The organism is Allocatelliglobosispora scoriae (genome assembly GCF_014204945.1).
Taxonomy (GTDB): domain Bacteria; phylum Actinomycetota; class Actinomycetes; order Mycobacteriales; family Micromonosporaceae; genus Allocatelliglobosispora; species Allocatelliglobosispora scoriae.
On the sequence record NZ_JACHMN010000002.1, the window covers coordinates 1 to 115,343 of the forward strand.

The window sequence follows — 115,343 nt, forward strand, 5'->3', positions numbered from 1 at the left end:
GCGGACCTCGCCGTAGTGGCGGAACCGCACCCCGTAGCCCGCGTGCCGGGCGCCGAGCAGCCGGGTCCGGTCGAGGAACTCGTCGAACCGCGCGATCGAGCCGACGATCGTGTCCAGTTCGTCGGCGAACTTCTCCTGCTGCAGCACCGGATCGCTGGTGAACATGGTGCGCAGCGCCGGATCGGCGGCGAAGAGCCGGCGGTAGAAGTCCTGTGCCACGACGGGCAGGTGCGGCCGCAGCGCCTCGGCACCCGAACGGACCAGCTCGACCTCCTCGGGAGTCACTGCCGGCCGTCCTCTCGTGCTCGGGCACCGCCGCCGAGCAGCGCCGACAGCTCCCCCCGGCTGTTGACGCCGAGCTTGCCGTAGATGTTCTGCAGGTGGTTGTTGACGGTCCGGACGGAGAGGAACAACGCGGCCGCGATCTCGCGGCTGCTCCGTCCTCCGGTCACGAGCGTGGCGATCTCCCGCTCCCGCTCGCTGAGCGGCACGTGTCCGGTGTCCGCGAGCAGGCCGGGGGTGCGTGCGCCCTCGCACCGCTCGACGATCGCCGCCGCCCTGGCGAGCAGCCCGGTCGCGGCCCGCTGACCGCCGTCGGCACGGTGCTGCACCGCCGCCGCGATCAGGCACTCGGCCGCGAGCAGCCGCATGCCGTACCCGTCGAGGATCTCGCCGACCGCGGCCAGTGCGGCCGGGTCCCGCCGCAGCGCCGCGCGGGCGTGGGCGGCACGGGCGGACGCGAGGCCGCCGTCGACGCGCGCGGCGGCCGCGACGAGCTCCCGCCCGCAACCCTCAAGATCGCCGATGCGTACGCCGTCGTGCAGCAACGCCACCGCTTCGGCGCACCGGCCCCGACGCAGGCTCTCCTGCGCGGCCGAGAGCAGGGTGTGGCGGGCGTCGGCCAGCCTGCCCTGACCGGTCAGCATCCAGCCCCGGGCACGGTGCAGCTCCGCCGAGCGGGGTGCCCGTGCGATCGCCTCGTCCAGCCGTGCCGCCAGGGTGTCCTCATCGGACGGAGCGGCCTGCTGGGCGCGGGCGAGCACGAGGCCCGCCAGGGCGCTCGCCGCGGCGGCGGGCTGGCCGGTCGTCGCGGCGTGGACTGCGGCGTCGCGGAACATCCGTTCGGCGGTGGCCACCCGCCCCCGGGCGAGCGCGGCATGGCCGTGCTGGACCGGGAACCAGGCGGCGAGGGCGTGGGACCCGTCGCGCTGCGCCATCTCCAGTCCGCGGTCCGCGGCGTCCTCGGCCTCGGCGAGGCGCCCGGAGTGCAGCCGGGCATGGGCGATGGTGACGAGGTGCGCCGCGGGGTGGAAGTCCGTACCGCGGTCCTCGACGGTGTCGTGCAGGTCGAACGCCAGCTGGGCGTCGTCGGCGGCGGCAGCCAGCGAACCGGTCTCGGCGCGCAGCATCGCCCGGCTGCGCAGCCACATGACGCGGTGGGCCGGGTCGCCGGCGGGAGGTTCGTCGCCGAGCCGCCGCAACGCCTGGTCGGTGCCGTCGACGGCACCGATGAGCAGCGCGTCGAGCGCGGCGACGCCGGGGTGGGCCGCCGCGCCGCAGCGGTCGGCGACCTCGTTCAGCCGGGCGCGGGCATCCTCGACCCGGCCCAGGCCGAGCAGCAGGTTGCCGGTCCGGGCCAGTCCCAGGGCGAGCAGCTCGGCACCGGCGGTCGGCCAGGCCGCGGCGTAGGCAGCCTCGGCGTCGGCGTGCCGGCCCTGCTCGGCGAGTGCCGCGCCGAGCAGCAGGCCGGCGGCGGTGCCGGGGCCGTGCCGCAGCGCCGCTTCGGCGAGCCGCTCGGCGCGGGGCAGGTCGTGGGCGTAACGGGCCAGCCGGGCGGCGTGCACGAGCAGGGCGGGATCCGCGGTGCCGGTGGCGTCCAGCCGCCACGACGCGAGCAGCAGCGGGTCGCCGCGGCGGCGGCTGCCACGGCGTTCGACCCGCCCGATCTGGGCGAGCAGCAGCGACCGCAGCTTCAGGCGCGGCATCGTGGCCTGCAGTGCCTGGGCGTGCAGCGGGTGGGCGAGGGTGATGTCCTGGCGGCGGCCGTCGGGGCGCACCACGATGAGGCCCTGCTCCTCCAGGCCGGTCAGGGTCGCGATCTCGGTGTGCTCCAGCAGGTCGTCGACGCCCAGCGGTTCGCAGAGCGCCAGCAGTTCCAGGACCGACCGCTGCGGCGGCGACAGGCCCGCCAGCCGCTGCCGGACGAGTTCGACGACGCCGGCGCTGCCCGCCAACCGGTCGCGGAGCCGCCAGACACCGTCGACGCCGTCGAGGGTGCCGTCGGCCTGCGCGCACCAGACGAGTTCCCGCAGATAGAGAATGTTGCCCCGGCTGGCGTCCCACAGCGCTTCGGCGGCCGCCGCGTGCACCGGCCCGCCCAGGGCCAGGTGCAGCAGCGTCTCGACCGAGTGGCGTTCCAGGGAGTCCAGCCGCAGCCGCAGTGCGCTGCCGTGCCGCCAGCGCGACTCCAGGGTGTCGGGCACCCGGGTCTCGGTGCGCTGGGTGGCGATGACGAACAGGGATCCGTCGGCGAGGAGAAAGGACAGCAGCGCCAGCGAGACGAGGTCCAGCAGGTCGATGTCGTCGATGGCGAGGACGAACCGGCGGCCCCGGGACCGCTCCCGCAACTGCGCGCCGACCAGGGCGAAAAGGGCGTGCGGCTCGGTGAGGTCGGCGGGAACGGGCAGCAGCGGCGCGAGCACCGACAGCGGCACCGCCGAGGCGCTGGCGGTGGCGTGCACGTGGGCGACGGGGTGGCCGAGTTCCTCGGCCGCGGCCAGGCACTCCTGCGCCAGCCTGCTCTTGCCGACGCCCGAGGCACCGGTGACGAGCACCGCTTCCAGCCTGCCGTCGCTGAGCGCGTCGGCGAAGCGTTCCAGCTCGCCGCGACGGCCGACGAAGGGCCAGTGCACCGCTGTTGTGGCCGTCGTCACCGTGCCTCCGGGAGTCGCCGCGAGCCGGATGCCCGGACGGGACAAGATCGCGTTCGCGCAGTCTCGCATGCCCGCCGACCTGTGCGGAAGCGGCGGCCCGTCCCCCACCGGAAGCGCCGGCGCAGGTCGCCGGTCCGACGGCGGTCGGCAAGGCGACAGTCGGCGGGACGGATTCCAGCACACCGCTGTGAGCTGCGCGTCTTCGCCGAAATTGAGTAACGGTCGGGCGCGGGTGAGCAATCGTTGCTCAGGTGCCGCCGCAGCGGCGCTGGTTACCTCTGTGGTGCGGCGGCCGACCGGTCGCCCCGCACGACAACGAAGGAACCTACCGTGGACCGTCGCACACTCCTCCTGATGACCGCCGCCGCCGTCCCCGCCGTCATCCTCGGCTCCGGGCGTGCCGCGCTGGCCGGTCCGGGCCTCCCGCCGCTGAGCATCGGAGTCGAACCGCTGGAGGACGGCGAGGCGGCATACGCGCTGCTCGCCCCCACCGTCGCCGGCGGCCCGGAGCAGGCGAAGGTGGTGCTGCGGCTCGCGCTCACCAACACCGGCACCACCGACCTGACCGTCCAGAACATCGTCTTCGTCTTCCCCGGCCACTCCCAGGTCGTCATGCAGGGCGTCAACCTGCTCATGGAGGTCAAGGACGACAACGGCGTCAGCGACAACGGGGTCCTCGTACCCGGCCAGCAGAAGTTCTGGTCCAACGGCACGGTGGAGATCTTCGAGGGCGTCACGATCAAGAACCAGGTCTACCTGCCGGTTCCGACCCCGGTCGCGGTGGTCGTGCAGGTCTACGTCACCGGTTACGCCGACCCGGTGCAGGTCGCGCTGCCGCTGGTTCCCTACGAGGTCTCGCACCGGCTGCCGCTGCACGCCACCGACATGCGTCCCGGCGAGATGGTGACCGCCGTCGGCGACCACTGGGCCAACGGCGGCGTGCGCGGCGACCAGATCTACGCCCACGACATCGGCGTGGTCGCCTGGGACGGCGCGATCTGGAACGGGCTGCTCCCCGGCACCAACGGCACCGAGGTCGAGCACTACCGCTGCTGGGGCCTGCCGATCCACGCGGTCGCGGCGGGCAAGGCGGTCATCGTGATCGACGGCACGCCGGACAATCTGAAGCCGGGCGCGTTCCCCAAGCCGACCCCGAAGCAGGTCGGCGGCAACCAGGTCTGGCTGCAGCACCCCGACGGCACCATGACCTGGTACACGCACATGCAGCAGGGCAGCGTCACCGTCGCGAAGGGCGACACCGTGGAGGCGGGTCAGGTCCTGGGCCTGCTCGGCACCTCGGGCAACTCCTCCGCGCCGCACATCCACATCGAGGTCCGCAAGGCCAGCAACGGCGACTCGCCGCTGCGGCCCTACCAGATCGCCGACGCGTGGATGATCGACCAGGCCGCCAACAGCCCGTTCAACCCCGACTCGCCGCTGTGGGTCCCGGCGAACGGCCGCGCCGTCCCCAACAGCACCATGATCATCTGGCCGGAGGCCTCCCGGCCCGCCTGGTACCCGCCGAACAAGGACGAGATCGTCCAGTACGCCATCCCCGCCGCGAGCTACCAGGTCGTCACCGACCGGCTCGTCAAGGCCGGCTACCGTCCGGTGTGGATCGACGCACACGAGCAGGACGGCTCGGTCTTCTTCAACGTGATCTTCCATCCGGCCGACGGGGTCTCCTGGACCGCCGGGCACGGCATGACCTCCGCGCAGTACCAGTCGGCGCACGACGCGGCGGGCAAGAGCGGCCACCGGCTCATCAACGTCACCAGCTACCTCCAGGGCGGCACGGTCCGCTACGCGGCGGTCTTCGCCAAGCTGGCCGGCCCCACCATGGCCGCCTACCACGGGCTCGACGGCACCGCACACACCGCGCAGTTCAACGCGCTCGCCGCGGCCGGCTACCACCCGGTCAACATCTCGATCGTCTCCCCCGACGGCAATCCGCAGTTCACGGCCTTCTATCACAAGGAGGACGTCGGCGGCTTCATCGCCAACTCGTTCACCACGGCGGCCGACTACCAGACCGCCTGGACCGCCAACAGCAAGGCCGGCCTGCACCTGACCTATCTCAGCGCCTGCCAGCACGGCGGCGGTTTCCGGCTCTCGGCGATCTGGCAGAAGACCGCTCCCGGCAAGGGCGGCACCGTGGGCAAGCACGGGATCAGCGGCGCACAGCTCGGCACCGAACTGGATGCCCGGCAGAAGGCCGGCCTGCTCACCCGGGCCGTCGCCGGCTGGACCGATGGCAAGTCGGTGAGCTTCGGCGCGGCCTGGCGCGGCTGACGGTCCACACCCGCCGAGCGGCGGGCAATCATTGCTGCATCGAGCGAGATGAATTAGATTCCTCGTCGGACATGGCTGACGTGCGGATCCAGATACTAGGCCCGGCCAGCGCCTGGCGTGGCGGTGAACTGCTCGGCCTCGGTCCGGCCGGCCAGCGCGCCACGCTCGGGCTGCTGGCCCTCGCCTGCGGGCGAGCAGTGAGCCGCGACGAGCTCGCGTCCGGGCTGTGGCCCGATCGGCCACCGCCGCCGAGCGCGGCGAACGTGATCCAGACCTACGTGAAGCGCCTGCGGCGGCTGCTCGAACCGGAGCGGCCGCCGCGCACGCCGGGCACGCTGCTCTGCGCCGTCGGCGACGGGTACGCCCTGCGCCTGCCGACCGACGCGGTCGACATCCAGCAGTTCCGGTACGAGCTGGCGGCAGCGGCGACGGCGCAGCGGAACGGCCAGCTCGACCGCGCCGCCGACCTGCTCGGCACGGCGCTGAGCCGATGGCACGGTCCGCCGCTCGCCGACCTCCCGGCCCTGCGCGCACACCCGAAGGTCGCCGCTCTCGCCGACGAGCGGCAGGCGGCGCTGGCCCGCTACGGCGAGGTCATGCTCCACTCCGGACGGCCCGCCGACGGCGTCGCCGCGCTGGAGGAGGCGGCCGCGGCGCAGCCGTTGAACGAGGCCTGGCAGGCACAGCTGATCAGGGCCTACCAGGCGACCGGGCAGCGCAGCCGGGCCTTCGCGTCCTATCACGACACCCGGCGCCGCCTCGCCGACGACCTCGGCGTCGATCCCGGGCCGGAGCTGTCGGAGGCGCACGCCGTCCTCCTGCGCGCCGACAGCGTCCCCACCGTCCCGGCGCAGCTCCCGACGGCCACCCGAGCCTTCGCCGGGCGGGTTCGCGAGCTGGCGCTCCTCGACGATCTGCTGCGCGGTCCGCGTACACCCGGCGTGGTGGTGGTTTCGGGCGCTCCCGGAGTCGGCAAGACGGCGCTGGCGGTGCGCTGGGCCCACCGGATCGCGCCCCGGTTCACCGACGGCCAGCTCTACGTGAGCCTGCGCGGCTTCGACCCCGGCGGCGCCGCGACCGAGCCGGGCGACGCCATCCGGTCGCTGCTGGCGGCCCTCGGCGTGCCGACGGAACGGGTACCCGCCACCACCGACGGCAGGGTGTCGCTCTATCGCAGCCTGCTCGTCGGCCGCCGGATGCTGATCGTTCTGGACAACGCCCGCGATGTGGCGCAGGTTCGGCCGCTGCTGCCGGGCGAACCCGGCTGCCTGGTGCTCGTCACCGCCCGACACCACCTGGTCGGCCTGATCGCCGCGGAGGGCGCCCACCCGTTCCCGCTCGCGCCGCTGCGCCCCGACGATGCCCGGGACCTGCTCGCGCGGCGGGTCGGCCCCGCCCGGATCGCCGCCGAACCCGCGGCGCTCGCCGAGATCATCACCCGGTGCGCGGGGCTGCCGCTCGCCCTCGTCATCATCGCCGCCCGCGCGGCCCTGCACGAGCACCTTCCGCTCGCGGTCCTCGCCGACGAGCTCCGCCGCAGCGGCGACCGGCTCGACACGCTCGCCACCGGCGATCCCGAGACCGACCCGCGCGCGGTCTTCTCCTGGTCCTACCACGCGCTCACGGCCTCGGCCGCACGCCTGTTCCGGCTGCTCGGACTGCACGCCGGGCCGGACATCTCGGCCCCGGCCGCCGCGAGCCTCGCCGCACTCACCGCCGCGCGGGCCAGGACCCTGCTGGCCGAACTCGTCCGGGCCGGGCTCGCCACCGAACACACCACCGGCCGGTACGCCATGCACGACCTGCTGCGCGTCTACGCCGCCGAGTGCGCGGCGCGGTTCGAGCCGACCCGGGCGCGCCGGGCCGCCACCGTGCGGATGCTGGACCACTACCTGCATTCGGCGGCCGCGGCCGATCTGAGGGCTCAGCTCTCCGAGGACCCGTTCGCTCCGCCGCCGCCCGCATCCGGTGCCGTTCCGGAGCCCGCCGACGACGCGGCCGCGGCGATGGAGTGGCTCGCCGCCGAGCGGGCCGTGCTCGTCGCCGCCGTCGAACGCGCCGCATCCGCCTCGCCGCGGCACGCGTGGCAGCTCGCCAGGTCCGTGGCGAAGTACCTCGACGTGCGCGGACACTGGGACGATCTGGCGTCGACCCAGCTCACCGCCGTGGCCGCGGCCCGGCACGACCGCGACCCGCGTGCCGAGGCGCACGCGCACCGGCTGCTCGCCAGGGCGTACACCCGCCTGCGCCGCGTCGACGACGCGGACCGCGAGCTGCTCCACGCCCTGGAGCTCTACCGCGCGGCGGGTGACCGGATCGGGCAGGGCCACACCCGCCTCAGCCTCTCCCTGCTCCGGGAGCGGCAGGGCCGGCACCGCGAGGCGCTGGACCACGCCGCGCTGAGCCTGGTGTCCTTTCAGGACGCCGGTGACGAGCACGGCATCGCCCGGGCCCTCAACGCCGTCGGCTGGTACTGCGCTCTCACCGGCGACCACGCCGCCGCACTGCGGCACTGCCGGCGGGCGCTCGCCCTGCTCTCGGGTTTCGGTGACCGGTCCGGCCAGGCCTCGACCCTCGACAGCATCGGCTACGCACACCACCACCTCGGCCGGCGTCCCCAGGCCGTCGCCGCATTCCGCCAGGCGCTCTCGCTCTACCGGGACCTCGGCGACCGCCACCTCGAGGCGTTCGTGCTGATCCACCTCGGCGACAGCCACGCCGCCGGCGGGTACGCCGCCGCCGCCCGCGCCGCCTGGGGCCAGGCGCTCGACACCCTGGCCCGGCTCGACCCGCTCGAAGCCGAGCGGGTCCGGACCAGGCTCGCGGGCGCACCCGGCGGCGCAGCCCGGCCGGTGAGCGGCGCGCCCCCGCCGGAGAAGTGACCGCATCGCGGTCCAGTCGCCGTCCAGTCGCGATTGCCAGGCTGTTGGCTTCACCGCAGCGCCCCGCGATCCGCTCCCGTCGAAACGCGGTGGCGCATGCATCCGTCCGCAGAGGAGACGATCAATGCACGCATTCTCACGGCGCGGCGCAGCACGGGCGCTGCTCCTGACGCTCGTCGCGATGGCAGCACTGGTGCTGCCGACCGCGCCCGCCCAGGCGGCCTGGGGCACGCAGCTGCCCCTGACGCTGCAGATCCGGCATTACTACTCCACCGGCACCAGCGTCCAGGTCGGCTACGTCAACGGCACCGTCCAGTTCGACGACGCGGGCAACACCCTGCAGTACTCGCTGACCTTCTGCCGCCAGTCGAGCTACATCCTGCCCTACCTGACCATCAACGTGAACTCCAGCTGGATCGGCGGTCGCAAGTACGCCACCTTCGTGACCAACCTCTACCCCAGCTACACCGGCACCTCCTCGGGTCAGCCGTGCTACTCCAGCACGGGCACCATCGCCGGCCAGTTCACCTACGCCAACTTCTGGAACGTGGAGTTCATCGCCTACGGCAGCACCTTCGACGGGCCCTCCCACGTCATCGACAGCCAGGACCGGATCTACACCAACCCGTACTGAGCGGGCCGGGCGGGGTCCGGCCAGCGGACCCCGCCCGCAGGACCGCGCACTCCTCCGCCCGCGCCGGGTGACGGGCAGCAGGCCGCGCCGCGAAGACTGGTGCCGGTTTCTGACTATTCGGTGGGACTGGTACGCCTTGCCGGTCGTCGTCAACGCGCACCGAGTATGGAAAGCTCTCCGCCCGGAGATCCAGATGGGGTCTGCGTGCACGGAGGTTTTACGTGTCTTGGTTTATTGGTCAATCACTATTGATTATCGCGGTGGCATTCCTGTTGGGAATGATCGTGGGCTGGCTGATCTGGGGGCGGATTCTGCGCCCTGAGCGGCCAGAACCCGCTGCGCAGCAGCGCAGCCCCGAGGTCGCACCGGCCGAGTCGGAGCAGCAGCCACTCGTTGCCGAACCCGTACTCGTCGCTGAGCCGGAGCCGGAGCCGGAGCCCGCGGTCGAACCCGCACCGGTTCTGGTCGCGGCGGCAGCCCACTCGGCACCGGTTCACGAGAAGCCGGTTCGCGAGAAGCCGGTTCACGTCGAGCCGGTCCGCGAGGAGGCGGAGAGCGTCGTGGTCGCAGCGGCGACCGTGGCGGAGATTGACCAGATCGTGGATGACTTGGAGCGGATCGAAGGCATCGGGCCGAAGATGGCCGGTGCCCTGATCAAGTCGGGGATCTGCACGTTCGCGCAGCTTGCGGCATCCGACGAAGCGACGCTGCGGGCGGCGATCGAGGCGTCGAAGCTGCGGTTCGCGCCGAGCCTGGTGACCTGGGCCCAGCAGGCACAACTGCTCGCCGACGGGGACGAGGCGGGGTTCGAGGACCTCACCCGCCGCCTGGTGGCCGGTCGGGACGAGGGCCGCGCGTGACGCAGCAGGGAAGGATCCTCAAGGCTCCGCTGTGGGTGGGGATCACCGTCGGCGTGGTCGGGCTCGTGGTGGTCGCGCTGGCGCAGAACATCGCCAACCGGCACTCCATCGAGGACAACCTGACCCGGCGGTCGTCGCTCGCGCTGGAGAAGGCGGGCATCACCGGTGCGCAGGTGGACTTCGTCGGTCGGGACGGGTCGCTCGTCGTCACGTCGACCGCCGACATCATCCGGGCCGAGGAGATCGTCGGCAACCTGGAGGGCGTCCGCGTCGTCGACGTCACCGGGCCGGACCTGCCACCGCGTGATCCATGGATCACGATCAGCGTCGACGGCAGCACCGTCCGTGCGACCGGCGCCGTCTCCAGCGAGGCGCTCCGCGCCGCGCTGACGGGCCGGCTGGGAACACAGGACGGGATCACCGTCGACCCCGCCGTCGGCGATGAGGGCGTCGCCGGGCTCGCGGGCATCGTCTCGGCGCTGGGCACCACGTCGAAGGGCGTGAGCATCGTCCTGAACACCGGGCGCATCACGCTCAGCGGCTCGGTCGAGTCGGCGGCGATCCACGACGCCACCGGCGCTGCCGCAGCCTCGGCGATCGGTCCTGGCAACGTCACCGACCTGCTCACGGTCGTGCCGCCGCCCAAGGAGATCCAGAAGGCCCTGATCGCCCTGCCGCCCATCACGTTCGAGAACGACAGCGCGGTCCTGACCGCGGCGGGCCGGGCGGCGGTGGCGCGAGCGGCCACGATCCTGCTGGCGAACCCGGCGGTCGTGGTCCGGATCGAGGGCCACACCGACACCACGAACTCGGCCGAGTTCAACCTGGCGCTCAGCCGCGCCCGGTCGACGACGGTGCTGAACTCGCTGGTCGCCGCCGGGGTGGACCGGTCGCGCCTGTCCGCCTTCGGCTTCGGCGAGACGCGGCTGCGGGTGCCCGACACGACACCGCAGAACCGGGCCATCAACCGCCGGGTCGAGTTCATCGTGCAGAACCCGTAAGGCGTGGCGCAATGCGCGGGGGTCGGCCGCCATGGTCGGCCCCCGCACTCCTGTCGCAGGTCAGCGGTCCTCCGGACGCCGTGCCCAGACCACGGGCATGAGGCCGACGATGTCGATGTGACCAGGCTGCCCGAACCAGGCCCGGGCCTCCTCCACCTGCTCGGCGGTCACCTTCCCGGCCGCGGTCAACGGGCCGAAGGCCTGCTCGAAGGTAGCCCTCATCGCCCTCTCCCCCGGCCCGCCGTCACCGATCACGATGGGGTGGAACTCCATCCGGATGTCGACCAGGCCGTGCCCGGCGAGCAGTGACGGCAGCCCTCGGGTGAAGGTCGGATCGGTCCGAAGCTGCTCCTGGAAGAGTCCCAGGAGGGCGGCGGTGACGGTACGCAGGATCGGGTGCGGCGTGAACGCCGACACCGACAGGTCGACGCCGACCACCACGAGGTGGCCGCCGGGGCGAAGCCACTCGGTGAGCCGTCGGACGGCGACGGCACGGGCCGGGATCGTTTCGAGCAGGAACCGGGCGTGGACGAGGTCGAACGGGTCGCCGGGGGCGGGCGCGGCGGCGACGTCATGGGTCAGCACGGTGAGGCGCTCGCCCGGGGTGAGGTAGCGGGTGTCCAGGTCCGTCGCGACCACGGTCGCCGTCCGGGCGAGCCAGGTCGCGATCGACCCGGCCCCGGCACCCACGTCGGCGCAGCGCCAGGTCGGCTGCGGACCGAGGCTGGTGATGACCGCCCGGGAGATCGGGTCGCACAGCTCCTCGATCGCCCGCAGGCGCGCCAACTCGGTCGGGATGTCCTTGCTCAGCACTCCATCGATGTATGCCACTATTCGACGATAGTCCGGCCCGGATGCCATGCCCGCGGGTTCTTGACGCCGCGCGGGCCATCGACGAGAGTGATCGAAACCTGTACCGGGTGCGTCGGCGCGCTCCTCCTGCGGAAAGGGCGCCTGCCATGCCACACCTCATCACCCGCCGCCACCTGTTCAAGATCGGTGGCGCCACCCTCATCGTCACCGGGTCCGGCGCACTGGCCGTTCCCGCGCTCGCCGCCGCGGTCGTCGACGCCGACCTGGTCGTCTACGGCGCCACCTCGGCCGGGATCGTCGCCGCCGTCCAGGCTCGCCGGATGGGCCGCACCTGCGTCGTCCTGGAGCCCGGCACCCACCTCGGCGGTCTCACCACCGGCGGCCTCGGCATGACCGACAGCGGTACCCCCGCATCGATCGGCGGCATCGCGGGCGAGTTCTATCGCCGGGTCCACTCCAAGTACGCGGGCACGCCCGTCACGCCGACCTCCCCCGCCCGCTACACCTTCGAACCGCACGTCGCCCGGGCCGTCTTCGACGACCTGATCGCCGAGGCCGGCGTACCCGTCTATTTTGGAATGAAGCTCAGCGGGGCCGCCAAGGCCGGGAACCGGATCACGCAGCTGACGGCCGACAACGGCCAGGTGTTCCGCGGGCCGATGTTCGTCGACGCCAGTTATGAGGGCGACCTGATGGCGCTGGCCGGGGTCGGGTTCACCGTCGGGCGGGAGGCGAACGCGGCCTACGGCGAGACGATCAACGGGGTCCAGCTGCGCAGCGGGCACCAGTTCACGCTGCCCGTCGACCCCTACGTCGTGCCCGGCAACCCGGGCTCCGGGGTCCTGCCCGGGATCTCGCCGACGCCGGTCGCCGCGAACGGCACCGCCGACACCCGCATCCAGGCCTACAACTACCGGATGTGCCTCACCCAGTCGGCGGCCCGGGTCCCGTTCCCGCAGCCCGCGGGCTACAGCGCCGCCGACTACGAACTGCTGTGGCGCTACATCCAGGCGGGTTACACGGGGCCGTTCTTCACCACCCACTCCGTGGGCGGCGGCAAGACCGACTCCAACAACAACGGCGCCGTCAGCACCGACTTCATCGGCGCCAACTACACCTACCCCCTTTCCGGGTACGCCGCCCGCGACTCCCTCGCCGCCGACCACCGGCGCTACCAGCAGGGACTGATGTGGTTCCTCGCCAACGACCCCCGACTGCCGGCCGGAATCCGCACCTCGACGAGCTCGTGGGGCCTGGCGCCGGACGAGTTCACCGCCACCGGCAACTGGCCGCCGCAGCTCTACGTACGCGAGGCCCGCCGGATGGTCTCCGCCTATGTCATGACCGAACGGGACTGCCGGGGCACGGTGAAGGCGGCCGACCCGGTGGGGCTGGCGAGTTACACCATGGACTCGCACAACTGCCAGCGGGTGATCGTCGGCGGAGTCGTCCGCAACGAGGGCGACGTGCAGATCGGGGTACCCGGGCCCTACCCGATCAGCTACCGGTCGATCGTGCCGGCCGAGGCGCAGTGCGCCAACCTGTTCGTGCCGGTCTGCCTCGCCGCGACCCACATCGCCTACGGCTCGATCCGGATGGAACCGGTCTTCATGATCCTGGCCCAGTCGGCGGCGACCGCGGCCGTGCTCGCCACCAGCGCGGCCCTACCGATTCAGCAGCTCAGCCATGCCACGCTCGCCGCCCGGCTGCGCGCCGACGGACAGCTGCTGCAGTGGCCGCCGACCTCCACCGGCGAGGTGATCGTCGACAACAACGGTGCCGGGGTGACCCGGGCCGGGACCTGGCTGCGCAGCACGTCGATCGCCGGTTACTGGGGTGCGGACTACGAGCATGACGACAACACGGCGAAGGGGGTCAACCGGCTGCGGTTCACACCGAACCTGCCCGCCGCGGGAGGCTATACGGCCTACCTGCGCTGGACGGCGCACGCCAATCGGGCCGGCAACGTGCCGATCGACATCGTGCACAGCGGTGGCATCACGACCCGGACCGTCGACCAGCGCGTCTCGGGCGGGCAATGGGTTTCGTTGGGCACCTTCACCTTCGCGGCGGGCACCGCCGGCAGCGTGCTCATCCGCACCGAGGGGACCGACGGCTACGTCATCGCCGACGCGGCACGTTTTCTGCCCGCATAGCCAGGTTTCGACTCCCGGCCGGGCCGGGTATCACGCTTTCCGGCGGCGCGGTCCTTGTGAAAGGGGTGGCCGCGCCGCCAATCTCATGTGGATCTGCGACTCGCCCCATTCGGATGATGCGCGCCTCATCGTTGATCAGGATCGACAACGCCCTATAGTCGACGATACTGAACGGTGAATGTGCCTCGGCCGGGTTGTAGATCAATGGGAGACGTGGTGAATAGCCAAGATTCAATTGCGCTACAAGTCGAGGTCGCCGACAATGCGGACCAAGGCGCTCACCGGGAATTGCTCGAAGCGCTCTACAACGACCTTTACGAACTGGGCCTGCCGGTGCACACGGAACAGGGCTCGCTGCCAGCCGACGGAAAGAGCGTGACGGCGGCGATCGCTTCCGTCGTCCTCGGAGCGTCATTGTCGACCGCCGGTATCAAGGCCTTCACCAAAGTCATTCTCGCCTTCGTCAAGCGATCCCAGGTCCGCCGGATCGAGCTCAGCCTCGGCGGCGACACCCTCGTGCTGGAGGGCGCTTCACCCGCCGATCTGCGCCTCGCCCTGCAGTCCTGGCTGGACCGGCAGAGCCTGGTGCAGCGCCCCGACGAGCTCGGCACCGGCGCGTAGCCATGGGACGCTACGCGCTACTCATCGCCACCGGCGAATACCAGGACCCGCTGTTCCGGCGGCTGCGATCGCCGGCTCAGGATGTTCGCGGGCTGGCCCGGGTGCTGGAGGACCCGACGATCGGCGGCTTCGACCAGGTCGTCGTACTGGAGGACCGGCCGGACTGGGAGCTGCGCCAGGCGGTCGACGACATCCTCGCCGACCGCACCCGCGATGACACGGTCGTCGTCTACTTCTCCTGCCACGGCATGAAGGACCGATTCGGGCGGCTTCACTTCGTCACGACCAACACGGTCGAGAACCGGCTCCCGGGCACATCGCTGGCGTCGGCCTTCGTCTCCGAACGCCTGGAGCACTCCCAGGCCGGCGGGCGCCTGCTGCTGCTGGACTGCTGCAACAGCGGCGCCTTCGCCAGGGGCATGGGGATTTCGAAGTCGCCGCCCCGCCGCCCCCTCGACGGGGAGATCCTGGAGAACCGGGGCTATGTGTGCATCACCGCGTGCGACGCCTACGAGTACGCGTTCGAGGGCCCCGACATGACCCTGGAGAACCCCCGGAACTCCCTCTTCACCGATGCCCTGATCAACGGTCTGCTCAGCGGCGACGCGGATCTCGACCGCGACGGCTGGGTGGAGGCGAACGAGCTCTACCTCTACACCTACGGCAAGGTACGCGAGACCGCCGAGCAGACGCCCTCGTTCTTCGCCGCCGGGATCCAGGGCCCGTTCCGGGTCTCCCGTGCCCCGCTGAAGGCCCAGCCGCCGGTCTCGCCGTTCATCTCCGACTCCTTCCCTCAGTCCTATGACGACGATCTGCGGGGCGGCGGCGGCCTCTTCCTCGCCGGGGTCTCGCTCTCCAAGACGCTCGCGGCCTACCTGCCGGAGATCGAGCGGCGGGCGACGCAGGGCATCCCCGTCCAGGTGCTGCTGGTGGATCCGACGAGCGCCGCCGCGGATCTGACCGAGCGCCGCCGCGGGTTTCCGCAGGCCGAGCGGAAGGCCGCGATCCGACGGACCATCAAAACCCTGTCCGAGCTGCAGGAGCGTACCGGCGACACCATCAAGATCCGGACGACCTACCACGAGCTCCGGTTCGGTGCCGTGCTGGCGAACGTCGGCACCCCGGACGCCATGGCCTACGTGCAGTACTACCCGCTCGGCATCCGGGACCACGATCGCATGCGGCTCGTGCTCCGGCCCGACGACGGCGACCTCTACGAGCTGCACCAGCGGCAGCTCTACGACCTGTGGGCGGAGGCCGTTCCGGTCGGGCCGCCCGCCGGGGTCCCAGACCCGCGGAACGCGCCGCCGCAGGACGACCCGGCCGACGCCCGCGGCGAAGCCTCGCCGGACGACGCGGAGACCACGCTGGAGGAGCAGGAGAATTGGCTGGCGATCGTCGGCTCCCCCGATGTCCGCGACTTCGAAGGCCACCTGGACCGGTGGCCCCGCGGTCGCCATGCGGCGCAGTGCCGAGCGGCGATCATCGACCTGAGTTAGCTGAGCCACCCGCCCCATTCGCGATCACGGCGGAGATGGGGCGGGTGGCGTCAGGCCGACAGGCCGTCGGTGGCGCCGAGGAGTGCGAGGATCTCGCGGATGAGTCCGTACATGTCATCCAGGAGCAGCGCTTCGTTGGCGACGAAAGCCTGGCGCCGGGTGGCGGCGCGGGCGGTCACGACGACGAAGATGAGCGCCCTCGGATCGATCGGGATGGCGTAGATCTGACTGACGGCGTCACCTTCGTCGGTCTGGATCCGCAGGACCTTCGGACGGCCGAAATCTCGAGGAACGCGCCGCTTGGAGAACTTCGCGAAGTCCTCACACGCCGCGTTGATGGATCCGATGGCGGGACCGATGATCTGGGCGAGCCAGTCGTACTGCGCCTCCAGGAGCTTGACGTTCTGCACCTCCTCGTCCGGGGTGTAGGCGAGCAGGATCCCCTGGAGGTTGTAGATCGCCAGGTGCTTGATGGCGCCGTTGTCGGTCTTGTACCGGTAGAGGATGTCGCTGAGCTGGAGCTGCGCCTTGGAGATCGCGCGCTCCAGCGTCTTGCTCTGTTCCTGCAGTCCCGAGGGGTCGTCGTCAGTCATCAGTAGTTCCTCATTGCGCTCTCTCGATGTCGGCGTGGATTCTCGATGCTGGTAGCGGAGGACCTGGCGAATAGCCCTGAAGAGCGTCACGCATCGCCTCGATATGCGCCGGAGTCGATCCACAGCACGCTCCAACGATGCTCACGCCGTAGTCCGATGCCAACTGGGCGTAACGGCCCATCTGCCCCGGCGAAAGGCCCTTGGGCTGGAAGCGGCCACCGACGTGGAGCGGGGAACCGCAGTTGGGTTTGAGCAGCAGCGGGGCCGCACCCTGCCAGAATTCCGGATTCCTGGCGACGAGTTCCAGGGCGACCTCAGGTCCGTGGCCGCAGTTGATCCCGAAGGCCGCCGGGCGGTCCGCACCCCGGCCGAACTCGTCGGCGAAGTGGGCGAGGTCGTACTCCTCCTGAGTGCGCTCGTGCCGGTTGAAGACCATCGACACCACGAAGGGCAGCACGCGCCCCACAGCGGCACCCACCAGATTGGACGCCTCGATCGCCGCGCGGGCCTCATGGGGACCGATCTGGGTCTCGATCCAGATCACTTCCACGCCGCCGTCGACCAGTCCGCGTATCTGGTCGGCGAAGGCCGACACGGCGTCGGCATAGGAGATCTCGTGGCCGTGATAGGGGTGGCCGTCCTCGACGGGGGACGCGACGAGCCATCCGGTAGGGCCCACCGATCCCGCGCAGACGGCCGGCCCGGCAGCGGCGATCTCCTCCTTGAGCAGCAGTGCGGCGGCCCGGTTGACCTGGTAGATCTCGTCTGGGCTCAGATGCACGTGCTCGTCGGCCAGCGCGTAGCGGTTGGCTGCCCACGAGTTGGTCAGCACGATCTCGCTGCCCGCCTGCAGGTAGGCGCGGTGGTGGCGGCGTACGAGCTCGGGACGTTCGAGGTTGAGCAGTTCCTGCGCAGCAGGTAGCTCGATCGCCTCCTGCTTGGCGATCTCCCGGATGTGGGTCCCGGTCGCGCCGTCGGCGAGCAGCGTGCGCTTGCTCCCCAACATTTTCGTCAATGGATCCGACATCTACGGCTCCTGTACGGTCAGCCTTTGCATGCCACGTGTTCCGGTCCGAAATGCGCTCGTGCCGTTGTCTCTCAAGGATTACATCACCGCAATCAGGTTACGGCGAATGTCCTCATGATGGCGCAGCGGAATGACAGCGAATTCAGCGGCTCCACCGACCTGTGGCGCAATGCCGTCCTGGCCTGCGACCCATGGGATGATCAATAGCAAATGGACTGTGTCACAACAACGACATGTTGCCAATTTAGGGCCGATGTGGAAACGGCCGAGCAGTCTTGCCCACGACGCCAATTGTCCGGCGATATCGACGGATGAGCCCGCACGCACGTTCCCGGGTTTGGTGGTCCGCTCCGTTCGCCGGATCCCGACGGAGTGACTCCAAGGCTTACCGTCCCAGAATGGCTAGTTCGACGCATGTTGATGCTTTCTCGCGAAACTTCGTTCCTCGACCTGCTGCCGGAGCATTGAGGAAGATCGGCGTCGAGCTGGAGTTCCCCGTCGTCCAGAGCAACGGGTACGCCGTGGAATACAGCACCATTCGACGTCTGTTCCCGTGGCTGGAGGCGTCCGGCTGGCAGATCTCCAGGGACGAGGGCACCGGCGAGTGCGTCGAGGCGACCCACTCGGCCGGCCGAGGGCAGGGCCGCTTCGGCTACGTCCGGGATTCGATCAGCACCGATGTCGGCTTCTGCACCATCGAGGTCTCACTCAGCCCCGAGGACGACCTGTTCGCGCTCGCCCGGCACTGGGACGCCGTCAGGCGCGTCCTGCTGGAGTTCTTCACCGGGCAGGACTGCCACATCCTGGGGTACGGCGTACAGCCGCTCTCCGTACCCGAACGCGGTCTCATCGCGAGAAAGGGACGCTACCTCTTCCTGGAGCAGGACTCACTGAACCGCATCGTGGATCAGCGGCACGGCGCCGACGTCTCGGTCTTCGCCATCAGCGCCTCCAACCAGTGCCACATCGACGTCTATCGCGACGAAGCGATCAGCGCCGTCAACCTCGCCAACGGACTCGCCCCGATCTTCAGCGCCATCACCGCCAACGCGCCCGTCTGGCGCGGCGGCGTCGATCCCGACTGGGTCGACATCCGCGAGTTCTTCTGGGACAGGGGATGGAGCAACCGGATCGACCAGATCGGCATACCCGACCGGTTCACCGGCTTCGACGACTACGTCGAGCGGATCTGCGCCTTCCGCCCGCTGATGGTCAAGCGCGACGGCCAGTACATCCAGATCACCGGCTGCCGCACCTTCGCCGACTACCTCGCTCGCGGCGGCGACAACACCGGGATGACCGTGATGGGCGAAGCGGTCCCGCTGAGCTGCGCTCCCGAGGACATCCAGTTCCACGGCGGGTTCGCCTGGTGGCAGGCCCGGCTCGCCGCCCCCTACGGCACCATCGAGTTCCGGCCCTGCAGCCAGCAGCCGCCCGACGCCACCCTCGCCGTCGCCGCGCTGGGGCTCGGCGTGATGGAGAGTCTCCACGACGCGCACGCGCTCTACGACCGGTTCACCGTCACGGACTGGCGACGGCTGCGCTTCGACGTGCTCCGCCACGGCCTCAAGGCGTCTCTGCGCGACCTGCCCGTCACCGCACTGGCCCAGCAACTGCTCGACATAGCCCGCGCCGGCCTGATCAGCCGCGGGCTCGGCGAGGAGGCCTTCCTGGACGTGCTCCAGGAGCGGGTCTCCGCCGGTGTCACCGTCGCCGACCCGGTGGCGGCCGCCTTCGATCCGGATGATCTGACCGCGTTCCTGGACCTGGTGCGGATCAGATAGGCGGATCCGACCCCCGTCAGGATCACCGCGCCCCAGGGCGAGCCCTTTCAGGATGCTTGGCGCCGTTGGCCTCGCGCCTTGGACAGCGCCGATTCCAGCTCGTCGCGAGACATCGCGGACCGACCGGGTATGTCGAGTTTTCGCGCCAGCACGCTGAGGTCGGCCTTGGTCATCTCGGCCAGCGTCGCCCTACCCGTACCACGCGGCGTGCGTGGCGAGGCGTCCTTCGTCGCCGGTGCCGCGGAAGCAGATCTGCGTGCGGGCCGGCGGGATTCGGAGTCCTTCCGGCCGCCCTTGCCACGACGCTGCCGGGCCGCTTCGACGCTGCGCCGCAGTACATCCATGAGGTCGATGACGTTCGTCGCCTCGGGCGCGTCCTCAGCCGGAGTGATCTCGGCACCCGCCTTCTTCGCGTCGATGAGGTCGTTGACCCGGTCGGTGTAGGTGTCGCGGTAGTCGGCGGGCCGCCACGGCCCGGTCATCGAGTCGATGAGCTGCGACGCCATCCGCACCTCCTGCGGCCGGGCGCTGGTGCGGCGCGGCACCGAGTCCAGGACCTCCTTGGGGTCGCGGACCTCGTCGGCGAAGTACATCGTCTCCAGCACCAGGAGGTTTCCGTCGGCCCGGACCGCGGCGAGGTACTCCTTGTTGCGCATGACGAGGGTGGCGACCGCGGCGCGGTTGAGGTCGGCCATCGCGTCGCGCAGCAGCATGTAGGTCTTGACGGTCTCCTCGCTGCCGGGTGCGAGGTAGTAGGTCTTCTGGAAGTAGATCGGGTCGATCTCGTCCAGGTCCACGAACTGGTGGATCTCCATGCTCCGGGAGCGGCCGGGTGCCACCGCGTCGAGGTCTGCCGCCTCCAGCAGCACATGGTCGCCGCCACCGATGTCGGCGCCCTTGACGATGTCCGCGTAGTCGACCTCTTTGCCGGTGCGCTCGTTGACCCGCTGGTATCGGATCCGGTCGCTGGTGCCCTTCTCGAACTGGTGGAAGGAGACCTCGTGCTCGCGGGTCGCCGAGAACATGCGGACGGGTACGGCGACCAGCCCGAAACTGATCACGCCGGTCCAGATCGCTCGTGCCATCGCCGATCAACTCCTCTGGTCGAGCCTCTTCATCTGCATACCCGCCCCGCCCACCCGCTAACCTGCGGACTCCAGGTGGTGGCGGTGTTCGGTGGCGTTCCGCAGGCGGTTCGCCGCCCGGCGGGCCGCCTGGTCGGCCCGCTGCGCGACCTGGCGGGCGGCACGCCTGGCGTGGTCGGTCCCGGTGCGGACGCTGTCGGCCTGTTCGAGCTGTTCACGCAGTTCAACGAGGCGCTGACGGGCGTCGGCGTCGGCTCGGTCGGCAGCGTCGAGCGCTGCCACGGCCTCCCGGTGCGCCTTCTCGGCGGTGGCGGCATCGGCCTTCGCCTCCTGCTCGTCCCGCCGGGCCGCGGCGAGTTCCTCCGCGGCCTTCTTCGATGCGGAAGCCGCTGACCCTGCGGGCGGGGCCGTCGGAGCCTTCCGGCGCGGGGACGTGTCGGCGTCCTTCGGCACGGGCGCGACCGGCTCGATTCCAGGGAAGCCGACCCGTGACATGCCGTCCGTGAGCTGCCCGGTGGCGAGCTTAACCGCTGCTTCGGCGTCGGCGAGCGCCGCGTGGAACGTCTCCTCCAGCCCACGGGCGGTCGCCTCCGACACCGGTCTGCCCGCGGCCGAACCGAGGCTCCGGGCCTGCTGCACCAGCGCATGGACGACCTCGCGCTGGCGGCCGGCGAGCGCCCGGAGCTGCTCGCGGTCCAGCCCCGCCGTCGCGTCCCGCAGCGCCTCGCCGAGCTCCAGCAGCGCTGTCATCTCGTCGGTGTGCTCGCGGACGAGCTGATTGGCGAGCCAGGCCACGACGGTGGGCTTGCGCAGGGCGCCGATCGCATCGGCGAGGTCACGGTCGCCACCGCTACGCGCCTGCGCGGCGGCGGCGGAGCGGGCGGCGGTGAAGTCCTGGGGCGGCAGCGCGTAGAGCTCCTCCGCGACCTCGGCCAAGGGCTGCTGCGCCACGACCGCGCCGTGCCCGTCAGTTCGCCGGGACGAGGATCGCCTCGCGCAGCAGCCGCCGCACCAGGACCAGCCGGTCCGCGTCCTCGTCGAGGCCGGGCAGGTCGGCGACGGTCACCGGGTCGCCGCTCAGGAGCAGCGCCACCGCGTCGCCGCAGCCGGCGGGCAGGCTGACCGTCCGATCCACGAGTTCGATGTGGACGCGTTCGAGGTCTCGGGCCACCGAGCACCGCAGTCCGGGTCGGCGTGCGACGGCGCTGCGGGGGTTCAGCGTCTCGGCGGCGTGGAGCTGCGCGACCGGAGGCACGGGAGCCGGTCGGGTGGCCGGCCAGGCCGTACCCCGCAGCCGTCGGGCGACGTCGTCCGGGTCGGCCTTCGCCACCCATTCGCTCAGCGCGACGACGGTGTCGGCGAGGTGCGGTGCGAGCTGCGCGGGGTCGGTCAGGTCGAGGCCCAGGGGCAGCCCGGCCCGCAGCGGTTCGTGCTCGGCGGCGAGGTCGAGCAGCGCTTCGACGAGGCTGTAGCGAGTGGGCCGGCGCAGGCCCAGGGTGATGTGCAGGCTGGTCTGCTCCTGCGCGGCGGCGGCGTGCAGCCAGCCGCGCGGCAGATAGAGCAGATCGCCGGGGGACATGACGTGGTGCAGTGCCGGTTCGCCGTCGGCAGTGGCCTTGACCTCGTCGGCGCGGCCTCCCCATACCTGGCGTTCCAGCGGGTCGGGGTGTACGGGCTCATGCACCCGCCAGTGCTTGTGCCCAGCGACCTGCATGACGAAGACGTCGTGGGTGTCGTAGTGGGTCGCGAACCCGGTCTGTGCGGGCGGGGTGAGATAGGCGTTGGCCTGGACGGCGCAGCCCAGTTCCGCGCCGAGCTGCAGGCAGAAGTCGCGCAGCGGTGGCCAGACCCGGTGCAGGCCCTGCAGGACCAGGGTGGCGCCGGTGGCGAGCTGGGCGAGGACGAGGTCGTCGCGAACCTGGTCGGCGATCTCCGCGCCGAGCCCGCCGCCGCCGGTGTAGCGCGCCGCGGGCACGATCTGGCCGTCCCGCGCGATCCTCAGGAAGGGGGTACGAAGTCCGCGCTCGCTGAGCAGCTCGTCGACGCCGGCCAGGTCGAGCAGGTCGGTGAAGTCCGCGTCCCGGCGCAGCAGCGGCCGGCGGCCCCAGTGGGTCTCGGCGAACTGGTCCGGGTCGCCGACGCAGCGCCGCAGCGCCGGGGCGGTGTTCAGGCCGCCCGGCGCTGCGGTGGTGGTCGGTTCACGCACCGCTGTCGGCTCCGCCGTCGTGCTCGGTGGGGTCGACCGCATCGTCGGCACCGGCGTCCTCGGGGCCTTCGGTGTCGGCGCCGGCATCGGCACCGCCGTCCTGCTCCTGCGGGTCGACCGACTGCCCGGCACCCGCGTCGGCGGGGCCCTCGGTGCCGGTGGTATCGGTGGTGGTGATGTCGCCATCGTTGAGCATCATGACATTCCCCTTAAGGTCGCCTGCAGCGTTACGTAACCCTCATTCTCCGCGAAACACCCGGCATAAACCTGAAGTCGGCGATCCACGTACCGATGGAGTGGACCAGGTCAGCCGAGTGCCGGCAGGACCTGGTCCCGGGCGAGCACATCACGGAAGAGGTCTCCCTTCTCGGCCAGTCGCGCGGGCAGGGTACGGATGGTGAAGGAGTCCGGCCGTAGCTCCGGGTCATCGAGCTCCTCCCACGCGATCGGTGCGGAGACCGGTGCACCCGCGGCCGGGCGCGGGCTGTAGGGCGCGACGAGGGTCTTGCCCGCGGCGTTCTGCGTGTAGTCCAGCCTGGCCCGTCCGGCCCGGTCAGCCCGCTGCCACTCCCAGCTCACCAGGCCTGGCACCACCTTGCCGATAATCCGGGAGAGCTGCTCGACCCAGGCGCGGGTCTCGTCGAAGTCGGGGCCCGGCGCAATCGGCACCCAGATCTGGATGCCGCGGCGACCGGTGACCTTCGCCCGGGCCGCGACGCCGAGATGCTCGAAGGCCGTGCGATGCAGCCGGGCCAGCGCCAGCAGGTCCTCCCAGGGCGTCCGCTCGCCCGGGTCCAGGTCGATCAGGGCGTAGGTCGGCAGGTCCGGGCGTTCGACCCGGGAGGTCCACGGATGCCACTCCAGTGCACCGGAGTTCGCCGCCCAGATCAGCGCCGCCGGTTCGTCGGCGACGAGGTAGGTGCCGGCGTGGCCCGGTTCGGCGGCCGGGTTGTCCCAGCGCGGCAACCAGCCGGGGGCGTGGCCGGGGAGCTGCTTCTGCCAGAAGCCCTTGCTCTGCGCACCGTCGGGGAAGCGGCGCAGGGTCAACGGGCGGCCGCTGAGGTAGGGCAGGGCCGTCGGCGCGATCTGCGCCGTGTAGCGCAGCAGGTCGCGCTTGTCGACCGGCTCCTCCCCCGGCCTGGCCGGGAAGAGCACCTTGTCGAGGTTGGTCACCCGCAGGGCGCGGCCGAAGACATGCCAGACCCCTGACGCGGGCAGGGCGTCGAGCTCCGCGAGTTCGTCGTCGCCCACCGCCCGCGACAGCGCTTTCACCGCGACCGAGGCACGGGCTGCGGGCTGGTCGGAGTGCCAGGCCCGATCGGGATCGGCCTTCACCTCCTCGTTGGTACGCCCCGACAGCACCGACCTCGGGTGGTCCTCGGCGTTCCAGCCCTCGACGGCGTACTCGTCGCGTTTGTGCAGGAGCAGCCACGTCTGTTTGCCCGAGGTGTCGGTTCCGGTGCGGACCAGCACGAACCGCCCGCGGAGCTTCTCCCCCTGGAGGTCCAGGTGCAGTTCGCCGTCGGCGACCGCACGGCCGGGGTCGATCGCGGTCTTGCCCTTGAGGTGGCTGTGCAGCTGCCACGTCCCGACGTCCCAGACGATCACGTCCCCGCCGCCGTACTGGCCGGTCGGGATGACCCCCTCGAAGTCGAAATACTCCAGCGGGTGGTCCTCGACGTGGAAAGCAGCCCGCCGGGCGGCCGGGTCGAGCGTCGGGCCCTTCGGGACCGCCCAGCTCACCAACACACCGCCGATCTCCAGCCGGAGGTCGTAGTGCAGGCGCCTGGCCCGGTGCCGCTGCACGACGAAACGCGCCTGCCCGCCGGGCTGCGGCGGTGAACCAGCGGGTTCCGGTGTCACCGCGAAGTCCCGCTTGCGCTGATAGGCGGCGAGCTTGGAATCGGCGGCACTCACCCCACCTGCATACCCGACGAGCACCGATCCATGCGCGTGATGGGACTTATCAGACCGGGCCTCGCCTTACCGCTCAGGCCGCGCGCCGTAGTCCGCGGAGCACGGCGGTCGCCGTCCGCCGTCCCGAGACGAGCGCTCCCTGGATCGAGCTCGTGTCCCGGTGGTCGCCGCAGACGTAGAGGTGCGGTGCCAGCATGACCCGGCGCCGCAGCGGGTGCGGTGCGGGCATGGCGGGCAGCGCGTGCGGGACCCGGTAGGCCGCCACGAGATCCCAGTCCCGGGTGCCGGTGCGGTAGAGGAACCCGAGCCGCGCCCGGACCGCCGCCTCCACTTCGGACACGGGTCGCGCGGTGTCGAGGACGGAGGTCGAGATCAGTGGTCGGCCCCCGGACCCGTAGCCGGGCGCGGCCTCGCTGATGACGACGGTGTTGCGGATCAGTCCCGGCTGGTCGGCGTCGACGAGGAGCAACGGCTCGCCCAGCGGGCTGTCGGGGGCCGTGTGATAAAAGGTGGTCACCCCGTGCCAGTCCGGGGCTCGGACGCCCCTGAGCAGCGATGACGCGGTGTCGCCGTCGGTCGCGACGATCACGGTCCGGGCCTCGACCGTCTCACCGGTGTGCAGGGTGATCGTGGTGCCGTCGACGGCGGTGACCTTGCTGTCGCAGCGGACCGTCCCGACCGGCAGCCCGTCCGCGAGCTGCCGCGGCAGCGCCGACATGCCGTCGGCGGGCACCGCGGCACCCGATCGCAGGAACACCCGCCACAGCAGATGGAAGAAGCGCCCTGACGTGTCGAGCCGGTCCTCCAGGAACACCCCGGACAGGAACGGCCGCATCAGCCGATCGATGTCGCGCCGCTCCAGGCCGGCTGCGGCGAGCTCGGTCGAGGTCGCGCGGTCGGTCCGGGCCCGCAACCGGCCCGCGGGCACCGCGACGTCGCGCGCGCTCATCGCGGCGAGCGCCAGCGCCCCGCGCACGCTCAGCAGGTGGTACGCCGAGGCGAGCGCCTCCGGCCGCAGCGCGACCCGCCGTACCCGGCCGCCGGACATCACCCCGACGCCCCGGGTGAACGGTTTCAGGTCGAGCAGCGGCAGATCGAATTCCCGCGCCATCGCCGGGTAGGCGGGGCACAGCACCTGAAACCCCCGGTCGACCCGGAAGCCGTCGACGACGTCGGTGCGGACCCGCCCGCCGATGTCGTCGCCTGCTTCCAGCACCGTGACCTCGATCCCGGCCCGGGACAGGTGGCGCGCCGCCACGAGCCCGGCCAGACCGGCACCGATGACCGCGACGTCCACGCGTTTGCTCACCCTGAGCAGCCTATCCCCGTCGGTGGCCGCTCGCCGTAGAACCCGGTCCGGGTGCTCCGGCGCGGGCCAGGATCACCACTGCCATCGTCAGCTTCCACACCGAGAGCGGGTCGAAGGCGAGCCGCTCGACGCCGCCGCGCCCGATCCCGAACTCCGCCCCAGTGAGGAAGAGCAGGCAGCAGACCGTCCCCAGCAGACCCAGCGCGATCGAGAAGGCCCGCTCGCCCGGCCTCGTCGCCACGGTCGCCAGCCCCAGCAGCAGCGGCCCGACGGCACCCGGGAACTGCAGCGCCGCACCGGCGACGTGCACCGGCACGTTGACATCGGCGGGTGCGAGCCCGACCAGGATCCCGCCGGCCCCGGCGAGACCGACGCAGATCAGCCCGGCCGTGGCGAGCCGCCCGGGCGGCCAGTAGCGGCGGCTCAGCAGCGCGCCGGCGATCGAGGCGAGTCCGGTGAGGACGAAGGCTGCGTTCATCAGCGCGTGCCGGGGTGAGCACGCGGCGCCGCAGGTGGCGTTGCCGAGGTCGCTGATGGTGTTGACGGCGTAGCTGTAGGGCGGCGACCACGCGGCGGCGACCACCGGCTGCGCGGCGAAGTAGGACGCGACGAGCAGCCAGCAGGCCGCACCCAGCCGCACGGCACGTGACATGCACTCACCGTACGGCGGATCGGATCCCTAATCGAGCGGCGGGTCGGCGTCGGTGGGCAGGATGTGCATCGCCGCCTCCTCGGCGGAGAGGCCCTCCTGCTCGCCGCTGTCATAGCCGATGGACTCGGCCTCGTCGTCGAGGCCCGAACCGGCGTCGGGTGCGACGAGCCGCCCGACGTGCTCGCTGTCGTCGCCGGGGCGGAAGCGGTCGGGCTCCTCGCGGGCGAGCTTCTGCGACAGCGACTGCCCGTGCCGGGACTGCGCCTCGGTGACGCCGAACGCCTGGCTGAGATCGGGGCCGTCGACGGGCAGCGCAGGTGCCGAGTCGTCGGGACTCGTCAGGCGGACGCCCCGGTCCTCGGCGGTGGAGGTGTCGTCGGCGTAGCCGGGGATGCCGTCGTCCTCCGGGCTCGGCGATTGCGGTTCGATCATGTTCATATGATCCGTCTACCCACGTTCGAGCGTGGGCATACCCGACATTCGGATTCCAGGTATAGCCGGGCCCTGTGACGGGTACAACAGAAATATGCTTGGCCACGACGAACAGCGGCGGCTCGACGAGATCGAACTCTGCATCGTGAGTGATGATCCGCGCTTCGCCCGACGGATGCGGCGGCTGGCGGCCCGGGGCCACCAGCCGAGCACGGGCTTCTGGTGGTGGTGGCTGCTCGCGATGGGTGTCGCGGGCGGTCTCTCCGCGTTGTTCCACACTCCGGTGATCCTGCTCGCCGCAGTGGTGATGAGCACCGGCGTCGTGATGGCCAGGTGGCTACCGAGCCGTCTGCGGTGAGTGGGCGACCAGCACCGGGCAGTGCGCGTGGTGGATCAGCGCGACGCTGACCGAGCCCAGCAGCAGCCCGGTGAATCCGCCGTGGCCGCGGCAGCCGACCACGACGAGTTCGGCGCCGGCCGAGGCCGCCACCAGCGCGCCGGCCGCTGACGCCTCGACGACGACGGGCTCCACGGGGACATTCGGGTGATCGTCGCGGGATGTCTGGAGCACATCGGTCAGCAGGGCGGTTTCGATCGCGGTGAGCGCCTCGGTGTCGTGCACGACGGGTGCGTCGCCGAATCCGGAGGCGACGGGGCGCTGCCAGGCATGGATCGCCGTCACGCCGATCCCGCGCCGCTCCGCCTCCGCGAAGGCCAGCTCCAGTGCGAGCGCCGAGCGCGATGAACCGTCCACGCCGACGACGAGGTGGCGGTCGGCGTACCCCGATGGTGGTTGTGACTGGTGTTGTTGCGGGCGGACGACCGCGACCGGGGAGCGGGCGTGGGTGGCGGTCTGCAGGCTGGTCGACCCCAGGATCATGTCGTGGAAGCCGCCGTGCCCCCGGCTGCCGACGACGACCATCGCGGCGCTGTCGGACTCGGCGATCAGCGCGTGCGCGGCGTCGTCGCTGATCTCGGCCGTCGACACGTCGAGGTCCGGCCGGTGCGTCAGCACCGTGGCCCGGGCCCGGTCGAGGATGTGCCGGCCGGTCGACGACGACTCATCATGGGACAGGTAGTCATAGCCCAGGCGGGGCCCGACGAATTCGAGCACGTGCACGATGCGCAGGGGCCGTCCCTGCAGGTGGGCCTCGTCTGCCGCCCACCGCAGCGCGGTGTCGGCGCTCGCGGATCCGTCCGTTCCGGCCACGATGGGTGCGTCAGGCTGAGTGGTCATCTCGCATCGCCTCCCGGTCGCTCCCCTCCATCGTGCGCCCAAACCGCGGCAGGCGCGCGGCGGCGGCGGCATTTCCGGGCGACTTCCACCTTCCCGAGGTAGGACCAGCCCATCCCGGGGTATGTGTAGAAAAAGCCACATCCTGGAGGACGTCATGCCGCAGCAAGCGTGGAGCAAGAAGCGCGAGCGCCAGTACGAGCACATCAAGGAGAGCGCGAAGGAGCGGGGCGAGTCGACGGAGACGGCGAAGGAGATCGCCGCCCGCACCGTCAACAAGGAGCGCGCCCGCGCCGGCGAGGCCGCCACGTCGAGCAAGCTCTCGACATCGGACATCTCCTCGGGGCGCCGAGGCGGCCTGCGCTCGCACTCGGGGCCGGGTGGACGGACCCGCGACCAGCTCTATGAGGAGGCGAAGAAGAAGAACATCAAGGGCCGCTCGACGATGACGAAGGCCCAGCTCCTCAAGGCCGTCGGCCGCTGACCGGGGCCTACTCCGCCGACGACGCGGCGGGCTCGTCGGCGGCGATCGGCGGTTGGACGTCCCCGGTGCGGTCCCGGTCGAGGAGGACCCGGCGGACCACCCGTTCGAGCACGGCTTCGAGTGCCGTCTCGTCCAGCCTCGCCAGGACCGCCGCCTCCCGCGCGGCAGCCGCTGCGGCCGTCGCCTCCTGCGCCGCGCTGCGCGCCCCGGCGGCCTCGATCGCGAGCGCCTTGATCGCCCGGGCCAGGTCGTTGACCTCCGCCGGATTGTTGACGTGGTTGTCGAAGGTGTCCTTCATCCGCAGCAGCCCGTCGATGCGGAAGATCAGCGCGCGGGCATCGTCGTCGTCCCGGAAGGCCATGAGGTGTTCCTTCGCTTTCGCCAGGTGACCCGCGACGTCGTCGGGGCGGAAGATGTACTCGAAGTGCATGGTGTCGGGTTTGCCGTGGTACCAGCCGCCCCAGAAGAAGCCGCAGCGCCACCACATGGCGACCAGGGCCGGGGGGAGGTCGCACCGGAACGGGTTCTGCCACGGGTTGTCGTCCCAGTTGAGGTCGATCGCGAGGCCCCAGGAGTGGTTGCTGGGATCGTCGGACCCGTCGATGGCACGGCAGTTGAAACCGCCGGTCTGGTCGCCCTTGATCGCATAGCCGTGGACGACCTCGGTCGCCTCCAGCAGGATCGCGACGAGCTCGGAGATCTCCCGGCGGACCGCGATCTCGGTGCCGCCTCGGCGTACCTTCACGATCTTGGAGCGTTGGCAGTCGGGCCAGCCCCGGCCCCAGCCGCGACCGTTGGCGTCGTTGATGTCCGGGTGGTGGGCGGGGCGGTCCGGGTAGTCGTCGCGGTCAGCCATCGCGGCCCACCGGCGGACGGCGGATGTCGTTGCCCTGCCAGCGGGGCTCGTCCGGGTCGTCCGGGTCGGCCACGGGGCGGCAGGACTTCTCGTCGATGGGCTCGCCCTCGTCGTACTCCTCGATGACCCAGGCCGATGCCCGGAGCTGCTCGGTCACGGCTACAGGATGCGCCGCACGGCCGAAGAAGTGTGTCGCCCCGGCGACAGCCGGGGCGCACCACGATCCGCACAACTCTTCTCAAGAGTTGGTGCTAAAAGCGCTCGTGCACGGGGCACGGGGAAGCCCAGGCGGCGCCGGCGAGCGCCGCTTGGCGGCTAGTCGTCCTTCTTCAGGGCGTTTCTCGCGAAGACCTGCTGCCATGTGGCGGCACGCTCGGATCGGCCGCGGCCGATGAAGCTGACCGCCCAGTGCGCGATCGCGGTGAACCGGTTCTTGAACCCGACCAGGTAGAGCAGGTGCACAGCGAGCCACATCAGCCAGGCGATGAAGCCCGAGAGGTTGGTCTTGCCGATGCTGACGACGGCGGAGAACCGCGAGATCGTCGCCATGCTGCCCTTGTCGCGGTAGCGGAAGGGCTGGCCGGTCTCCTGCCCGGCGAGGCGGGCCTTGATCTGCCCGGCGGCGTGCCGCGCGCTCTGGATCGCGACCTGGGCGACACCGGGGAGCTTGTCGAGGGCCATCATGTCGCCGATGACGAAGACCTCGGGGTGCCCGGGCAGGGTGGTGTCGGGGTTGACGAGGACCTGGCCGGCCCGGTTGGTCTCGGCACCGGCATCCCGGGCGAGCTGCGCACCGAGCGGCGCGGCGGCGACCCCGGCCGCCCAGATCTTGCAGATCGACTCGATGCGCTCCTGCGACCCGTCGGCGTGCTTGACCTCGATCCCGGTCGCGTCGACCCCGACGACCATGGTGTTGAGGCGGACCTCGACGCCGATCTTCTCCAAGCGCTGGCGGGCCTTCTCGGAGAGGTGGCTGCCGAAGGCGGGCAGCACCACGGGGGCGCCGTCGATGAGGATGATGCGGGCGTCACGAGGATCGATGCGGCGGTAGTCGCCGGGCAGGGCACGGCGGGACAGCTCGCTGATCTGTCCGGCCATCTCGACGCCGGTGGGTCCGGCGCCGACGACGACGAAGGTGAGCCAGCGGGCCGCCTTGACCGGGTCGTCCTCCAGCTCGGCGAGCTCGAACGCGCCGAAGATGCGCCCGCGCAGCTCCAGCGCGTCGTCGATGCTCTTCATGCCGGGGGCGTGGTCGGCGAACTGGTCGTTGCCGAAGTAGGACTGGGTCGATCCGGCCGCGACGATGAGGCTGTCGTACGGCGTGGTGTAGGTGGCGACGGGGCTCTGGGCGGTGACGGTCCGCGTCGCCAGGTCGACCCCGGTGACCTCGCCGAGCAGCACCTCGACGTTGCGCTGGCGGCGCAGCACCTCCCGGGTGGCCGGGGCGATCTCGCCCTGGCTGAGGATCCCGGTCGCCACCTGGTAGAGCAAGGGCTGGAAGAGGTGGTGCGTCGTCCGCGCGATGAGGGTGATGTCGACGGGCGCCTTCCGCAGGGCCTTGGCGGCGAAGAGGCCGCCGAAGCCCGATCCGATTATCACGACTCGATGCCTGGTCGCCATGCGCTCACCGTAACCGATCTGTGCTGTCGAAGCGTCTCCTACGTCCGGCCTGCTACCCAGCGGTCATGCCGGGCATGCGCCATTGCGCGACAGGTCACCGCACGGCGAAGGCCGGGGGCGGTCACCCCCGGCCTTCAACCATCAGCTGGGTACGCCTACCGCACGCTGTCGACCTTGGCGAAGGCGGCGCTCAGCAGGCCCTGGTAGTAGGCCTCGTCGAAGTTGTGGTCGCTGGCGATGAGCTCGACGACGTAGTCGCCGTGGCTGGCGGTGAGCACGACCGAGCGGCTGACGCCGTCGATGTAGACGCGGAACGCCGCGATCCGGTCCGGGTTGGTGCCGATCGGCATCGTCTTGATCGGCACGGACATGCCGTCGAAGGTCATCGCCGGGCAGTCGGTGATCGCCGCGGCGAGCTGCTTGACGTGCGCGGCGGAGTCCGGGTCGTAGGCGATGTTCTGCTCGATCAGGTCGCCGTTGGCGGCGAGGAAGTCGAAGGGCCCGCTGTCGACGAGGCCGGTGTTGCTGGCGAGGACGGCGGTGTCGAGCCCGGTGCAGCCGGTGGTGCTGGCCGGGGAGTCCCCGGCGAGGGCGGGCTGCACGGTCCAGGTGGTCTTGGTCAGCGGCGCGAGCTCACCGGGGGTGAGCAGCATGCGCTTGAGCTGTTCGCGGGTGGGTGCCTGCTCGGCGGCGCTTGCCATCGCCGGGGCGGCAGCGGCGAAGACCGCCGTGATTCCCAGGGTCAGAACGATCCTCAATGATGTCCTGATACGCATTCCAGGTCCCCCGCTCACCAGCTCCATATGATCTCCGGCGTCTTTGCCTGGGGCGACATTACCCTCAATTCGCACCAATATGCCAAGATCAACAGAGATTTTCTCACTTTGAGTAACGGCCGCCTTGCTAATCGTGAGTAACTTACGAGCGGGCACGAATCATCATCCATCGACACAGGGCAGCATCAATGCCTACGATCCATCTAGATGCATGACTGATTCCTGGGGAGGCACACATGCAGACCACCGACGAGGCGCGGACCTACCCGTTCGGCGCGGCCGACCGGCTCAACCTCGATCCCCTCTATGCCCAGCTGCGCCGCAGCGAGCCGCTGACCCGGGTGCAGCTGCCCTATGGCGAGCAGGCCTGGCTCGCCACCCGTTATGAAGATGTCCGCTTCGTGCTCGGCGACCCCCGCTTCAGCCGGGCGGCGAGCGTGGGGCGCGACGAGCCCAGGACCCACCCCCGGCAGAACGACTCCGGCATGCTCGCGATGGACCCGCCGGACCACACCCGGCTGCGCAAGCTCATCGCCAAGGCGTTCACCGCCCGGCGGGTCGAGACACTGCGGCCCCGGGTCACCGAGATCGCCGACGACCTGCTCACCGAGATGGCGTCGAAGGGGAAGCCGGCCGACCTCGTCGAGGCCTTCGCCACCCCGCTGCCCGTCATGGTCATCTGCGAGCTGCTCGGCGTCCCCTTCGACGACCGGCACAACTTCCACCGCTGGTCCGAGGCGATCGTCTCCACCACCTCGCTCAGCATGGAGCAGATCCAGGAGTACATCGGCAGCCTGCACGCCTACATGGGCGGGCTCGTGGCGCAGCGGCGGGTCACCGAGACCGACGACCTCATCGGCGCCATGGTCCGCGCCCGCGACGAGAACGAGGACCGCCTCACCGAGGCCGAGATGATCCAGCTCCTCGCCGGGCTGCTCGCGGCCGGGCACGAGACGACGGTGACCCAGATTCCCAACTTCGTCTACGTGCTGCTCACCAACCCCGACCGGTGGGCCGAGCTCGTCGCCGACCGCTCGCTGGTCCCGGCCGCCGTCGAGGAGCTGATGCGCTATGTCCCGCTCGGCACCGCCGCCGCCTTCGCCCGCTACGCCACCGAGGACATCGAGCTCGGCGGCGTCCTGGTCAAGGCAGGCGACCCCGTCCTCGGCTCGCTGGGCTCGGCGAACCGCGACGAGAAGGTCTTCGACCACCCCGACGAGCTCGACTTCGCCCGCGAGTCCAACCCGCACATCGGCTTCGGCCACGGGCCGCACCACTGCGTCGGCGCGCAGCTCGCCCGGATGGAGCTGCAGATCGCGATCGACGCCCTCGTCCGCCATTTCCCCGGGCTCACCCTCGCCGTCGAGGAGCCCGACCTGCGCTGGAAGTCAGGAATGCTGGTCCGCGGACTGAAGGAGCTGCCGGTCACATGGTGAGTCCCGACTGGTTGATCGAGGTGGACGCCCGGCGGTGCATCGGCTCGGGGCTCTGCGCCGCCGGTGCACCCGACCACTTCACCGTCACCGACAACGTCGCGGTGCCGGTGAACACCGCGGTGGAGGCCGACGAGGCCGTGCTCGACGCGGCGGAGTGCTGCCCGATGGAGGCGATCATGATCCGGCACGCCGCCGACGGGCGGGTGATCGCTCCCGCACCGTAAAGCACGGTTTATACCGTTAAATCCTGACCGAACGGCTAGATCGTCACTAAAGTGGGCACCCCCGGCCGGCATTGCGTTATCGTCGGTCGGGTGTCCACGGACGTAACATCGCAGGTCCGGGCAGGTATCGGAACCAGCGTAGATCCCGACGCCGCACAAGCCGGACGGGAAGCCGCCGCCATAGCGCTCGCCGCGCTCGGGCGGGAGCAGCCAGCCCTCATCCTCGTCTACGCATCGGTCCGCTACGACCTCCCGCTGCTCATCAAGGCGGTCCGGGAGATCACCGGTACCACCCCGCTCGCCGGGGCCACCAGCAGCGGGCACTTCCACAACGGCGGCGTCACGCCACCGGGCCAGGGCATCGCCGTGCTCGCCCTCACCGCCGGGCCCTACCGCTTCGGCATCGGCTCCGTCACCGGGCTGCGCCGCGACGCCTTCGCCGCCGGCAAGGACCTCGCCCGCGCCGCCCAGCAGGACCTCGGGGAGCCGATCGGCAAGCACTCGGCGCTGCTCGTGCTCGTCGACGGCCTCGCCGGGGACCAGCAGGCGTTCCTCAACGGCGTACACAAGGTGGTCGGTGCGGCCGTGCCCGTCGTCGGCGGTGCCGCCGGCGACGACCGCCGCATCACCGAGACCGCGGTCTTCGACGGCGACGAGATCCTCACCGAGAGCGGCGCCGTCGCGATCTGGATCTCCTCGCCGTGGCCGCTCGCGGTCGTCGCCGACCACGGCTGGCACCCGATCGGTCTGCCGCTGCTCGTGACCAAGGTGGACGGAACCATCGTGCACGAGATCGCCGGACGGCCCGCTGCGGACGTCTTCCGCGAGCACTTCCGCTCCGACGAGCAAGGTCAAGAACTCGGCTGGGTACGCAAACCCGGCTACCACTCGGCACACGCCTTCGGCCTCATCGAGCCCGACGGGACCCAGCTCATCCGAGGCGCCTACCTCGACGACGACGGGCAGCTGCACACCTTCTGCCCGCTGCCGACCTACTCCGCGGTGCAGATCGTCACCTGCCAGGCACCCGACCTGCTGGAGGTCACCGACGGCGTGGTCGAACGCACCGTCGCCGGGCGCGACCCGTCGGTGATCCTCGCCTTCAGCTGCGTCGCCCGGCTCGACATCCTGCAGAACCACGGCGCCGCCGAAGCAGCCCGGCTGCAGACCGCGGCCGGCGACGTGCCGACGTTCGGCTTCTACACCTACGGCGAGTTCGCCCGCACCGGACGCGTTGCCGGTTACCACAACGCCACCCTTGCCGCGATAGCCCTGTGAGGCGCCCATGACCCCATCGTCCGACGAGGCCGACCCGACCGTCGCCCAGCTCCAGGAGCAGCTCGCCGCCGCGACCGTCTCCGCCCGGGAGGCGTTCCGCGACACCACGCGGCTGATCCGGCTGCTCTCGGTGCTCGGCGAGCCCGCGTCCCCCGAGACCCTCGTCGACCAGACCCTGACCGTCCTCTCCGAGGTCTTCTACGCCGATGTCGCGTGCGTCGCCCACGTCATCGCCGACCGGCTCGTCGTCACCGGCTGCTGCGGCCTGCCCGAGGACGACCAGGCCTTCACCCGCGGCCTGCCCCTGGGCTCCGGCGCCGCGCAGGCCCTCGCCGGGCACGTCGTCGCCCGCAACGGCGGCCTGCTCGACCCGGCCGACGCACCCGGCTCCATCGGGCGCCTCGGCATCCGCTCCGCGGTCTGGGTGCCGCTGTCGCCGCAGTCCTACACCAGCAACCTGCTCATCCTCTACCGCAGCAGCGACGAGCCCTTCACGCCCTCGGACATCCAGGTCCTGACGTCGGTCGCGGTCCGCCTGCGCCTCGCGGTCGACGAGCGCGAGCGCAGCGCGGTGGTCGAACGACTCGCCCGGTACGGGCACCGCCTCGCCCGCCACCTCGCCCCCGAACCGCTGCTGGACGAGGCCGTGGAGCTGCTGCGCAAGCTGACCGCCGCCGACCAGGCCTGGATCGTGACCCTCGACGAGACCCAGGCCCGGCTGCGAGCGCAACGGGGGCTGAGCAGCGAGGTCATCTCGTCGTGGCCCCGACCGCTGGGCGAGCACGACGAACCGGCCGGTCCCGGGGTGCTCCGCGTACCGGTGCTGCGCGACGAGACGATCTCCGCCCTGCTCTTCGTCTCCCGCCAGCCGCCCCGGCCCTTCGCCCGCGACACCTGGGAGATCATGACGATCTTCGCCAACTACCTCGGGGTGGCGCTCACCAACGCCGAGCTCTACCGCACCCTGGAGGAGCGGGCCACCCGCGACTCGCTGACCAGCCTCGCCAACCGCAGCGTCATCGCCGCCCACCTCGAACAGGCGCTGCTGCAGCGCTCCACCAGCCACGTCGGGCTGCTCTTCTGCGACCTCGACGGGTTCAAGTCGGTCAACGACCGCCTGGGCCACGAGGCCGGTGACGAGCTGCTCCAGCAGGTCGCCGTGAGGCTGCGCCGACGCGTCCGCCCCACCGACCTGCTGGCCCGCTTCGGCGGCGACGAGTTCGTCGTCGTCATCGACGGCGTCACCCAGCTCGCCGAGGTCGCCGAGGTCGGCCGCCGCATCGCCGACGACCTCAACGACGTGTTCGTCGTCAGCGGCGAGCAGGTCCACGTCACCGCCAGCATCGGCGGCGTCCTGGGCACCCAGGGCACCAGCACGCCCAGCGCGATGCTGCGCGACGCCGACGCCGCCATGTATGTCGCGAAGGGGCGCGGGCCCGGCCAGGTCGAGGTCTTCGACGACGCCGCCTCGCACCGCTCGCTCGACCGACTGGACCTGCGGTCCGAGCTGCGCCACGCCCTCGACCGCGACCAGCTCGCCCTGCACTACCAGCCGATCTTCTCCCTCAACACCGGCCGCATCCTCGCCTTCGAGGCGCTGCTGCGCTGGACGCACCCGCACCACGGCAGCGTCTCGCCGGACGTCTTCATCCCGCTCGCCGAGGACACCGGGGCGATCGTCGAGATCGGCAGGTGGGTGCTGGACCAGGCCTGCCGCCAGCTCGCGATCTGGCACCGGCTGCCGCACTGGCGGACGCTGGCGATGGCGGTCAACATCTCCCCCGCCCAGCTGCGCGGCACCAAGGTCGCCGAGGAGACCCTCGGTGTCATCCGCCGCACCGGGTTGGAGCCCAGCGACATCTGGCTGGAGATCACCGAGCACAGCTACCTTCGCCACGACGTCACCGAATACGCCACCACCCTGCGCGCGGCCGGGGTCCGGTTCGCCCTCGACGACTTCGGGACCGCCTACTCCAACCTCGCCTACCTCAAGCGGCTGCCGATCGAGATCCTGAAGATCGACCGGTCCTTCGTCAGCGGCGTCACCGGACCCGAACTCGACCTCAGCATCGTGCGGGCGATCATCGCGATCGCCGACTCGCTGGGTCTGAGCTGCATCGCCGAGGGCATCGAGACCGAGGAGCAGCGGGTCGCCGTACAGGAGCTGGGGTGCCGGCTCGGCCAGGGCTTCCTGCTCTCGCCGCCGCTGCCGCCCGAGGAGGCGACGGAGCTGCTGCGCACCGAGTACCCGCTGGACGCGGTCCGGGTCCCGATCCGCTGACTCATCCGCCGAGGTTCGGGAAGGTGAGCACGGGCGCCGACGGGTCTGCTCCCTGGCCGGACGGGAATTCGGGGCAGAGGCGCCGGTAGGGCTCCGGTCCGACGTAGACGCTCCACTCGCTGCTGGTCAGATTCCGTCCCGCCCGGCGGCAGAGCTCGCGGGGCCAGGTGTCGGGTGCCGGTGTGAGGCGGCCGGTGCGGTCCCAGGAGGTGGTGGCGATGGTCCTGCCGTCCGGGCTGAACGCCACCGCGGTGATCCACCCGACGTGATCGATGAGCTGAAGGACCAGCTCGCGGCTGCTCACGTTCCAGATCCGCGTGGAACCGTCCCGGCTGCCGGTGGCGATCGATCGCCCGCCTGGGCTGAACGCGACCGACGTGACCTCCAAGGTGTGTCCGGACAGGGTGGCGACCTCCCGGCGGTGGGCCACGTCCCACAGCTGGGCGGAGCCGTCGGCGGGGGCGACGGCGAGGAGCTTCCCGTCGGGGCTGAACGCCAGCGAGGTCAGGCGGCCGACGTTGCGGGTCAGCGTCGCGACGGGCTCACCGGTTCGGGCATCCCAGAGCCGGGCCGTGCCGTCCACCGAGGCTGTGGCGACGGTCGTGCCGTCGGGGCTGAACGCCACCGCGTCGACCCAGTCCGTGTGGCCCCGCAGCAACACGATCGTGCTCCGCGTGGCCATGCTCCACAAGCGAGCGGTGTGATCGATGGATGCGCTGGCCAGCATCTGGCCGTTCGGGCTGAAGGCGAGGGAGGCGATGTCGTCGGCGTGCCCGGTGAGGCTGCCGATCCGCCGGCGGGTGCCCGTGTCCCACAGCCGGATCCCGCCGTCGCGGTGGCCGGTCGCCAGCAGCCTGCCGTTGGGGCTGAACGCCACCGCCAGGACGAAGTCATCGGTGACATCGGCGTCGAGGACGCCGGTCAGGCTGCCGTCGGCGGCGTCCCACAGGCGGGCCGTCCCGTCCCTGCCGCCGGTGGCGACGGTCCGCCCGTCCGGGCTGAACGCCACCGCGTCGATGTGGCCGGTGTGGCCCTGGAGCGTGGCGACGGGCCGGCTGACGGTCGTGCCCCACAGCCGAGCCGTGCCGTCCATGCTGCCGGTGACGATGGACCTGCCGTCGGGGCTCGCCGCCACGGCGAGCACCTGGTCGGTGTGGCCCGTGAGGGTCGCCACGGACTGGTGTGTGGTGGTGCTCCAGAGCCGGGCGGTGCCGTCCCAGCTCCCGGTGACGAGGGTGCTGCCGTCGCCGACGAACGCGACGGCCCGGACGAGGCGGGTGTGGCCGGGGAGAGTGGCGACGACCTTGCGCGTGGCGGTGTCCCAGATGCGGGCGGCACCGTCGGCGGATCCCGTGGCGAGGGTCGTGCCGCCCGGGCCGAAGGCCACTGCGAAGACCTCGCTCGGGTGGTCGGGGAGGACCGCCGTCGTCCGGTGCGTGACGGGGTCCGTCAGCCTGACCTTGTTGTCGTCCCCGCCGGTGGCGAGGCTCCTCCCGTCCGGGCTGAAGGCCACCGCGTAGACGGGGCCGACGTGTCCGCCCAGCGTGGCGAGCCGACGCCGGGCAGCGGTGTCCCAGAGTCCGGTGGTGCCGTCGTCGTTCGCGGTCGCGAGGGTCGCACCGTCGGGGCTGAATGCCACGGCGTTGACGGCGGCGTCGCCGGTCAACCGGCCCAGGGGCTGGTGGGTGGCGGTGTCCCAGAGCCGCACGCTGCCGTCGACGCCTCCGGTGGCCAGGATGCCGCCGGTGCCGTTGAAGGCGACCGCGTTCACGCCGCCGCCGTGCGTGACGGCGGCGGACCGGCCGGGGGTCGCGGGGTTCCACAGGCGGACGGTGCCGTCGGCGCTGCCGGTGGCGACACTGTGGCCGTCGGGGCTGAAAGCCACGGCGGTGACCGCACCGGAGTGTCCGATCAGCGGTCGCGCGACGTGCATCGGGGCCGACATGGTGGCCTGGGCGCTGGCCGCGGTCTGAGCGGTCACGGCGTGGCCGAGTCCGGCCAGTGCCAGCAGATTCGCCAGGTCCGGTTGGGCGGAGAGGACCGCACGCGACTGCGCGGCCAGGCTGCCCGCGACGGCGAGGTCGCGTTGGCCGCTCGCCTCGACGGTCTTCACCACCGCGACGACGGCGAGCAGGCTCACCGTGACCAGTCCCGCGACCAGGCCGCCGATGGTGGCCCGCAGCCGGCGCCGGCGGCGCGCGCGTTCCCGCCTGTCCCGCGCCCCGCTCGCGGCGAGGAAGCCGCGTTCGGTGTCGTTGAGTTCTCCGGTGTCCCGGTCGGCCCACTCCTGCAGCAGGCTGCCCCGGTAGAGGAGCGCTTCATCGTGGCCACGCGCCGCCCACTCGGCGGCGGCACCGGTGACGCGGCGGTGGGCCCGCAGTGATTCCCGATCGGCGGCGAGCCAGTCCCGTAGGGTCGGCCATCCGCGGATGAGCGCCTCATGGGCGATCTCCACGGTGTGCGCGCCGATGGTCACCAGCCGGGCCGCCGCTAGGCTCTCCAGCACCGTGGCGGTGACGGCGTCGTCGCCGAGTTCGGCACGGGAGACCCGCCGACGGGTGTCCTCGGTGCCGTCGCCCAGCGCGGTCAGCCGCAGCAGGATCCGTCGGGCCGCCCGGCGGTGCGCCTCGTCCAGCTCGCCGTAGCAGCGCTCGGCCGACTGCGCGACAGCACCGTCGAGGCCGCCGACCGCCTGATAGGCGGTGAGGAACAGGCCCGTGCCGCGCCGCCGACGCCAGGTCTCCCACAACGCGTGCGAGACGAACGGCAGTGCCGCGGGTCGGGACGCCGCCTCGGCGATGATCGTGGCGACGAGCGCCTTCTCCACCATCAGCCCGGATCGAGCCGCCGGTGCGGTGATGGCGACGGACAGCTCCTCGGGCGTCATCGGACCGACGATGAGCTGCGCGTCCTGCAGCGCCGCCACCAGTTCCGGCAGGCGCGCGCAGTGGGCGTAGAAGTCGGCCCGGACCCCGATCACCACTCGGGCCCGGCCGTCCCGGTCGTGCGCCGCCGCCAGCAGCATCCGGATGAAGGCCTGCCGCTCGGCCGGGTCCTGGCAGAGCGAGAACACCTCCTCGAACTGGTCGACGACGAGCAGGCACTGGGCATCCGGCCCTCCTGCGGCCAGGAGCCGGGACAGGGCCGGGCCGAGGTTGCGGGGGTCCGCATCGAGTTCGGCCGCGAGCGCGGCCGGGTCGCCGCCCGATCGGGCGGCGAGCTGCGCGGCGCATTCCCGCACCGGGTACGCGCCCGGGGTGATCAGCACCGTCGACCAGCGATCCCCGTCGGCGTGGACGGCCGGTACCAGTCCGGCGCGCATCAGCGACGACTTCCCGGAGCCGGAAGCACCGACGACGGCCACGAAACGCTGCCGTGCCAACCGGTCGACGAGCTCGGCGACCAGGCGGTCCCGCCCGCAGAACAGATCGGCGTCGTCGGGCCCGTAGGCGGCCAGGCCCGGATATGGCGGCCGGTCCGCTCCCGGATCGGGCGCCCCGGCCGCCTCCGATGCGGCGTCCAGCTCCGCCGCCGCAGCACGCCAGCGAGCGGTCCACTGTGCCTCGTCACCACCGCACGCTCGCGCGTACGCCGATGCCACGGCCAGCGTCGGCAGCTGATCGCCGGCGGCGGCCTGAGCCAGCGTGGTGGCGGAGTAGTGGGCCCGTTTCGCCAGCACCCGATAGGTCGGGTTGCCCGCCGACCGCCGCAGCTCCCGCAGCGCGACGGCGAACCGCTGCACCGGCCCATCGACCGGGTCCACCGGACGTTCCGGACGCGGCATCCTCCACCTCCAGCAGCCGGGCTCTATAGCGACAGGTGCGGATGCTATCAGCGCTTTCACCTCCGGCGATCCTCACCGAAGGCGAAAACGGCCACGAAGTTGTCCGCTCTTGGTTGTCCGGTTGACGCTCCCGAAGCCTGACAACCCGCGACGCGCTAGACATTGATCCGCACGCATCGCGCAGCAGCACACAGGAGCGGAACAATGACCTTTGACGAGTTCGTCGCCCAGCGGTCGGGCGGGCTGCTGCGGTTCGCGATGGTGGTCACCTGCGACGGTCGGTTCGCCGAGGACGTGGTGCAGAACGCGCTGGTCCGCGCTTCCGGCACGTGGCATCGCATCGCGGCGATGGAGCGGCCCGAGTCGTACCTGAGGGCGATGGTCGTCACCGAGTACCTGTCCTGGCGGCGCCGCGCTCACCGGCTGCAACCGGTGAGCGGACCGGCGATCGACCACGGCGGTGAGGCCGAGCTGATCCGTCGCGTCGTCGAGCTGCCGCCACGCGAGCGGACCGTGATCGCGCTGCGCTTCTTCGACGGCCGGGGCGGTGCCGAGACCGCGGACGTCGCCCTTCCCCGAGCGCTGGAGCAGATCGCCGCGCAGGCACCCGATCCGAGCGCGCTGCAGGCCCGGCTGGCCGACCGGATCCGCGCCCACCGGCAACGCCGCGCAGTCCTGGCGACGGCCGGCCTGCTGACCGGCGGGGCGGTGATCGGCATCCCAACCGCGTCGGCGCTGCGCGTTCCGGCTCCGCCGGAATCCACCGCGACAACGGCACCGCTGGGCCTGCGTCCGACCTGGGTTCCCGACGGACTGGTCGCCTATTCCCGCAGCGCATCGGTGGACGACCTGTACAGCGAGCAGAGGTGGACCGCTCCGCAGGACGACGCGGCACTCCTGGGCGGCACCAGTCCGCCGACGAGGCTCAGCCTCTGGGTGGGACGGATCTCGACGGTGCCGGACCGTCCTCTGACTGCCCCGCTGTTCGACACGCCCAACACCACCGTGGGCGGCCGCCCCGCCCGATCCGGGCCTCCCCACCTGCTGAAATGGCTGATCACCGACGACATCCTGGCCGGGGTGGCCGCGACGAGGCGGGACGACCTCGATCTGCACCGGCTCGCGGAGTCCATGGTGGACGACGACCGCGCGGTGTGTGAGGTCGCCATGCACGCCGGCTGGTTGCCCACCGTCGTCGCCAGGGGTCAGAGCCTCCCGCTGACGCGGAAGGTGCACGTGTGGGGTACGAGCCGGCACTGGGTGCAGGAGCTCACCTTCGCCGACCGGCTGATCACGATCAGGCTCGCGAGCACCCCCGGCGCTCTTGACGAATCGGGCCTGCGGCAGCCGTTCGAGCCGACCATGCTGCGCGGGCGCCCCGGGCGGATCCGCCACGTGCCCGGCGGCTCCGGCGTCGAGAAGCACGTCGAGATCCGGTTCGACCTGCCCGACGACCGGTACGCGCAGGTCACGTGCCACATCCCCGTCGACGACCCGGTCGCGTTGCGGTCCACCGCGATCCGCATCGCCGAGGAGCTGTCGATCGGGCCGAACCCGGACCTGCGCTGGCTCGGGCGACCGCTGCCGTGATGCCGCGTTCAGGCGGCCTCCCCCGCGGGTGCCAGCAGCATCAGCAGGTTGCCGAAGCCGTTCTTCGTCCGTGAGCTTGCCTGCGCGACCAGGTCGAGGGCACAGAAGTCGAGCATCGCCTCGACCCCGTCCACCGCGTACTTCCTGCTGACGTAGAGGCGGATCATGTCGCCCGCGGGAAAGGGGATGGGCGCACTCGCGAGCCGCAGTGTGGCGTCGTCCACGGCGTCGTGGTACATCTCGATCCGGATGGCGTGGCCGGGTTCGATGACGCCATGGAATCTCACCGATTTGCTGAGGTCCGGCATCGAGATGTCGCTGTTCTGACGCAGGGTGGCGGTGACGAACTCCTTGAACCGGATGCTGCCGCTGTACTCGAGCCAGGCCAGCCGCTCACGGCCGGCGAGCTCCTGGGTCACCGCGACCTCGAGCACGAGGCGGTCCTGCGGCCGCAGGAGCGTCGCCAGGTTGCGCAGCAGCTCCTTGTCGTCATCGAAGTTCGCCAGCGTATTGCCGAGGAGGGAGTAGAGGATGGGGGCACCCCCGCCGAGCTGGGCGGTCACGGTGCGCAGTTCCGCGATGCTGAAGATGCTCGAGAAGTCGAGGTTGATCGGGAACGACAGCATCTCCGGTGACAGACCGTCGGTGGCGTCGAGGCATTGCTTGAGCATGTCGACGCTCATGTCGACCGGCACGTACATCAGGTCGGGCTGCCGGCCGACCAGGGTCTCCAGGACGATCCGGTCCTTCTTCCCGGTGCCCGGACCGAGGCTCACGTAGTGGTACGCCGTGTCGTCGGGCAGGCTCGGCCACACCTCGGCCCAGGTCCGGTGAAACGACTGGAGGCTCCGTCCGGGACGCCTCATCACCCAGTGGGGATCGTCGCAGGCGTTGACCCATGCGTTCGTCGGACCGAGGCCCCAGTACGACAGCCCAGAAGGCACCCGCTTGCCGGCTCCGGTCTCCGGGTCGCCGGCGAGCGCCTGGTCCAGCACGGCGAGAGCCTCCGCCTGGTCCTGCCCGAGGAGGCACACGGACCAGTCGAGTTCGCTGGCCGCCGCCTTCGAACCCTCCAGGACCCTGGCCAGGCGAACGAAGTACTCCTCCGAGGACACCGATCCCGGCCTTCCGATCGTGGACTTGGTGCCGCCCGGACGCGAGATCGACGGATCCCGGTGGTCTCGGTGCAGTTCGGCCGCCCCGATCGCGTTGTAGAGCCGCTCGGCTTCGCGGAGTCCGTCCTCGCCGCCAAAGGCGACGGCCCACGGCCGGACGACGCGCTCCCAGGACGGAACCTTGTTGAATTCCATCGCGTCCTGCCATGATCGGCGGAAGGTCTGCACCTTGGCATACGCGATCAGCCGCGGATCGGTGGAGTTCCTTTCGACGGCCCGTATTCGTCGGTGCACGGTGGCGATATCGGCGTTCTTGGCGAGGACCCAGCGAAGGTAATTGAGCAGTTCCTTCAACTCCGGAGCCGCGTGCGAGACCGGTTGTCTAGCGGGCCTTCCCCGTCGTCGGGACTCGCGCAGGTCCGTCACTGACCCTCCTTGGCCTGGCAATGGACACTTGAGAACCGTCATGCTGGGTCGTTGGACATTCTGGGGGCGACAGAGGGCTTTAGCGAGGCCCCCACCGGGCTCATCCTGGAACGATCAAATCATACAGGGTTCGCCATACATCGATGCCGGTCCTATATATCCGCACCCAAAAGGCACCTGTACTGGGCTTTTTCGCATTTCGCCATATGGCTACCGTGACATCAAGCGGCGCTGCCGGAACATCCTTTTCCGCAACGGTCTCCCACTCCATTGGCCCTGTCTCGCCGTACGGCATCGGCAGGTCCGCCGCTCGCCGGTCGAGGCGCCGCGAAAGCGCCACAACACCAGACCAACAGGAGGTCTTGAAATGCGTAAGCTGACAGCACTTCTGGGAACCGCCGCAGTCGCATGCGCGTTGCTGCTCACCGCGACGGGAGCCGTCGCTTCGGGCAACGATCAGCAGACCGGCGCTCCGCTGCCCGGGGCCGCGTCCGCCGGTTCATCAGGGGACTCGAAGCTACCGGCCTACCGGATCGCCGACACCCAGCGGACCATCGACGCGGCCGGTGGCGCGACCGCGAGCATCACGTTCAACGGATGCGCCGACCTCTACCTGGCACTGCCCGTCTACGCCAGGCAGCCGGTGGCGGTGTCGGCGAGCGAAATGGTGAACGGGGTCGAGTGGATGGGCTCCGCCTGGATCGACGTCCGCAACGTCCGGGTGATCTCCGGCGGAGTCCAGGTCCGCCTGTGCGTCGACTGGGGATCGCCGCTCCCCATCAGCATCCACTACGTCTGGGCCTGACCCGGGAGGCACCGACCGTGAGCGAGGGGTCGGCGCCAGCCCCTCGCTTCGTCGGGACCGGCCGGCGAGCACGGCTCAGAGAGCGAGCTTCATGCCCTCGTGGCTGGCGACGAAGCCGAGGCGGGCATAGAACCGGTGCGCGTCCAGCCGCGACTTGTCCGTGGTGAGCTGCACCAGCGCGCAGCCACGGGACCTGGCCTGGTCGATCGCCCAGGTCATCATCTGCTCGCCGATCCGCTGACCGCGCCGGTCGGAGCGGACCCGGACCGCCTCGACGAGGCAGCGCTCGGCGCCGTGGCGGCCCAGGCCCGGGATGTAGGTGAGCTGGAAGCAGCCGACCACCTCGGCACCGTCGACCGCCACGACGAGCTGGTTGCGGGGGTCGGCGTCGATCGCGGCGAAGGCCCGCTCGTAGTCGTCGTCGACCTCGGCGAAGTCGCGCCCCTTGCCGAGCACGTCGTCGACGAGCATGGCGATGATGTCGGGCAGGTCGGCACGGGTGGCGTCGCGCAGGAGCATGCGGTCACCGTACCCAGACGGTGGTCGTCGGCGGCGGTGCCGGCGCCCCGGTGCGGCATGGACCACACCGGGGCGCGGGGTGTCAGTTGGTGCAGAGCGCGCTGACGGTGGCGTTCACGATGTACCAGGCGCCGCCGGGCGCGGTGTAGACGGAGGCATAGGTGGCCGACCAGCTGGTGCAGCTCACCCCTGCCGCGAGGATGTCGGCCTTCGCGGCGGTGAAGCCGGCCGCCTGAGCGGCCGACGCCGAGGAGCCCCCGCCCTGCCGGGTCGCCGAACGCGACACCGTGTAGGGCGGCGGCACGGCGCAGTAGCCGGTCGCGGTGCCGTTGTAGACGTATGCGGCGCCGCCGGGCGCGGTGTAGACCCAGGTCGCCGACGAGGTGATGCTGCTGCAGACCTCACCAGCCTGTGCGGCCTGGGCGTTCAGCGCGGCGATGGCGTTGTTCTGGGCGTTGGCCGCACCGGCCGCCGCACTGGGGCCGGAGCCCTGCGCCGAGGCGGTCCGCCAGCCGTCTGCATGCGCGGCGACCGGGCTGAGTGCCAGGCCCAGCGTCGCCAGGACGGCCACACCGGCCAGCCTGCCTACGAGCGTCCGGGTGCTGTGCTTGTCCATCTGTTCCCCTTCGTGGTGCGATGTGATGGAAGCGCTCCCACACGCCGGACCGATATTAAGCGGCCTCGATGCGCCACGCAATGATCGGCCATGGCTTGACATCATGCAGGCGATTACCTGCATAATGGGCTGGTGACCGACTCCCTGGACAGGGCCTTCAAGGCGCTGGCGGACCCGACCCGCCGACGCCTCCTGGACAGCCTTCGGGAGCGCAACGGCCAGACTCTCGGCGCGCTCTGCTCGCAGCTCTCGATGGCTCGCCAGTCGGCCACCCAGCACCTGGGTGTGCTGGAGGAGGCCAACCTGATCAGCGTCGTCTGGCGCGGCCGGGAGAAGCTGCACTACCTCAACCCGGTGCCGATCCACGACATCCAGCAGCGGTGGATCGCCCCGTTCGAGCACCCGAGACTTCAGATGCTCAGCGGCATCAAGCGGCAAGCGGAGGGACACGACATGACCGCCATACCGACGTTCGTCTACGTCACCTACATCCAGAGCACGCCCGAGCGGGTCTGGCACGCGCTCACCAGCGCCGACCTGACCGCCGAGTTCTGGGGCCACAGCAACGTCTCCGACTGGCAGCCCGGCTCGACCTGGCGGCACGAGCGCACCGACGGTTCCGGCATCGCCGACGCCGTCGGCCGGGTGCTGGTCGCCGAGCCGCCGGTGCGGCTGGTGCTGACCTTCGACGACCCCGACAGCGAGCCGGTCGAGGGCGGCCCGACCGTGACGTTCCTGATCGAGCCCCACCACGAGATCGTGCGGTTGACCGTCACGCACGAGAACCTGCCCGACGCCGACGCGCTCGGCGCGATCTCGCACGGGTGGCCGGCGGTGCTCGCCAACCTGAAGTCGCTGCTGGAGGTCGGGCACGCCCTGCCGCAGGCCCCGTGGGAGATGAAGGCCACCCGCTGAGTACGCGGAGGCGGCCGCCTCCGCGTACTCAGAACGACTGGGGTCAGGGTGCGGGTGAGGCGGCGAACTTCGTGCTCAGCTTCTCCGCCACCGCCAACAGGTCTTCGGCGGAGATCGGCGGATGCGCCGTGTACGTCCACTCCTCGTTGCTGACCATGACGCTGTTACCGATGGAGATACGCATGTTGACGCCGTTGGCGAGGACGATGTCGGCCATGTAGCGGACCGACTCGCCGTTGACGAGGTTGTAGCGCAGGACGTAGCGCAGTCCCGCCTCGGTCAGGCCCTCACGGCAGGCGGCATAACCGGTCGGGCACTCCGGGCGACAGGCAGGCGTACCGTTGATCGCCGGGTCGGAGCAGATGGGGTAGAGAATCTCCACCATCAACTCACCCCGGTCTGCGCCTTTGGCCAGGCCCCAGGTCGACCGGAGGTCCATGTCGGTGCTGTAGAACCGAGGCGGATCGCCGTCGACACTCTGGGCCGCGCCCTGGAAGAAGCCGAGGACCCAGTGCGACTCCGGCGCCACCTCCTTCACCGCCCGGTCGAGTTCGGTGGAGAGCCAGTTCCACCGGCTCTCCCAGACACCGGCCGGGATGAACTGCAGCGGGTGGACCGAGGGGGTCGGCGACGGTGTGCCGGCGGGGTTCTCCAGGCCCACCGGCTTGATCACCGCGAGGCCCGCGGTCAGCGCGGCAGCGACCGCGACCGCGACCGCGCTCAGCGCGGCAAACGAGATGCGGAGGGTACGGTGGCGTCGCTGCCTGACGATGATCGTGTCGACATCGACGGTCGAGGCGGGGATGTCCCCGATGAGCTCTGTGAACAGGGTGTTGGACATGGTCAGGCTCCTGCCTTCGCCGCGTTCGAACGGAGGATGACCAGGCCGCGCGCGGACTGGCTCTTCACGGTGCCCTCGGTGACCCCGAGGATCTCGGCGGTCTCCTCGATCGAGTAATCCAGGTAGTAGCGCAGCACCACGACCGCTCGCTGCCTCGGTCCGAGTGAGGTGAGCAGCCGGTCCAGGCCCTCCCGGTCGAGGACCCGGTCGGCCTCGGTCACCGTCGTCTCCGGGAGCGTGTCGCGCGAGCGTTCCCGGCGATGCCATGGACGGCGCTGCTCGTCGAGCCAGGTCCGGGTGAGGATCCGCTGCGCGTAGGCGTCCGGGTTGTCAGCCTGGGAGAGCTGGCGCCAGTGCCGGAAGATCTTGCCGACGGTGATCGAGACCAGGTCGTCGGCGAGGTGCCAGTCCCGGCAGAGCAGGAAGGCGGTCGAACGCCACCTGTCCATGCGGGCCGCGGCATATGCGCGGAACTCTTCTTCCTCGGCTTTGTTCACATCGGTCCTCCCTCGTGCGGTCCAGTCCACACCACGACGTAGCGGGGGTCGCCGAGGGTTGCTAGCGAATCGTGGGTTCATCGGTGCGGGGACCAGGACCACGCCGGAAGTCGGACCGGCCCCGGGCTGCGTCTCGTTCAGACCCGCCGGTCTGCCTCGCGTTGCAGCTCGTCCCGGTCCCAGGTGACGACTGCTCCGGGGACGGCGTCGGGCAGCGCGTCCTCCATCCGCCGCAGCGTGGACCAGCGCAGCCCCACAACGGCGAGCAGGACATGCAGCGTGCCGAGCACGACCAGCGCGAGCGCCATGCCCCGGCCGGGACCGGTGCCGAGCAACCCGCCCATGCTCGTGGCGAGCCGCCCGTGTTCGGCCATGGCGGGCTCGACGACCGCGTCGGCGAGCCAGCCCGCGACGAGGTAGCCGAGCGGTTCGGTGAGGTTGGCCGTCATCCGGTTGGTGGCGAGGATCCGTCCCTGCAGCTCCATCCCCACCTTGATCTGGATCATGGTCTGCCAGTGTCCGTTGATCAGCGCGATGGAGGCCATCATCAGGGCGATACCGACGATCGGGAAGGCGGCCGACGGGCGCAGTCCGGAGACGATGAGGCCGACGCCGGTGAGCGCCACAAAGCCGATCATGCCGGTGGTACGCCGGTCGAACCCGCCCCACAGCGCCATCGCCATGCCACCCGCGATGCCGCCGACCGCGCCGATCATCGTGGCGAGGCTGAGGGTGCCCGCGTCACCGAAGGCCAGCACCATCGGCGGCAGCAGCGCGAGGGCGAGGCCGAGGATCAGGTTGTAGCCGAGGAAGAACACGACCATGGCGACGAGCGGTCGGCGCCGGGCGATATACCGCAACCCGCCGACGATCTCCTTCCACAGCGTCTCCTCACGCCTGCGGAACAGCAGGTCCGGGAAGCGCACGGCGAGCAGCGTCACCAGCGCGACCAGCACCGTGGCGAGGTCGGCGACCATGACTCCGCCGAGGCCGATCGAGACGATGAGAGCGCCGCCGAGCAGCGGTCCGGCGGCCTGGCTCACCGCCATCACCGCCTGCAGCACACCGTTGGTACGCCCCAGGTACTGCTTGGGGATGAGCTGCGCGACCGCGGCCATGTAGGCGGGTTGCTGGAACGACGATGCGACCGAGCCCAGGGCAGCGGCGGTGTAGACGTGCCACAGCTGCAGCGATCCGGTGGCGAAGGCGACCAGGCACAGCCCTGTCCCGACGGCGTTGGCGACCTCGCTGCCGATCATGAGCGCGCGCCGGTTCCACCGGTCGGCGGCGGCCCCGGCCAGCGGCAGCAGGAGCAGGCCGGGCAGGAGGGCGACGATGAGGATCGAGGAGAACCGGGTGACGCTGCCGGTCTGCAGGTAGACCCAGATCCCCAGGGCGAAGGCGGTGGCCCGGCTGCCGGTCAGCGAGACGAGCTGCCCCAACGTGACCAGGGCGAACCCGCGCAGGTTGCCCGCCGGGGCGGCCGGCGCCGCGATCCGCCGCGCCGGTTCGGGTGCCGTTGCCGGCCGGCTCTCCCCGACCGCCGCCGGGTCTGCGGCAGGCCCGCTCAACCGCTCCCCGGTCCAGCCGACGACGATGTCGGCGAGCTGCCCCGCCTGGTGTTTGAGGAAGAAGTGGCCCGCGTCCGGGATGACGGCCAGGTCCGTCCGCGCGCAGAGCAGGTTCCACTCCGCGTGCCGTTCGGAGTGGAACTCGGTGATGCGGTCCCGGTCGCCGACGACGCTGAGCGCATGCAGCGACCTGGTCGGCTGCCCGCTGTGGCACAGGCGGGTGTAGAGCTCCTCGGACTCGCGGGCGTCGTGGCGCACGGCCCTCAGGGTGAACGCCTGCTGGTGCGGGTCCACGATCTCCGTGAGCCCGCCGATGCCTCGGAGCATGTCCCGATAGAGGCGATCGGAGCGCCAGCGGTCGCTGGGCATCAGCCGCGCCCACACGTCGAACACCCGCCCGGGCAGCCTCGGCGCCGGAAACGCTCCGCCGAGCACGACGCCGACGACCGGCATTCCCAGCAGCTCCAGGCGCCGGGCGATGTCGTAGGCGAGTGCCGCGCCGACGCAATGTCCATAGACGACGATCGGGCCGGCCACTGTCCGGCGGACCTCTTCGACGCAGCCCGCTGCGATCTCCTCGAACGGTCGCAGGGCCTGCTCCGGGTCGGCACTGTCGTGCCCGGGCAGCTCGACGGCGTAGAGCGGGAACTCGGGCGGCAGCGCGCGGGCGAGTTCGGCATAGGCGACCGCCGTGGCACCGCCGAACGGCACGGCGATCACCGTCGCCGTCGCGGCGACCGGTTCGGGTCCGGCACCGGGCAGACGGCAGAGGTAACCGGTCGAGGTTGCGCCGCCGACGGCCTCGGCGAACTGCCGGATCGTCGGGTACTGGAAGATCGACACCACACGGGTGCTCGCGCCGATGCGCCGGGCCAGGCGCATCGCGGCGAACGAGTCCCCGCCCACGGCGAAGAAGTCATCGTCCACATGGACCTCGTCCAGGCCCAGGACCTCGCACCAGAGCTCGGCCAGGTGCGCCTCGCGGGCGTTGCGGGGCGGCGTTGCCGGTCGGTCCCGGGCGGCGTGCCGGTCGGGTTCGGGCAGCGCCCGCCAGTCGAGTTTGCCGTTGGGGGTCAGCGGCAGCCGGTCCAGCGCCACGAACGCGGAGGGCACCAGGTAGGCGGGCATCGCGCCGCGGGCGAAGTCGTACGGCGAGAGTTCCACGGGGACTCCCGGCCGGGGGACGTAGTAGGCGACCAGCGCTGCCCGGCCGTTGTCGGTGCGCACCGCGACGGCGGCGTCGGCGATGGCGGGGTGGCGGCGCAGGACCGACTCGACATGGGCCGGTTCGACCCGGTAGCCGCGGATCTTCACCTGCCGGTCGAGACGGCCGAGGAACTCGATCGACCCGTCCCGGCGTTCTCGCACCCGGTCGCCGGAGCGGTAGGCCCGCGCACCCGGCTCCGCCGAGAACGGGTCCTCGATGAACCGCGCGTGGTCCGCGCCCCCGGCGCCGAGGTAGCCCCGAGCGACGCTGTCGCCGGTGATCAGCAGCTCCCCCGCAGCACCCCGGGGCACAGGTCGGAGGTGCCGATCGACGACGTGGACGCCCACATGGTCCAGCGGGTAGCCGAGCGGCACGGTCGCCCCGCGGACGGCCGGGACCTCCTGCGGTACCGGGTAGGCGAGCACGGACACCGTCGTCTCGGTCGGCCCGTACTGGTTCCAGACCGCGCACCCTTCCCTGGCCGCCCGTACCGCCGTCACCAGGTCCCAGGGGCAGGCCTCACCGGCGAGAACGAGATGGCGAGCCGGCACGACCGCCGCGAGCAGCCCGGCGTCGGCGACCGCCTGCAGGTGGCTGGGGACGAGCTTCATGACGTCGATGCGGTGCCGGCCGAAGTAGTCCGCGAAGCGCTGCGGGTCGGCCGCCCACTCATAGGGAAGCAGGTGCAGGGTGCCACCGGTGGCGAGTGCCCCGTAGACGTTGGTGAGGCCCAGATCCGCGGCGAAGGTCGACACCAGCGCGTAGTGGAGCCCGTCCGGCAGCGCCATCCGGCCGACGATCGAGTCGAGGTAGCTCGCGAAGTGGCGGTGCTCCACGACGACGCCCTTGGGCGTCCCGGTCGAACCGGACGTGAACAGCACGTACATCGCGTCGTCGACGGCGAGCACGCGGGTCGGCGGGTTCCCGGACGGCCGGTCTTCGATATCCTCGATCGCCAGGGTCCGCACCCCCGGCACCGGCGCCACCGTTACCGCGGCGTGGGTCAGCAGCAGGTGCGCCCCGGCTGCGCGCTGCACCGCCGCCAGGTGCGCGACGGGCATGACCGGGTCGAGGGGCACGTAGGTGAGCCCGGCCTTCATCGCGGCGATCATGGCCGTGACGTAGTCGGCGGACCGCTCGAACAGGAGCCCGACCACTCCCCCGTCCGGAGCCTGCTCGGCGAGGTGACCAGCGAGCCGGCCGGCCCTCTCGTCGAGGTCGCGGTAGGTGACGGACTCGCCCGGGCCGCGCACGGCCACCCGGTCCGGGTGCGCTCGCGCCTGCTGTTCGAACCGCCGCAGCACCGGCACGGGGTCCGCACCGATGCCCGCCGGGACGCGGGCGGGCCGCAGCGGGTCGCCCGGCGGCACCGGCGGCAGGGTCGCCACCGGTGCGTCGAGGTCGGCCAGCAGCCCGGCCAGTACGGCGACGAGGTGCTCCCCCATGCGGCACACGGTGTCGTGGCCGAGCAGGTCGGTAGCGTAGTTCAGGGTCATCCGCAGCCTGTCGCCGTGGTCGACGACCGTGCAGGCGAGGTCGAACTTGGCCCGCGAGTGAGGGACCTCCACCGGGTCCAGGCGCAGGCCGACAACGTCGGAGGGCGGCTCGGTGGCGGGGTAGTAGTTGAACATCACCTGCACGAGCTGGCCGGCGGCGAGGTCCCGCTCGGTGACGAGTTCGGCGACGAGCTGCTCGAACGGCAGTTCCTGGTGCTCCAGGTCGGCGAGCGTCTGCTCCCAGACCCGGCGGACGAGCTGCCGCCGGGTCGGCAGCTCGCTCAGGTCCAGTCGGAGCACGACGGTGTTGATGAAGCAACCGATGAGCTGCTCCACGTCGACCCGGTCGCGGCCGGAGACGGGGATGGCGACGGCGACGTCCTCGGTGGAGCAGTGCCGGTGCAGGACATGGCCGAACGCCGTCAGCAGCAGTGCGAACGGTGTGACCGACGCGTCCCGGGCGGCCTGGTGCAGGCCCCGGTCCAGGTCCAGGTGGATCTCGGCGGCGTGGTCGGAGCGCAGCGCCGGCCGGGCCTGCTCCAGCGGCAGCTCCAGCACCGGCGCCAGCCCCGCCAGCCGCTCCCGCCAGTAGGACAGGTGCCTGTCCGATCCCCGAGCGGCTGCCTGCCATGCGGCGAAGTCGGCGTACTGCACGGCGGGCGGCGTCGCGTCCGGGACGGCACCGGCCGCGGCGGCGGCGTACGCCTCGAAGAACTCGCGTACCAGCAGTCGGCACGACCACGCGTCGGAGGCGATGTGGTGGATGGTGAAGAGCAGCACGTGCTCGTCGTCGCCGAGGCGGAGGAGCACCACCCGCAGCGGCAGCTCCACGTCGAGGTCGAAGGGCCGGTTCGCTGCGGCGGCCAGCATGCCCGCGAGCGCGTCGGACGAGGACGGGAGCGTTTCTATGTGCGGCCGGAGCTGCGCGACCACCAGCTCCGGCGTGCCGTCGCCGTCGGCCGTACCGACCGTGGTCCGCAGCACCTCGTGCCGGGCGACCACCGCGACCAGCGCCGCCGACAGCGCATCGGCGTCGAGCTCGCCGCGCAGGCGGATCGCTTCGACGTTGTTGTATGCCGCGCTCTCCGGCCGCAGCTTCTGCAGGAAGTAGAGGCGACGCGCGGCGTTGGAGATCGGCAGACGTCCTGACGACCGGTCGATGACCGGGATCGCGGCCGCGCTGCGCGGCTTCGCGACCCGCTCGCGCATCAGCTTGGTGAGCTGGGCACGCTGCTGTGGCGTCAGCTCTGCCAGGCGCCGCGCCACGGACGGTTCGGTCATGCGCTGTCCAGCGAGTCGAGCATCGCGGTCAGCTCGTCGGAGTCCAGGTGGAGCAGCTGCTCCCGCAGCACCGCCGCCGCGACACCCGTCACCGTCGCCGCGGCGAAGATCGCCCGCTGGGACAGCTCGACGCCGAGGTCGTCGGCGATCCGCGAGGACAGGCGGGTGGCGGTGATGGAGTCCCCGCCGAGGGCGAACAGGTCGTCGGTCGCGGAGACCCGGGACACGCCGAGCAGTTCGGCGAAGCGGTCGGCGAGCCAGCATTCGATCTCGCCGTCGGGTGCGACGTACACCGCGGCCGCGGCGTCCCGCTCGGCCAGCGCGGTCAGGCTCGCCCGGTCGACCTTGCCGGTCCGGGCGACCGGAAGGTGCGCGACCTCGACGAAACGGCTGGGGATCATCGCGAGCGGCAGCACATCCAGCAGGTCCAGCCGCAGGTCGGCCGCGGTGGTCGAGGCGCCCGCCGCGAGCACGACGTAGGCGGTCAGCCGGGGTTCGGGATGCTTCACCGCGACGACGAACCCGTCGGCGACCGCCGGCAGGGACCGTAGCGCCCGGGTCACCTCGGCCGGGTGCACGCGGACACCGTTGATCTTCACTTCGTCGTCGGCGCGCCCGATGACGACGAGTTCTCCCTGCTCGTCGACCCGGCCCAGGTCGCCGGTCCGGTAGGCGACCTCCGCATCGCCGAGGTCGGCGAACCGGACCGCATTTTCGGCGGGCATGCCGAGGTAACCGTGGCTGCAGGAGCGGCTGACGAGCACGATCTCGCCTGCGGCCGCCGGGTCCGCCAGCGCCGCCGCCACGATGCCGGCGTCCAGCGGTGCTTCGGGCGGGATCAGGCAGAACCGGGTGCCCGGAACCGGCCGGCCGGCCGGGACCCGGTCGGAGAACCGCTCGCCGACCGGGATCTGCCGGAAGACGGTGCCCTGACCGCTCTCGGTGGAGCCGTAGGAGTTGACCTGGATCTCCGTGCCGGGGAACACGCCGTACCAATCCGCCTGCACATCGGCGGTGAGCGGCTCGCCGACGAAGAAGACCGCCCGCATCGAGGCGCACTTCTGCCGGGCGTGGCGCAGCCAGCCGCGGGCCACCGACGGCACCGCGGTGACGACGCTGATCTGCTTCTCGGCCAGCCAGTCCACCGTCGACTCCGGTGAGCCCGTGTCCTCGGGCGACGGGATGACCAGGGTCGCGCCGACCGACAGCGGCGGGAAGATGTCGCGCAGCCCGGCCTCGAAGCTCACCCCGGCGAGGAACGCGAACCGGTCGTCGGCCCCGAAGCCGAATCTGGGCCCGAACCAGGCGGCGAAGGTCGATACCCCACGGGCGGAGCCCAGGACCGGCTTGGGGATCCCGGTGGATCCCGAGGTGAAGTAGACGAACGCGCCCTCGTCGGGGAGGTCCGGGTGGGGCCGGCCGTCGAGGGCGGCCGGTGCTCCGGCGCCCAGCAGGAACTGCGGGCGGGCCAACTCGACGAAGGTGCCGCGCCGCGCGGGCGGGAGGTCGGGATCGAGCGGGACGACGACACCGCCGACGGCGAGGACCGCCAGGTAGTCGGCGATGAACTCGACCGCCTTCGGCCGCTCGATCGCGACGACCGCCCCCTCGGCGCCGTGTGCCCGCAGCTCGTGCGCGCGCTCGCCGACCAGCCGACTCAACTCGCCGTAGCTGACCCGACGCGTCCCCTGCTCGACGGCGATCCCGGCACCCCCATCGGCGGCGCGGGCGTGGACCAGGTCGACAAGGTACTGCTTGTGGGTCACCATCAGGCCTCACGTCAACTCATCAGTACGCGGACATCGACGGCGATTCTATGTCTCCGAGGTCTCGTGTGACACTCCTAGATAGCGATATTTGCATTCAACGCCACCGTGTGCCGTGGTGGAGGTGCCGGGCCGCACCCCTCGCGCGCGGTGCGGCCCGGCTGCTCAGATCAGCGCCACTGCCAGACCTGGTTGGCCTGCGGCTGTGAACCGGTGCCGCACTGCCACAGGATGGTCCGGGTGCCGTTGGCGGTGCTGGCGTTGGCGACGTCGAGGCACTTGCCGGAGTTGGGATTGACGAGCGTGTTGCCCACCAGCCGCCACTTCTGGGCCGGGTTGTTGAGGCAGTCCCAGAGCTGCGTCTTCGTGCCGTCCTCGGTCCGGCCGCCGGAGACGTCCAGGCACCCCCCGCCGCCGGAGCGGCCGACAACGGCTGCACCGGGGTGACGCTCCGGTCGACGGCGAAGTAGGGCGGCGGGGCGTCCGGGCCGTGCGTACACATGACGGGGGTGACCGCGACCACCCGCATGCCGCCGACGCACTGACCGGCGGAATCGGCGGCGAGGCCGCGGTAGACCAGGCCGAGTCCCGGCTGGTCCGGCGGGAGGGCGACCGGCGCGGCGCCGGCGCCGAAGGCCGGGATGACGGGGTCGGTGACCGGCCGGGCGGACGCCGAGCCGGTGAGTGCCGTGGTGAGCAGCAGCGCCGCGAGCGCGGCGACGAGGATCGGCCGTTGGCGCGGGCCGATAGGCGGGGCAGAGCCATGGGGGTGGCTCCTTCCTGTGGAGGGGGAAGGGAGCCGAACGGTATCCACGACCACCGCCCGGAGTCGATGATTTTCGATACACCTTTCGCTCCGACCCCCGTCACGTTGTGCAGCAAACCGTGCTTTCGCAGCGCGAAATAGCCACGCTTTGCTGCACAACGTGACGGGTTGCGTTTCTGCGCGCCCGAGGTCGGGTAGAACGGGATCATGCAGATCTGGCCGGGACGGCGATACCCCCTGGGCGCGACCTATGACGGGACCGGCACCAACTTCGCGGTCTTCTCCGAGCTCGCCGAGAGCGTGGAGCTGTGCCTCTTCGACGACACCGGCCTGGAGCGGCGGATCACGCTGCCCGAGGTCGACGCCCACGTCTGGCACGCCTACGTGCCGGGTGTCGAGCCCGGCCAGCGCTACGGCTACCGGGTCCACGGCGCCTACGACCCCGGCCAGGGAAAACGCTGCAACCCGCACAAGCTGCTCATCGACCCCTATGCCAAGGCGATCGACGGTGATGTCCGGTGGGACCCGGCGGTCTACGACTACGACCTCGACGAGCCCGGCCGGATGTCGACCGCCGACTCAGCGGCTTTCGTGCCGAAGTCCGTCGTGGTCAACCCGTACTTCGACTGGGGCAACGACCGCCCGCCGCAGACCCCCTACCACCGGTCGATGATCTATGAGGCCCACGTCAAGGGACTCACTCAGCAGCACCCGGGAATCCCGGCGGAGCTGCGCGGCACCTACGCCGGCGTCGCCCACCCGGCGATGATCGACTATCTGAAGTCGCTCGGCGTCACCGCGATCGAGCTGATGCCGGTGCACCACTTCGTGCACGACCACCGCCTCGCCGACCTGGGGATGGCGAACTACTGGGGCTACAACACCATCGGGTTCTTCGCGCCCTACCACGGCTATTCGGCGATGGGCAGCCGCGGCCAGCAGGCGCAGGAGTTCCGGGGCATGGTCAAGGCCCTGCACGCCGCCGGGATCGAGGTGATCCTCGACGTGGTCTACAACCACACCGCCGAGGGCAACCACCTCGGGCCGACGCTGGCGTTCAAGGGCATCGACAACCCCACCTACTACCGCCTCGACCCCGACCAGCCCGAGCGGTACGTCGACTACACCGGCACCGGCAACAGCCTCAACGTCCGCAGCCCGCACTCGCTGCAGCTGATCATGGATTCGCTGCGCTACTGGGTGCAGGAGATGCACGTCGACGGGTTCCGCTTCGACCTCGCCGCCACGCTGGCCCGCGAGTTCTACGAGGTGGACCGGCTCGCCACCTTCTTCGAGGTGGTGCAGCAGGACCCGGTCGTCGGCCAGGTGAAGCTCATCGCCGAACCGTGGGACGTCGGCCCCGGCGGCTACCAGGTCGGCAACTTCCCGCCCAACTGGACCGAGTGGAACGGCAAATACCGCGACACCGTCCGCGACTTCTGGCGTGGCGAACCGGCCACGCTCGCCGAGTTCGCGTCCCGGATCACCGGGTCCCCCGACCTCTACCTCGACGACGGCCGCAAACCCTTCCACAGCATCAACTTCGTCACCTGCCACGACGGTTTCACCCTCGCCGACCTCGTCTCCTACACCGAGAAGAGCAACTGGGCCAACGGCGAGGAGAACCGCGACGGAGAGGGCCACAACCGGTCCTGGAACTGCGGGATCGAGGGACCGACCGACGACCCCGGCGTGCTGGCGCTGCGGGCCCGGCACCAGCGCAACCTGCTCGCCACGCTGCTGCTGTCGCAGGGCGTGCCGATGATCGGGCACGGCGACGAGCTGGGGCGCACCCAGCGCGGCAACAACAACGGCTACTGCCAGGACAACGAGCTGACCTGGATCGACTGGGACGGCATCGACGACGAACTGCTCGATTTCGTCCGCACCCTGACCGCGTTCCGCGCCCGGCACCAGGTCTTCCTGCGTCGGCGGTTCTTCACCGGGCTGCCCGTGCACAGCCGCAGCGCCGGGTCACCCGTACCCGACCTGGCGTGGTTCACCCCGGACGGCCGGGAGATGACCGGCGACGACTGGGGCAACGACTTCGGCCGGGCTGTTCTGCTCTTCGTCAACGGCGACGGGATCGGCGAGCGCAACCAGTACGGCCAGCGGCACCGCGACGACTCGTTCCTGCTCTGCTTCAACGCCCACCACGACCCGCTGGAGTTCCACGCGCCGCCCGTCGATTACGGACACGAGTGGCGCCGGGTCATCTCGACCGCCGAGTCGGACCCGCTGGACCAGCAGACCGTCGAGGCCGACAAGGCGATCACCGTGCCGCAGCACTCGCTGATCGTGTTGGAGCGGATCAGCCGGTAACCCTACGATGTGTCCGGTGCATATCCGGGCGAAGACCGACAGCGACGCCGCCGCCTGCCTCGACCTGCTGATGCGGGTGCATGCGGCGGACGGCTACCCGCTGCACACGGCCCCCGACCGGGTGGCCGCCTATCTCGCCGAGGGCGACGAGGTCGCGGCCTGGGTCGCGGAGCACGACGGTCGCGTCGTCGGGCACGTCGCCCTGCACTGCCCGCCGGCCGACCCGACGTTCGAGGTCGTGGAGCGGGCCACCGGGCTGCCTGCGGCAAAACTCGCGCTGGTGGCGCGCCTGTTCACTGCGCCCGAGCTGCGCCGGTCGGGCGTCGGCCGGACCCTGCTGCGGCACACGGCCGCACAGGCACCGATGCTGGGGCGGCGTGCGGTCCTCGATGTCGGCCAGACGCTGCACTCCGCCGTGGCACTCTACGAGGCCGAGGGCTGGAGCCGCGTCGGCGAGCTGCGCCTGCCCCTCGCCCCGGACAGCACGCTCGACCTGTGGGTCTACATGAGCCCGGCGCCACCCAGCTCTTGATCGCGTTGTTTCCCGGAAACAGTCCCCTCACCCTGCGCCGGTAGGGTTTACTTCCGTGAATGAGCACGATCTTGCGGGTGTGACGGCCCATCGGCCGTGACGGGGAGCAGCTCCGCGAGCGCCGGCTCCACACCGGTCATCCACGCCCGGCGAGTGCCGCCGAACGCCATCCAGCGCAGCCCCGCCCGCGCCCGCCACGGCACGGAAGCGTGTTGTTGTCCCAGATGTCAGCCAGTCGGGAGATGCGCGCCGCGTCGAAGTCACGCGCGTCCGCCGCCACGGCGGCGATCTGCTCGATCGATCGATCGAGCAGATCACCGAAGATCTCCACGTGGGTACGCACACCCGCAACCTACGCGGACGCGGTGACCGCTGACTGACCCGGGACCCGGATCGCCACTGAGTTCAACACATGGGTACGAGTCGATCAACCCGCGCAGTCCGTAGGATCCTGCGCCATGCGGTTTGTGAAAGCAGCGGTCCTCGGGCTCCTCGGCCTTGCCATCCTAGGTGCAACCGTCGTGCTCACTGTAAAAGGAACACAATCGCCTTCTGCTGGCATGACCATCGCCATCGCACTGATGGGAGCGATCGGAGTCCCTATCGGATTCGGCGCATTGAACCTTGCCCGGCAGGCTACGCAGCGACCGGATGCGGCCCTACTCAAGCACGAAGCTGAGGCTAAGCGGCGCACCGCAGCCGCGCTGGAGGACGCCGAGACCGCAGAAAGGCTCAAGGCTGAGCTCGACGCCTTCGTGGCCCTTCGAGCGCGACGGTTGGAGATTGAACGGCGGCGACAGGAGCTGAAGGCTTCCGCAGCAGCCCTGGTCGACATGCATCGCGAACTCGGCACTGCGGAAAAACAACTGGGCGTGGCCGAGTCGGCCTTCGATCCCCAGGTTGCCCAGATCCTTGACGAGGTCATGGGACTTCGCCTAACGACCGAATACCGAGCCGTGAAGTTTTACCTCGGCACCATGGACAGGATGCTTTCGATATTCCTTCCTATCCCGGCTGGCGGATCGTTGGTCGAATCATCCGAGCGACTGATGACCGTCCTCGACCGTCGAAGAATGCGCAGGCTCGCCAAACTGGCCCCGGAGGCACTGTCCCAGCCTGGCACGTCGGCACCCACCCCGCCGACCGCCCCGAATGGCTCATCAGCACAGTGATTGGACCGGCCCGCACCCAATCCATGCAGGCCGGTCCCAGCTCAACCCGCTTTCTTCATTGCCTTTATCCGCGCAGGCCGGTCCCAGCTCAACCCGCTTTCTTCTTTGCCTTTATCCGCATCAGATGCGTCCAGAACTCCTCCGTCGGCGCGGTCACTCCACACGCTGTCTGGAGGCCTCCGTCAGCGAGGAGGCGACCGGCGCACGGCAGATACGTCGTCTCACAGGACTCGCACACACCGTCGACCGGTTCGTGCTCGGCCAGCAGCTCCCGGGCGGTCGCCCACATCACCGGGTCCACGCACGCTTCCGGCGGATCCTCCGGTGGGTCGGCCAGGTCGAAGGGCGGCTTGGTCGGATGAGAGAGATCGGTCATGAGGGCTCCATTCGTACTCAGCTGGCGTGCATCAACGATCATCTACATCAGGCAATACCGGCTACCGAATGTTGCAGGGAACTGTCACTGCGTGTGTTTTCCCCATGCCACGGGGAATCCCTCCACCAGCGGCAACAGGTAGCGTTCGATATGTCGAGCAGCACACCACCGGGGGCACACCGTGGAACCTCAGCTCAGCCTCAGACAGCAGCAGGCCCGCCTCACCGCGCGACTGCGCGCCGAGGGCATGACCTGGGTACGCATAGCCGAGGTCTACCGGGACCGCTTCCGCGTCAACCCGCGAGCCGCCCTGCGGATGGTCCGAGGCTGGAGCCAGCAACGTGCCGCCGATGCCTGGAATCAGCGCTGGCCCGACCACCCCAAGACGCTGAAGAACTTCTCCTACTGGGAGAACTGGCCCAACCCCGGCGGCCACGCCCCCACTCACGAGCACCTCGCGATGCTCGCCGAGCTCTACGAATGCAGCGTCGGTGACCTGCTGGCGGATCTGCCCGACTTCCGGCACCTCGACCAGGCCGCAACGGCGAACTTGGCAGTGCCACGGGATACTCCCGCAGCCGTCACCGGTGAGATCATTGTTCCGAGCAACGCAGAGAACCTGCTGCTCGACCTGCTGAGCCGACAGCCAGGAACCGACCCGAGCCAACCGCTACCCGCGTCGCTCGGCGAACTGTTCCGCCGGTCCGAGGAGGTCGACTTCGGAGAATTGGCGAAGGTCATCATCATGTGGACCCAGCACATTCCGCATCTGCCTGGCAGACGAGAGATCTTCGGCAAGCTCGCGGCTGCCCTCACCGTCGCTGCGACAGCTCCACTGACTGACCTCGACGGCATGGTTGCGTCAGCACGTGAAGGCCGATTTGATCTTTTAACCTTGGAGCACTGCGAAACAGTGGTCCCGAACATGCGCCGACAGGGCGACGTGCTCGGTGCACTCTCCACGCTGCCCAGCGTCCTTGCATACCGGAGCATCGCGGAACAGCAGGCTGAGGCGGCACCACCCGCCTATCGTGATCGCGCCGTCGCGGCCTACGCAGAACTCACCCAGCTCACCGGCTGGCTCTGCTTCAACGCTGGAGACTACAAGGCCGCCCAAAGGTATTACGACGAGGCCAGGACCGCCGCGCACGAAGCACGCGCCGTCGAACTCGTCACCTACATCCTCTGCGCCATGAGCCACCTCGCCACCTGGCAGGGCAAGCCGCGCATCGGCATCGACCACGCCGCAGCAGCAGCGTTCTGGGCCGAGCAGACCGGTAGCGCTCACGCCCGCGCGTACGCCGCAGACGTCGCCGTCCGCGCACTCCTGGCCGACGGACGACCAGAGCAGTGCGATCCATACCTCAGCCGCGAGCACGAGGCGCTGATCGGATACGACAAGAATTCAGAGCCCCGCAAGTCATGGTGGTACTTCTTCGACGAGTCGTTCTATTGGCGGACCAACGCCGAGCACGCGCTCAAGCTGCGCAGACCAGACGAGGCCATGGCGGCGGCAGATCGATCGCTGGAGCTGAGCGACATGGCCAATCTGCACAATCGCGCCTTCCGGATGCTCTTTCGCGCCGAAGCCTTCGTCCAGCAGGACCGCATCGAATTCGCCGTGGAGGCGATCGAACAAGTGGTCATCCTGACGGCGCTCAACACGACCAAGCGCCTCGACCAGCGCGTTACGCACCTGCGTTCGTCGCTCGATCCGTGGCGGCGGACGAGGGCGGTCAAACACCTAGACCAGGTGATCAACGCCTACGCAATGGCGGTACCGGGCCGAAGCGGCAGAACAAACCGCACATACTCCGTGTAATAAGAGCCCGGCCTGCCCGGCACGACACCTACCCGCCGCCAGCCCCACCCCTGGTAGAGGGCATGGGTCTCGGCAGCCGCCGGATTCGAGGCCAATGTGGCGCGTTCCTCGCCACGACCACCGAGGAATTCGTCATGAAGCCGGTGGCCGACGCCTCGGCCTTGCCAGGCACTTCGCACCTCAATCTCAGCGAGCACCACGGTCCGATCGCCGGTCTCATCTATGAAGCCGGGTGCCGGTTCCGGGTTCAAACCGTTCCACCAGCCTCGTTCGGGACGCAAGCTGTAGCCGAACACGAAGCCGACGATGCCGCCGCTATCCCAGGCCGTCACAAGCTCATAGTTGCTGGCATCCAGTGCGGCGTCAGCGCGATCGCGGAAGGCTTCCGTCTTGACCGTGCTGTCCTCCCCGGGCACGTGGCCGTAGGCGTCGGCGTAGACATCGCACAGAGCATCCAGCAGGTCGGGAACCTCGGCGGCGGCATGGCGCCGGAACGTCAGAGTGGACACTCGGACAGCCTACGACCGCTGCTTCTCGCGACCTTCCCCATACCACGGGGAAGGTGAGTTTGGCATTGAGGCCGCGCGACCCAGACCTACGCGGATGGTGGATGGCCGCTGAGGTGCTCAAAGCCACTCTTACCACAGATGGAGACTGGCGGCCCGGGCGTCGGGCCACAGGTCGAGCAGCCCGTCATCGGCCAGGCCGAGCTCGACCAGCGTGGCCCGCCAGGACTCAGGGTCATCGATCACCCGCCGGGTCGGGCCGTCGGCCCCGAGCACGGTGAACACGCAGCCGCGCATCGTCTCCACCCGGTCCGGCCGCCGGCTCTGCGCCAGCAGATATTTCTTGTACGGCGAACCGGCCGCACCGGACAGCTGCCGATGCGCCGGGTAGAAGTCGGCGAGGCCGACCGGTGCGGTGCTAAACTGCATGTAGGCGAACGACCCGCGCGGATCGTGCACGAATCGCCAGCCGTCGACGGTCGGGGTGGGCTCGAGCCGGTATTCGAACGGGCCCTGCCGATAGCTGCCGGCCCGCAACGGCAGCGGCTCGGACATGCCGTCGCCCAGTCCGACATCGACGAACCAGGTGCCGTCCAGGTCGTGCACGAGAATCGTGAGGTGGGTCAGCGCGGGACTGTCCTGGCCGTACTTGGGCACGTGCGGAACGAGTCCGCTGTGCAGCGTGACGGTGAACCCCAGCGCCTCCAGCAGCCAGGCGAAGGCCGAGTTGAGCTGGAAGCAGTAGCCGTGACGGCCCTCGACGATCTCCCGTGCCGCCTCGACGGGCTCGATCCCGACCGGTGCGCTGCGGATGATCTGCAGGTTGGTGTAGGTCGCCCGCTCCACATGCGCCGCGTGCAGCCGGGCCAGGAACTGCGGCGACGGGGCCGCCCCGGTCACGCCGAGCCGCCGCAGGTACGCATCGACCAGTCCACCGTCCACACGGCGAAGGCTACCGCGCGGGTACGACCGGGCTGAACGCCTCAACGCCGATGATGGCGCAGAATGGCGGGGTGTCCAGTGAGAGCAGTCGCACCCCGGCCTGGCAGCGCGTCACCGAGGGTGAGCAGCGGATCGGCGTCGGGCTCGCCGTCGTCGCCCTGATCCTGCTGCAGTACTTCGCACCCCGGCAGTACGCGTTCCAGCCCTGGTGGATCATCCCGGCCCTGGAGCTGGCGATCCTCGTCGTGCTGGCGGTCGCCAACCCCTACCGCATCAATCGCGAATCCCGGGCGCTGCGCTTGCTGGGCCTGCTGATCGTCGGGGTCGCCACCTTCGCGACGGGCTGGTCGGTCGTGCTGCTCAGCTACGACATGATCTCCGGCAAGCACGACCTCAGCGCAGTCGAGCTGGTCCGCAACGGTGGCGCGATCTGGCTCACCAACGTGATCGTCTTCGCGCTGTGGTACTGGGAGCTCGACCGCGGCGGGCCGGCTGCCCGGGCCGCCAACCGGAAGGACAAGCCCGACTTCCTCTTCCCGCAGATGGCGACGCCAGACCTCGCCGACGAGGAGTGGGAGCCGGAGTTCCTCGACTACCTCTACGTCTCGTTCACCAACGCCACCGCGTTCAGCCCGACCGACACGATGCCGCTGTCGCGCTGGGCGAAGCTCGCGATGATGTTCGAGTCGGCGATCTCCCTGGTCACGGTCGCCCTCGTGATCGCCCGAGCGGTGAACGTCCTGGGAAGCTGACCGTCCCCGGCCGACTGATCACTGCCGACCGGGGACGGGATGGTGTGCTCAGACCCCGGGACGGCAGGTCGGGTTGCAGGTGTTGAGCAGGAGGCTGTCCACCTGATAGGTGAAGGTGCCCTGCCCGGTGGGGGTGGTCACCCGCAGCCGGACCGTGGCGGCACCGGTGGGTGCGGTGGCCTGGAAGGCCCGCTCCTCCCAGCCGGTGGTCAGGGCGATGTCGGTGCTGGTGCTGGTCGACAGCAGGGTGCCGCCGGAGTTGTACCAGCCGAGCTCCAGCCGGGCGTTCTTCGCGGAGTCCGAGCGCAGTCGGGCGAAGAACTTGTAGGTGAGGCCCACGGTCACCGCGGGGCGGCGCGACACCGCCAGGTACGCCTGAGCCGCTCCCCCGACGCTGACCTGGATGGAGCGCCGCCCGTCGTAGTAGGTGCAGGACACACCGGTCACACCGCAGGCGGGGGTCACGGCCATGCTGGAACCGCTGCCGGTGAACGTGAAGCCGGTCGGCGCCGTGCCGGGAGCCGTCGCCTCCGCGGTGCGCTCCTGCGCGGTGAGCAGGTCGTTGCTGAAACCGGTGTCACAGCACGTCGGCGTCGTCAGGGCCGGATGCCGGGCGATGTTGGCGGTCGTCGTCGACGGGTAGGGGTCGATGTAGAAGCTCGCGGTGGTCTCGCTGGGGTCGTAGTAGGTGTTGAAGTCCTGGTCGGCCATCCAGTAGTCCCACCAGCCGTACATGATGTCGGCGTAATAGGCCCCGCCGGACTCGCCGGACCAGGCGTGCCCCGCGCCGAGGACGTGGGAGAACTCGTGCCCGGCGACACCGCTGTCCCACAGCTCGACGACGGCCGAGCAGTGGCCGGTGACCGGGTTGCCACCGGTGGTCGGGCACTGGTAGGCGTCCGAGTCGGACTCGAAGTCGGTGAAGACCAGGTAGTAGCGGTTGCTGTCGTCATAGCCGGTGCCGATCAGGTCCGACCGCACCGTGGACGAGGCGGTGTAGGGATTGGCTCCGGCCTCGATCTTCTCGGGCACCACCAGCGCGTGCGCGTAGTCGGCGTAGGTGCCGTTGTCGGCGTACCGGCAGCTGAGTTTGAGGTGTTGGTCGTAGTTCGTCGATTCGTCGATCAACCAGTCGATCCGGTCGACGATCCGCGCGATCTGCTCGACGGACTCCTCGTAGTGGTTTCCGTCGCCGTCGTGCCAGGCGTAGATGACCTCGACGGCCGGGGTGCTGCCGGTCGGCGCCGTCGGATTCGCCACCGTGGTGCAGCCCCGCTTCGGCGGTGTCGCGGGCTGCGCGTAGGGCAGAGTGGGCTCGGACCCGCCGCGGTGGTGGGCGTAGGCGGGGGCGCCGGCCGCCATGACGGCGGCCGCGGTCAGCACCGCCGGCCAGGCAAGATGTCGGAGTCGCAACAAGGTCTTCTCCCCTGTGTGGTGGATCGATGAGGAACGTCACCGTTGACGATGCATCCAGTCGATCTATCCACATAGGCCTGAGTCAACCCCGCCCGGCGGTTTGTGAGGAATCCCCAGTGGCGGCAAGGGCCCTAGCTGCGGAGAGCCACGGCCGGGCTCTCCGCAGTAGGATCCCTCATCAGAGGCGGTTACCAGGTTCGATGATGGCGCGGACGGCGGCGACGATGCGTTCGACCGCGGCCGGGTCGGCGAGCAGGCCCGCCACGGCCTCCCCCTCAGCCGTCGAGCCGTGCGGCGGCTGGTCCAGGTCGACCGCACCGATGTCCGAGCCGAAGACCAGCCCCAGCACCTCGACGGTGACCGCGGTGATGACGGCGACATCGTCACCACGGTGCAGGCGGGCCGCGATCTGGTCGACGGCGATCGCCGCGAGCCCGGTATATGCCCGCTCCCGGCGGTCGTCGCGCACCGACGCGGGGACCGGCCGGTTGCCCAGGCCTTCGTCGCCCAGCAGCATCCCGGCCACGATCGGCTTGCGGCCCATCGGCTCTTCCACGTACTTGGCGTACCAGGCGGGCCTGCCCTGCATGACCCGCAGGACCGTCTCGATCTCGCGACGCACGAGCGCCGGATCGGCGCCGACGGTGTCACCGGTGACCTCGGCGCGGCGCTGAGCCCACCTGTCGACGGGCCAGACCGCCGTGCCCGCGGTCGCGGTGACGCCGGCCCAGACGAGGATCTGGGTCGCGAGCTCCCGCGGCCACGGATCGTTCCCGAGCGCCTGGGCCAGCCACTTCGGCAGGCGCGGGCGCTGCAGCGCGCCACGCTGACCGCGGCGACGCCGATGGGCGTCCACCGTGGCGACCGTCAGGCGGCTGGCGACCCATGCCTCCAGGTCGCGGATGGGCATCGTCGCGTGGGTGAGTACGTGCTCCACCACCGCTTCGACATCGTCATGGAAGCCGTCCAGGCACCCGTCGGCGAGATGCCGGACGGAGATGGCGCAGGTGTGGTGGCCGCGGCCCGCCTCGACGCGGCGGGTGATCCGCTGGAAGACGACCGGCCACACCACCTCGTAGGCCTCCCTTACCAGGCTCATGCGCTCCTCCCCGAGAACGCACGCCGCCCGTCGTGCCAGCCCGCCGGTGCTCGCCAGCTCGCGCAGATCCGCTGGCCCGCACGGTCCGGACCGCCTGTCGTCGAGCGACTGATCGCTCATGGACACTTCGACTCCTTATGTAAACGATTTCGCAGTGATCACGACGGAACAGGCACCACGTCTCCGGCCGGCAGGTCGTCGCCCCGCTGCGCTCTCGGGTGACTTCCCGACCGGCGCTGCCGCACGCTGCCGAAGCAGCGGGAGCAGGCGCCGGGCCTGGCGTCCCGATGCGGAAATGATGTCTGGGGCGAACGTGAAAAAGTGGTCAATGCGCGGCCATTCGTGAGGCGGGCGCAGAAAATCCGCCGACACTGGCCGCAGGCACAGCGGGCGGGGCACGTCGCCTACGGAGCGTAGGCGTGACGTCGCGGTTAGCTGTGCAATCTTCGCGCACCAGCGTCCCGGGCGGTGGCCAACCACCGGCCATGCTGGAGCGGGTGGACGGCGGCAGTGGCCAGCCGTCGCACGTCCGTCAGTATTCGGCGTGGCGATCACCTACCAGCAGCTTGTCAGGGAGTTCGTCCGACTGCGCCACGGCCGCGCGCTGCAGTCCCCCGATCTCTACGGCAAGCTGGGCCCGGGCCTGCGCTCCCTGTTCGGCCTGCAGCCCGGCGGGAGATCGGACTCCGACGTCCGCGACCGGCTGACCTCGCAGCTGGCGGTGCTCATCACCGACTTCCCTGACGAGCTGCGGCTGGCGATCAGGTACGCGCTGGCGATCGACGCCAAGAAGTACACGACCCTCACCGGCCGCGTCGACATGCTCGCCGCGACGCTCACCTGTGGCGTCCGCACCGCCCGGCGCCGGGTACGGGACGCCTTCGCCCGCCTGTCCGAGGAGGCATGCCGACGCGAGGACCTGCAACGGGACCCGGCCAAGGGCTGGCGGGTCCGGCAGTTCCGCTCGGAGCTGCAGCTCGACGAGGCCGCCCGGAAGCTGGTCGAGCGCCGTACCATCGTGGCGTTGCAGAACAACGTGGAGCGGGTGTCGGTGCGTTTCAGCCTGCCGACCGTGGTCGGTGCGGCGGCTCCCGCCGTCCTCCACGCCGAGGTCACCGACGGGGCGACGCTGGAGAGCTCACCGGACCACGGCGGGGAGCACTTCGAGTTCGTCCTGCTCCTGGACCGCCCGCTGTCGCTGGGCGAGGAGCACACCTTCACGATGGTCCTCCGGGTGCCGCCACAGCAGCCGATCCGGGACCACTACGCCTTCGTTCCGCTGGTGGCGTGCGAGACCTTCCACCTGACCGTGCGGTTCGACCGGCGGCACCGGCCCGCGGCGGTGTGGCTGCTGGACCACCTCTCGCCCTCGGAGCTCGCGGGCCGGTGGACCGGTGAGACGACGGAGCCGCTCGACCTCGCCGACGAGTACACCAGGGAGTTCACGGACCTCGGGCAGGGCTTCGCGTACGGCCTGCGGTGGAGCTTCAGCGACGAGGACTGAGCACCCGACCCGGGGCGGGCCACCAGTAACTTCTGAGTATCCATACTCATGTTCGTCCGATGTGCCGGGACAAGCATGGGACCCATGGATGGGATCTACGTCGGATCGTTCGCCCACGCCCTGGGCTCGCAGAAGCGGCACCTCCGCGAGTCGGCGGCGGCGGGACTGCTCCGGTCCGCTCCGGCGGACCTCGAAGCCGCCGGTTTCCAGTGGCACCACGTCTGCGCACCGCGCGACACCGCCTACGACCTGGCACGGGCGGCGGTCGCGGAGATCGCGGCCCGGGACGGGCTCGCCGACATCGACGCGATCGTCTACGCCACGTGCCTGTCCGTGATCCGCTGACCCGGGCGCTGGCCGGGCTGCGGGCTCAACCCACCGATGTGGACCTGATCGCGCTGGGCGGACCCACCGACCGGACCGCACCGGCGCACTTCGAGATCGCCACCGTGTAGCCCCACCAAGGTCGCCGCAACTCTTCAAGAGTTGGTCCTGAGAAGCACGACCACATCGTCGAGGTCGATCGCGTTGTGATCACCTCAGCACGGGCTCGCTTCACCCCGCGACAGGTCCGCGCCAGGTCCGCGATAGGACCAACTCTTGAAGAGTTGCGGCGATCCTGGGGCAACGGTGAGCCCGCACGGCGATCCTGCGGGGGCGATCGTGGGGGCGCGGTGCGCGTACCCACTGCGGGGTTGGAAAAGCCTGCGCCGACCCGGGGTGACGGGTCGGCGCAGGCGTGTGGGCAGGTCAGGCCGGGGTGGTGAAGGTGTAGCTGCCCGAGGGCAGGTGGTAGACGGCGGCGCCGGCGGCGTAGCCGAAGGAGACCGCCTGGGCCGGAGCCGTCACCGCGGCCGCCGACGAGGCGGGGACCTTGACGATCGCCGAGGTCCCGACCGGGATCGTGACCCGCAGTGTGAGCGTTCCGCCGGAGCTGGTCCAGTCACTCACCGCCTGGCCGTAGGGGGTCTCGTAGGCCGACTTCGCCGAGGTGAGACCACCTCCGACCTTCGGCGCGACGACCAGCGACTTGTAGCCGGGGCTGCCCGGTGCCAGGCCGCCGACCTGCTTGTAGAGGAAGTCGCCGACCGAGCCGAGGCCGTAGTGGTTGAAGGAGTTCATCCCGACGTCGTTGAGGCTGCCGTCGGTGCGGATGCCGTCCCAGCGCTCCCAGATCGTGGTCGCGCCGCGGCTGAGCATGTAGCCCCAGCCGGGGAAGCCGGGCTGCAGCAGGATCTGGTAGGCGATGTCGGCCCGCCCGTTGTCGGCGAGCACCGGCAGCAGGTTCTCCACGCCGAGGAAGCCGACGGTGAGGTGCCCGCCGCTGGCGGCGACCTTCGCGACCAGCTTGTTGACCGCCGGGCCGACCAGGTTCGCCGGGAGCAGCCCGAAGGCGAGCGCCAGGACGTAGCCGGTCTGGGTGTTGCCCGCGACCGTGCCGTCACCCGAGACGAACCGGCTGGTGAAGGCGGCGGCGATCTGATTGGCGAGGTTGCCGTAGGTGGTGGCCTCGCTCGGGTGCCCGGTCGCCGCGGCCATCTCCGAGACGAGCCTGGCGGCGTGGGCGAAGAACGCCGTGGAGATGATGTTGCGGGCGGTGTCGTCGTTGACGTTGAGCCAGTCGCCGTAGCCGCCCTGGTCCCGGATCAGGTCCGCGGCGGCGGTGCTGCGCAGGTAGTCCACCCAGCGGGTCATGTTGCTGAAGTGGTCGCGGACGACGGCGATGTCGCCGTAGCGCTGCCACAGCGTGTAGGGCACGATCACACCCGCATCGCCCCAGCCCGCGGTGCCCGCGCCGCAGCACACGTAGGGTGCGGTGTCGGTGAAGGCGCCGTTGGCGAGCTGCGCGTCGGTGAGGTCGTCGGTGAACTTGTCGAGGAACCCGGCGACATCGACGTTGAAGGTCGAGGTCGCGGCGAAGCTGGCGATGTCGCCGGTCCAGCCGAGCCGCTCGTCGCGGTTGGGGCAGTCGGTCGGGATCGAGAGCATGTTGGAGCGCTGACCCCAGACGATCGCCTTCTGCACCTGGTTGAGCATGGCGTTGGAGGTGGTGAGGGTGCCGAGCTGCGAGCCGGAGGTCCAGGCCGCCTGGCCGGTGACGGTGCTCGCGGTCGGGGTGCCGGGGAAGCCGGTGAGCTCGACGTACCGGTAGCCGTGCACGGTGAAGCGCGGTTCGAAGACCTCTTCGCCACCCGTTCCGGCGAGGGTGAACCTGTCGGTGGCGAGCCCGGCGACGCGCAGGTTGGCGGTGTAGAGGGTGCCGTTGGCGTTGAGGATCTCGCCGTGGCGCATGGTGACCGTGGTCCCGGCGTCGCCGGTGACACGCAGCCGGTTCCAGCCGGTGAAGTTCTGGCCCATGTCGAAGATCCAGACCCCGGCCTGGGGCTGGGTCACCGCGATCGGGGTGAACTGCTGCTGCACCGTGACACCCGGGTCGACCTGCGACACGAGCGCCGGCAGGGTGCCGGTGCGGACGGTGACCGCGCCCCACGCCGCGTCGTTGAAGCTCGCCGAGTCCCACCCGGTGACGGCGCGGCGGGCATCGACCGTCTCACCCATGTAGAGGTCGTCGGCGCGGATCGGACCGGCGGCGGTCTTCCAGGTGCTGTCGGTCTTCACCACCGAGGTCGTGCCGTCGGTGAAGGTGAGGTGCAGCTGCGCGGCGTAGTAGGGCTGGGTGCCGTATCGCTGCGAACCGGCCATGCCGAGGCTGCCGGAGAACCAGCCGTTGCCGAGCCACGCGCCCAGGGCGTTGTTGCCCTGCTGGATCTGCGACGTGACGTCGTAGACCTTGTACTGCAACCGCTTGGTGTAGTCGGTCCAGCCCGGTGCGAGCACGTCGCTGCCGACCTTGGCGCCGTTGAGCCGGGTCTCGTGCAGGCCCAGCGCCGTGGTGAGCAGCCGGGCACTCGCGACCGGCTTGCTGACGGCGAAGGTCTTGCGTACCAGCGGCGACACCTTCCCGATGAGCACGTTGGCACCCCACGGACCGCTGCCGTAGGTGACCAGCGCCCGCGCGGCGACCCAGCCGCTGTCGTTGTAGCCCGGCTGCTCCCAGCCCGAAGGGTTGGTCTGCGACGCCTTCCAGCTCGCGTCGGTGTTGACCGTCGCGAAGCCGGGGATCGTGAGCTGGGCGATCACGCCCGTCGGGGACTGGGTGGTGTTCTGGCTGGAGATCGCGATCGAGTTGGTGCCCGACCGCAGCCGGCCGGAGAGGTCGACGACCGAGGCCTGCTTCCACGAGTCCGTCGCCCGGACCGAGGTGCTGACCTGGGTGCCGTTGACCCAGACATCGGCGGTGTCGTCACCGGTCACGACGAGGGAGCCGCCCGCCGGGGCCGAGGCGAGGCTGAAGGTCTTGCGGAAGAAGCGGGTCATCGGCGGCAGGCCCGCGATCGGATCGCCCTCCGGGTACCAGATCCAGCTCGAACCGGTCAGCCCGGCCGAGGTCACCGGCTGTCCGATGAACGCGCCCTGCCACTCGCTGCCGGGGGCTCGCAGGCCCATCTCGAAGTTCTGGGTGCCGCTCCAGGCACCGGCACGGCCCTGGGTGTCCCAGACCCGGACGCGCCAGAAGTAGCGGCGCAGCGTCATGAGCGCGGGTCCGGCGTACTCGACGTCGACTGAGGTCGCGCTCGCGACCCGGCCGCTGTCCCAGACGTCGCCGGTGTTGCTGCCGGCCAGCGCGCTGGTGCTGGCCACGATCACCTGGTACGCCCCCTGCCGCTGCGGCGCCGCCGAGGAGAGCTTCCACCCGAACCTCGGCTTCGCCGCGTCCACGCCGAGCGGGTTGACCCGGTGCTCGGTCGTGGCGCTCGCGACGCCCAGCCCCGACGCGGAGGTGTTCTCGGGAGCGATGACATCGGAGTTCCACGGCGCCATGCCGTATGCGCCGAGGTCGGCGGCGGTCGGCCAGCCGCCGTCGTTGAACCCCGGCTGCTCCCAGCCCGCCGGTGAGGTCTGCGACGCCTTCCAGGAGCCGTCGGTGATCAGGTCCAGGGTGCTGGAGCCGACGATCCTGACCCGCCCGATCAACCCCGCCGGGCTCGCCGACGTGTTGCGGGCGACGATCGCGAGGGTGTTGCTGCCGCCCACGACGAGCGCGGACTGCAGGTCGAGGTAGAGGCCCTGCTTCCAGGAGTCCGTCGCCCGGGTGGACCCGGCGATCGGGGTGCCGTTGAGCCAGACGTCGACGGTGTCGTCGCCGGTGAGGACGAGCTGCGCTTCACTGATCGTGCCGGACGGCGCGGTGAAGGTCTTGCGGAAGTACCGGTCGCCGATCGGGGCGCCGGTGGCCGGGGCGCCTTCCGGGTACCAGAGCCAGTGCGCACCGGAGAGGCTGACCGGGGCCGCCGCCTGGGCGGGCGTTGTCCCGATCGCGATGCCGGACGAGACGAGGACGACGGAGGCAGCGGCGGCGGTGAGCCATCGCCGGTGCCGTTTCAGTGCGGGGATTGACATGGCAACTCCTGGGGACGTCAGGGCCTGAGCAGCGACCATCGACCGGACGATGACGATGTTCGTCGATGCTCCGGATGGATTAAAACGTTTCATTGCGAGGTCGGTGCTGAGACCATAGGTGCCGTCCAACCTGGAGTCAATACATCGACGAAATACTCGCGAAACCTGCCGACCTGGTTGGCACAGAAGTGTGCCAAGATCACTCGGTGACCCCGCTGCAGCCCGACGCCCCCGGCACCGCTCCCACTCCTGCCGCGGTGCCGGTCATCCGCACGTCGCTGCTGCTGCTCGGCTACTTCGGGTTCATCAGCCTCGGCCTGCCCGACGGGCTGCTCGGCGTCGGCTGGCCGTCGATCGCCGACGAGTTCGGCGTCGCCACCGACACCGTCGGCATCCTGCTCTTCGCGGGCACCGCCGGTTACCTCGTCTCCAGCGTCGCGGCCGGATTCAGCATCGCCCGGCTCGGCGTCGGGCGCCTGCTCGCCGGGAGTACGGCACTCGCCAGCCTCGCCCTCACCGGCTACGCCCTGGCGCCCTCCCTCGGCTTTCTCGTCCCGTGCGCCCTGATCGCCGGGCTCGGCGGCGGAGCCATCGACTCCGGACTCAACGCCTATGCCGCGGGCGCCTTCGGACCCAAGCACATGAACTGGCTGCACGCCTTCTTCGGCCTCGGCGTGGCGATCGGACCGCTGATCATGACCGCGGTGCTCAGCAGCGGGCTGTCGTGGCACTGGGGATACGGCATCGTCGCCTCCGGGCAGGCGCTGCTCGCGGTCGCGTTCGCCGTCTCCGCGAAGCTGTGGACCCAGCGCGGACCCGGAGCGGAGCCGCAGGCGGTCGACCCGCAGGTTCCGATCGCCACAGCGGCACCGATCCCGATCGCGGTCACCCTCTCGATTCCGGCCGTGTGGCTCAGCGCGGCGATGTTCGCCGTCTACGTCGCGATCGAGATCGCCGCCGGTCTCTGGGCGTTCCTGCTGCTCACCGAAGGACGCGGTCTCGGCCCGGCGGTCGCGGGGGTCTGCGTCTCGGCGTACTGGGCGAGCCTTTTCGTGGGCCGGGTCGTGCAGGGCTTCGTCGTCGAGCGGCTCGGCACAGTCCGGATCCTCGTCGGCAGCCTGCTCGGCATGCTCGCCGGCTCGGCACTGATCGCCGTTCCCGGACCGGGCTGGCTCGCCGTGATCGGCCTCATGGTGGTCGGGTTCGCGGCGGCACCGGTCTTCCCGCTGCTCATGCTGACCACCGCCGACCGGGTCGGCGCGGCGCACGTCGACCGGGTGGTCGGCGTGCAGATCGGCGCGTCGGGCCTCGGCGGCGCCCTGCTGCCCGCGGGGGTCGGCGTGCTGATCAACCGATTCGGCGAGGACGCGCTCGGGCTGTGCCTGGTCCTGCTGTCGCTGATCCTGCTCGGCCTCTACGCCGCGACCCGCCGCCCGGCAGCGAGGGCTGCGGTCGCCGATTCAGCACCCTAGGCGTCCTGGTAGAACAGATTGAAGTAGTAGCCGTCGTAGAGCGTGCCGGATCTGTTCTGGTAGCGACAGGCTTGGGCGTAGTAGTCGTCCAGACTGTTGAAGTACGCCCGGTCGTCATCGCATTGCGCAAGCGTGCCGTAGGGGCCCATCTCATACCACGCCGCTTGGGCTGGGCTCGCCGGCAGAACCACGACTGCCGCGGCGATGCCGAGCGCCGCCAGGGATGACCTCAGGAGAGCGCGCACAGCATCCGTCCCTTCTATCGATTGATAGAAAGATATCAGTCAAATGCCATCCCCGGCAGCGGCCGAGCGGCCCACCGCCCCCGCGACCGCCGTCATCCACCTGTCGGGCTCGCCGCCGCACCCGGTGGCGAGCCCGATCCGGCCGAATCACTCCTGCGCCGGCCAGATCGTCGCCTGGATCTCGTAGCCGCCCTCGACGGGCTTGACGAACCGCACCGCCACGATGCGCCCGGCGCCGCGGGTCCGCACGCAGAACACCGCACCCTGGTCGAACGCCGCCTGGCTGACACCGTGTGAGCGCAGCAGATCCGCGCAGTCGCGAGCCGTCGGCGCCGCCGCCTGATTCCACCGGGCGACGTTCTTCAGCCCCACACCGTAGGCCACGATGTGCCCGCCGCCGTCGTAGACGTCGATCCCCGTGCTCAGGCGGGAACTCGGCGGAGTCACGTCGAAGTCCACGCCGCTGTTGTCGAAGGTCAGCGGGCCGGTCCACGGCAGCCCGCCGACCGGCTCCACCGGGGCGGACGTGTCCGGTGCCGTCGTGGCGGGGTCGGCCTCCGGTCTCGCCGACGCCGGAGCGGAGTCCACCGCTGCGACGGGAGCATCGTCGTCTCCCACCACCTGGTAGATCAGCGTCCCCGCCGCCACCAGCGCCGACAGCAGGGCGGCGATCGCGGTGAGGACACCGGCGAAGCTGGTCCAGAACGAGGGACGCGGCGCCGACGGTGATTGATCAAGCTGCATTCGTACATTATGGAGGCCCACACCGACCGCCCGTCGGCCTCGGATACGGCGGTGCTCTGACGTTCGGCCGAGCGGACGCGACGGATGGTGTCCGGCCGAGCCACCTCCCGGCGCGAATGCCCACTCGGTCCTAGGGTGGAGGCATGGTTGATCGTCAGCGGGTGCTGGCCTTCCGGATACACGCCCAGCAGCTCGACCGGGCGCGCGGCACGGTGGGCCACACCGCCGTACTCGACATCGGGGTGCAGGACACCGGCCCCGACGGTGCCCGCTGGGCCCTCGCCTGCCGCGGCGTCGATGTCGCTGCGCTCACCGGCAAGGACCTGATCACGCTCTGGACCGTCCGCGGCGCACCCCACCTCTACCGCCGCGCCGACACCGGCAAGGTCGCGGCGGCGGTCGAGCCGTTCTCCGAGGCCGACGCCGCCAAGCGGATCTACGACGCGGCGAAGCCGTTGAAGGCCGCCGGAATCGAGATCCTCACCGCGCTCGACGATGTCGCCGCCCACCTGCGCGACATCGTCACCGACCCCACCGTCAAAGGCGACGCCTCCGGGCGGCTGGCCAAGGTGATGACCGAGCCCTACCTGCGGTTCTGCCGCCCGTGCAACGCCACCCACCTCTACGAGATGCCGTTCCGGCTCGCCGCCGTGCGGGCCGGTCTGGAGCTCCAGCCCGACACCTCGCCGCCGGTCCTGCAGCGCATCCCCGGCTTCCGCAAGGCGGCCACGGCCGGTGACCGGCACGACCTCATCCGTGCCTACCTGCGTCTGCTCGGCCCGGCCACCCCCAAGCACGTCGCCGACTACCTCGACGCACCCGTGAAGGACGTCACTGCCCACTGGCCCGACGACATCGTCGAGGTGACGGTCGGCGGGGAGAAGCGATCGCTGCTCGCCGCCGACGAGAAGGCCCTGCACGCGGCCGAGGTCGAGGGCGTACGCCTGCTCGGCCCCTTCGACCTCTTCCTCCAGGCGAAGGACCGCGCCACGGTGGTGCCCGACGCCGCCCACGCCAAGGAGCTGTGGCCGGTGCTGGGCCGCCCCGGCGCCGTCCTCGCCGACGGCGAGCTGGTCGGCACCTGGCGTCCCCGCAAGGCCGGCCGGAAGTTCACCGTCGCCGTCCAGCCCTGGCACAGGCTGTCCGCAGCGACCCGGGCAGCCGTCACCGAGCAGGCCGAACGCCTCGCCGCCTTCCGGGGCATCGCCCTCACCGGCGTCGACGTCGGCGGCTGAGACTGCCATACTCCCCGTGTGATCGGGGCACCGGAGGACAGTTCGCGTACCGAGGGCCTGTGGTGGCCCGGTAGCGTGCTGCGCCTGATCACCGGTCTGATCCTCGCCTTCGCGCTGCCCGCGGGAGCGACGCTGCTCGCCGACGCCCGCGCCCTCGGCACGTTTCCGTCCCTCCTCTACGTGCTGTGCGTCGTCATCGCGGCGCTGGTGGGGCGGCTGGCGGCCGGCACCGTCGCGGTGGCGGTCTCAGCCCTGATGCTGGACCTGTTCGTCATCACACCGATCGGTTCGCTGTCGCAGATCAGCAAGGACAACGCCGCCGACCTGGGCCTCTTCGTGGTGCTGAGCTGGGTGATCGCGGCGCTGATGGCACGGACCGAGCAGACCAGGGCGGTCTCCAAGCGAGCGCATCAGACCACCGAGACGGCCCACCGGCGCCTCGGCCTCATCGCCGACACGAGCAGGATGCTGGCGGCCTCCTTCGACCTGCCGACCAACCTGCACGCCGTCTGCGCCGCCATCGTCGATCACGGCACGTTCACCCACGCGGCCGTCCTGACCACCCAGGCGGACGGCATCGAGATTCTCGCGGGGGCCCAGCGACGGGCCGCTAAGCCACAGCGCTGGTGGCGTTCCACGCCGTCGACGGCCACCCCGGCGGCCCGGATCGACACCGGCGCGGGCTTCGAGTCGGTCCCCGCCGCGCTGCGCAACCGCAGCATCCGCATCCTGGACCCGGCCACGCGGCGCGGCAAGACCCGGTTCGGCCCCTGGCCCTACCGGTCGGGGCTCGTGGTGCCGCTGCTGATCGGCAACGACATCATCGGCGCGCTCGTCCTGCTGGACACGGCGGAACGCCGGACCTACAGCCACCACGATGTCGTCTTCGCCCGCGAGATGGGCGAGCGCGTGGCCCGTGCCATCGACACCGCACGCAGCTATCAGCACCAGGCCCACATCGCCCGTACGCTGCAGCAGAGCCTGCTCCCGCAGACCCTGCCGCCGATCCCCGGGGTCACGGTGCACGCCCGGTACCAGGCCGGTGCCGGCACGGAGGTGGGCGGCGACTTCTACGACCTCTTCCCCATCGGCGACGACACCTGGCTGGTGGTCGTCGGCGATGTCTGCGGCAAGGGACCCGAGGCCGCGGTCGTCATGAGCCTCACCCGCGCCACGCTGCGAGCCCTGGCGCTGCACGAGCACAGCCCGAAGCGGCTGCTGACGCTGCTCAACGAGGCACTGCTCGCCCAGTTGCACGACTACCGGTTCGTCACCGTCAGCCTCGCCACGCTGCGCCCCCAGGGCGGGCGACTCGTCGTCGACCTGGCCCTCGCCGGACACCCGCCACCCATCGTCCGCCGTGCCGGGACCGCCACCGCAGCCACCGACAGCTACGGCACGCTGCTGGGCGGGTTCCCCAACATCCGTCTCGGCGAGACCAGCCTGGTGCTGGCACCGGGAGAGTCGATCGTCTTCTACACCGACGGCGTGGAGGACCATCAGACCTCCGCGAAAGACCAGGCCACGCGCCTACTGGAGCAGCTCGGCGACGCCCCCGCCGACCGGATCGCCGACGTCTTCACCGCGTCGGCACGCAACGCTCCCCCGGGCAAGCAGGACGATCTCGTCGTCCTCACCCTCGAGCTGGACAGGTGACGAGAGCTCGAGGGTGATGTCCGCCGATGCGGTCACACGATGAGAAGTTCGACCAGTCCGGTCGCTGAGGCCACGGTCCCCAGACCCAGGGTGCAGAACGTGATCGCCAGGGAGGGCGTGGTCACCGTCTGGGTGAAGGACGCGCCGGAGAAGAGACCCGACGTGACAGTGCCGGTGGTGACGTTGACGATGGCTGCTCCGACGATATTGCTGTTGGAGGTCCCGGTCAGCGTGGAGGTCTGGCCGGTGTTCCAGGTGATGGTGAAGATCCGGCTACCCCCGCCGAGCAGGGTGACGCAGCTCTGCGTCGGCCGGAGGAACGACCCCGCGTAGGTGCCGGAGACGACGGCGGGCTGGCTGAGCGAGACGCACGATGAGTAGGTGCGGTCCACCGTCACCATCGTGGGCGTAGGGGTGGCGGTCATCGGTGGATCGAAGGTGGTGGACTCGGAGCTCGGCAGGGTGCAGGCGACCAGATTCCCGGTCGCGTACGCCGGTGCCGGTCCGGCGGCTGCGACGGCTGCGACCGCAGCCAGAACAGCGGCGGTGCTGATCCATCGGGACATGCGTTTCATGGCGCTCCTCGGTGGTCAGGAGGAACCCCCGGCGGCACCTGGATCGTCACCGCCGGGAGACCGTGTGCTCGCCAAGCACACCCGCACCCCCTGACTGCGGCAAGGCGGCGTTCCGCTGAGCGGAACTGTTCCCGACCGCTCCGGTCACCCGGCTGCCGGGTCGCGCAGGAACGTGGCGGCGAGCCGCTTCGGCGCCTGGATCAGCCACGCCTCGGTGAGCACCTCGCGCAGCTCGGCCTCGCCGATCTGGTCCAGCCGGATCAGGATCGCCGGATAGCCGTCGAAGTGCGTGACGGTGAAGAAGACCGCCGGGTCCTCGGCGAGCAGAGCCTCCTTCTCGACCAGCGTGGTCCGCACCGCCAGGATCGGGCCCTGCGGCGCGGCGTCGCCGAGGTCGTCGAGGTCGCGTTTGCGCAGCGGGCGCTCCCAGGCGACCGGCTTGTTGCGCACCCGCCACTCGGAGTGCTCCCCGGACCTCTCCTCGATCTCGGGCAGCAGCGCCGCGAGCCGGCTGACGTCATCCCACGTGGCCACGTCAACTCACACAGAATTCGTTGCCCTCGGGGTCGTGCAGGACGACGAAGTAGACCGGGTCCTCCGGGTCGTCGTCGCGGGTCCGGCTCTGCACGCTCGCGCCCAGCTCGACGAGCTCGGCGACCGTCGCCTCGACGATCTCGATCCGTCGCTCCACCGACAGCGCGCGGTCCCGGCCGGTCGGGTAGAGATCGAGGTGGAGCCGGTTCTTTCCCGCCTTGGTCTCCGGCACCTCCTGGAACCAGATCGGCGGGCGCAGCCCTTCCGGGTCGAAGAGCCGGTCGTCGAAGGCCGCGTCGTCGCCGAGCCGGGCGCGGTAGAGCTCGTGCCAGGTCGTCGCCGGCTCCGCCGGCGGCACCGGCTGGTAGCCCAGCGCCCGGGCCCAGAACCGCGCCAGCAGAGCCGGGTCGTTCGCGTCGATGGTCAGCTGCCAGAACACCATGTCCCGACGCTATCCCAACCCACCGACAGCCACGCTGAGAAGCCTCCGGCGGCATCGCACTCGACGCCACCATGCCCGGCCTGTCCCGGGCGAGCAACCTCAGGAAACCGGGACGCGACGGCGGCGGAGAGGCGCGGCGCTCGCCGAACGAGGTGTCCGGCACGTGTCACTCCCTCACAAGCCCGACGCGATAAGCCGCCCCGAGGGCCGTGGTCGCCGGTATATTACGCGCTTCCGCCCGTGCCGGAACGCCGGGCGGATCCTCGGATCAACAGGAGGGATCGCCGTGAAGTTCGTGCTCGAGGTCGACATCAGTGAGATGCCCGGCGACGAGGTGGCCGCGGAGCTCGGCCGGATCCTCCGCTACTGGGCGGGCGGCGTCGGCCAGATGGAGCTGAAGCCCGGTGCGGGGTCTGGCATCTACGACTCGGCATACCGCGAGGTCGGTCACTGGTCCATCAGCGACACGACGGCCGTGCCCGGCGAGTGAACCCGGGTGATCGAGGTTGAGTGGTCACGGCTGGGCGTATAGGCGCACCTCGCGCATGGTCACGTTGTCGGCGGCACCGCCGTCCTGCGTGGCCGGGTAGACCGACTTGATCTCGATCTCGATCTGCTTCGCCGGCTCGGCAGCGTCCACCCGGATCTCCTGCGCGTCCGGCGAGTCTTCCAGCTCGTGTTCGATGCAGTCGCCGGCGTCGACCCGGACGCAGATGTCCTTGGGCCGCGGCCGCGAATCGTATTCGCCCTCCCGGCCGCCGGACACCACCTCCATCCGGACCACCCGCGCGCCGTCGGATGACTTCAGGGTGAAGGTCAGCCGTGGGATCGGGTCAGGGTTGGACTCGGTCGGGTTGGCGGCCCAGTAGGTGTCCTCGTCACCGTCGATGAGGTACTGGGCCTCGGCGTCGGGCTGAGAGGTGGACGCCCGGGCGACGATGTCGTCACCCGGCACCTCCTGGCCCTTCGGCGTCGGCGACGGACTCGGGCTGGCCGACGGCGAGGACTCCTCGGCCACGGTGCCGCCGTTGGTGAGCGCGCGGGCCAGCAGCCCTCCGGCGAGCACCAGCACGATCGCGCCGAGCACGGCCCCCAGAATCCACGGCCAGCGCCGAGGACCGCGGGGCGCGCTCTGGACGTACTGGGGTCCGGCCGGTGGCGGTGGGGGCACGACGCCGCCACCGGTCAGCGGGCTGCCGCAGTGCCGGCAGAAGGTCCTGGTCGGGTCGTTGCCCCAGCGGCAGTTGGCGCACACCGTCTCACCCGGCCGCACCGGCGGGATGCCCGTCTCGGCCTGGAACGGCGCGACCGGCGGTGGCCTGCCGGCCGACGGCGGCTGCGGCTGGTACTGGCTGGGCTGTGGTGGCGGCGCAGGCGGGGGCGTCGGCGGGACGGCCTTGAGCCGGTCGAGCGTATCGTCGTTCAGCGGCTCCGGCGGGGGCTGCGGCTGGTCGGAGCCCGTCGGTTGCGCCACCGCGCCCTCGAACGCCAGGTAGGCCCCGCAGCCGGGATTCGTGCACCACTGGTCGGCGTCAGTGTTCCGATGTCCGCATTTCCTACAAATGATCATCGCTGTACCACCGTCATCGTGTGCGGCAGATGGGCAGGCTTCACGGCCGCGATCGCGGCCTCCACCTCGGACATATCCACGGTCGCCGGGTCCGGGACCCGGATCCGCACGGCCAGCCGCGGCGTCTGCTGGCCGGGCAGGACCGCCGCCGGGTCCTGCGACCACGCCACGCCGCCGGAGTCGGCCACGTCCACCTCCTCGACGGGTACGCTGGCGGCGAGCGCCACCTCGGCGGCGATCGCGGCCGGGGTGCCGACTCGGCGCAGGTGTCCACCGCCGGCGGCGACGGCGGAACGCAACCGGCCGTCGGGGAGCTCCGACCGCGACGCCGGTGCCTCGATGGCGATCCACGAACCGAGCCAGGCGACGAAGTCGGGTGGAGCCAGTAGCGGATCGAGGTAGCTGGGCAGGTTGTCCAACACGCTCAGCACCGGGGCGAGTACCTCGTCGCAGGCCGCGGTGATGGCCTGGGCCAGCTCGTCGTCGGCGTACATCGCCGGCAGCCGGACGCCCATCGGGTACGGGCTGGGCAGGCCTGTGACAATGCCACGCATCCGGTTACACCTCCACCTTCAGCACGTGCTGGTAGCCGAAGACCAGGGCGTTCGGCGCGACGTCGATCCGCCGGGCGGGCTCGCCCCGGCGGCCGGTGACCGCGTCGGCGGGGAACAGCTTGACGTCGTCCACCAGCTCGATCCCCGTGACCTGCTGCAGCACCGCGTAGATCTCCCCCACGTGCACCGAGCGGCCGTACGGCCAGCCGGTGCCGTCCGGGCCGCCGGCCAGCGGATGCAGGTATCGGTGCAGCACCGCCAGCGCGGCCGTCTCGACGGCGCCCGCGCGGTGGCGATCGTGGGCTCGCGCGGTGGCCACCACCGTGACCGCCTGGTAGACCGGCGGCACCACCAGCAGCCGGGTCCCGGCGATCCGGCGCGGCTCCAGATAGGACGCGATCGAGGAGAGCAGCTCGGGCGACGGGACCAGATCGGCGAACGACACCGGGGTGTCGGTCGGCACCCGCGGCACCACCAGCAGCCGCAACGCCGGATCGTCCACCGTGACCGGCAGGCAGGTCACCCGGCCGACCTCCGGCGCGGCCTGCCGGGCCAGCTGCTCGCAGTCGGCGGCGGTGACAGCCCGGTCCCGGGCCCGCAACGCCAGCGGTGCCCGGGCGCGCATTTCGGCGATGGTCTCGCCGTCCACGCCGCCCAGCGCCTGCTGCCGGTTGTCCACCTCGCCGCGCAGGTAGGGCACCGAGGACTTCAGCACGGTGACCAGGTGCGCAGCCACGTTGCCGGCCGCACCGCCCCCGACGCGGTAGCCGCGCACCCGCAGCCGGGCCCCGTTGGGCGGGACCGCACCGAACTGGCGCATCGTGCCGTCGGGCTGGCGGACCGCCGGACCGAACTCGACCTCGCCGGCCAGGTGATCCAGCCGGAAGACCCGATCGCCGGGTTCGGATGCGGCGAAGGTGTCGACCAGCCGCCACTCCTGCCACGTGTCGTCCGCGTCCACCGGTTCGGCCGGTGAGACCTCCAGCACCGGCTCGGGCTGGTCCGGTACGACCGGCCGGTGTGCCAGCGGGAACCGCTGCCCGGCCACGCCGGACGAGACGCCCAGCTCCTCCGACTCGATGACGGCGGCGTGCACCGCGGTGGCCGTACCGCCGATGGTGTGTGCCGTGATCGACACGATCCGCGGCGAGTCGCTGTAGGGCTCCTGCCCCACGGCGGTCGGGGTGATCCGGCAGCGCAGCCAGCCGGCCAGCGAGCCGGCCAGCAGGGTGCGCACATGGCCGGCCGGCACGTGCAGCAGCACGTCGCCGGCGACGTTGAGCCCGCCGGTGTCGTCGCGCTCCAGCTCGCAGGGCAGCCAGCCGTCCTCGGTCCACGCCTCCCAGCTCAGCGGGGGCCAGCGCGGATCGACGCCGTGGCCCTGGATCTCGCAGTCGATCCGCAGCGCCACCAGGCAGCGCGGCGTCGCCGCCGACAGGCCGATCAGCAGGCACTCGTCCGGGGCCGGCGGAGTGGAGAAGCACAGGAACGGCTGGGAGCGCTCGAGTTCGGTGGTGCGGTCGATGGTCTGACCGGCGGCGTCGACGGTGCCGAGCGCCGCCAGCTCGCACGGCACGATGTCGAGGGGTTCGACGGTGGTGAAGACGACCGGGTCGGAGTCGTGGATGCGGCGCGTGGCGGCCTGGGTGCCGGCGGCCACCGTGACGGTCGCCGGGCGGGGCGCGGTCAGCCGGAAGGTGACGTCGACCCGGGCCGCCGTCGGCGGGAAGGGTACGATCCCGACCAGCTCCAGGAACTTCAGGTAGAGCCGGTCCGGCACCCGGTTGAGCCGGTAGAGCACGATGTCGGTCATCCAGGCGAACAGCTCCAGCAGCGTGACGCCCGGATCGCTGACGTTGTGATCGGTCCAGGTCGGGCAGCGCTGCTGCACCAGCCGTTTCGCGTCGTCGACCAGGTCCTGGAAGCTGCGGTCGTCCAGCCTGGGTATGGGCAGCGACATCGGATCAGCTCCCCTCGCCCGGGATGGTGTAGAACGGGAAGACCAGGTTGCGGGGATCGCTGCGGCCGTGCGCGGTGTAGCTGATGTCGATCAGGACGGTGCCGGGGTCGTCCGGATCGTTGAGCACCGTGACGTCGTGCACGTCGATACGCGGCTCCCAGCGGGTCAGCGACGAGCGGACCGCGGCCGCCAGCCCGCCGGCCGTCGTCGCGTCGACGCTGTCGAACACCTGGTCGTGGATGCCGCAGCCGAACTCCGGCCGCATGGGACGCTCGCCGTAGGCGGTGCCGAGGATCAGCCGGATCGACTGCTCGAGCTTGCGGTCGCCCCCGGCGAGCAGCACCTGTCCGGCCTGGTCGGCGGCGAGCGGGTAGTGCCAGCCGCGCCCGATGAAGTCCTCGCTCATCACGCACCGACCAGCACGGTGGCGCCGGTGGCGGCGAGCGTGCCCGGCGTGCCGGCGCACAGCGTGACCGAGCTGGCGGCGGTCGCGATCGGCTTGCCGCCGGCCAGCACGGTCGCCGACCCGCTGACGATCACCCCGCGCTGCATCGGCGGTGCCATGAACGGGTCGGTGGCGTGCAGGCCGACGTGCGGCGGGGTGTTGTTGCCGGACGCGCCGACCACCAGCACCGGCTTGCCCCCGACCAGCACGGTGGAGACCGCGCCGGTGACCACCGGAGCCGCGAACGGCATCGGCGGCCCGGGCTGCGGAACGCCGCTGGCCGGATTGGGGATCTGGTGCAGCGGGCAGGTGCCCGTGACCTGGTCCCCGACTACCGCAACCGGTGTGCCCATCGCCACCTTCTCAGTTCAACTTGATCATCGAGCCGGTCACCTCGACCGGTCCGGAGGCTTCGACCTTGACGGCCGCGCCCTGGAGCCGCAGCTGCCCACCGGCGGAGATGGTGGCGTCGCCGCTGGCCTTCACCGTCACGTCGGCACCGGAGATCTCCACCGCACCGTCGGCGGTGATCCGGATCCGCCGCTCGGTGCCGTGCAGCGAGATCCGCAACCGGCCCTCCTCGGCCAGCAGCGCCACCCCGGAGTCGGCCGGGTCGTCGAGGAACACCAGCGCGTGGCCGCGCCGGGAGACGAAGCCGCGCCGCCGGACCGCGCCGGTGGTGGCATCGATCAGGTCGTCACCCAGCGAGGGCTGGTCGACGCCGTTGTAGAGGCCGCCGAGCACGTAGCCGTGCCGCAGGTCGCCCTGCTCGAACGCGACCAGCACCTCGTCGTCGACCTCGGGCAGCACGACCGTGCCCCGATTGCCGCCGGCGCCGGCCGACACCACCCGCAGCCAATCGGAGGCGTAGTTCTCGGCCAGCCACGGAAAGGTCACCTTGACCCGGCCCAGCTTGTCGGGGTCGGCGACATCGGTGACCGTTCCGGGCACCACTCCGCCGCCACCGGCACCGCCGGCCGCCCCGTTGGTCAGGGCGAGCAGCGAGCGGTCCTGCCGGCCGCTGGCGTTGAAGCCGACCGTGTAGCCGTCCGTGCCGTCGTAGCGGTGCCTGCTGCGGGTCAGCGTGTACCGGCCGTCGAACGGCGCACCGGCCAGGCCGATGCTGACCGCCGTACCGGCTCGCAGCCGAGGGTTGCCCCGCGACACGCCGGACAGCTCGGCGCACGCACCGGCCACCTGGTCGGCGGCCGCCTTCGCGGCGGTCTCCACCTCGGTCTGCGTCCGGAACGGCGGGTCGGTCAGCACCAGGCGGTGCCCGCCGAACCGGCCGGCGATCTCGCGGGGATCCGCGCCGTTGCTGGCGGCCGTGGTCGCCGCCGGCGCCACCGCGACCAGCGGCCGCTTGGTCCCCGGGTCCCAGCCGCGCACCTCGACCTCGGAGACCTGCTCCGCCGCCGAGATCCTGGCGTGGATGCGCAGCAGCTCGTCGCCGAGCCGCAGCTGCAGGGGCCCGGTGGAGTCCAGGGTTCCCGGCTCGGGTCCCTGCGACGCCTGCGTCGGCTTGCGGAAGTTCAGGCTGTCCTCGGTGACGCTCAGCTCGAAGCCGACCTCGCGGGCCAGCCGCTGCAGGAACTGCCAGTCGGTGGTGTTGTCCTGTGCCACCCGCTGGTGGATCGGCCTGGTGGCGTCGATGACGCCCTCCTTCAGACCGGCGCGGCGAGCCACCACCCGGACCACGTCGGCGTAGCTGACGTCGGCGTGCGTCTCGCAGCGCCGGCCGATGAAGAGCCGGTGCGACAGGTCGTAACCGGACGCCACGGTCCGGGTCCCGGCCCCGTCGGTGTCCATCGCGACGGCGGTGATCTCGCCGACCAGCAGCGGCACCGGTGCGGCCTCTCCGGACGGCTGGACGCTGACCTTCACCTTCGCCCCGAACGTCAGCTTGCCGGCGGCCAGCGCCTGCCGGCCGGGGTCGGCGAAGACCAGCTCGAAGCTGTCCGGTACGTACAGGTTGTCCTCGACGACGACGCTGGTCAGCGCACCGGCGATCTCCGGGGCCAGCGGATTGCCGTCGACCTCGATCAGGAACTGCTGTGAGCTGTGCTGCTGTGCCATCTCAGGCCGCCGGGAGCAGCAGGCGGGTGCCGGGAGTGAGCCGCAGCGGATCGTCGATGTCGTTGGCCTCCGCCACGTCACGCCAGCGGGTCGCGTCGCCGTACGCGGCGTAGGAGATCGAGGCGAGGCTGTCCCCGGCGATCACCGTGTGCGCGTGGGTGGAGTGCGCGCTGCCGGAGGTGGGGTTCTGCCGCTTGGGCGGCGTGCCGTGCTTGGCGGGGACCGGGATCTCCTCGAGGGTCAGCTGGCAGACCGCCCGCAGCGGGGTGCCGTCCGGCATGAACAGGGTGTATTTCGCGTTCACCGACTTGACGAAGGCCACGAAGCTGACGATCTTTCCCCAGCCGAAGAGCACGAACGGCGGCAGCGGCTTCTTGCCTTTCGCCAGGGTCGCCGGCAGCGGGACCACGCACTTCAGCAGCGTCTCGACCGCCTCGTGCACCTGCACCTTGAGGTCGGGGTCGGTGGCGTCGAGGAACATCTCCACCGAGATCGATCTCGGTCCCGCCCCGGTGAACTCCGGCATCGCGGCCGACGCGGCGTTCTTGGTGGACTTGCGGCTCCACTCGGCGCTCTTGGTGACGGTGTACTCCTTGGGGTTGAACATGAACTGCAGCTCGGAGACGGTGCCGACCGAGATCGATCCGCCGGGTCCGTCCTTGACCGTGGGCTCCAGGAACTTGAGGTAGGCCTTGGCCATGCCGGTCATTTCGCCGCCCCCTGCTGCAGGAAGCCGTGGTGCGCCAGCTCCAGCGTCTCGGTCGCCACCTTGTTGCTGTCCACTGACATCGACGGTCCGGTCCAGCGCACCGGAACGACGCCGACCAGGCTCCACGAGCACACGGGCTTGCCTTCGGCGGTCCGGGCGACGATGGTGGCCGTGGTCCGCGGCACCGAGCCGTTCAAGCTGGCGAACCAGGCGGCGATCTTCGCCGAGTTCTCGTCGACGGCCCGGGTCAGCTTGACGTTGGTGTACTTCATCCGCCCGGTCAGCTGGTGGACGAATCCGTTGTTGCCGCCCTCCTCGCGCTGCTCGATCACCACCTCGCAGCCGATCCCGTCGCAGCCTGTGAAGGCGCCCAGATTGTGCGAGCCGACCTCCACGCTGAAGCAGACCGCTACCGCCGGATCCGGCTTGGGCGGCGGGTTCTCAGGCGGTGACTTGGCCATCTGCGGTCTCCCTTCGTCATCGGTGGTCGGTGCTGGTCATCGTCGGTGTCAGCAGGTCAGTGCAGCCCGGTCGCCAGGCCGGCCCGTTCCCGGTCGCGGCGCAGCTCGTCGCCGAGCCGGTCGCGGATCCGGTCATAGAGCTGCCTGGCCAGCTCGTCGAGGCCGCCGGGAGTCATCGCCGGTCCAGCGCCGCCGGCCGGCGGGGCCGAGGCGCCCGCGCCTGCTGCGGGGTCCGCCGGAGCTGCCGGGGTCCGTGCCGCCGTCGGCGGCTGCCCGGTGGCGCGCTGCACGATCGGGACCTCCTCGGGGTACGGGTCGGCCCACCGGAACCGCACACCGTCGCCGTCCCGTTCGGCCACCCCGGCCGCCAGCGCGGCGGCACCCGGGTCGGCTGTAGCGGCTGGACCGCTTCCGTCACCGGCAGAGCTCGGCACCGGCGACCGCTGCACCGAGGCGGTCGCCCCGCCACCCGTACCGGGGTCCGGCCACCCGCCGACGCCGCCGTACTCAGCGCCGTCGTCGTGCCGGGCGGCGCTGTCATATCCGTCGTGGTCGTCGCGCCCGGCGATGCTGTCGCGCCCGGCGCCGGCCGACATCGACGACGCGTCGTGGCTCGGCTGCCGGTGCGGCCAGCCGACCGCGTCGGCCAGCTGCGTCTGGATCGGACGCGCCCCCAGCAACCCCACCGGCCCGGTCGGCACCGGCTGCGCCGCACCGGCTGCCGTCGCCGGGACACCGGTGCCGAGCTCGATCGAGCTGTCCGACGACCGTGCGCTCGGACCGGCCGGATGCGGCCGATCGCCGGGCGCCTCGAATGACGTCGCCCGGTCGACGGCGGACGGCACTGCTCCCGCCGCGTCACGCTGCAGGCGGACATCCGCCGACGAGCGGCGCGGATCTACCGTCGGCGGCCACGGCTCAGCGCCGCTATCGGTCCACAATGGCCGATCGGCCGGAGGCCCGGCGGGCGGCGGTTCGATCCGGCCACGCACCGCCCACCCACCATCCGACGATCCGATCGCTCGGTCGACGCCGTCAGCAGCCGCCGTGTCGTCATCCCCGGCTCCGCCTGTCGGGCCGGCGGCGAGCGCCGGGCCGCTCGCCGATCCGGTCTCCGGCCGGGCCGCCGCGGCGCTGCCGCGATCGGGGAGCGAGCCGAGCCGACCGCTGGTGGCGGCACCGTGCGGCGCAGTGGGCGTCGGCGCAGCGGAGTCCGGCTGAGCCGAGGCGGCCTCCGCTCCGACACTCCATCCCATCCGGTCCGACGCGGCGGTCGAGCTGAGCGGGCCTGTCGATCTCGCGGTCTGCACCGAGACGGCCGGATTCCCCGAGGCCGCGTCCTGCGCCTCACCCGGGCCCGTCCCCACGCTCGGACCGGCGCTCAGGCTCGGGCTCGGGCCGGCTTCATCCGACCGGGTAGCGCCACCCGGATCGATCACCGGCAGGCGCTGTAGCGCGGAGCCGTCGCGTGGTGGTCCGAGCCGAGGCGACCGTCCCGACGGACGGCCGGTCGCCGACGGGGTCGCGGTGACCGGGTGCGCGGCCGACCGGCCCGACGTGGCGTCAAGCGCCGCGGCAGCCGGTGGCACCGGCACAGCCGGCAGATCGGGGCTCGCGCCCTCCGGCCCCGACGCCGCAGCTTCCGCAGCATCAGGCCGCACCGGCCAGGTCTGCACTGCCGGCCGTACGAACGCGGGCGGCAGCGGCCGTGCGGCCACGATCTCGTCCGGGGCCTCGGCCGCCGAGCCGGTGGCGGAGAGCAGGCTGGTGGTGAGCGCGCGTGGATCGCCGATGTGGTGGCCCAGCTCCGCCCCGAACGTGATCGGCTGCCGGGTGACCAGCGTGTCGGCGAACCGTTGCGGCTCCACGGCCGGCCGCAGCAGCCCGGTCGTCGGGGTCAGCGGTGCCACCTGCGACCAGGCGGGTGCTGCTCCACCGGACGAGCGGGCGGGCGAGGGTTCTGCACCGGCCGGGCCGACGGCTGGTGTGTCGGCGGGTGACGAGCGACGGAGTCGATCCAGCCATCCCACGGCTTACCTCCCCCGGTCCCAGTCGCCGATGATCGACACGAGCCGGGTCCGGTCGGCGTGTTCGAGGTCGAGAATGACATCCAGCGACCAGCCGAAGCGGCACGCCACCGTCGCGGTCTCCTGCCAGAGCTGCTCGGGCGCGTGCCTCACGATTCCCCCAGGCGCCCGCCTGCGGTGTCTGCGGTGAAGTGGCGCCCGCAGCCGGGGCAGGCGACCTCGACGTGGGTGTGCCCCTCGGCGTTGACCCGCCGGTAGAGGTCCTGCAGGAAGGCGAGGTCGGCGGCGAACAGGTTCTCCATCACCCCGGCGTGCACCTCGCGGACCCGGCCGAGCCGGGTCACCACCCGGGCCAGCAGCACGATGGACAGGTAGCCGGGGTTCTCCCGAACGCGGTCGTCGCGCAGCGGGACCAGCTCGTCGCGGGCGGTCGCCAGGCGCATCACCCCGTCGCGGTGCACCTCGCCGTCCGGGTCCACATAGCCCATCGGCAGGGTGAAGGCGAACTGGGTGATCAGCCGATCCTCGCGCGGCGGGGCGGCATCCGGTGCCGCTGCGGCAGGCATCGCGACGACCGCGCCGAGCACCCGGCGCATCAGGCGACCTCGATGCGCTCGTAGGTGACCGAGAGCTTCTCGGTGAGCAGCGAGGTGTCGCCGGCCTTCAACGAGCCGATCTCCAGGCTCTTCGGCCAGGCGTTGACCAACCGGTAGCGCTTGATCTCGGCGCCCTCGAAGTCGTAGATGATGATCGATCCACCCTTGCGGGCGTCCTTCATCTTTCCAAACTGGCTGGCCTTGACCCAGTTGGAGAAGCTCTGGTCGGAGGTGAGGCCCCGGGTCAGCGTGACCTCGCCGGGCTTGGGCCGACCCGGCAGCCGCTTGACCTCGAACTTGCCGTCGGCGGTGTTCTGCTTGAGATCGATGACGTCCTGCTCGATCTTCAGCCCGCTCACCTCGGTGATCGACTTGATGGTGATGCCGTCGAACTCCAGGCCGAACGAGTGGCCGACGGCGCTGTCACGTTCCGGAATAGGCATGCGAAGCTCCTTGCTGACTGAACAGGCTCACTACTCGCTGACCAGGCTGGTGCCGCCGGAGAACTGAGCCAGCCGGAAGACGACGAACTCGGCCGGCTTCACCGGCGCGACGCCGATCTCGCAGATGACCTGACCCGCGTCGATGGACTCGGCGATGTTGGTCTCCTCGTCGCACTTGACGTAGAAGGCCTCGTCCGGCGTCAGCCCGAACAGCGAGCCGCGCCGCCATTCGTTGATCAGGAACGCGCTGACCGTGCGGCGGAGCTTCGCCCACAGCGCGACATCGTTGGGCTCGAAGACCGCCCATTGCGTCCCGGCGAGGATGCTCTCCTCCAGGTAGTTGAACAACCGGCGCACGTTCAGGTAGCGCCAGGCCGGGTCGCTCGACAGCGTTCTGGCACCCCAGACCCGGATGCCCCGGCCGGGGAAGGCCCGGATGCAGTTGATCCCGACGGGGTTGAGCAGATCCTGCTCGGCGGAGGTGAGCTGCAGCTCCGGTGCGAGCGCGCCGCGGATGACCTCGTTCGCCGGTGCCTTGTGCACGCCGCGGGTGTCGTCGCTGCGGCCCCAGACGCCGGCCACGTGCCCGCTGGGCGGCACCATGATCGGCAGGCCGCGCACCGGGTCCATCACCTTGATCCAGGGCCAGTACATCGCGGCCTGCTTGGAGTCGTAGTTGGCCTGGTCGACGCGCCAATGCTTGACCTGCTGGGCGGTGAGGCCGGGCGGCGGGTCGATGATCGCGACCCGGTCGCCCATCAGCTCGCAATGGGCGATCATGGCCTGCTGTACGGCGTGCACGCCCTCGATGTCGATGATCCCCTGCTGGTACGAGGCGAGCAGGTCCGGGACGGCGAGGATGGTGACCTCCTCGACGGCCTCCAACCCGGCGAACCCGGTGCGGTCGGCGGAGTCGCCGACATAGTCGGAGGGGCGCAACGTCATCCCGGCCGTGGTGGTCGGCTGCTCGACCGGAGCCGGGGTCGCGGGCGCGCCGCCGCTGAGTGTGACCGTGCCCGCCTCCGGCCGGCTGACCGTCACCGGCTCGTCCACGGCGATCAGCTTGGACTGCTGGTTGATCACCGTGACGATGTTCGTCCGGCCCGGCTTGGTGGAGACGGTGAACTGCTCGCGCTGCTGCTCACGGCGTACGACAATCGTGAATTCGTCTTTGGACGGCTTGTCCGTCCCGCTGTCGTCGCCGCCGGCGTCGGCGGACGGCGGCGGCTCGACCTCGATCTCGATGCCGTCGCCGGCCGGCCCGGGTTTGAGCGCGCGGACCGGGTACGACCCGAGCAGGCCGGTGGCGACCGCAGGCTCGGCCGGGGCGGTGTCCACCGGCGCGGCAGCGGTGTCGCCGTCGTTTCCGGCCCCCACCCTTACCACGTAACAGCTTCCGCCGCCGTTGGCGAAGTAGCCGTAGACGGCATGGGCCAGATAGGACCCGTCGATGAAGTCGCCGAAGGCGTTGGTGAACTGGGTCCAGTTGGTGACCAGGGTGGGCGTGTGGGCGGGGCCGCGAGCGGCCATCCCGATGAACGCCGTCACAGCGGTGCCGACTCCCTCGATGGGCCGGGAACCCGCCTCCACCTCCTCGACATACACGCCGGGTGACAGGTAGGGCGCCATCTCATTCCTCCCTGGGCAGCTTGCGGGTGTTGGCCGGAAGCCTTGGACCTTTTCGCAGCGTACCGGATAAAAGGTACAATTCTGAGGTAACTCAGCATGGGGAGCTGTCATGCGAATCCACGACGAGGACCTCGGGCGCCACCCGGCCGCGAAAGGCCTGGCCCTGACCGGATCGGACCTCTCGCCGGTGCAGCGGGAGATGCTGGAGCTGCAGCGCTCCGCCGGCAATGCGGCGGTGGCAGCGGCACTCGACGAGCAGCCGGCCGACGCGCAGCCCGCGGAGCAGCAACGCTCCCCGGTGCTCGACGTCGTCGGCCGAGGCGGCGGATCGTCGCTGCCGCAGCCGATCCGCGACGACATGGAGTCCCGCTTCGGCGCGGACTTCTCCGGCGTTCGGGTCCACACCGGCGAGCAGGCGGCCGCCAGCGCCGCCAGCGTGCAGGCCCATGCCTACACCGTGGGCGACGAGATCGTCCTCGGTGCCGGCCGCACCGACCTGGCCGGCACGGACGGGCAGCACACCCTGGCGCACGAGCTCACCCACGTGCTGCAACAGCGCGCGGGCGCCGTCGACGGCACGGCGACCGGCGACGGCATCCAGGTCTCCGATCCGTCCGACCGGTTCGAGCAGGCCGCCGAGGCGAACGCGACCTCGGTGCTCGCCGCGCCGCCCGTCCCGGCTCCGGTCGGCGCCGCCCAGCGCCAGGTGGCGCCCGAGGAGGAGGAAGCGCCGGTGCAGTCGATGGCCGTGCAGCGTGCGGACGCAGCGGAAGAGCCGCCGCAGGAGGAGCCCGCCGGATAAAATCGATCGGTGACCCGCCAGGTCGGAACGGCACGAGGCGACATGACGCGCGGCGGTCGACGCGCCCCGGCGCCCACGCGCCACCGGCCTGCGACCGGCGCCGAGGCACCGGGCGGGTCACTGACCAGCGCCCCGCTCGACCAGGGCGGATTGCTCGCCACCCAGCGCCTCCTCGGCAATCGGGCCGCACTGTGGCAGCTGCAACAGGCGCCCAACACCTCTGAGCCGATGTCTCGGCAGCCCGTGCCGCTCGTCCCGTGGACCGGCGATCCGGTCTCCATGGCCAACGCGCTGCGCAACCTGCTGCTCAGCAGGGAACTCGACCGGATCGCCGACTCGCTGGCGATGCTGTGGGTCCGGGGAATGGTCGACACCCTGCGCATGCTCAAGCTCGACGCCGGCGCCTACGCCACCATCGTCGGCTCGGCCCGGTTCAAGGGCAACACCCGGCTGATGGCGGCACACGACGTGGTCGAGGGCCGGCCGCCCACGACAGCCGGGCTCTTCACCGATCAAGCCATCGAGCTGCGAGCCATGCACGATGTGCCGAACTGGCCGACCATCATCGGCCCGCACGTCAAGAACAGCCTGCAGCTGCCCAACCCCGACCAGGTCAGCGATCCCTCGATCGACCCGGTGCTGACCAGCCCGGCCTATCGCGCCGCGCTCTTCGACGCCATCCGCCGCAACCGGACCATGACCGGGCAATATCTGCTCAACACGGTCAAAGCCCGGCCCGCGGACAACGTGCCGGGCGGCTACAAGTATGTCGGCCCGTCGCACAAGGGCGACTCACCCAGCGAGCTCAACGTGCCGGACCCGAAGCGGGAGGAGGTCAACAAAGCGCTGTGGAAGGAGCTCGGCGTGGGCGAGGGCACCCAGGCGTCCATCAACACCTGGGACACCGCCAAGTTCAGCTTCGGTCCCGGTTTCGCCGCGGTCGGCCTGCTCGGCCAGGTGATGGACAACCTCGCCAAGGCCGGCTCCGAGGTCCTCGTACCGCTGCGCAACGCCGGTCTGATCTTCGAGAAGGGCACCTGGTACGTCGTGGACACCGAGGCCCAGGCGGTGCGGTCCGGCAAACCGGCGCTGGAGCTGCTCTCCAAGGACGTCGGCCTCATCCAGACATTCCTCGACACCGCCGGTGACGCGAAGATGCGGCGGCAGTGGATGGACGCCGAGTGGAAGGCGATGCAGGGCGCCGGCGGCGCTGCCGCGGTGCCGCCGGAGGTGGTGGAGAACTGGCCGGTGGAGCTGATCGTCTTCGTCGCGCACTGCGTGCACTGGGGCGGACCGACCTGGAAGGAGTGGAAGAGCGCCACCCCGCCGAGCCTGTTCCACGTCGTGCGGACCCAGGCCAAGCACGTCGACCGGAGAGCGGATGACCCGCGCATCCTGACCCACCTCAGCGCCGGCACCTTTCTCGGATTCAGCAACAGGCTGCTCGAACGGACCCTCAGGACGAAGAGCAAGCGGATGGGGATCGAGGCAAACCTGCCCGACGACTGGAAGACGGGATTCGCCGGCGCGGTCGCGCTGCCCACCAAGACGTCGACGCCGGTGTTCCACGTGATCGAGGCTGACGAGTGAGCAGGGCAGCTGCGGCGCAGAGCCCTCGGTCGCCCGCCCCGCGACCACATGCCGCCCGGTCGCCCGGCAGAACGCACCAGCCCCGGCTGCTCGAACTGCAGCAGCTGGCCGGAAATCAAGCCGTCACCCAGCTGATCTCCGTGCAACGGGCCGACAAGCCGGCCAATCTGGATGAGGCGATCCGCACCGGCGACAGCTCCGCTCTGGACCCGTTTCGGCCCTTCACCGGCATCAGCGCCAACCAGCTGCTCAGCCTGGTGAATCTCATCGTCACCCAGACGTTCGTCAGCTGGCGTGAGGAGTCGATCCTGGAGGAGGCATGGCGGTCACGGGGGAACGCCGCCGATCTCAGCCGCTTCGACTTCGATCTCTGGAAAAGCTGCCAGAAGCGGGGCGCCGACCCGCACAAGGTGCAGTGGATGCGCGATCTCCGCACCCAGTTCGCCACCGACGTACGCGAGGAGGCACGGGAGAACCTCCGCAAGAACGGTGAGATCATCGACGCGGAGTCCCGGCGACTCGGCATCAGCTCCGGTGCGGATCCGGCGGCGGCAGATGAAGCGGTCCGCGAGCAGGTCCGGCAGGCGTCGCTGATCCGGAAGGCCAAGGAAACCCTGCGAACGCTCGGTCAGATCGATGTGGGCTACACCGAGCCGCCGATCAAGCAGGGATCTGACCGAAGCGAGCACGGCGGCACCTCACCGGCCGGCGGCACCGGCACCGCGGCAGCGCGCAACCGGGCGGGCTTCAATCCGCTGCACGCACCGCCCTACCCGGCGGAAAAGGGTGACGGCATGGCCTCCTGGGAGACCATCATCGACCAGCACCAGAAGCTGAACACCGCGATCGGGACGATCCTCAACGAGAACCCCGCCCTCTACGCGATGATGGTCCTGGATGCGAAGGATCGGGCCCGTGACGGCGGCTCCGATGCCCTGGCCAGTGGCGACCAGAGCCCGGCGGGAGCTCGGGCCAAGATGGGCGCGGCGCTGGCGAAGGTGACGGAGAACATCCGCACCGCTCGGAGGGACATCGACGACAAGCGGTTGCGCTTCGAATCCATGTCGTCCGTGCAGGACAAGCTCTTCGAGAAGGACAAGACGTGGAGCAGGCCCTTCGCCCAAGGGCTGGCCCGCGACTACGTCAAGGAGAGCGGCGAGGACGCGGCGAAGGGCGCCATGCTGGTCGAGATCGCCCTGCTCGCGGCGGTCACCATCGGCACAGCCGGCACGGCGGCGCCGCTGCTCGGCGCGATCATCGGACTCACCTCCTCCTCCGCGGCGGCGGCCGACAGCTGGAACCAGGCGTTCGCCGTGAGGAGCGCCGGCAAGGCCACCGTGAAGGACGAGCTCGCGATCGTCGGCACCGCCCAGGCCGCGGAGGCCGAGTTCCAGGCCATGATGGACACGATCACGGCACTCGTCGACGTGTACGGGGCGGCCAAGGCGGTCCGATCCGCGACCAGTCTCGCCAAGGTGGCCGGGCTGGAGGCGAAACTCGCGGCCAAGACCAAGCTCGCGAACTTCGCCACGCTGCCGCCCGCCGGACAGAAGCAGCTGCTGACCGAAGTGGTCGAGGCGGAGGGTGCGCAGGCAGCCGTCCTCGGCACCGGCCGCAAGGCCGAGGACCTGATCCCCATCGTCGGCCGGGACACCACCGCCGGCCAGCGGCTGCTGGCACTCGCCGGCGGCGCCGGGCACATCTCCGTCAAGGACCTCGAGGTCGCGCTGCCGCTGCTCGCTCAGAAGAGCGCAGCGGAGGCGGGCAAGCTCGTGCAGCAGTCCATCGACCTCATCGGCCCGGCCGACACGCTGCGCCGGGTGGGCGGATGGGGAATGCTCGAACAGGCGGTCGGCAAGGAAGCCGGTGCGATGGCAAGGCTGGAGGCGTGGCGGTCGGGCCTCATCGACCAAGCCGGCCAGACCCTGGGGGCCGCCTCCGGCAAGGAGGGCGTCTCCGCGGCCCGATCGCTGCTGGCCAAGCTCGGCGGCATGCCCGAGGGAGCGGTCGAGACCGGGCTCGGAATCCTCCTCACCGTCATGGAGAACACCGGCGCCGAGACGCCCGCCACCTCCGCCGTCGGCTCATACGGCCAGAGCCCGATCGACCTCGATGAGGCGGCGACGCGCCTGGCAGCCAAGAAGGGCGTGGCCCAGCGCCAAATGATCATAGGCCCGAACAGCCCGCCGCTTCCGCTGACCGAGCATCAGCTCAACCGGCTGTCACACGAGGAGTTCGAGGAGGTCATCCGCAGGGCCATCGCCTACGGGCACTTCGCCGGCGACGGGCTGCCCCGGATGTCGGTGCTGGAGCTCAAGAACCACGGCGGCGGTCACGGACTCGACGGGATCGGGCTGCGGCGCCGCGAAAACCTCGTCGACCTCTACAAGTTCGAGTTCAAGCAGGTGACCTCGGATATCGCGCCCAGCCTCGACATGCGGGCCGCCGGTGTCCAGGGCGGCTACGGCTGGACCGTCGCCAACATCGACAAGCTGATGGCGTCGAGCGATCCGGTGGCGTTCGAGACTTTGGACGTGCTCGAGCGGCGGCTGAAGCGCTACTTCGGAACGGCGTACAAGGAATCGCTGATGATGGAGGCGCTGCGCGAGAGTCTCGGGCGAGCCCCGCTGGTCGTGGTGACCCGCGTCGGCGCCTCGCTGGAGACCCTGGTCCCGCAGCTGCGCGGCCTGGCGCGTTCCCTCGGACGCGGCAATGTCAAGCTGCTGCTGGTGCGCGGTCGGCCGACCCGGTAGGCGTCTCCTTCGTCGAGATACGCCCCACCGCACCGGGGCCGGTCAGACCGACCAGGTGCCGAACCAGCTGCCGAACTCCGCCGGCAGCGCCAGCCGGCCGAGCTTGCGGTACTCCCGGTGCACCGCGACGACCAGGTCGGACATCGTCACCGGCTGGCCCGCCTCGGCCGCCAGGTAGGCCGCGGTCACCGCGATCGAGCGGATGTTGCCACCCGACAGCTCGAACGACTCGGCGCAGTAGTCCAGGTCCAGGTCGGCGGCGCGGGGCAGGTCGGCGGGCAGGCAGGCGCGCCACAGCCGCAGCCGGGCTGCCGCGTCGGGCTTCGGGAAGTCGACGACCACGTCCAGCCGGCGCAGGAACGCGTCGTCGAGGTTGGCGCGCAGGTTGGTGGTGAGGATGGCGACCCCGTCGAAGGACTCCATCCGCTGCAGCAGGAACGCGGTCTCCACGTTGGCGTAGCGGTCGTGCGCGTCGGAGACGTCGCTGCGCTTGCCGAACAGCGCGTCCGCCTCGTCGAAGAGCAGCACGGCGTTGCAGTTCTCCGCCTGATCGAAGATCCGGCTGAGGTTCTTCTCGGTCTCGCCGATGTACTTGTCGACCACGGTCGACAGATCGACCACGTAGAGGTCGAGCCCGAGCGCGGCGGCGACCACCTCGGCGGACATCGTCTTGCCGGTGCCGGAATCGCCCGCGAAGAGAGCGGTCACCCCGGTCCCCCGGCCACCGCCCGGCCGCATCATCCAGGCGCCCAGCACGGTGTCCCGGTGCCGGACCCGGGCGGTCAGCTCGTGCAGCAGGCTGAGCACCGGATCGGGCAGCACCAGGTCGGTCCAGTCGACCGCCGGTGTGATCCGGCGGGCGAGCCGCTCCAGTCCGGCCGCGTTGCGGGCGCGGGCGGCAGCGCGCAGCAGCGCGACCGTGACCGTCCCGCCGTCCAACGCGGCGGCCTGGCGGGCGGCGGTGGCCGACTGGGCGATCTGTTCGGGCGAGAACCGGTACGGCGCGGTGAGGATGGGTAGCTGCTCGCCGAGGGTGTGCCGATCGCCCAGCTCGCGCCGCCACAGCGCGACGCGGTCCGGGCCGGTCGGGGCCGGTACATCGATGAGCTGCGGGATGCGGGCCGACCACTGCGGCTCCCAGCCGACGGTCCCGGTGAGCAGCACCTCGCCGTCGAGGTCGGCGAACGGGCGGACCCCGGCGCCGGCCGGGCCGCGCTCGGTGAGTGCCTCCACCGGCCCGGCGATCAGCGCGACACCGCGCAGCCGTGCCTCCCGGCCGGCCACCCGGGCCAGCTCGTCGAGGTCGTCGTCGGCTCCGGCCGGCAGCCGGGCCAGGTCCAGCACGATCGCCTCCGGCCGGGCGGCGACCGCGGCGGCCAGCGCGCAGCCGGGCGCCCGGTCCCGCAGGTAGGCCAGGCCGCCACCGGCGGCGACGACCGGCACGTCGATCGCGGCTCGCGGCCGGGCCAGCACCGGCAGCAGCAGCGGATCCGGGCTGTCGTCGCCGAGCAGGTGCTGGCACACCCGGTCGGGCACCCGCAGGCCGCGGCTGAGGAACGGGCGCTCGGCATCCTCGACGACGAGCAGCCCGGCGGCGCACAGCGGTCCGGCCGGGCCGGCCTGCCGCCGGGCCGCGGCGGACATGGTGGACAGTCCGGCGAGCTCCAGCGCGAGCCGCACGGTGGCCCGGCGGCGGGTGACATCGTCGTTGAGGTACCCGTACAGCCGCTCGAATCGTGGATCGAGGTCCGGGGCGACCGCGATCAGCAGCAGGGTGAGGTCGGTCTCGGTGAGCCCGAACGCGACCGCCAGCCGGCCGGGCGGGCTGTCGTCGATCGGCCCGGTCGGCTCGACCGGTCCGACCGGTCCGACCGGCTCGATCGGTCCCCGCAGGGCGGCGTCGACGTGCTCGTCCGACAGGTAGAGCCCCCGAAAGGCGTCGTCCGGGTGCGGATCGCCGGCCCGCCGGGCCGCCACCGCCAGCGTGACGGCCGCCTCCACGGCGGCGAGCCGGTTCCGCAACGCGGTCACGGGTTGATCCGTACGATCACCTCCTGCACCGGTGGGCCTGCGGTGAAACGGATCCCCGGCTGGATCGGGGCCACGATCCGCACGTCCAGCGAGGGGTGCAGTTCCCCGCCGAGCGCAGACCAGACGTCGGCGAAGGACCGGTCCTCCGGCGGTGGGAGCGCGACGGTGATCGGCACCGGCAGGGCCGCCTCGGCCAGGCCGCCGGTGAGCAGGTCGACCGGGATGGCGTCATGCGCGAGCAGGCAGGACAGCGCCGCTGACAGCAGCCGGTGCTCGTCCTCCGGTCGGGCCGTCCACGCGGTGAGCAGATAGGACAGCACGAAGTAGCGCGGCGGTACGCGCCGGGCCACCACCCGGCCGGACTTGTCGTACTCGTCGACGCGGCCCTGGGTCCGCCGGCGCAGGTCCTCGCGGATGTCGTAGAGGTAGACGTTGAGTGTGGGCGCGTTGCGCCGCGACGACCAGTCCTTGGTCGGCGCGTCGAGCACGATCTCGATGGCGTCGTCCACTATCGCCTCCCGCCGCAGCAGGGCCGTCAACGCGTCGTCCACCTCGAAGATCACCGCTTCAGGATTCCATCTGACGCGACATTCCACGGCAATTTAGGGGTGTTATCTCATAAAGTGACTGCTATGGGAGCATTCGCGAGCTTGGAGAGCAACGCGCTGTCGGCGCCGTGCGGCGAGTCGGTCGCCACGACGCTGACCGTCCGGAACACCGGCACCGTCGTGGACCAGTTCCGGATCTCGGTCCTCGGCGATCCGGGCGCGTGGTGCCAGGTGGATCCTCCGATGATCTCGCTGCTTCCCGGCCGCGAGGGCACCGTCTCGCTGCGGTTCTCGCCGCCGCGCGACCCGGCCACACCCTTCGGGCAGTTGCCTTTCGGCGTACGGGTCGAGCCCCAGGAGGATGCCGCCGGGCTGACCGTCGAGGAGGGCGTGCTGACCGTCACGCCCTACGCCGACCTGCAGGTCGACCTGGTGCCGAACACCTCCAAGGGCTGGCGGCAGGCCAAGCACCAGCTGACCGTGGTCAACCGGGGTAACGCTCCGGTGGCGGTGCACTGCTCGGCCACCGACCCCAACGGCGCGCTGGACGTCGCGGTCGACCCCGCCGGCCAGACCATCGGCCCGGGCATCGCGGTGCAGGCCGACGTCCGGGTCAAGCCCCGACACACGCTGTGGCGCGGCGCCGCGCAGACGTTGCCGTTCACCATCGGCGTACAGGCCGGCGTCGCGCCGGGACAGCCGGCCCCGGCCCCGGTCAACGTGAGCGCCAATCTGCTGCAGAACGCGGTCTTCCCGCCCTGGCTGCCCCGGACGCTGGCCACCATCGCGGCGCTGGTGATCGGGGCGGTGGTCGCCTGGCACGTGGTCCTGCGCCCGACCGTGCAGAACGCCGCCAGCAACGCGGTGGCGGCGCCGCTGGCGCAGACCGACGAGAACATGCGCCGGGTCGCCGACAAGGTGGGAGTGGAGATCGAGCCGCTGGACGGCTCGTCACCCTCACCCGGCCGGTCGCCCGGTGCCGGTGCGGAGGGCGGCGACGCTGCGCTGGGCCTGCCGCTGACCACCCGGCTGACCATCACCACCGAGCCGGGCGGCCAGCAGGTCACCGGGGCCGCCGTCGCGCTGCCGGCGGATCGGGCGCTGACCGTCCCCCGGGTGCTGGTGCAGAACCCCTACAAGGCGACCGGCCTGCTGGTGATCGGCACCAGCGCGGCGACGGACACGGGCCGGATGACCGGGCAGATCCCGGTCGCGGACCGACTGGTGGTGATCGCGCTGGGCGAGGACGGGAACACTCCGCCGCAGCCGTTGGTCTTCGATCCGCCGCTGGTGCTGCCGACCGGCCGCACCCTCGCCATGACCGTCCAATGTGTCACTCCGGGCAACAGTCCCGGTGGTGGGGCCCGGCCCAACTGCGAGATCGCGGCGCTGGTCGGCGGATACACCCGCACGGCGACCGAGCCGACCGGCAGCCCCAGCCCGCGACCGACCGTCCAGCCGTCGCCCGAGGATCTCACTCCGACCCCGACCGGCGAGCCGGAGAGCCCGGACGACGAAGACCCGACCCCGAGCCCCGAAGCGTCCTGACGGGCATCAGTCACCGGTCCATCATCGACACGACGACCTTGGCCGGCGCGTGGCCCTCCTCCACATAGCGGATCGCCGCCGGCACCTCCGCGAAGGCGTAGCGCCGGTCGACGACGGGGGCAACGGCTCCCTGCTCGATGAGCGCGGTCAGCGTGAGCAGGTCCGCCCGCTTGTCCGAGGCCCGGACCACGTCGGCCATCAGCATCCGCTGGGAGACGAACGGCGAGATCGCCACCGCCGCGAACGCGTGCCCGGCCGGCTGCACCCAGCGACCGGCCTGGCCGCCGACGACGACGTAGGCGCCCCGGGGCGTCAGCACGCGTCGGCAGGCCAGGGCCGACTTGCTGCCCGCGATGTCGATCACGAGGTCGTACCGCCGGCCGCCGAGGGTGAAGTCGGCCGCGGTGTAGTCAACGACCTCGGTGGCGCCGATGGAGCGCACCAGGTCCACGTTGCGCGTGCTGCAGACGCCCGTCACCTCCGCCCCGAACGCCCGGGCGAGCTGCACCGCGAACGTCCCGACCCCGCCGGACGCCCCGTTGACGAGGACCTTCTGTCCGGGTTGAAGGTTGCCCCGATCCCGCAGGGAGATCAGCGCAGTGATCGCCGCCATCGGCACCGCCGCCGCCTGCTCGAACGACAGGCTGGCGGGCTTCGGCGCCAGCACGCTCTCCGGCACGCAGACATACTCGGCGAACGCACCCTGCTTGAGCAGCGCGAACACCTCGTCACCGGGTCGAACCCCGCGCACGCTCCGGCCCACCGCCGCGACCTCACCCGCCATGTCCGCGCCCAAGATCCCCACCTTGGGGGTACGCAGACCGATGCCCCCCATCAGCCGGGCGACATAGGGCTCCCCGCGCATGTGGTGCCAGTCGTAGGGATTGACGGATGCGGCATAAACCCGGACCAGCACCTCCCCGTCGCCCGGCACCGGAGTCTCGACCTCGGCGAGCTCCACGACGTCGGGCGAACCGAACGAGCGCACGACAAAAGCCTTCATGGCCTTCTCCAACCCGGCAGCGCCACAGCAACCTTACAACGTAAGGCGCCCTTACGGCGTAAGGTACTCTTACGTTGTAAGGTTGTCGAGCGGTCAGACGGTGTCGCGCATCCGATCGAGGCCCTCGAGGATCAGATCGAGCCCGAACTCGAACTCGGTCTGAGCGTCGCACCAGCCCAGCGTGGAATCGGGATCGTCGTGGGCGACCTCCGCCAGCATGCCGACGAGGTGCGGGAACCGCTCGGCCATGCCCGCCATCGCGGCGGCCGCCTCGGGACCGGTGGGCGCGTCGCCGGGATCGAAGAGCTCCTGGTTGAAGCCGAGCGCCCGGCTCCCCAGCGTGTGCAGCGCGCGGTGGCACAGGTCGTGCGAGAACCCGCCGGCCTGCATGATCGCCAGCAGCCCGTCGTAATACTCCAGGATCCCGGCGCTGGTGCTGGTCCGCGACACGAAGACTCGGGGCGCCCACGGGTGGCGCAGGAGGACCTCACGAGCGGTCAGGACCCGCAGCCGGGCCGCCGGCTTCCAGCGAGCACCCTTGGTGGGGAGCGTCAGTCGGCCGACCGCCTCGTTGATCTCAGCGGCGATGACGTCGACGACACCGTCGAGCACCTCTTCCTTGTTGGCCACGTGGTGGTAGAGCGACATCGCCTCGGCGTCGAGCACATCCGCCAACCGGCGCATCGTGAGGGACTCGATGCCGCGCTCATCGGCGACGCCGACCGCCGCTCTCAGCACCCTGTCCCTGCTCAACGGCGGCCGGGGCTCGCTTCTCGGCTCAGCGCGGATGGCCACCTAGCTCAACCTCTCCACGCGCTCATCGTACAAGGATGGGTGTGAGTTGAAGCGTGAGCGGGCGGCCACCCGCGAGTGGAAGCCGTCAGGCCGCGACCGGGAGGAGCAGCTGCGAGCCGGACTCGACGGTGATGTCGACCGGCACGAGCCGGGTGGCGGTGGCGAGCGGCTCCCCCGTACCGAGGTTGCGGGCGTAACGTGGATGAGCACCGCCACTGACCTGCAGCCGGATGCGGTGTCCGGGCGCGAATCGGTGGGCGGTCGAGCTCATCGGCACCGTGATCCGGCCGCCGGCGCTGATGCGCAGCAGTCCGTCGCAGACGTTGACCGAGCGGCCCTTCTCGTCCACGTCGCACAGCCGGGCGAAGACATCGGCCGACGCCGCGGCGCCGATGGAGACCCGCAGGACCGCGCTGACCGCGCCGAGCACCTCGACCGCGTCGGTGAGCGGTTCGCCGGTGAAGGTCAGCACGTCGGGCCGGGCCTCCAGCGAGGAGTTGTCGCGGGGTCCGGCACCGCGCGACAGCACAGGGCCGCCGAGCGACGGGGTCGGCGACGCCGGGTCGTAGTGGACCGTCGCGAGCGCGTCGCCGGTGGCCGCCGCCTCGGCCGTGGTCAGCTTCCCGCCGGCCGCGAGCGACCAGGGCCGGTCCGACACCCCGACCGGCGGCCACTCGGCCAGGTCGCGCCAGGCGTCGACGCCCTCAGGCATCACCCCGCCGACGTGTACGCGGACCGGCGTGGGCGGCAGCCCCGAGCGGTCGGCGGTGAGATAGGCGCGCAGCCAGCCCGCGCTGTCGATGAGCACGGACCTGTCCTCCAGCATGTTCGAGTGCGTCCACGGGCCGATCAGCAGCCGGTTCGGGCATCCGGCTCGGACAAGCCGCTCGTGCTGCGCCAGGTTCTGATCGAGGTTGAGATCGAACCATCCGGCGACCATGGACGTCGGGATGGCGAGGCTCTCCGCGACCGGGCTCATGTCCTTGCCCGCCCAGTAGGGATGGTCGCGCTCGGCGTGGCGCAGCGAGTCCTCGATGATCGAGACCCGCTCCCCGATCCCGGGAACGTAGGCGTCGATGATCGGCAGGCTGCTGATGATGCGGCGCATGTGCCGCTGCAGGCGCAGTCCCGCCTGGATGAATTTGAGGGTGCCCTTCCCCTGGTGGACCATCGCGACACCGGCGATGAGCACCGTCTCCAGTGCGAAGGAGCCACCGGCGTAGCAGTTGCCGTAGGGATCGTGGCCGCCCGCCTGGATGACCATGGCGCGCAGCTCCGGCGGCGGGTCGAGGGCGAGGGCGAACTGCACGTAGCCGAGGTAGCTGATGCCGACCGTGCCGAGCACCCCGTTGAACCACGGCTGCTCGCGCAGCCACGCCACCGCGGCGTGTCCGTCGGCATCCTCGTTGCGGAACCAGTCGAAGGTCCCGCCGGAGCCGCCCGTGCCGCGGCAGCTCTGCAGCACGACGTGGAAGCCCTGCTGGGCGTAGGCGTTGCCGTAGAGCGCGGTCCAGGGGAAGCCCCGGCCGTAGGGCGAGCGCACCAGCAGCGTGGGGTAGTCGCCCTCGACGACCGGGAAGTAGTGGTCGGTCACCATCGGGCTGCCGTCGGCGGCCGGCACGGTCAACCCGGGCTCGTAGGCCACCTCGAGCGCGGCGGGGTCGGGCTTCCCGCCGAGCTTGCTGAGCAGCTTGACGTGGCGGGGCAGCGGTTGGCCGTGCGGCCGGGTACGGGTGGCGGGGTGGGCCATGACAACTCCCTGGGTCGGTTCGTCGACTTATCGTACACTGTACTGAAAGTCGTGCGCCACAATGTGGGGGTGAGTTTGATCGACCCGACGGTCCTGTGGGCGCCCCCGGCACCGCGCAGGCTGGGGCGCCCCGCCGCGTACAGCCGCGAAGCCATCGTGGCCGCGGCCATCGCCATCGCCGACGCCGACGGGCTCCCCGCGCTGTCCATGCGGCGGGTGGCGGGCGAGATCGGCGCGGGCACGATGTCGCTCTACTCGCACGTGCCCGACAAGGAGCACCTCATCGAGCTGATGGTCGACGCCGTCATCGCCGAGGCGACGCAGATCCCCCCCAGCGGGGACCCGATCGACGACCTGGTGCACTACGCCCGGCAGCAGCGGGCGCTCTTCCTCGGCCACCGGTGGCTCACGGCAGCCCTCGCCGTACGCCAGACGCTCGGACCGAACGGACTGACCACACTCGACAATGCGCTGGCGCTGCTCGCACCGGTCGACCTGCCGCCATCGTCCAAGATGGAGGCTTTCGCGCTGCTCACGGGTTTCGTCTCGACCTACGTCGGCTATGAGCTCGCGCAGTCCGAGATGGGGCGCTCGACGGCCGAGGCCCAGGCCGCTCAGGCTGCCTACCTCACCGGTGCGGCGACCAGCGGGCACTACCCGCACCTGACGGCCGCCTTCGCCGCCATGGGCGCCGCCGCCCAGGCGCCCCCCGACCCGGAGGAGACCTTCGAACGCCTGGCCCGTCGAATCCTGGCCGGCCTCCTCACCCCTCCTGAACTTTAATGCTGGACACGCCGCAAAACCCGCCACAAACGTCAGGATCAACTCCGGGAGCGCGACCTCCTGCTCCGCGCGCTTGAAGATCGCACCTTTTTCGGGCCGCGCCGACGCGCGGGCTCGATGATGATCGCGCACATTCCGAGAAACAACCCTTACCAGCGCTCAAGATCGTGCTGTTTCACGGAAATAGGCCCTTCGAGGTGCCCAGGTAGGGGTTACTTCCGTGAAACAGCACGATCTTGCGCGATATCGGTCTCCTCGACGGCGCGCAGGCAGACCTGTATCGGCGCGATCCGGAGCTGACCGGGCGGCGATCACATGCCGTGGCGGCGGTCGCCGAGGACTCGCTCACAGACCTGGGCTTCGGACTCGGCGGAGAACGGTTCCCGGTACGCCGCGACCGCCTGATCCGTCTCCTCGATGATGAGGTCGGCGTTGATCTGCGCCGCCGCCAGGACTCCCGCCGCAGCGGCAGCCCCGACCTGCGCGGTCATGTCGCCGACGTTGCCCGCGATCCACACCCCGGGCACCTCGGTGCGGCCGGTCGGGTCGGCGGGCACGAACTCCCCCATCCCCGACGGGTGCGGCACCGCCGACAGGCCGAGCGCCGCCAGGAATCCGGCCCGTGCCACCATCGGTGCCCCCACCGCGAGCGCCTCGCGCCCGACCACCCGGCCGTCGCTCATCCGCAGCCCGACCAGGCGATCATCAATGATCTCCAGCGAGACGACCGCGCCGGTCACCACCCGGATGCCGCGCGCCGCCAGCTTCTCGGCGTCCGCACCGGAAGGGGGCGGCATGGTGTGGGTGAAGTACGTGATGTCGTCGCTCCACTGCCGGAACATCAACGCCTGGTGCATCGAGTTCGGCCCTACGGCCAGCACTCCGATCGCCTGGTCGCGGATCTCCCAGCCGTGGCAGTAGGGGCAGTGCACGACGCCCCGGCCCCACTGCTCCCGCAGCCCTGGAAGATCGGGCAGCTCGTCGACGAGCCCGGTCGCCACCAGGATCCGGCGCGCCCGGACGGCCCGGCCGTCGGCGAGTGCCACAGCGAACCCGTCGTCGTCGCGGGTCACGGCGACGACGGCGCCGGAGACGACCGAAGCGCCGTAGCCGCGAGCCTCCGCGCGGCCCCGTTCCAGCAGCTCGCCGGGGGAGATGCCCTCCCGGCCGAGCAGCCCGTGTACGCCGGCCGCCGGCGCGTTGCGCGGGCTGCCCGCGTCGATCACGACGACCGACCGCCGGGCCCGGGCGAGCGTCAGCGCACCGCTCAGCCCGGCCGCGCCACCGCCGACCACCACCACGTCATAGCCGTCCCTCAATTGCTCGGTCACCGTGACCACCTCCACGACCACCATGCGAGCCTGCCCACAAGATCTGCAAATCTCGTTGCCGATCTGGCAAACTGGAGGCATGGACAAAGATCTCGACCAGGCATTGACGGCGGTCGGACCGAGACTCCGCGCGCTGCGCCAGCAGCGGGACACGACACTCGCCGAACTGTCGGCGACGACGGGGATCTCGGTCAGCACCCTGTCCCGGCTGGAGTCCGGCGACCGGCGACCCAACCTCGAACTGCTGCTCCCGCTGGCCAAGGCGCACGGCGTCACCCTCGACGATCTCGTCGGCGCGCCGCCCACCGGCGATCCCCGCATCCACCTGCGCCCGATCACCTCCCACGGCATGACGATGCTGCCGCTGACCCGGCGCGCCGGTGGCATCCAGGCATACAAGATCGTCATTCCCTCCACCAGCAACCGGAGGGTGCCCAACCTGAAGACCCATGAGGGCTACGAGTGGGTCTACATCCTCAACGGGCGGCTGCGGGTGGTCCTCGGCGAGCAGGACCTCACCCTCTCCCCCGGCGAGGCGGCCGAGTTCGACACCAGGGTGCCGCACTGGTTCGGGGCCGCCGACGCGGAGCCGGTCGAGTTCCTCAGCCTCTTCGGCACCCAGGGCGAGCGCGCCCATCTGCGGGCCCGCCCCAAGACCAAGGAACCGGTCGAAGACTGACGAAAGCCCGATAATAGACTCACTTCCGTCGATTTCCGAAGGTTGATCGCTTCTGTTACCCAGGAGCCGTGACGAACCGAATCGGGGAACTCCGAGGCCGCCGGCGCCGTGCCCGCCGTGCACTCATAGGTACGCTCCTGGCTGCGGTGATGCTTCTCGCCGCATGCACCGACGACGATGAGGGCCCGAACGCCGGCCCCGGCGGGACGGCGAAGTACGACCCGAGCCCGACCTCGCTGAGCATCATCGCGGGGTCGGAACAGGAAACAGTGCTCAACACCGTGGTGAACAGTTGGTGTACGGAGCACAGGTACAAGTGCACCTTCACCCTCAAGGGCTCGGTGGATCAGGCCCGGCTGCTCGCCGCGGGCAACGCCGACTTCGACGCCTACTGGTTCGCCAGCTCCGTCTTCCAACAGGTCGGCGACACCGGCAGCAGGCTGCAGGACGTCAAGCCGATGTTCCTCACTCCCGTCGTTTTCGCAGGCTGGCAGAGCGAGATGCGCAAGCTGGGCTTCGTCGGCAAGACAGACGTGGCGATCGGCGACATCCTCACGGCGGTCGAGTCCGGCAGGACCACGGTCTGGGCGACGAACCCGACCCAGTCCAACTCCGGCGCGACCGTCCTGTTCGGATTCCTCAACTACTTCGCGGGCAACGGCCCCGGCCAGGCCCTCACCCAGCAGCAACTGGAGTCGGCCGCAGTCGATGCGGGCATCACGCGCTTCACCCGGGCCATCTCCTCGACCCCGCCGTCGACCGGCACGCTGATGAAGGAGTGCCTCGACCACCCGGACCGCTGCAAGACCCTGTTCACCTACGAGGACCTGGTCATCGAGAAGAACCAGGAGCTCATCAAGGCAGGCCGGGAGCCGCTCTACACCGTCTACCCGCGCGGCTCGCTGGCGATCAGCGACGCGCCGCTCGGCTTCCTGCCGCACGGCAACGCCTCCGACGAGGGCAAGCGCAAGGCACTCAACGAGCTGCAGAACTACCTGCTGACCTCGCCGGACGCCCAGGCGAAGCTGCTCAAACTCGGCCGCCGCCCGGCCACCAGCATCGGCCTCACCCTCGACAACCCGGACACCGCGGTCTTCAACCCGGCGTGGGGCATCCAGGCCAACCTGCGCGAGCAGGGCATCCAGTTCCCGTCCTCGGCGGTGATCACGGCAGCGCTCAACCGCTACCAGACCCGCTACCGCAAGCCGGTCGCCGCCTACTACTGCCTCGACGGCAGCGGCTCGATGGGCGGCAACAACGGCTGGACCGGCGTACGGGACGCGGCGCACCAGATCTTCGACCAGGACCAGGCGGCGCTGAACCTGCTGCTCACCCACCCCGAGGACCGCACGACGGTCACGGTCTTCAACAGCGCCGTCACCGCGGGCAGCCCGTGGCAGGTGACCGGCGACGGCGCGGGCGACCTGCACGGCCTCGTCGAGAAGATCAACGGCTACAAGGTCACGGGCGGCACCAACATGTACGCCTGCCTGCTGCGCGCCGCCGAAGAGCTCGGCAAGGAGGACTCGGCCAAACGCAAGCGCCTCGTCATCGTCATGAGCGACGGGCAGTCCGAGAGCCGGGATCACGACGCGGCGGTGGCGGCGTTGGGCGCTCTCGGCGTACCCGTCATCGCCATCGCTTTTGGCTCTGACGCCGACCCGCGGCAGCTGCAGGAGGTCGCGACCGCCACCGGCGGAGCGTTCGTGCAGCAGAACGACCTCGTCGCGGCGCTGCGCCAGGCCGCCGGTTACAAGTAGAGGGCCCAGCAGATGAGAGGCAAGCTCGCCGCCCCGGTCGCGCTCGTCGCGGCCGTGGCGGCCTTCACCGGGATCTTCCTGATCAGCGGCTCGCTGCTCTGGTCTCCCCTCGTGGCGATCGTCGCCGCGCTCGGCGTCTACCTCATGATCGACGATCGGTCCCAGGTGGAGGTCGCCGACGACACCTACGCCGAGGACGCGCAGCGCAAGACCGAGGAGGTGCTCAAGCTGGTCAAGGAGATCGGCCGGCTCGCCAAGGACGTGCGCTCGCCGTCGGCCCGCGGGTCGCTGGAGAGCGCCTGCCGGCTCGTGCCGGAGCTGCTCAACCGGGTGAAGGCCAACTCACCCAACGGGCTCTTCTCCAGCGCCAGCCAGCTCGGCGCACATCTGAGCAGCCTGCACGGCGTGCTCACGCAGTATCTGGAGATCCAGCGCGCACCGGACTTCTATAAGAACCCGGCGGCGCTGCAGGCGAGCGGCGAGCTCGCCTTCCTGCGGTTCAGCGAGTTCGCCTTCGACAGCGTGCAGCTCGTCGGCCAGGGCGAGATCGCGCAGTACAGGGCGAATCTGGAGACCGTCGCCCCGCCCAAACTTCCGCAACTGGAGAAGGAGTAACCATGCGACTGCCGAGTCCCCGGTTCCTGATCGGCCTGGTCCTGGTGCTGGTCGCGTGCATCGGTGTCGCCTATGTGGTCAGCCGCAGCGGCGCCGAGGAGGCGACCGGTTCCCCGAACTCGGAGCCCGCGACGATCACGTGCATCGGCGGGTCCGAGAAGACCGAGCTGATGGCAGACCCCAAGGTCAAGAGCATCCTGCACGACAGGTACGGCCTGACGGTGACCTTCCAGCCGCTCGGCTCCTATGACCAGGTGCAGCTCAGCACGGATGAACTGCGTGCCCGCAAGACCGACTGCCTGTGGCCGTCGAGCGCGAGCGCCCAGAGCGTCTTCGAGAAGTCGCACAGCGGCGCCTTCGGCGACTACCGGGCGGAGAACCTGCTCCAGTCGCCGGAGGTGGTCTACGCCGGGCCGAAGGGCACGGATGCCCTGGTCAAGGCCGGTCTGGTGGAGCAGCGCGACAAGCGCTACTACATCGTCAACGTCAAGAACCTGCTGCTGGACTACGTCCTCAAGAAGCGGACCTGGGAGTCCATTCAGGCCGGTGACCTGCGCGGGCCGATCGCGATCGCGAGCACCGATGCGGCGAAGTCCAACAGCGGCTTCACCCTGGCCCAGCTCCAGCTCAACATCATCGCCACCGCCGACGTGTTCTCCGCGCCCAGCGCCGAGCAGGCCCGCACGGCGCTCAAGACGCTGCGCGCCCTCTACGACGCGCAGGGGTTGCAGGCGCGCAGCTCCGACGCGGGCTTCCGGCAGTGGCTCACCCAGGGCGGCGAGTTCCACGCGCCGCTCTACGCCGGTTATGAGAACCAGTTCATCCAGCAGGTGATCGCGGCGGGCGGCAACAGTGCGGCGCTGCTGAAGAACGTCCGGGTCCTCTACCCGGAGCCGACGATCTACAGCGACCACCCGCTGCTGGCGCTCTCCCCCGCCGCCGGACGGTTCATCGACGCGATGAAGGACACCGAGATCCAGACGATCGCGTGGAAGACCTACGGCTTCCGGTCCGGTACGCAGATCGGCTTCAACAACGTGACCGACTTCCCCGATCTGCCGCTCGCCGACCAGTTCCGCACCACCACCCCGCCGAACGCCGACGTGACCTTGATGCTGCTGAGCTGCGTCAAGGATGCCAAGACCTGCTAGAAGGGCAAAACCATGACGCAATCGAACGAGTTGCAGATCGACTTCTCGGCCATCACCGGCGGCCCGGCCGAGCCGCCGCAGGGCGCCGTCGACACGGCGCTCACCAAGGCGGCGCTGGAGACCGGCACCGGCGGCGCCAAGCAGCTCGTCTGCGCGGACCTGCTCACCCCGGCCCAGCGGGAGCAGGCCTCGGCGCTGGCCAAGCAGCTCTACCCGACGATGCTCAACAACACCGACCAGCTCGCCGGATTCGGCGCCGGTGCGATCGAGCAGGTCAACACGCAGGTCACCCGGATCTTCCGGGAGGTCGGCCCGGTCAAGATCCCCGAGCTGACCGCGATCATGCACGAGATCAACGACCGGATGCGTACCTTCCGCCACAAGTACGACCCGAAGGACCCGAAGGTACGCGAGACGTTCGACAAGTTCATGGACGCGGTGAAGGGCATCTTCGCCAAGGGCCGCGACATGGTCGAGATGCTCTTCGAGGAGGCGCGGACCGTCGAGCAGCAGCTCGACCGGATCGCCGGGACGCTCGCCGACAAGCAGCAGCAGCTCAAGCGCAACGTGGTGCTCTGCGACGAGCTCTACAAGGCCAACGAGGCGGCGATCGGGCAGCTCATCGGCGCGATCTCGGTGATGGAGCTGATCCGCGACCTCGCCGTCGCCGAAGCCCGCGCCACGGTGATCAACCCCGCCGATGTGGACAAGCGGGACAAGGAGGAGCACCTCGCCCGGGTCACCGAGTTCATCCAGGCGATCGAGGTGCGGATCAACGAATACCAGCAGCGGCTCTTCATCGCCTGGTCCACGTCGCCGCAGGTGCGCAACATCCGCACCCTCAACTACGGCCTCGGCCAGCGGTTGGCGCTGCTGACCAGCCTCACCATCCCGACGATGAAGCTCACCATCGCCCAGTGGGGACTGCTGCTCCAGGCCGACCAGGCGGCGAAGATGCAGGAGGCGGTCGCCGACGGCGCCAACGAGGTGCTCTCTGCCTACGCCAGCGCCGCAGGCCAGGCAGTCCCCGGCATCGCCCGCATGATCCAGACCCCGACCATCCGGCCGGAGACGATCATGGAGGTCGCCGCGTCGATCGACGCCCAGGCCAAGGGCATCGAGGACGCCGTGCGCTACGGCGAGCAGCGCCGCGCCGAGGTCGTCAACGCGATCGTCACCGCGCAGGAGTCGATGTCGCAGTCCTCGCAGCGGCTCAGCCGGACCGTGGTGGAGCTCGTCAGCAAGGCCCAGCAGCGGATGGAGCTCCCGGCCGCGCCCGCCCTGCCGGCGTCGGTGCTGGAGCAGGCGCCGCAGATGGTCCCCGTCCGCTAGGTCCCCGACAGGCCCGCCCCGACCCGGGGCGGGCCTGTTCACCCTGGCGCCCACGGCAATTCGTCGGTTATTGCCCTGCGCCTTCTACGGTGCGGCCCATGCGCAGAACACTTCTTCCCGTGGTGCTGGTCGCACCGCTGCTGCTGGCCGCCGCGCCCGCATCCGCGACCGCTCCGACCGGACCCGCCCGGGTCACCGCCGTCCTGGAGACCCCGGCGCTCTACGACGACGAGGCCGGCGGGGACGCCGACGTCGACGACCCGGCGATCTGGATCCACCCGACCGACCCGGCTCGGACCCGCGTCATCGTCACCGCCAAGAACGGCGGGCTCTACGTCTACGACCTGCGTGGACACCAGACGCAGCACTTCGCGACCCCCGCCGCGCCGGGCCCCGACGACGAGTCCGGCCGCTTCAACAACGTCGACCTCGTCAGCGGCTTCCGGCTCGCCGGGCGGACCGTCGACCTCGCCGTCGTGACCGACCGGGGCCGCGACAAGCTGCGGTTCTACCGCATCGACGACGGCACCCTGACCGACGTCACCGCGGCGAGCGCGCCGTTCGCGTTCAACCGGACGCAGGCGGAGGTCAACGAGCAGGCCACCGCATACGGGCTCGCGACCTACAGGACCGGCGACGACTGGTACGCCGTGGCGAGCCGCCGGCACACCCCGGAATTGGGGATGTTCCGGCTGATCGCGGTCGACGGCAAGGTCACCTACCGGCGTACCGACTCGCTGACCCTGCCGGCCTCCTTCCGGCTGCCCAATGGCACCACCTGGACACCGTGTCTGGAGCCGGGCGAGGGCCCGCAGGTCGAGGGCATGACCGTCGACCCGGTGCTGGGCACCCTCTACGCCGCGCAGGAGGACGTGGCCCTGTGGCGCGTCCAGGTCGTCGCGGGCCGCTTCGGCCTGTGGCCGTCGCAGGTCGAGCGGGTACGCGAATTCGGCGTCCCCGCCACCTACGACCCGGAGACCGAGGAGTGCGATCTCGACTGGGCCGCCGACCCGGGCTACGGCGGGCGCATCGCCGCCGATGTGGAGGGCGTCACGATCTACCGGACCGGGCTGCTCACCGGCACGCTGATCGTCTCCTCGCAGGGCGACGACACGTTCTACACCTACGACCGGCTCACCAACCGGAAGCTGACGCAGTTCGCCGTCGTCGACGGTGCCGTGGACGGCTCGCAGGAGTGCGACGGTGCCGCCGTGGTCTCGACGCCGCTGCCCGGCTTCCCCGGCGGTCTGCTGGTGGTCCAGGACGGGCACGAGACACCCGACTCCGACCGGACCGCCACGAACGTCAAGTTCCTCGACGCGGGCTTCCTGCGCCGCTGACCGACGAGCCTGCCGGGTACGCGGTGCCGTCGTACCGCGTACCCGGCAGGTGGTGTCCTTGACCGGCGGTGGCCATCCGCCGTGCACCGTCCGGTGGTCGCCCGGTCGTCCGCGCGTCACTCCTCGCTGGCATGGTGCCCCCGTGCCCATCCGCTCCTTCGCCGCCACCGTGGGCCACCGGCTACTCCACCAGCGTGAACTGGGCTTTCTCGGTTCGCTGATCGTCGTCATCGGCTCCTGGTCCGCCGGTGCCGTCCCGGCCGCGACGCCCGGATCGGCGATCGCGCTGCTGCGCCACCCGGATGCCGGTCTCGTCGCCGTCTACTTCGGAGTGATCCTGCTGCTCGGTGCGTGGATCCGGCTGGGCCGGGACCTCGCCGCCGGTGCCCGGGTGACCCTGCACGGGACCGTCGTCACCTTCGGCTGGTGGGCGGCGCCGCTGCTGGCCGGTCCGGCCATGTTCAGCCGGGACGTCTACAGCTACCTCGCCCAGGGCGCCACGGTCCTCGCCGGGGCCGACGTCTACACCGCCGGGGTCGCCGGGCTCGGCGGGCCGCTCGCGGCCGAGGTACCCGCCATGTGGCTGCACTCGCCGCCGCCCTACGGCCCGCTCGCGATCGGGCTCTCCGTCATCGTCGCCGCCGTCACCGGCAAGCAGGTCATGCTCGGCGTCCTCGGCATGCGACTGGTCGCGCTGCTCGGCGTCGGGCTGCTGCTGCGGTTCCTGCCCGAGCTCGCCCGGCACTGCGGGGTCAGCCCGGTCGGCGCGGTGTGGCTCGCCGTGCTCAACCCGCTCGCCCTGCTGCACCTGGTCGGCGGCGCGCACAACGACGCCGTCATGCTCGGCCTGCTCGTCGCCGGCCTGACCCTGGCGCTGCGCGGCGGCCATCCGGTCCTCGCCCCGGCCCTGATCACCGGGGCGGGCCTGGTGAAGGTGCCTGCCCTCGCCGGGCTCCTGGTCTGCGTGTGGCTGTGGCGCAAGCTCCCCACCCGGGGCGAGCAGGCCTGGACAGCCCTGCGCACGGCGGCGGTGGTCGCCACCACCACGCTCGGCGTCACCGCGCTCGTCGGCACCGGATTCGGTTGGATCGGCCTGCTCGGCTCGCCGGTCTCGGCGCAGAGCTGGTCGTTGAGCAGCGCGGTCGGCAGGCTCGCCCGCAACGTCCTGACCGCCA

The 115,343-nt window shown here is 70.8% G+C and carries 99 protein-coding genes and 1 pseudogene (1 of these 100 running past the window's edge); 42 read left to right on the forward strand and 58 right to left on the reverse strand.

From position 1 onward, the window contains the following. Together F4553_RS05980 and F4553_RS05985 are read right to left on the reverse strand one after the other, a co-directional pair. A pseudogene (locus F4553_RS05980) lies at nucleotides 1-285 on the reverse strand (protoglobin domain-containing protein); the annotation flags it as partial. Beyond that, nucleotides 282-2,933, reverse strand: a complete 2,652-nt coding sequence (locus F4553_RS05985) for a LuxR C-terminal-related transcriptional regulator (RefSeq protein WP_184833293.1) — start codon at nucleotides 2,931-2,933, stop codon at nucleotides 282-284. The gene F4553_RS05985 and the pseudogene F4553_RS05980, both read right to left, overlap by 4 nt. A 330-nt stretch (nucleotides 2,934-3,263) precedes the next feature. Here F4553_RS05985 and F4553_RS05990 point away from each other — a divergent pair, with 330 nt between their 5' ends. From F4553_RS05990 to F4553_RS42265, 5 genes are all read left to right on the forward strand, one after another. Next, on the forward strand, nucleotides 3,264-5,225 hold the full coding sequence (locus tag F4553_RS05990; protein WP_184833296.1) for a peptidoglycan DD-metalloendopeptidase family protein: 1,962 nt from the start codon (nucleotides 3,264-3,266) through the stop codon (nucleotides 5,223-5,225). A gap of 71 nt (nucleotides 5,226-5,296) precedes the next feature. Continuing rightward, nucleotides 5,297-8,107, forward strand: coding sequence for an AfsR/SARP family transcriptional regulator (locus F4553_RS05995; RefSeq protein ID WP_184833298.1), 2,811 nt, complete (start codon nucleotides 5,297-5,299; stop codon nucleotides 8,105-8,107). 124 nt (nucleotides 8,108-8,231) lie between these two features. Further along, complete coding sequence (locus tag F4553_RS06000) at nucleotides 8,232-8,741, forward strand: hypothetical protein (RefSeq protein ID WP_184833300.1); 510 nt, start codon at nucleotides 8,232-8,234, stop codon at nucleotides 8,739-8,741. A gap of 260 nt (nucleotides 8,742-9,001) precedes the next feature. Continuing rightward, nucleotides 9,002-9,601: a DUF4332 domain-containing protein gene (locus F4553_RS06005; RefSeq protein WP_184833302.1), complete on the forward strand. Its 600-nt coding sequence runs from the start codon at nucleotides 9,002-9,004 to the stop codon at nucleotides 9,599-9,601. Next, the gene (locus F4553_RS42265; protein WP_184833303.1) at nucleotides 9,598-10,602 is read left to right on the forward strand and encodes an OmpA family protein; all 1,005 of its coding nucleotides are present in this window, start codon (nucleotides 9,598-9,600) and stop codon (nucleotides 10,600-10,602) included. The genes F4553_RS06005 and F4553_RS42265 overlap by 4 nt, the downstream gene beginning before the upstream one ends. A 60-nt stretch (nucleotides 10,603-10,662) precedes the next feature. Here the strand turns inward: F4553_RS42265 and F4553_RS06015 are convergent, their stop codons facing one another. After that, entirely contained in the window at nucleotides 10,663-11,433 is a 771-nt protein-coding gene (locus F4553_RS06015; protein ID WP_184833305.1) for a class I SAM-dependent methyltransferase, read from the reverse strand. A gap of 128 nt (nucleotides 11,434-11,561) precedes the next feature. Between F4553_RS06015 and F4553_RS06020 the strand changes: the two genes are divergently transcribed. The 3 genes from F4553_RS06020 (at nucleotide 11,562) to F4553_RS06030 (ending at nucleotide 15,691) form a co-directional block, all read left to right on the forward strand. After that, on the forward strand, nucleotides 11,562-13,571 hold the full coding sequence (locus F4553_RS06020; RefSeq protein WP_184833307.1) for an FAD-dependent oxidoreductase: 2,010 nt from the start codon (nucleotides 11,562-11,564) through the stop codon (nucleotides 13,569-13,571). Nucleotides 13,572-13,787: 216 nt separating this feature from the next. Continuing rightward, a complete protein-coding gene (locus tag F4553_RS06025; RefSeq protein ID WP_184833309.1) occupies nucleotides 13,788-14,192 on the forward strand; it encodes a hypothetical protein in 405 nt (134 codons plus the stop codon). A gap of 2 nt (nucleotides 14,193-14,194) precedes the next feature. Then, nucleotides 14,195-15,691 (forward strand): caspase, EACC1-associated type, encoded by a 1,497-nt coding sequence (locus F4553_RS06030; protein WP_184833311.1) that lies wholly within the window; start codon nucleotides 14,195-14,197, stop codon nucleotides 15,689-15,691. 50 nt (nucleotides 15,692-15,741) lie between these two features. Here the strand turns inward: F4553_RS06030 and F4553_RS06035 are convergent, their stop codons facing one another. Next, nucleotides 15,742-16,284, reverse strand: coding sequence for a hypothetical protein (locus F4553_RS06035; protein WP_184833313.1), 543 nt, complete (start codon nucleotides 16,282-16,284; stop codon nucleotides 15,742-15,744). A 10-nt stretch (nucleotides 16,285-16,294) separates the two neighbouring features. Then, complete coding sequence (locus F4553_RS06040) at nucleotides 16,295-17,311, reverse strand: homocysteine S-methyltransferase family protein (RefSeq protein WP_184833315.1); 1,017 nt, start codon at nucleotides 17,309-17,311, stop codon at nucleotides 16,295-16,297. Nucleotides 17,312-17,775: 464 nt separating this feature from the next. Here F4553_RS06040 and F4553_RS06045 point away from each other — a divergent pair, with 464 nt between their 5' ends. Further along, complete coding sequence (locus F4553_RS06045) at nucleotides 17,776-19,095, forward strand: glutamate-cysteine ligase family protein (protein ID WP_184833317.1); 1,320 nt, start codon at nucleotides 17,776-17,778, stop codon at nucleotides 19,093-19,095. A 47-nt stretch (nucleotides 19,096-19,142) separates the two neighbouring features. Here the strand turns inward: F4553_RS06045 and ku are convergent, their stop codons facing one another. The 8 genes from ku to F4553_RS06085 all read right to left on the reverse strand — a co-directional run bounded on the left by ku (nucleotide 19,143) and on the right by F4553_RS06085 (nucleotide 26,696). After that, complete coding sequence (gene ku / locus F4553_RS06050) at nucleotides 19,143-20,180, reverse strand: non-homologous end joining protein Ku (RefSeq protein ID WP_184833325.1); 1,038 nt, start codon at nucleotides 20,178-20,180, stop codon at nucleotides 19,143-19,145. Between the two features lie 57 nt (nucleotides 20,181-20,237). After that, nucleotides 20,238-21,131: a hypothetical protein gene (locus F4553_RS06055; RefSeq protein WP_184833328.1), complete on the reverse strand. Its 894-nt coding sequence runs from the start codon at nucleotides 21,129-21,131 to the stop codon at nucleotides 20,238-20,240. A 16-nt stretch (nucleotides 21,132-21,147) separates the two neighbouring features. Further along, entirely contained in the window at nucleotides 21,148-22,428 is a 1,281-nt protein-coding gene (locus F4553_RS06060) for a cupin domain-containing protein (protein ID WP_184833330.1), read from the reverse strand. Beyond that, nucleotides 22,379-22,585: a hypothetical protein gene (locus tag F4553_RS06065; protein WP_184833332.1), complete on the reverse strand. Its 207-nt coding sequence runs from the start codon at nucleotides 22,583-22,585 to the stop codon at nucleotides 22,379-22,381. Before F4553_RS06065 ends, F4553_RS06060 begins: the two co-directional genes overlap by 50 nt. 107 nt (nucleotides 22,586-22,692) lie before the next feature. Then, a complete protein-coding gene (locus F4553_RS06070; protein ID WP_184833334.1) occupies nucleotides 22,693-24,303 on the reverse strand; it encodes a non-homologous end-joining DNA ligase LigD in 1,611 nt (536 codons plus the stop codon). Between the two features lie 73 nt (nucleotides 24,304-24,376). Then, entirely contained in the window at nucleotides 24,377-25,612 is a 1,236-nt protein-coding gene (locus F4553_RS06075) for an NAD(P)/FAD-dependent oxidoreductase (RefSeq protein WP_221469793.1), read from the reverse strand. A 10-nt stretch (nucleotides 25,613-25,622) separates the two neighbouring features. Further along, nucleotides 25,623-26,264, reverse strand: a complete 642-nt coding sequence (locus tag F4553_RS06080; RefSeq protein ID WP_184833336.1) for a DUF998 domain-containing protein — start codon at nucleotides 26,262-26,264, stop codon at nucleotides 25,623-25,625. A gap of 27 nt (nucleotides 26,265-26,291) precedes the next feature. Continuing rightward, complete coding sequence (locus F4553_RS06085; RefSeq protein ID WP_246466193.1) at nucleotides 26,292-26,696, reverse strand: DUF5709 domain-containing protein; 405 nt, start codon at nucleotides 26,694-26,696, stop codon at nucleotides 26,292-26,294. Nucleotides 26,697-26,790: 94 nt separating this feature from the next. Between F4553_RS06085 and F4553_RS06090 the strand changes: the two genes are divergently transcribed. Continuing rightward, on the forward strand, nucleotides 26,791-27,054 hold the full coding sequence (locus F4553_RS06090; RefSeq protein WP_184833339.1) for a DUF3040 domain-containing protein: 264 nt from the start codon (nucleotides 26,791-26,793) through the stop codon (nucleotides 27,052-27,054). Here the strand turns inward: F4553_RS06090 and F4553_RS06095 are convergent. Continuing rightward, nucleotides 27,034-27,933, reverse strand: a complete 900-nt coding sequence (locus F4553_RS06095; protein WP_184833341.1) for a universal stress protein — start codon at nucleotides 27,931-27,933, stop codon at nucleotides 27,034-27,036. The two genes, F4553_RS06090 and F4553_RS06095, sit on opposite strands and share 21 nt — an antisense overlap. 154 nt (nucleotides 27,934-28,087) lie before the next feature. Here F4553_RS06095 and F4553_RS06100 point away from each other — a divergent pair, with 154 nt between their 5' ends. After that, entirely contained in the window at nucleotides 28,088-28,414 is a 327-nt protein-coding gene (locus F4553_RS06100; RefSeq protein ID WP_184833343.1) for a plasmid stabilization protein, read from the forward strand. A gap of 7 nt (nucleotides 28,415-28,421) precedes the next feature. Here F4553_RS06100 and F4553_RS06105 read toward each other — a convergent pair whose 3' ends face one another. The 4 genes from F4553_RS06105 to F4553_RS06120 all read right to left on the reverse strand — a co-directional run bounded on the left by F4553_RS06105 (nucleotide 28,422) and on the right by F4553_RS06120 (nucleotide 31,648). Further along, nucleotides 28,422-29,270 carry a M15 family metallopeptidase gene (locus F4553_RS06105; RefSeq protein ID WP_184833345.1) on the reverse strand — a complete coding sequence of 283 codons (849 nt, stop codon included), beginning with the start codon at nucleotides 29,268-29,270 and terminating at the stop codon, nucleotides 28,422-28,424. Continuing rightward, nucleotides 29,263-29,427 (reverse strand): hypothetical protein, encoded by a 165-nt coding sequence (locus F4553_RS06110; RefSeq protein WP_184833347.1) that lies wholly within the window; start codon nucleotides 29,425-29,427, stop codon nucleotides 29,263-29,265. Before F4553_RS06110 ends, F4553_RS06105 begins: the two co-directional genes overlap by 8 nt. Nucleotides 29,428-29,585: 158 nt before the next feature. Then, nucleotides 29,586-30,890, reverse strand: a complete 1,305-nt coding sequence (locus F4553_RS06115) for an NAD(P)/FAD-dependent oxidoreductase (protein ID WP_184833349.1) — start codon at nucleotides 30,888-30,890, stop codon at nucleotides 29,586-29,588. Nucleotides 30,891-31,045: 155 nt separating this feature from the next. After that, nucleotides 31,046-31,648, reverse strand: coding sequence for a hypothetical protein (locus F4553_RS06120; RefSeq protein ID WP_184833351.1), 603 nt, complete (start codon nucleotides 31,646-31,648; stop codon nucleotides 31,046-31,048). A gap of 254 nt (nucleotides 31,649-31,902) precedes the next feature. Here F4553_RS06120 and F4553_RS06125 point away from each other — a divergent pair, with 254 nt between their 5' ends. From F4553_RS06125 to F4553_RS06140, 4 genes are all read left to right on the forward strand, one after another. Beyond that, the gene (locus F4553_RS06125) at nucleotides 31,903-33,102 is read left to right on the forward strand and encodes a cytochrome P450 (protein ID WP_184833353.1); all 1,200 of its coding nucleotides are present in this window, start codon (nucleotides 31,903-31,905) and stop codon (nucleotides 33,100-33,102) included. Beyond that, nucleotides 33,096-33,326: a ferredoxin gene (locus tag F4553_RS06130; RefSeq protein WP_184833355.1), complete on the forward strand. Its 231-nt coding sequence runs from the start codon at nucleotides 33,096-33,098 to the stop codon at nucleotides 33,324-33,326. Before F4553_RS06125 ends, F4553_RS06130 begins: the two co-directional genes overlap by 7 nt. A gap of 90 nt (nucleotides 33,327-33,416) precedes the next feature. Further along, nucleotides 33,417-34,604 carry an FIST signal transduction protein gene (locus F4553_RS06135; RefSeq protein ID WP_184833357.1) on the forward strand — a complete coding sequence of 396 codons (1,188 nt, stop codon included), beginning with the start codon at nucleotides 33,417-33,419 and terminating at the stop codon, nucleotides 34,602-34,604. 7 nt (nucleotides 34,605-34,611) lie between these two features. Further along, on the forward strand, nucleotides 34,612-36,885 hold the full coding sequence (locus F4553_RS06140; protein ID WP_184833359.1) for a putative bifunctional diguanylate cyclase/phosphodiesterase: 2,274 nt from the start codon (nucleotides 34,612-34,614) through the stop codon (nucleotides 36,883-36,885). A gap of 1 nt (nucleotide 36,886) precedes the next feature. Here the strand turns inward: F4553_RS06140 and F4553_RS42270 are convergent, their stop codons facing one another. Beyond that, the gene (locus F4553_RS42270; RefSeq protein ID WP_221469794.1) at nucleotides 36,887-40,648 is read right to left on the reverse strand and encodes an nSTAND1 domain-containing NTPase; all 3,762 of its coding nucleotides are present in this window, start codon (nucleotides 40,646-40,648) and stop codon (nucleotides 36,887-36,889) included. Between the two features lie 225 nt (nucleotides 40,649-40,873). On the opposite strand from F4553_RS42270, the gene F4553_RS06150 reads away from it, so the two are divergent. Further along, a complete protein-coding gene (locus F4553_RS06150; protein WP_184833363.1) occupies nucleotides 40,874-42,259 on the forward strand; it encodes a SigE family RNA polymerase sigma factor in 1,386 nt (461 codons plus the stop codon). An 8-nt stretch (nucleotides 42,260-42,267) separates the two neighbouring features. Here the strand turns inward: F4553_RS06150 and F4553_RS06155 are convergent, their stop codons facing one another. Further along, nucleotides 42,268-43,800 carry an L-histidine N(alpha)-methyltransferase gene (locus F4553_RS06155; protein ID WP_184833365.1) on the reverse strand — a complete coding sequence of 511 codons (1,533 nt, stop codon included), beginning with the start codon at nucleotides 43,798-43,800 and terminating at the stop codon, nucleotides 42,268-42,270. Between the two features lie 367 nt (nucleotides 43,801-44,167). On the opposite strand from F4553_RS06155, the gene F4553_RS06160 reads away from it, so the two are divergent. Beyond that, nucleotides 44,168-44,605: a hypothetical protein gene (locus F4553_RS06160; RefSeq protein ID WP_184833367.1), complete on the forward strand. Its 438-nt coding sequence runs from the start codon at nucleotides 44,168-44,170 to the stop codon at nucleotides 44,603-44,605. 75 nt (nucleotides 44,606-44,680) lie between these two features. Here F4553_RS06160 and F4553_RS06165 read toward each other — a convergent pair whose 3' ends face one another. Continuing rightward, complete coding sequence (locus F4553_RS06165) at nucleotides 44,681-45,124, reverse strand: GNAT family N-acetyltransferase (RefSeq protein ID WP_184833369.1); 444 nt, start codon at nucleotides 45,122-45,124, stop codon at nucleotides 44,681-44,683. Nucleotides 45,125-45,206: 82 nt separating this feature from the next. After that, on the reverse strand, nucleotides 45,207-45,740 hold the full coding sequence (locus F4553_RS06170; protein WP_184833371.1) for a hypothetical protein: 534 nt from the start codon (nucleotides 45,738-45,740) through the stop codon (nucleotides 45,207-45,209). A 132-nt stretch (nucleotides 45,741-45,872) separates the two neighbouring features. Here F4553_RS06170 and F4553_RS06175 point away from each other — a divergent pair, with 132 nt between their 5' ends. Continuing rightward, a complete protein-coding gene (locus tag F4553_RS06175; RefSeq protein ID WP_312875115.1) occupies nucleotides 45,873-46,655 on the forward strand; it encodes an ArsR/SmtB family transcription factor in 783 nt (260 codons plus the stop codon). A gap of 43 nt (nucleotides 46,656-46,698) precedes the next feature. On the opposite strand, the gene F4553_RS06180 is transcribed toward F4553_RS06175, so the two are convergent. From F4553_RS06180 to F4553_RS06200, 5 genes are all read right to left on the reverse strand, one after another. Further along, nucleotides 46,699-47,496, reverse strand: a complete 798-nt coding sequence (locus tag F4553_RS06180) for a hypothetical protein (protein WP_184833373.1) — start codon at nucleotides 47,494-47,496, stop codon at nucleotides 46,699-46,701. A 2-nt stretch (nucleotides 47,497-47,498) separates the two neighbouring features. Then, the gene (locus tag F4553_RS06185; protein ID WP_312875116.1) at nucleotides 47,499-47,993 is read right to left on the reverse strand and encodes a SigE family RNA polymerase sigma factor; all 495 of its coding nucleotides are present in this window, start codon (nucleotides 47,991-47,993) and stop codon (nucleotides 47,499-47,501) included. Between the two features lie 137 nt (nucleotides 47,994-48,130). Further along, a complete protein-coding gene (locus tag F4553_RS06190) occupies nucleotides 48,131-53,548 on the reverse strand; it encodes a non-ribosomal peptide synthetase/MFS transporter (RefSeq protein WP_184833377.1) in 5,418 nt (1,805 codons plus the stop codon). Next, nucleotides 53,545-55,317, reverse strand: coding sequence for a non-ribosomal peptide synthetase (locus tag F4553_RS06195; RefSeq protein WP_184833379.1), 1,773 nt, complete (start codon nucleotides 55,315-55,317; stop codon nucleotides 53,545-53,547). Before F4553_RS06195 ends, F4553_RS06190 begins: the two co-directional genes overlap by 4 nt. A gap of 167 nt (nucleotides 55,318-55,484) precedes the next feature. Beyond that, a complete protein-coding gene (locus F4553_RS06200) occupies nucleotides 55,485-55,814 on the reverse strand; it encodes an RICIN domain-containing protein (RefSeq protein ID WP_184833381.1) in 330 nt (109 codons plus the stop codon). 473 nt (nucleotides 55,815-56,287) lie between these two features. Here F4553_RS06200 and glgX point away from each other — a divergent pair, with 473 nt between their 5' ends. Both glgX and F4553_RS06210 read left to right on the forward strand, forming a co-directional pair. Beyond that, complete coding sequence (gene glgX, locus F4553_RS06205; RefSeq protein WP_184833383.1) at nucleotides 56,288-58,402, forward strand: glycogen debranching protein GlgX; 2,115 nt, start codon at nucleotides 56,288-56,290, stop codon at nucleotides 58,400-58,402. Between the two features lie 16 nt (nucleotides 58,403-58,418). Then, nucleotides 58,419-58,934, forward strand: a complete 516-nt coding sequence (locus F4553_RS06210) for a GNAT family N-acetyltransferase (protein ID WP_184833385.1) — start codon at nucleotides 58,419-58,421, stop codon at nucleotides 58,932-58,934. A 136-nt stretch (nucleotides 58,935-59,070) separates the two neighbouring features. On the opposite strand, the gene F4553_RS06215 is transcribed toward F4553_RS06210, so the two are convergent. Continuing rightward, nucleotides 59,071-59,277 carry a hypothetical protein gene (locus tag F4553_RS06215; protein ID WP_184833387.1) on the reverse strand — a complete coding sequence of 69 codons (207 nt, stop codon included), beginning with the start codon at nucleotides 59,275-59,277 and terminating at the stop codon, nucleotides 59,071-59,073. Between the two features lie 115 nt (nucleotides 59,278-59,392). Here F4553_RS06215 and F4553_RS06220 point away from each other — a divergent pair, with 115 nt between their 5' ends. After that, on the forward strand, nucleotides 59,393-60,106 hold the full coding sequence (locus F4553_RS06220; RefSeq protein WP_184833389.1) for a hypothetical protein: 714 nt from the start codon (nucleotides 59,393-59,395) through the stop codon (nucleotides 60,104-60,106). 88 nt (nucleotides 60,107-60,194) lie between these two features. Here the strand turns inward: F4553_RS06220 and F4553_RS06225 are convergent, their stop codons facing one another. Then, nucleotides 60,195-60,482: a hypothetical protein gene (locus F4553_RS06225; RefSeq protein ID WP_184833391.1), complete on the reverse strand. Its 288-nt coding sequence runs from the start codon at nucleotides 60,480-60,482 to the stop codon at nucleotides 60,195-60,197. 181 nt (nucleotides 60,483-60,663) lie between these two features. On the opposite strand from F4553_RS06225, the gene F4553_RS06230 reads away from it, so the two are divergent. Next, nucleotides 60,664-62,304: an NsdA family TPR-like regulatory protein gene (locus tag F4553_RS06230; protein WP_184833393.1), complete on the forward strand. Its 1,641-nt coding sequence runs from the start codon at nucleotides 60,664-60,666 to the stop codon at nucleotides 62,302-62,304. Here the strand turns inward: F4553_RS06230 and F4553_RS06235 are convergent. Next, the gene (locus tag F4553_RS06235; protein WP_184833395.1) at nucleotides 62,247-62,813 is read right to left on the reverse strand and encodes a GNAT family N-acetyltransferase; all 567 of its coding nucleotides are present in this window, start codon (nucleotides 62,811-62,813) and stop codon (nucleotides 62,247-62,249) included. The two genes, F4553_RS06230 and F4553_RS06235, sit on opposite strands and share 58 nt — an antisense overlap. Nucleotides 62,814-62,942: 129 nt before the next feature. Continuing rightward, entirely contained in the window at nucleotides 62,943-63,752 is an 810-nt protein-coding gene (locus tag F4553_RS06240) for an arylamine N-acetyltransferase family protein (RefSeq protein WP_184833397.1), read from the reverse strand. Between the two features lie 71 nt (nucleotides 63,753-63,823). Here F4553_RS06240 and F4553_RS06245 point away from each other — a divergent pair, with 71 nt between their 5' ends. After that, nucleotides 63,824-64,504 (forward strand): DUF1345 domain-containing protein, encoded by a 681-nt coding sequence (locus tag F4553_RS06245; protein ID WP_312875117.1) that lies wholly within the window; start codon nucleotides 63,824-63,826, stop codon nucleotides 64,502-64,504. Between the two features lie 48 nt (nucleotides 64,505-64,552). Here F4553_RS06245 and F4553_RS06250 read toward each other — a convergent pair whose 3' ends face one another. Both F4553_RS06250 and F4553_RS06255 read right to left on the reverse strand, forming a co-directional pair. Continuing rightward, on the reverse strand, nucleotides 64,553-65,920 hold the full coding sequence (locus F4553_RS06250) for a carbohydrate binding domain-containing protein (protein ID WP_184833399.1): 1,368 nt from the start codon (nucleotides 65,918-65,920) through the stop codon (nucleotides 64,553-64,555). Nucleotides 65,921-66,098: 178 nt separating this feature from the next. Next, the gene (locus F4553_RS06255) at nucleotides 66,099-67,139 is read right to left on the reverse strand and encodes a hypothetical protein (RefSeq protein WP_184833401.1); all 1,041 of its coding nucleotides are present in this window, start codon (nucleotides 67,137-67,139) and stop codon (nucleotides 66,099-66,101) included. 424 nt (nucleotides 67,140-67,563) lie between these two features. Between F4553_RS06255 and F4553_RS06260 the strand changes: the two genes are divergently transcribed. From F4553_RS06260 to F4553_RS41730, 3 genes are all read left to right on the forward strand, one after another. Next, entirely contained in the window at nucleotides 67,564-68,523 is a 960-nt protein-coding gene (locus F4553_RS06260; RefSeq protein WP_184833403.1) for a hypothetical protein, read from the forward strand. Nucleotides 68,524-68,607: 84 nt separating this feature from the next. Beyond that, nucleotides 68,608-68,868 (forward strand): hypothetical protein, encoded by a 261-nt coding sequence (locus F4553_RS06265; protein ID WP_184833405.1) that lies wholly within the window; start codon nucleotides 68,608-68,610, stop codon nucleotides 68,866-68,868. Further along, a complete protein-coding gene (locus F4553_RS41730) occupies nucleotides 68,847-68,978 on the forward strand; it encodes a hypothetical protein (RefSeq protein WP_281394993.1) in 132 nt (43 codons plus the stop codon). Before F4553_RS06265 ends, F4553_RS41730 begins: the two co-directional genes overlap by 22 nt. A 295-nt stretch (nucleotides 68,979-69,273) precedes the next feature. Here the strand turns inward: F4553_RS41730 and F4553_RS06270 are convergent, their stop codons facing one another. Continuing rightward, nucleotides 69,274-72,984, reverse strand: a complete 3,711-nt coding sequence (locus F4553_RS06270) for a family 78 glycoside hydrolase catalytic domain (protein ID WP_184833413.1) — start codon at nucleotides 72,982-72,984, stop codon at nucleotides 69,274-69,276. 206 nt (nucleotides 72,985-73,190) lie between these two features. Here F4553_RS06270 and F4553_RS06275 point away from each other — a divergent pair, with 206 nt between their 5' ends. Beyond that, on the forward strand, nucleotides 73,191-74,456 hold the full coding sequence (locus F4553_RS06275; RefSeq protein WP_312875118.1) for an MFS transporter: 1,266 nt from the start codon (nucleotides 73,191-73,193) through the stop codon (nucleotides 74,454-74,456). On the opposite strand, the gene F4553_RS06280 is transcribed toward F4553_RS06275, so the two are convergent. After that, nucleotides 74,453-74,701, reverse strand: a complete 249-nt coding sequence (locus F4553_RS06280; protein ID WP_184833415.1) for a hypothetical protein — start codon at nucleotides 74,699-74,701, stop codon at nucleotides 74,453-74,455. The two genes, F4553_RS06275 and F4553_RS06280, sit on opposite strands and share 4 nt — an antisense overlap. Nucleotides 74,702-74,848: 147 nt before the next feature. Continuing rightward, on the reverse strand, nucleotides 74,849-75,445 hold the full coding sequence (locus F4553_RS06285; RefSeq protein WP_184833417.1) for a hypothetical protein: 597 nt from the start codon (nucleotides 75,443-75,445) through the stop codon (nucleotides 74,849-74,851). A gap of 143 nt (nucleotides 75,446-75,588) precedes the next feature. Between F4553_RS06285 and F4553_RS06290 the strand changes: the two genes are divergently transcribed. Then, a complete protein-coding gene (locus F4553_RS06290; protein WP_184833419.1) occupies nucleotides 75,589-76,680 on the forward strand; it encodes a winged helix DNA-binding domain-containing protein in 1,092 nt (363 codons plus the stop codon). An 18-nt stretch (nucleotides 76,681-76,698) separates the two neighbouring features. Next, a complete protein-coding gene (locus F4553_RS06295; protein WP_184833421.1) occupies nucleotides 76,699-78,336 on the forward strand; it encodes a SpoIIE family protein phosphatase in 1,638 nt (545 codons plus the stop codon). 32 nt (nucleotides 78,337-78,368) lie between these two features. On the opposite strand, the gene F4553_RS06300 is transcribed toward F4553_RS06295, so the two are convergent. The 3 genes from F4553_RS06300 to F4553_RS06310 form a co-directional block, all read right to left on the reverse strand. Further along, a complete protein-coding gene (locus tag F4553_RS06300; protein ID WP_184833423.1) occupies nucleotides 78,369-78,911 on the reverse strand; it encodes a hypothetical protein in 543 nt (180 codons plus the stop codon). A gap of 144 nt (nucleotides 78,912-79,055) precedes the next feature. Beyond that, a complete protein-coding gene (locus F4553_RS06305; RefSeq protein ID WP_184833425.1) occupies nucleotides 79,056-79,445 on the reverse strand; it encodes an MmcQ/YjbR family DNA-binding protein in 390 nt (129 codons plus the stop codon). A 1-nt stretch (nucleotide 79,446) separates the two neighbouring features. Beyond that, a complete protein-coding gene (locus tag F4553_RS06310; RefSeq protein WP_184833427.1) occupies nucleotides 79,447-79,887 on the reverse strand; it encodes a VOC family protein in 441 nt (146 codons plus the stop codon). 286 nt (nucleotides 79,888-80,173) lie between these two features. Here F4553_RS06310 and F4553_RS06315 point away from each other — a divergent pair, with 286 nt between their 5' ends. Continuing rightward, a complete protein-coding gene (locus tag F4553_RS06315) occupies nucleotides 80,174-80,377 on the forward strand; it encodes a hypothetical protein (RefSeq protein WP_184833429.1) in 204 nt (67 codons plus the stop codon). Between the two features lie 24 nt (nucleotides 80,378-80,401). Here the strand turns inward: F4553_RS06315 and F4553_RS06320 are convergent, their stop codons facing one another. The 13 genes from F4553_RS06320 to F4553_RS06380 form a co-directional block, all read right to left on the reverse strand. Beyond that, nucleotides 80,402-81,361: an NADase-type glycan-binding domain-containing protein gene (locus F4553_RS06320; protein WP_184833431.1), complete on the reverse strand. Its 960-nt coding sequence runs from the start codon at nucleotides 81,359-81,361 to the stop codon at nucleotides 80,402-80,404. Between the two features lie 92 nt (nucleotides 81,362-81,453). Then, complete coding sequence (locus F4553_RS06325; RefSeq protein WP_184833432.1) at nucleotides 81,454-82,011, reverse strand: phage tail protein; 558 nt, start codon at nucleotides 82,009-82,011, stop codon at nucleotides 81,454-81,456. A gap of 4 nt (nucleotides 82,012-82,015) precedes the next feature. After that, nucleotides 82,016-83,971 carry a putative baseplate assembly protein gene (locus F4553_RS06330; protein ID WP_184833434.1) on the reverse strand — a complete coding sequence of 652 codons (1,956 nt, stop codon included), beginning with the start codon at nucleotides 83,969-83,971 and terminating at the stop codon, nucleotides 82,016-82,018. A 4-nt stretch (nucleotides 83,972-83,975) separates the two neighbouring features. Then, nucleotides 83,976-84,377, reverse strand: a complete 402-nt coding sequence (locus F4553_RS06335; RefSeq protein WP_184833436.1) for a gp25 family contractile injection system sheath assembly initiator — start codon at nucleotides 84,375-84,377, stop codon at nucleotides 83,976-83,978. Next, nucleotides 84,377-84,769: a PAAR domain-containing protein gene (locus tag F4553_RS06340; RefSeq protein ID WP_184833438.1), complete on the reverse strand. Its 393-nt coding sequence runs from the start codon at nucleotides 84,767-84,769 to the stop codon at nucleotides 84,377-84,379. The genes F4553_RS06335 and F4553_RS06340 overlap by 1 nt, the downstream gene beginning before the upstream one ends. A 10-nt stretch (nucleotides 84,770-84,779) precedes the next feature. Continuing rightward, nucleotides 84,780-86,492, reverse strand: coding sequence for a VgrG-related protein (locus tag F4553_RS06345; RefSeq protein WP_184833440.1), 1,713 nt, complete (start codon nucleotides 86,490-86,492; stop codon nucleotides 84,780-84,782). Nucleotide 86,493: 1 nt separating this feature from the next. After that, nucleotides 86,494-87,201 (reverse strand): CIS tube protein, encoded by a 708-nt coding sequence (locus F4553_RS06350; protein WP_221469795.1) that lies wholly within the window; start codon nucleotides 87,199-87,201, stop codon nucleotides 86,494-86,496. Further along, nucleotides 87,198-87,662 (reverse strand): phage tail protein, encoded by a 465-nt coding sequence (locus F4553_RS06355; protein WP_184833442.1) that lies wholly within the window; start codon nucleotides 87,660-87,662, stop codon nucleotides 87,198-87,200. The genes F4553_RS06350 and F4553_RS06355 overlap by 4 nt, the downstream gene beginning before the upstream one ends. Nucleotides 87,663-87,718: 56 nt before the next feature. Then, a complete protein-coding gene (locus F4553_RS06360; RefSeq protein WP_184833444.1) occupies nucleotides 87,719-89,692 on the reverse strand; it encodes a hypothetical protein in 1,974 nt (657 codons plus the stop codon). A gap of 3 nt (nucleotides 89,693-89,695) precedes the next feature. After that, a complete protein-coding gene (locus F4553_RS06365) occupies nucleotides 89,696-89,842 on the reverse strand; it encodes a DUF6760 family protein (RefSeq protein WP_211240798.1) in 147 nt (48 codons plus the stop codon). Next, on the reverse strand, nucleotides 89,839-90,285 hold the full coding sequence (locus F4553_RS06370) for a hypothetical protein (protein WP_184833446.1): 447 nt from the start codon (nucleotides 90,283-90,285) through the stop codon (nucleotides 89,839-89,841). Before F4553_RS06370 ends, F4553_RS06365 begins: the two co-directional genes overlap by 4 nt. Then, nucleotides 90,285-90,728: a phage tail protein gene (locus F4553_RS06375; RefSeq protein WP_184833448.1), complete on the reverse strand. Its 444-nt coding sequence runs from the start codon at nucleotides 90,726-90,728 to the stop codon at nucleotides 90,285-90,287. The genes F4553_RS06370 and F4553_RS06375 overlap by 1 nt, the downstream gene beginning before the upstream one ends. A gap of 30 nt (nucleotides 90,729-90,758) precedes the next feature. Further along, nucleotides 90,759-92,357, reverse strand: a complete 1,599-nt coding sequence (locus tag F4553_RS06380; RefSeq protein WP_184833450.1) for a phage tail sheath family protein — start codon at nucleotides 92,355-92,357, stop codon at nucleotides 90,759-90,761. A gap of 109 nt (nucleotides 92,358-92,466) precedes the next feature. Between F4553_RS06380 and F4553_RS06385 the strand changes: the two genes are divergently transcribed. Genes F4553_RS06385 through F4553_RS06395 form a run of 3 tightly spaced genes read left to right on the forward strand, consistent with a single transcriptional unit; the run spans nucleotide 92,467 to nucleotide 97,502 of the window. Next, nucleotides 92,467-93,159 carry an eCIS core domain-containing protein gene (locus tag F4553_RS06385; RefSeq protein ID WP_184833452.1) on the forward strand — a complete coding sequence of 231 codons (693 nt, stop codon included), beginning with the start codon at nucleotides 92,467-92,469 and terminating at the stop codon, nucleotides 93,157-93,159. 9 nt (nucleotides 93,160-93,168) lie between these two features. Continuing rightward, nucleotides 93,169-94,749 (forward strand): hypothetical protein, encoded by a 1,581-nt coding sequence (locus tag F4553_RS06390; protein WP_184833454.1) that lies wholly within the window; start codon nucleotides 93,169-93,171, stop codon nucleotides 94,747-94,749. After that, nucleotides 94,746-97,502 carry a hypothetical protein gene (locus F4553_RS06395; protein ID WP_184833456.1) on the forward strand — a complete coding sequence of 919 codons (2,757 nt, stop codon included), beginning with the start codon at nucleotides 94,746-94,748 and terminating at the stop codon, nucleotides 97,500-97,502. The genes F4553_RS06390 and F4553_RS06395 overlap by 4 nt, the downstream gene beginning before the upstream one ends. A gap of 42 nt (nucleotides 97,503-97,544) precedes the next feature. On the opposite strand, the gene F4553_RS06400 is transcribed toward F4553_RS06395, so the two are convergent. Next, nucleotides 97,545-99,533, reverse strand: a complete 1,989-nt coding sequence (locus F4553_RS06400; RefSeq protein WP_184833458.1) for an ATP-binding protein — start codon at nucleotides 99,531-99,533, stop codon at nucleotides 97,545-97,547. Then, the gene (locus tag F4553_RS06405; RefSeq protein ID WP_184833460.1) at nucleotides 99,530-100,096 is read right to left on the reverse strand and encodes a Pvc16 family protein; all 567 of its coding nucleotides are present in this window, start codon (nucleotides 100,094-100,096) and stop codon (nucleotides 99,530-99,532) included. Before F4553_RS06405 ends, F4553_RS06400 begins: the two co-directional genes overlap by 4 nt. A 69-nt stretch (nucleotides 100,097-100,165) precedes the next feature. Between F4553_RS06405 and F4553_RS06410 the strand changes: the two genes are divergently transcribed. After that, entirely contained in the window at nucleotides 100,166-101,629 is a 1,464-nt protein-coding gene (locus tag F4553_RS06410; protein ID WP_184833462.1) for a COG1470 family protein, read from the forward strand. Nucleotides 101,630-101,639: 10 nt separating this feature from the next. On the opposite strand, the gene F4553_RS06415 is transcribed toward F4553_RS06410, so the two are convergent. The 3 genes from F4553_RS06415 to F4553_RS06425 form a co-directional block, all read right to left on the reverse strand. Then, nucleotides 101,640-102,632 (reverse strand): NAD(P)-dependent alcohol dehydrogenase, encoded by a 993-nt coding sequence (locus F4553_RS06415; RefSeq protein WP_184833464.1) that lies wholly within the window; start codon nucleotides 102,630-102,632, stop codon nucleotides 101,640-101,642. Between the two features lie 93 nt (nucleotides 102,633-102,725). Beyond that, on the reverse strand, nucleotides 102,726-103,370 hold the full coding sequence (locus F4553_RS06420; RefSeq protein ID WP_184833466.1) for a TetR/AcrR family transcriptional regulator: 645 nt from the start codon (nucleotides 103,368-103,370) through the stop codon (nucleotides 102,726-102,728). 142 nt (nucleotides 103,371-103,512) lie between these two features. Then, on the reverse strand, nucleotides 103,513-105,177 hold the full coding sequence (locus tag F4553_RS06425) for a CocE/NonD family hydrolase (protein ID WP_184833468.1): 1,665 nt from the start codon (nucleotides 105,175-105,177) through the stop codon (nucleotides 103,513-103,515). Between the two features lie 69 nt (nucleotides 105,178-105,246). On the opposite strand from F4553_RS06425, the gene F4553_RS06430 reads away from it, so the two are divergent. After that, complete coding sequence (locus F4553_RS06430) at nucleotides 105,247-105,960, forward strand: TetR/AcrR family transcriptional regulator (RefSeq protein WP_221469796.1); 714 nt, start codon at nucleotides 105,247-105,249, stop codon at nucleotides 105,958-105,960. A 311-nt stretch (nucleotides 105,961-106,271) separates the two neighbouring features. Here the strand turns inward: F4553_RS06430 and F4553_RS06435 are convergent, their stop codons facing one another. Further along, nucleotides 106,272-107,291: an NAD(P)/FAD-dependent oxidoreductase gene (locus F4553_RS06435; RefSeq protein ID WP_184833470.1), complete on the reverse strand. Its 1,020-nt coding sequence runs from the start codon at nucleotides 107,289-107,291 to the stop codon at nucleotides 106,272-106,274. A gap of 79 nt (nucleotides 107,292-107,370) precedes the next feature. Between F4553_RS06435 and F4553_RS06440 the strand changes: the two genes are divergently transcribed. The 7 genes from F4553_RS06440 to mptB form a co-directional block, all read left to right on the forward strand. Then, nucleotides 107,371-107,970, forward strand: coding sequence for a helix-turn-helix domain-containing protein (locus F4553_RS06440; RefSeq protein ID WP_184833472.1), 600 nt, complete (start codon nucleotides 107,371-107,373; stop codon nucleotides 107,968-107,970). 149 nt (nucleotides 107,971-108,119) lie between these two features. Then, the gene (locus tag F4553_RS06445; RefSeq protein WP_184833474.1) at nucleotides 108,120-109,730 is read left to right on the forward strand and encodes a vWA domain-containing protein; all 1,611 of its coding nucleotides are present in this window, start codon (nucleotides 108,120-108,122) and stop codon (nucleotides 109,728-109,730) included. A gap of 12 nt (nucleotides 109,731-109,742) precedes the next feature. Beyond that, nucleotides 109,743-110,345, forward strand: a complete 603-nt coding sequence (locus F4553_RS06450; RefSeq protein WP_184833476.1) for a hypothetical protein — start codon at nucleotides 109,743-109,745, stop codon at nucleotides 110,343-110,345. A gap of 2 nt (nucleotides 110,346-110,347) precedes the next feature. Then, nucleotides 110,348-111,496, forward strand: coding sequence for a substrate-binding domain-containing protein (locus F4553_RS06455; protein WP_221469798.1), 1,149 nt, complete (start codon nucleotides 110,348-110,350; stop codon nucleotides 111,494-111,496). A 12-nt stretch (nucleotides 111,497-111,508) separates the two neighbouring features. After that, complete coding sequence (locus tag F4553_RS06460; RefSeq protein WP_184833478.1) at nucleotides 111,509-112,828, forward strand: toxic anion resistance protein; 1,320 nt, start codon at nucleotides 111,509-111,511, stop codon at nucleotides 112,826-112,828. Between the two features lie 98 nt (nucleotides 112,829-112,926). After that, on the forward strand, nucleotides 112,927-114,168 hold the full coding sequence (locus F4553_RS06465; protein WP_184833480.1) for a phytase: 1,242 nt from the start codon (nucleotides 112,927-112,929) through the stop codon (nucleotides 114,166-114,168). 142 nt (nucleotides 114,169-114,310) lie between these two features. Continuing rightward, nucleotides 114,311-115,343: the 5' portion of a polyprenol phosphomannose-dependent alpha 1,6 mannosyltransferase MptB gene (gene mptB / locus F4553_RS06470; RefSeq protein WP_221469799.1), read on the forward strand. The gene runs 452 nt beyond the window's last position; only the first 1,033 of its 1,485 coding nucleotides appear in the window; it begins with the start codon at nucleotides 114,311-114,313; its stop codon lies beyond the right edge, outside the window.

Excerpts from the sequence above, each read along its gene's own strand:
- F4553_RS06445 (WP_184833474.1), top strand. The coding sequence starts at position 108,120 with ATGCTTCTCGCCGCATGCACCGACGACGATGAGGGCCCGAACGCCGGC.
- F4553_RS06455 (WP_221469798.1), top strand. The coding sequence starts at position 110,348 with ATGCGACTGCCGAGTCCCCGGTTCCTGATCGGCCTGGTCCTGGTGCTG.
- F4553_RS06220 (WP_184833389.1), top strand. The coding sequence starts at position 59,393 with ATGCGGTTTGTGAAAGCAGCGGTCCTCGGGCTCCTCGGCCTTGCCATC.
- F4553_RS06165 (WP_184833369.1), bottom strand. The coding sequence starts at position 45,124 with ATGCTCCTGCGCGACGCCACCCGTGCCGACCTGCCCGACATCATCGCC.
- F4553_RS06065 (WP_184833332.1), bottom strand. The coding sequence starts at position 22,585 with ATGATGCTCAACGATGGCGACATCACCACCACCGATACCACCGGCACC.
- F4553_RS06150 (WP_184833363.1), top strand. The coding sequence starts at position 40,874 with ATGACCTTTGACGAGTTCGTCGCCCAGCGGTCGGGCGGGCTGCTGCGG.
- F4553_RS06410 (WP_184833462.1), top strand. The coding sequence starts at position 100,166 with ATGGGAGCATTCGCGAGCTTGGAGAGCAACGCGCTGTCGGCGCCGTGC.
- F4553_RS06035 (WP_184833313.1), bottom strand. The coding sequence starts at position 16,284 with ATGACTGACGACGACCCCTCGGGACTGCAGGAACAGAGCAAGACGCTG.
- F4553_RS06060 (WP_184833330.1), bottom strand. The coding sequence starts at position 22,428 with ATGCGGTCGACCCCACCGAGCACGACGGCGGAGCCGACAGCGGTGCGT.
- F4553_RS06335 (WP_184833436.1), bottom strand. The coding sequence starts at position 84,377 with ATGAGCGAGGACTTCATCGGGCGCGGCTGGCACTACCCGCTCGCCGCC.
- F4553_RS06160 (WP_184833367.1), top strand. The coding sequence starts at position 44,168 with ATGCGTAAGCTGACAGCACTTCTGGGAACCGCCGCAGTCGCATGCGCG.
- F4553_RS06095 (WP_184833341.1), bottom strand. The coding sequence starts at position 27,933 with ATGACCACTCAGCCTGACGCACCCATCGTGGCCGGAACGGACGGATCC.
- F4553_RS06370 (WP_184833446.1), bottom strand. The coding sequence starts at position 90,285 with ATGCGCCGGGTGCTCGGCGCGGTCGTCGCGATGCCTGCCGCAGCGGCA.
- F4553_RS06440 (WP_184833472.1), top strand. The coding sequence starts at position 107,371 with ATGGACAAAGATCTCGACCAGGCATTGACGGCGGTCGGACCGAGACTC.
- F4553_RS06350 (WP_221469795.1), bottom strand. The coding sequence starts at position 87,201 with ATGACCGGCATGGCCAAGGCCTACCTCAAGTTCCTGGAGCCCACGGTC.
- F4553_RS06460 (WP_184833478.1), top strand. The coding sequence starts at position 111,509 with ATGACGCAATCGAACGAGTTGCAGATCGACTTCTCGGCCATCACCGGC.
- F4553_RS06355 (WP_184833442.1), bottom strand. The coding sequence starts at position 87,662 with ATGGCCAAGTCACCGCCTGAGAACCCGCCGCCCAAGCCGGATCCGGCG.
- F4553_RS06285 (WP_184833417.1), bottom strand. The coding sequence starts at position 75,445 with ATGCAGCTTGATCAATCACCGTCGGCGCCGCGTCCCTCGTTCTGGACC.
- F4553_RS06030 (WP_184833311.1), top strand. The coding sequence starts at position 14,195 with ATGGGACGCTACGCGCTACTCATCGCCACCGGCGAATACCAGGACCCG.
- F4553_RS06140 (WP_184833359.1), top strand. The coding sequence starts at position 34,612 with ATGACCCCATCGTCCGACGAGGCCGACCCGACCGTCGCCCAGCTCCAG.
- F4553_RS06190 (WP_184833377.1), bottom strand. The coding sequence starts at position 53,548 with ATGACCGAACCGTCCGTGGCGCGGCGCCTGGCAGAGCTGACGCCACAG.
- F4553_RS06225 (WP_184833391.1), bottom strand. The coding sequence starts at position 60,482 with ATGACCGATCTCTCTCATCCGACCAAGCCGCCCTTCGACCTGGCCGAC.
- F4553_RS06380 (WP_184833450.1), bottom strand. The coding sequence starts at position 92,357 with ATGGCGCCCTACCTGTCACCCGGCGTGTATGTCGAGGAGGTGGAGGCG.
- F4553_RS06040 (WP_184833315.1), bottom strand. The coding sequence starts at position 17,311 with ATGTCGGATCCATTGACGAAAATGTTGGGGAGCAAGCGCACGCTGCTC.
- F4553_RS06170 (WP_184833371.1), bottom strand. The coding sequence starts at position 45,740 with ATGGACAAGCACAGCACCCGGACGCTCGTAGGCAGGCTGGCCGGTGTG.
- F4553_RS06310 (WP_184833427.1), bottom strand. The coding sequence starts at position 79,887 with ATGGTGTTCTGGCAGCTGACCATCGACGCGAACGACCCGGCTCTGCTG.
- F4553_RS06105 (WP_184833345.1), bottom strand. The coding sequence starts at position 29,270 with ATGGCTGACCGCGACGACTACCCGGACCGCCCCGCCCACCACCCGGAC.
- F4553_RS06115 (WP_184833349.1), bottom strand. The coding sequence starts at position 30,890 with ATGGCGACCAGGCATCGAGTCGTGATAATCGGATCGGGCTTCGGCGGC.
- F4553_RS06300 (WP_184833423.1), bottom strand. The coding sequence starts at position 78,911 with ATGAAACGCATGTCCCGATGGATCAGCACCGCCGCTGTTCTGGCTGCG.
- F4553_RS05995 (WP_184833298.1), top strand. The coding sequence starts at position 5,297 with ATGGCTGACGTGCGGATCCAGATACTAGGCCCGGCCAGCGCCTGGCGT.
- F4553_RS06340 (WP_184833438.1), bottom strand. The coding sequence starts at position 84,769 with ATGGGCACACCGGTTGCGGTAGTCGGGGACCAGGTCACGGGCACCTGC.
- F4553_RS06125 (WP_184833353.1), top strand. The coding sequence starts at position 31,903 with ATGCAGACCACCGACGAGGCGCGGACCTACCCGTTCGGCGCGGCCGAC.
- F4553_RS06290 (WP_184833419.1), top strand. The coding sequence starts at position 75,589 with ATGGTTGATCGTCAGCGGGTGCTGGCCTTCCGGATACACGCCCAGCAG.
- F4553_RS06415 (WP_184833464.1), bottom strand. The coding sequence starts at position 102,632 with ATGAAGGCTTTTGTCGTGCGCTCGTTCGGTTCGCCCGACGTCGTGGAG.
- F4553_RS06195 (WP_184833379.1), bottom strand. The coding sequence starts at position 55,317 with ATGGTGACCCACAAGCAGTACCTTGTCGACCTGGTCCACGCCCGCGCC.
- F4553_RS06000 (WP_184833300.1), top strand. The coding sequence starts at position 8,232 with ATGCACGCATTCTCACGGCGCGGCGCAGCACGGGCGCTGCTCCTGACG.
- F4553_RS06265 (WP_184833405.1), top strand. The coding sequence starts at position 68,608 with ATGGATGGGATCTACGTCGGATCGTTCGCCCACGCCCTGGGCTCGCAG.
- F4553_RS06270 (WP_184833413.1), bottom strand. The coding sequence starts at position 72,984 with ATGTCAATCCCCGCACTGAAACGGCACCGGCGATGGCTCACCGCCGCC.
- F4553_RS06085 (WP_246466193.1), bottom strand. The coding sequence starts at position 26,696 with ATGATCGAACCGCAATCGCCGAGCCCGGAGGACGACGGCATCCCCGGC.
- F4553_RS06255 (WP_184833401.1), bottom strand. The coding sequence starts at position 67,139 with ATGAGCGATCAGTCGCTCGACGACAGGCGGTCCGGACCGTGCGGGCCA.
- glgX (WP_184833383.1), top strand. The coding sequence starts at position 56,288 with ATGCAGATCTGGCCGGGACGGCGATACCCCCTGGGCGCGACCTATGAC.
- F4553_RS06100 (WP_184833343.1), top strand. The coding sequence starts at position 28,088 with ATGCCGCAGCAAGCGTGGAGCAAGAAGCGCGAGCGCCAGTACGAGCAC.
- F4553_RS06330 (WP_184833434.1), bottom strand. The coding sequence starts at position 83,971 with ATGTCGCTGCCCATACCCAGGCTGGACGACCGCAGCTTCCAGGACCTG.
- F4553_RS06450 (WP_184833476.1), top strand. The coding sequence starts at position 109,743 with ATGAGAGGCAAGCTCGCCGCCCCGGTCGCGCTCGTCGCGGCCGTGGCG.
- F4553_RS06130 (WP_184833355.1), top strand. The coding sequence starts at position 33,096 with ATGGTGAGTCCCGACTGGTTGATCGAGGTGGACGCCCGGCGGTGCATC.
- F4553_RS06345 (WP_184833440.1), bottom strand. The coding sequence starts at position 86,492 with ATGGCACAGCAGCACAGCTCACAGCAGTTCCTGATCGAGGTCGACGGC.
- F4553_RS06020 (WP_184833307.1), top strand. The coding sequence starts at position 11,562 with ATGCCACACCTCATCACCCGCCGCCACCTGTTCAAGATCGGTGGCGCC.
- F4553_RS06425 (WP_184833468.1), bottom strand. The coding sequence starts at position 105,177 with ATGGCCCACCCCGCCACCCGTACCCGGCCGCACGGCCAACCGCTGCCC.
- ku (WP_184833325.1), bottom strand. The coding sequence starts at position 20,180 with ATGGCACGAGCGATCTGGACCGGCGTGATCAGTTTCGGGCTGGTCGCC.
- F4553_RS06080 (WP_184833336.1), bottom strand. The coding sequence starts at position 26,264 with ATGTCACGTGCCGTGCGGCTGGGTGCGGCCTGCTGGCTGCTCGTCGCG.
- F4553_RS06180 (WP_184833373.1), bottom strand. The coding sequence starts at position 47,496 with ATGTCCAACACCCTGTTCACAGAGCTCATCGGGGACATCCCCGCCTCG.
- F4553_RS06090 (WP_184833339.1), top strand. The coding sequence starts at position 26,791 with ATGCTTGGCCACGACGAACAGCGGCGGCTCGACGAGATCGAACTCTGC.
- F4553_RS06465 (WP_184833480.1), top strand. The coding sequence starts at position 112,927 with ATGCGCAGAACACTTCTTCCCGTGGTGCTGGTCGCACCGCTGCTGCTG.
- F4553_RS06385 (WP_184833452.1), top strand. The coding sequence starts at position 92,467 with ATGCGAATCCACGACGAGGACCTCGGGCGCCACCCGGCCGCGAAAGGC.
- F4553_RS06375 (WP_184833448.1), bottom strand. The coding sequence starts at position 90,728 with ATGCCTATTCCGGAACGTGACAGCGCCGTCGGCCACTCGTTCGGCCTG.
- F4553_RS06325 (WP_184833432.1), bottom strand. The coding sequence starts at position 82,011 with ATGCGTGGCATTGTCACAGGCCTGCCCAGCCCGTACCCGATGGGCGTC.